Here is a 115,343-nt window from a genome sequence, read left to right as displayed (position 1 = left end):
ACCGCTGACGGCACCATCCAGAGGCGAAAGCTGATAGCCGATCCGGTTGTAGCCGGGCGGGCAGTTGTTCAGGCGCAGCTGGAAATCGACCGTGCCGGTGGTCGAGCCGACGCCGTTGAACGCGCTTTGCTGAACCGGCGGCAGCGTGACGGTCTGGTCGGGTACCGAGCAGGTGCCGTTGATGAAGCTGACTTTCGTGGCCAGGTAGACGAACGTTTCGTCACCCAGGAGGCCGGATTTGTAGCTGAGCTGATAGTAGCTGTTGATTGCGCCCGGACTCAATGCTCCGCTTTCGGGGGCACGGCCGTCGCGGAACAGTTGAATTTCGACTGCGTTGCGCACTGTCGTCCTGAGGGACGAGGTGACCGGCGTGCCGTCGACGAGCATGCGGGTCGACAAGCCGGAGACGTTCGTCAGCAGATCCGGGCCTTTGGCGAACGACCAGATCGAGCCCTTCTCGGAGAGGACGACGCCCGTGATCGTGCACGAGTCCTTTCCGCAAAATTCCTCGGGCGAGTAATACTGGCGCGCCACGATCGTGCCCGATACGGCGTTCGACGGAATCGAGATGGACGCTTGTCCGAATGCGTACAACGAGCGCGCGACCGCCGGCTCAGGTGAGAACCATGCAGCCGATGCCAATAGAATCGCAGCGGGCAAGAACGCCGATCGATCGCGTCGAGTCGGTACGTCCGATCGAGAAATGTTACGCATGCTCCCTCCTTATTCGCCGCCGGCGAGTGTCGGCACGGCTGCGCACACGCCGTCGATCGATTGAAGCCCCGACGACTTCCGTTGATGTTTGCTCACGGTCGGCAGCTCGTACGTGATCCGGCACGCCGAGCCGTCGTCCGTGCCCCATTGCACGGTCAACTCGCCTTCATGCTTGAGCCCGCGCGCGAAGATCCTGCTGGCCTGGCCGACGACGCCGATCTCCTTGCCCGTCTCGTCGTACACGGCCGCGCCGAACGGCAGCGGCGCGCCGTCCGCCTGGCGCGCGTGGACGAGCGCGGCGCGGCCGTTGTCGGTCGCGAAGCGGATCAGCGGCACCGCGCCCGCGCGCGGCGCGATCTGCCGGCTCGTTTCCTTCAGATCGACATCCATCGAGATGCCCTTCGGATCGATTGCGACCGTGTTGAGGCTGTACGGCGTCAGATACGGGACGATCGCGTAGCCGCTGCCGTCGACCCGCGCACCCGACGCGTTGGTGATGCGCGCACCGGCCGCGCCCGGCGCTTCGACGATCGCGAACGTCTCGGACACCGGCTGCGAGAACGTGATGCCGCCGCCGTGCGCGACGATCGCGCCGCGCATGCCGAGCGAGCCTTGCTGGTAATCCGCGCTTGCGCCGGCGCTGGCGCTGAACTCGGCGACTCGCGAACGATAGGCGACGTTGCCGCTGCCGTCCGTCGTCGACATGCCCGAGCCGGACGCGTGGTTCGCGCTGACGCTGTACGACAACGCGTTGTCCACGCCGGTCGAACCGGACAGCGTCGACTGCATGCGCGTGCGACCGCGCGTGTCGTACGACAGATTGCCGGTGAGCGTCGTCGGCCGAGCGCGACCGAGCGGAATCGTGACGCTCGCGTAATACAGCGTGCTCATGTCGCCGCCGATATTGCGCTGGCGGGTGGCCGACAGGTTGTACGACATGTTCCGGAAGCTGTTGGTGTAGCCGACCGTGTAATTGACGTCCGAGCCCGAACGGTTCCAGTAGTCGGCCGCCGACGCGGTCAGGTCGACGCGTCCGCCTTTCTCGCCCAGGCGCTGCGTGAGCGTGAGCGACGCGCGGTGGCGCTGACGCCACACCGATGCGCTCGACGACAGGCCGTTTCGCGCGGCGTCGCGCGCCCGCATCGCATCGTTGAGCCCGAAATAGCCGTCCGTCGAATAGCGATACGCGGCGAGCGCGATGTCGGTGCCGGTTTGCGCGACCGATTTCGCATAGCTGACGCGCATGCTCGAGCCGTTGAAGCGCCTGGCGCCGGGAATCGACGTCGTCGCATGCGTGACGTCCATGCCGATCGCGCCGAACGACGTGTTCAGCGCGCCGCCGATCATGAACGCCGCATAGCCGCCCGCAAGCGTGACGCCGCCGTACCCGGTCAGCAGATTGGTCAGCCCGCGCTGGTAGGTGGCCTGCGTGAACAAAGGCTGGCCGCCGCCCGTGCTGCGCAGCGCGCCCGCGACGAAGCTGTAGCGGCTGATGCCGGGCCGCAGCGACAGCGGCACGGCCGCGTAAGGCACCGAGAACGTGTGCACGGTACCGTCGGCCTCGTTCACCGACACATCGAGATCGCCGCCGTAACCGGTCGGGTACAGATCGTCGATCTCGAAATTGCCGGGCGCGACCGTCGTCTCGTAGAGCAGCACGCCGTTCTGGCGGATCGTCACCTTCGCATTGCTGTTCGCGACGCCGCGCACGACGGGCGCGTAGCCGCGCAGCGAATCGGGCAGCATCCGGTCGTCCGTCGACACGCGCACGCCGCGGAACCGGGTCGAATCGAACAGTTCGCCCGACGTGTAGCTTTCGCCGATCACGAGCTGCGACGACAGCGCCGTCAGGTCGCGCTGAAGATAGGTGGCGATGTCCTGATATTGGCGTTCGCCGCTCGACGACCACGAGTACGAGCCTTCGTGGCGCAGATGCCAGTCGCCGACGTTCACGCCGCCGCTCAGGCCGAGGTAGCCTTGCGTGCGGGCCGCCTCGCCGCTGCTTTTCGACGTGTAGACGTTGAGGTTGTAGCCGAGCAAGCCGACCGGCACGCCGGATGTCCATTGATCGGGGCTCACATAGCCGCGCGCGCGCCGCACGAGCGCCGCCTGCGGAATGCCGAGCGTGAGCGTCTGCCGCGTGAAGTCGAAGGTCGCGCCCGCATCCGCCACGATGTCGCCGATCCGATGACAGGCTTCGCTCGCGTCGAGCCGCGCGACGGCGTCGGGCGCAAGCCGGGTCAGGTCGACGCCGGCGCGTTCCAGCAGCGCACGGTCGAAACAGGGCTGCGCGTCCGCCGTGTCGGCCACGGCTGCGAAACGCACGTCGTGCCGGCCGATCCAGTCGTTGCCCACGCGGATGTCGACGCCGTACACGCCCGGGGCCGTGATATTGCGCTGCTCGAAGCGCGTGATGTCGAAGTTCTTGCCGACGCGATTGGCAAGAAAGGCGTCGTCGAACTCGACCCGCTCAGGCTGCGAAGTCGCGGCTTGAGCGGACGCTGCCGGTTGGGCGCGACCGTCGCCGACCCACGTGGCGACGCAGCCCGTCACCAACAGCGGGATCAGTTTCATGCGCGGCAGCCGTGCCGTGCCGATTCTCAAAGGTCGATTCGAAGACATTCGCAATTCCTGGCGTTCATCGGGTCGAAGCCGTGCCGTTTTCTCCATGTCGCGCCATGGCGCGATCGACGGTCGGCGCGCGCGGCCAGCGGCGTCTTGCGTCGGCCGACGGGGCAACCGGAGGGAAGGAAACGGAAGGGGGACGCTATCGGTCGGCGGTGCGGCCGTCCGGGGCCGACGGCGTTACGGTGCGACGGACACCGGAAGTTCGATGTCGGTCGACGCGCCCCAGTCGTTGATGGCGGCGAATCCGACCGCAGCGCCGGCGGCGGGGGCCGCGACGAGATCCTTGATCGGGAAGCGCTGGGTGGCGCCCGGCAGCACATAGCCCGAGCCGGCGTCGTATTGGCGTCCTGCGGATTTCAGCATCACGCTGCCGAGATTGACGACGTAAGACGTCGGGTTCGTTGCCTGCAGCACATAGCGGCCGCCGTCGGTGCGGGTCACGCGCCAGTCGAGCCGTGCCGGAGCGGCATTCGCATCGCCCTTCAGGCTCGCCGGGCGGTACATGATCTTGATGCGCGAGCGGAACGCAAGCTGCACCCGGTTCGGATTGTCGCCGGCCGTTGCCTTCGGCGGCACTTCGAGCACGTTCAGCCAGAACAGCGATTCCTTGTCGGCCGGCAGCGGCTGGTCGGTATGCATCACGCGCAGCGTCTGCCCGGTGCCTGGCTCCATCCTGAACATCGACGGCGTCAGCGCGAACGGCACGTCGATCTGTTCCGGCAGCGCGTTGCGATCGCCGTCGTCGATCCACGCCTGGACCAGCGCAGGCCGCTTGCCGTCGTTCGTGAGCTGGATCGTCACTTCGCGCTCGCTGGACGGAAAGACGACGCGCGTGCCGGCGATGACCACGCTGGCTTCGGCCTGGGTCGCGAGTGCTGCGGCAGCGACGGTCAGGGTGCGGAGGAGTTTCAACGGTTTCATGAGCATGCTTCGTCGTATCGTTGGGACCATGCGGCCCGTGCAACGCAATCGTTGCGCGGGCAGCAACCGAATGGCTCGGCGATAGCCGCGTAGGCGACCGCCGTTCGCCGCCCGTTATTGGTAGATCAACGAATACTCGACGCGCGAATTCACGTCGCCGGCCTTCACGGCGCCCGATGCGTAGTACTCCGTGAAATAGTCCAGTTTCGCCTTGCCGTCTGCACCGATGTCGACCGCCTGCGGCGGATTCGACGAGGAAGCCGAACCGATCATGATCTGCTTCTGCTGCGCATCCAGCACGTTGAGCTGAATGCCTTGTGCCTTGTCTTCGCCCTGGTCGAGCGTCAGGCGACCGGTGGACTGATCGACGTTCGCACCGGGTTCGAACACGACACCGACCTTCACCGGATTGCCTTCGCCGACGGTGCAGCCGCTCAGCGACAACGAAAACGGCGTGCGGCCGGCGACGGCCCCTGTCGCGGCGAGCGCATTGGTGCTGACGGGGGGAAGGTGAACGGTGAAGTTACCGCTGGATTCGCCGTCGATCTTGCACGTCGACGCGATGACCTTGCCGTCGAACGAAATGGTGCCGTCGGACGCGTGGGCCATGGTCGAGACCGTCGCGCCCGCCGCGATCAGGACGAAGGGCAGCGCACGTGCAATTTTTTTGATTTCCATCTTCAAATCTCCACAGGAATTTACGTTGAAAATCGCAGATTTGTGATTTAAAAAACCACAATCGCGTTTCGGAATGAAGTTTGAAGATCTATGAAATCGTTGTTAATGAGACGATTACGATGTCTATTTTGAAATTGGTAGGACGAGTACGAGAAAATGTTAAATAGGGTTGGGCGCGGCCGAAGCCGAGTGCCCTGAACTTGCTTTCCGATGGACCGGAACGGCTCCGGAAAGGCGGGGGCGGGCCGCGCGGGAAGGGAGAGCCAGGGCGTGCCCGTAACGGCTGTCGGCGATGAGGATCGTGCCGCGGCCCGCCGTGTTGCGTGATTCACGTGTTTGCCGTTGGCACGACGGACATGCGACCTCGGAAGCCGCACGTGATTCGCGTTCGACGCGAGGCAATATCCCGCCATTCGATCGCGGCGCAGTGCGCGCGCCTGCGCAAACGGGCGCCTGGGCGCGCGATCGGAACGCGCCAAGCAAAACGGCCGCTCGTGTGCGAGCGGCCGTTTTGCTTGGGGTGCCCGCTCTGGCGAGCGGCGCGTTAGGCGATCAGCCGGCGCGCTTGCGGATCGCACCCACGATCACGAGCAGCACGATCGCACCGATGATCGACGCGATCCAGCCCGCGCCCTGGCCCGGCGCATACCACCCGGCCGCGCGGCCGACGTAGCCGGCGACCAGCGAGCCGACGACGCCGAGCACGATGGTCATCAGGATGCCCATCTTGTCGTCGCCCGGCTTGAACGCGCGGGCGAGGAGGCCGACGATGAGCCCGACGACCAGGGTTTCGATGAATTGCAGCATGAACGCCTCCCTATTGCGATTGAGCTGTTGACGAAAGGAAGTTGACCCCTGCAGTGCGCAAGGGGTTCCACGCGGCGGCAAGCCGGCACGTGGCGTGCGCAGTATCGCATGTGTTCGCGTCCGGCGGATGTCACGTGGCGGACGCGTCGGCCACCGGATCGAGGCGGCGGTAGCCTTCGGTCGCCTGCAGCAGCGTGCGCGTGTAGTCGCGTGCGACCTGTCCGGCGCGCACGTCCTCGATGCGCAGCTGTTCGACGATCTCGCCGTGCCGCATCACCGCGACGCGCTGGCACAGGAAGCCGATCACCGCGAGATTGTGACTGACGAGGATCATCGTCAGGTTGCGCTCGCGATGCAGGCGGCGCAGCAGGTTCAGAATCTCGGCCTGCACCGACACGTCGAGCGCCGACGTCGGCTCGTCGAGCAGCAGCACGCGCGGCTCGACGATCAGCGCGCGCGCGATCGCCACGCGCTGGCGCTGGCCACCCGACAATTGGTGCGGGTAGCGGAAGCGGAACGCCGGGCCGAGCCCGACCTCGGACAGCGCGCGGGCGATCCGCGCGTCGGCGTCGCCGATCGCATGGATCGACAGCGGCTCGCGCAGCGTCTGGTCGACGGTGAAGCGCGGATGCAGCGACGCGTACGGATCCTGAAACACCATCTGCACGTGGCGGCGGAACGCACGATCGGGCGTGCCGCCCACCGGGCGGCCGTCGATCGACAGGCTGCCGGACGCGAGCGGCGCGAGGCCCGTCAGCGCACGCAGCAGCGTCGACTTGCCGGAACCCGATTCGCCGACGAGCCCGAACACTTCGCCGTCGCGTACCGCGAAGCTCGCGTCGCGCACGGCGTCGACGTGACCCGTGCGGGTCGGGAAACGGATCGATGCGTGATCGACGTCGATCATCGTGGGGCCTCCTGTCGATCGGCGCGTACGGCGGCCGGCGGCGCGGGGTCGAGCCATGCCGGGTCGCGCCGCAGCACCGGCAGTTCGGCGGGCGGGTTCGCGAGCGGCGGATGCGCCGCGAGCAGCCCGCGCGTATAGGGATGAGACGCATCGCGCAGGTCGCGCGCGGCGCAGGTTTCGACCACGCGCCCCGCATACATCACCGCGACGCGGTCGCAGAACGACATCACGAGCGGCAGGTCGTGGCTGATGAACATCAGGCCGGTGCCGTGTCGCGCGATCATCGCATCGAGCACCGCGAGTACTTGCATCGACACCGCAACGTCGAGCGCGGAGGTCGGCTCGTCGGCGATCAACAGGCGCGGGCCGGTCGACACCATCATCGCGATCATCACGCGCTGGCCCATGCCGCCCGACAGCTCGTGCGGATACGCATCGGCGACGCGTGCCGGGTCGCGGATCTGCACGGCCGCGAGCGCATCGACGATCCGCTCGCGCAGCGCGCGGCCGCGCAAGCCCGGCTCGTGCAGCCGGAACGCTTCGCCCATCTGCTTCGCGACGGTCATCACCGGGTTCAGCGAATATTTCGGGTCCTGCAGGATCATGCCCATCTGGCTGCCGCACAGCCGCCTGCGTTCGCGCGGCGACATCGCGAGCAGGTCGTGGCCCGCGAAGCGCATCGTGTGCGCGGACCAGCGCGCGGCGTCGGGCAGCAGGCCGAGCAGCGCGCGGCCCGTCAGCGACTTGCCGGAGCCCGATTCGCCGACGATGCCGAGCCGTTCGCCGGGTGCGAGCGTCAGCGACAGGTCGCGCACGGCGTCGGTGACGCTGCCGTCGTGCCCGCGGAAACCGATCTTCAGCCCGTCGATCTCGCAGAGCGGCGCCGGCGCGGCGGTGGAATTCATCGGCATGTCACGCTCCATGGCGGGGATCGAAGACGTCGCGCAGCCCGTCGCCGAGCAGGTTGAACGCGAGGCTCACGAGCAGGATCGCGATGCCGGGCAGCGTCGCGACCCACCACGCGTCGAGCAGCACGTTGCGGCCCGACGCGACCATGAAACCCCATTCGGGGCTCGGCGGCTGCGCGCCGAGGCCGAGAAAGCCGAGGCCCGCGACGGTCAGGATGATGCCGGCCATGTCGAGCGTCGCGCGCACGATCACCGACGACATGCACAGCGGCATGATGTAGCGCAGCAGGATGCGCGGGCCCGACGCGCCTTGCAGCCGCGCCGCATGGATGTAGTCGGCCTGCGCGATGCGGATCGTCTCCGCGCGCGCGAGCCGTGCATACGCGGGCCATGCGGTGATCGAGATCGCGACGACCGCGTTGATCACGCCGGGGCCGAGCGCGGCCGCGAATGCGAGCGCGAGCACGATCTTCGGGAACGCGAGCGCGATGTCGGTGATGCGCATCAGCACGCTGTCGACGAAGCCGCTGCAATAGCCGGCCGTCGTGCCTATCAGCAGACCGATCGGCACGACGATCACGACGACGAGCAGCGCGATGCCGAGCGTCAGGCGCGACCCCGCGATCAGCCGCGAAAGGATGTCGCGGCCGAGCTGGTCGGTGCCGAACCAGTGCGACGGCGAGCCGGGCGGCAGCAGCCGGTCGGCCAGCACCTGGCGCAGCGGATCGTGCGGCATGATCAGCGGGCCGACGATCGCGACCGCGATCAGCGCGACCAGGATCGCGAGCCCGAACAGGTTGAGCGGATTGACCGCGAAGCGGCGCCAGCGGCGGTACGCGAGGCCGAACGCGGCCTGCGAGCGCGACGCGGGCGCATCGGAAAGAAGCCACGCGCGCAGCGTGAGACGCTCGGCATTCATGATCGGGCGGCCTCCGGGGTGGACGGGGAAAGAAGCGGGGCGGAAGCGGTCATGTCGGAGCGGCCCTCAGCGCGCACGCGGATCGAACACGCGGTACAGCGCGTCGGTCAGCAGGTTGACGGTGATGAACATCGCGCCGATCACGAGCGTCGCGCCGAGCACCGCGTTCATGTCGGCGTTCAGCAGCGCGCCGGTCAGGTACGAGCCGAGCCCCGGCCACGCGAACACGATTTCGGTCAGCACCGAGCCTTCGAGCAGGTTGCTGTACGTGAGCGCGATCACGGTGAGCAGCGGCACCGCGATGTTGCCGAACGCGTGCCGCCAGATCACGCGCCGCTCGGACAGGCCCTTCGCGCGCGCGGTGACGATGTATTCCTGGCTCAGCTGGTCGAGCATGAACGAGCGCGTCATGCGGCTCAGATACGCGACCGAGTAGTAGCCGAGGATCGCGGCCGGCAGCGCGATGTGCGACACCGCGTTGCGCAATACGTCCCACTCGCCCGCGAGCGCCGCATCGAGCAGCAGGCTGCCGGTGCGCGGGTCGACCATCCCGTCGTACACGGGATCGAGCCGGCCGGGGCCGCCGACCCAGTGCAGCCGCGCATAGAACAGCAGCAGCCCCATCAGCCCGAGCCAGAATACCGGCACCGAATTTCCGATCAGCCCGACGAAGCGCGCGATGTGATCGATCGGCCGGTTGTGCTTCACGGCGGCCGCGACGCCGAGCGGCACGCCGATCGCGATGCCGATCAACGTCGCGATCGTCGCCAGTTCGAGCGTGGCCGGGAACACGCGCCGGATGTCGTCGAGCACCGGGTTCGCGGTCAGCAGCGACACGCCGAGGTTGCCGTGCAGCACGTCGCGCGCATAGATCAGGAATTGCGTGACGAGCGGCTTGTCGAGCCCGAGCGCGATGCGCTCGGCCGCATAGGCGTCGGCCGATGCGCGATCGCCGAGAATCGCGAGCACGGGATCGATCGGCACCTTGCGGCCGATCACGAACGTCAGCGCGAGCAGCCCCGCGAACGTGACGGCGAGCGTGAGCGCCCAGCGCAGCACGCGCAGTGCCCAGCGTACGGCCGGGCGCCGCGCGGGCAGCGTGCGCAGGGCTTCGAGGGAGGAGGCGGGAGTCGACATGCGGCGAATCTTATTGCTTCTTCAGGTTGCGGTACGACACGAGATCGTTGATCGGCCCGACTTCGAGCCCGCTCACGCCGGGCCGCGTCGCGACCTGCGCGACTTTCTCGAACATGATCACGAACGGCGAGCGCGCGAGCACTTCCTTCTGCATCGCCTGATACCGTTGCGCGCGTTTCGCGGCGGCCGGCTCGGCGAGCGCGGCGTCGGTTTCCCTCGTCAGTTGCGGGATGTCCCAGCTGTTGCGCCAGGCCAGCATTTTATAGCTCGACTTGTCGGAGTTGTCCGGATTCCACGCAAAACCTTGCGCGTTGCTGTGCGGGTCGATGTAGTCCGCCGACCATTCGCCGATGTAGATGTCGTGCTGGCGCGCGCGGTATTTCGCGAGCGTCTGCTTGTTGTCGCCGGGGATCAGCTGAACCTTGATGCCCGCCTGCGCGAAGTTCGCCTGCACGGCCTGTGCGATCTCCGTGTACGGATAATCGTTGCGCACGTCCATCGTCACCGAGAAGCCGCCGGGCACGCCGGCCTTCGCGAGCAGCGCCTTCGCCTTCGCGACGTCGAGCTTGTACGGGTTCGTGTTCAGCGTGCCGAGGAAGCCTTCGGGCAAGAAGGTCTGGTGCACCTTGTAGGTCGTCTTCACGACGTTGCTCTGGATGCCCGCATAGTCGACGAGCCATTTCAGCGCTTCCTGCACGTCGGGTTTCGCGAGCGTCGGGTTCTTCGTGTTCAGGCCGAGATACAGCAGCGTCGCCTGCGGCGATGCCGCCACCTTCGCCTTGCCGGACTTCGCCACCGACGCGAGATCGTCGGGGCTCAGGTCGCGCGCCGCGTCGACGTCGCCGTTTTCCAGCAGCAGGCGCTGGCTTGCGGCTTCGGGCACGTGGCGCAGCACGATGCGCTTCATCGCGAGCGGCAGCCGGTAGCCGTCGAAGCGTTGCAGCACGAGGCTGTCGCCGGCCGTCCACTTGACCAGCCTGTATGCGCCGGAGCCGGCTTCGTTGGTCTTCAGCCACGCGTTGCCGAAGTCGTTGCCCTGCTGGTGCGACAGCAGCAGCTTCTTGTCGAGCACCGACGCGGGCCACGAGCCGAGCACGTTCAGCACGAAGGTCGGCGCGTACTTGCGGTCGGTCGTGATCGACACCGTCGCGTCGTCGAGCTTCTTCACGTTCGCTGCGACGTTCGCCTTCGTGAGGCCGATGCCGGTCAGCACGGCGGCCGGCCCCTTGTCGAGCAGCACCGCGCGCTGGATCGACCACGCGACGTCGTCGGCCGTCAGCGGGTTGCCCGAGTGGAACTTGAGGCCGGTGCGCAGCTTGAACGTGTAGGTCAGGCCGTCGGGGCTGACCGTCCACGACTGCGCGACGTCGCCGTTGAATTTCGACGGATCGCGCAGGTCGACGCGCACGAGCCGGTCGTACGTGTTCGCGACGTATTCCTCCGGCACCAGCTCGTAGATCTCGCCGGGGTCGAGCGTCGTGAATTCGTCGAGCAGCGTGGCCATCACGAACAAGTCCTTCGGCGTTTCCGCATGGGCGGCGCAAAGCGGAACGGCGGCGAATACGGACGCGGCGGCCAGCGCCGCGACGAGCCGGGATGTCGGGAATTTCATGTGCGCTCCATCGGTCGTTGAAGTCGTTGAACGTGAACGGAAAAGGGGGGGCGTGCTTCGTCGTTACATCAGGCGCCACGGGCCGCTCGCCGCGTTGTCGATCTGCGGCAACGCTCGAGAGCCGGGCAGTTCGTAGTGCCACCATTCGCTGTCGATGTGCGCGAAGCCGGCCGCGTGCATCACGCCGAGCAGCAGCAGGCGGTTGCGTTGCACTTGCTCGGGCAGCCCCGCGTGAAAGTGGCCCGACGCGGCGACCATCTCGTCGAAGCCGGTGCCCATGTCGAGCGGCGCGCCGTTCGCGCCGACGAGCGTCAGGTCGAGCGCGGTGCCGCGGCTGTGATTCGAGCCGCGGCCGAGATCGGCGACGAAGTTCGGATCGGGCAGGAAATCCCACAGCACCTGCTGCGCCTGCGGCGGCCGGTAGGCGTCGTAGATGCGCAGCGTGAAGCCTGCCTGCGCGGCGACGTCGACCGCGCGGCGCAATGCGGCTTCGGCCGGCTCGAGCAGCAGACAGTGCGCGTTGCGGTAGATCGGCTTGCCGGTCAGGTTGCGCTCGGTCGCATAGACGAGATCGATATCGACGCGATGCGTGGCGGGCGTGATTTCGACGAGGCGGTGATCGTTCATCGGCAGGGTGGGCTCGCTCATGATTCGAATTGATCGAACGTGCGCTGCAGTTCGCGGTTGCGCGCGACGCGCCGGTCGATCGCGGGGCCGAGGCGGTCGACCACCGCCGTGATCAGCAGGTTGAACAGGCAGGTGAGCGGCGCGAGCGAATCCCAGAACTGGCCGACGTCGGTCTTCACCTGCAGCAGGTCGGCCGGCCATTCGCGCGCCCACGGGCACGACAGATCGGTGACCAGCGCGAACGGCTGGCCGAGCTCGGCGGCCGCCTCGCAATAGCGGCGCGCGCTGCGCGAATACGCGCGCGTATCGGTGACGACGCAGTACGGCCGCTCGAATTCGGAGTTCAGCGAATCGACGTACGAGCCCGACTGGCCGTCGGAATAGAACACGCGCGGGCGCAGGTATTCGAGGTAGCTGCTGAATGCGTTGCTGATGCCGCGCGTCGACTGGATGCCGAGGATGAATACGGCGTCGGCCTGCGCGATGCGGTCGGCGACCTGCGCGAACACCGGGCCTTCGGCCAGGCGGTACACGTGGCGGATCGCGTCGAGCTCGCGCTCGAGCGACGACGCGAGCGGGCCGTCACTCCCGTTGCCGCGGTTGCGTTCGGCCGGTTGCGTGCCCGCGATGCGGCGGTATTCGTCGAGCCGGTCGGTGATCATCCACGGACGATCGCCGCCGCCGCGCAGTTCGCGCTTCAGGTCGTCGAGATTGCGGTAGCCGACGCTGCGCAGGAAGCGCCCGACCGAGATGCCGCTGGTGCCGGCCTGCTGCGCGATCTGGTCGGCCGTCTCGAGCCCGAGCCGGTCGAGGTTCGCGAGCATGTAGCTCGCGATGCGCTTGGCCGTCGGGGTCAGCTCGGCATAGCGGGATTCGACGGTACGGGCGAACGCGCAAGTCATTGGATGTTAGATCGTTGTCGTTGGTTGAACGAATGTCATCCATCTAACAAAGCCAAAATCATTCGCGCCAGCGGATAAAAACTATGGTGTGAGGATGGGCGATAGGGGCTGTTCAAGAGCGGATGGCAGCATGCAAGGGCGTCCTTTTTATGTTTGTCATGCATATTTTGCATTTATGCGTGTGAGGAATAATTTGCGTTTATGCCTATTGGGAATATACTGCGCTTATTGCCTACAGGAATACGCGCCGTGAATCTCATCGTCAATACGCCCGCGCAACTGGGCGAAATCCTGTCTTCCGCGCGTCAGGCCAACGGCCTGACGCAAGCCGAAGCGGCAGTGCGAATCGGCGTGGGCCAGTCGCGGCTGTCGCTGCTCGAAACCACGCGTACCGAAAGCCTGTCGCTCAGGCAATTGCTCGAGCTGACCGCGCTGTACGGTCTCGAACTCATCATTCGCACCAAGGACGGGCGCGACGCAGCCGCCGCCGAGTGGTAAGCGATGGGACGCAAATCGCATACTCGCGCGCTGTCGATCTGGACGAACGGCCAGAGGGTCGGCACATGGCGGATTCCCGTGCGCGGCGGCATGGAACTGCTGTACGACGCCGGCTGGAAGCAGTCGGCTGTCGGCCGCCCGTTGTCGTTGTCGCTGCCGTTCGGTGTCGGCGATGCCCCGTTGCGCGGCGAACGCGTCAATCATTACTTCGACAACCTGCTTCCGGACAGCGACGCCATTCGGCGCCGATTGGCCGCCCGGTTCGGCACGGCGACGACCGAGCCGTTCGATCTGCTTGCCGCGCTCGGTCGCGATTGCGTCGGGGCGGTGCAATTGCTCGGCGAAGACGATGCGCCGACTGGCCTGGATCGCATCGACGGCACGCCGCTGTCGGACGAGGACGTCGCACGCGTGCTCGATCAGGCGAGCGGTGTGGCGACGGGGGCCGAAGACGACGACGATTTCCGGCTGTCGCTGGCCGGTGCGCAGGAAAAGACCGCACTGCTGTTTCACGACGGGCGCTGGATGCGCCCGCACGGCGCCACGCCGACGACGCATATTCTCAAGTTGCCGCTCGGGCTGGTCGGCAACAAGCGGGCCGATCTCACGGCCTCCGTCGAGAACGAGTGGCTGTGTCTCGCGATCCTGCGAGCATTCGGTCTGCCGGCGGCGGGTGCGGAAATCGTGCGTTTCGGCGCGCACAAGGTACTGTCGGTCGAACGGTTCGATCGGGTGTTGCATCGCGACGGCGGATGGCTGTTGCGCTTGCCGCAGGAAGATTTCTGCCAGGCGCTCGGCGTGCCGCCTCACCTGAAGTACGAGTCGCAGGGCGGCCCCGGCGTGCCCGATCTGGCCGGCCTTCTGCGCCGTTCGGAGACGGCGCGGGAGGATCTCGACACACTGTTCGCCGCCCTGATCGTGTTCTGGATGCTCGCCGCCCCGGACGGGCATGCGAAGAACTTCAGCCTGCGCCTGCTGCCGGGCGGCCGTTTCCGCCTCACGCCGCTCTATGACGTGATGTCGATCTGGCCGGTCGAAGGCGATGGCGCGAACCAGTGGTCGTGGCACAAGGCGAAGCTCGCGATGGCCGTGCACGGCAAGCGCAAGCACTATGCGATGCGCGATATCACGCGACGGCACTTTACCGCGATGGCCGAATATTGCCTGCTCGGCGACATCGCGACGCCGATCGTCGAACGGCTCATCGCCGCGACGCCGCAGGTGATCGAGTCGGTCGGTGCCGCACTGCCTCCCGGTTTCCCGGCCAGGGTCGCGGAGCGCATTCTGGGCGGATTGCGGTTCGCCGCGCAGCGGCTCGCCGACATGCCGCGGGAGTAAACCGCGGCCCGACGCGGCCCGGCTAGCCGGTGGTCGACGGACCGGCGTTCGCTTGTTTCCCGTTTTTCACGATCGGTTCTTCGAATCGACTGCATCGCATCGGCGATCGCACGTGGCGCCTCGATCGCTTCCCGTCGCCATGCGTGACGTCACGACCTGCCGCGGTCGTATTTCCGCATTCATCGCACCCGACCGATTCGCCGACAACCGTCGCCGCCCGGTCCCTCCGCACCGCAATAATTACAAAATTAAAGTCGATCAGATTAAATCATTGATTCAGGTTAATAATTCATTTAAGTTTTTCTGTGATTTGGATTTAACTTGCGTCACGGGATGTTTGATTTTCGATAATCCGAAAACGGCAAGTATTCCGTAACCGGAATTCTCTCAATCGCAAGAATGAAGAGGAAATCATGACGAATCTTTCTCGACGCAGGATGCTGGCAGGTACGGCCGGCGCCATTGCCGCCGCGGGCATCGCGGTATCGGCCAAGGCCGCCTCGTTCGGCAATCCGGACAGTCCGCCGGAAGGCGCGGTGAATGCGCGCAATCGCCAGAGCCTGACCGACCCGGGGCCTAAAAATCCGGCCATCGCCAATCAATTTCCGTCTTTTCAGGATCCGCCGGCTACCGATATCAACGGGATGCCGTTATTCTGGGCGTCTTTCAATAATGCCCATAAACGCATTCAAAATGGCGGCTGGGCGCGCGAAGTGACGCAGGACGATTTCGCGATTTCCGAAACCATTTCCGGCGTCAACATGCGGCTGACGCGCGGCGGCATTCGCGAGATGCACTGGCACCAGCAGGCCGAGTGGGCCATCATGCTCGACGGCCGCTGCCGGATCACGGTGCTCGACGAACTCGGCCGGCCGTCGGTGCAGGACGTCAAGACCGGCGATCTCTGGTATTTCCCGCCCGGCCTGCCGCATTCGCTGCAGGGCGTCGGCCGCGACGGCGCCGAGTTCCTGCTCGCATTCGATAACGGCCGCGCATCGGAATTCAACACGCTGTTGCTGACCGACTGGATCGCGCATACGCCGCCCGACGTGCTCGCGCTCAACTTCGGCGTGCCGGCCGATGCGTTCAGGAACGTGCCGCTCGACAACCTGTGGATCTTCCAGGGCGACGAGCCGGGCCCGCTCGCGGACGCGCAGCGCGCGTCGGCCGCATCGGCCGGTGTGCCGCCGCATCCGTTCGTCTTTTCGCTCGGCGACATGAAGCCGGTCAGGAAGACGCGCGGCGGCGAGGTGCGGATCGCGGACAGCACCAACTTCAACGTGTCGACGACCGTCGCGGCGGCGCTCGTCACCGTGCATCCGGGCGGCATGCGCGAGCTGCACTGGCACCCGAACGCCGACGAATGGCAGTACTACCTGCAAGGCGAGGCGCGGATGACGGTGTTCGACACGGGGCCGAAGGCGCAGACGGCCGACTTCCGCGCGGGCGACGTCGGCTATGTGAAGAAGAGCCTCGGTCACTACGTGCAGAACACCGGCCAGACCGACCTCGTGTTCCTCGAAATCTTCAAGACCGACCGCTATGCGGAGGTGTCGTTGTCCGACTGGCTCGCGCATACGCCGCCGAAGCTCGTCGAAGCGCACCTGAACGTCGCACCGGACGTGATCGCGCAGTTTCCGCGCAATCGTCCCGACGTCGTGCCGCTGTAACGCCGCCATCGTCCTGCCATGGCCGGCACGCGGCACGCCGGCCACGGCACGTGCGCCCGAATCGGTCTTTCTCATTCGAACGGAAATTCCACCATGCTTCCCGTCCCGAGCAAACCTGCCGGCGGCTTCGCGCTGCCGGGCCGCACCACCGAGCACACCGACGGCGCGGCGCGCGCCGCGCTGGAAGGGCGCCGCACCGGCGTCGCCGCGCTGCTGCCGTTCGTCGGCCCGGCCGTGATCGCATCGATCGGCTACATGGACCCCGGCAACTTCGCGACCAACATTCAGGCCGGCGCCGCGTATGGCTACCGGCTGCTGTGGGTCGTGCTGGCCGCGAACGCGATCGCGATGCTGTTCCAGGCGATGTCGGCGAAGCTCGGCATCGTGACCGGCCGCAATCTCGCCGAACTGTGCCGCGACCGGTTTCCCGCGCCGGTCGTGTGGGGCATGTGGATCGCATCCGAGATCGCCGCGATGGCGACCGACCTCGCCGAATTCCTCGGCGGCGCGCTCGCGTTCGGGCTGTTGTGCCATTTGTCGCTGTTCGCGGGGATGATCGCGACCGCGTTCGCGACCTGCGCGATCCTCGCGCTCGAAAAGCGCGGCTTCCGGCCGCTCGAAGCGGCGATCGCAGCGCTGGTCGGCGTGATCGGCGCGTGCTATCTCGGCGAGTTGCTGATCGCGCCGCAGGACTGGCGTGCGGCCGCGTTCCATCTGGTGGTCCCGCAGATTCCGGATCATGCGGCGCTGACGATCGCAGTCGGGATCATCGGCGCGACGATCATGCCGCACACGCTGTATCTGCATTCGGGCCTCACGCAGGATCGCACCGCGCCGCGCGACGACGCGCAGCGGCGGCGGCTCGTGCGTTTCTCGAACCGCGAAGTCGTGATCGCGCTCGGGCTCGCCGGATTCGTGAATCTCGCGATGGTGATGATGGCGTCGTCGGCGTTCCACGTGACCGCGCCGGGCATGACCGACATCGGCGACGCCTATCACACGCTGGTCCCGGTGCTCGGGCCGGCGGCCGGCGCGCTGTTTCTCGTCGCGCTGCTGACCTCGGGCGTGTCGAGCTCGGTGGTCGGCACGATGGCCGGGCAGGTCGTGATGCAGGGCTTCATCCACCGCCGCACGTCGGTCTGGGTGCGGCGAGCGGTGACGATCGCGCCCGCGTTCGCGGTGGTCGCGCTCGGCTGCGACGTGACGCGGGCGATGGTGGCGAGCCAGGTCGTGCTGAGCTTCGTGCTGCCGATGCCGATGATCGCGCTGCTGATGCTGTCGGCGCGCAAGGACGTGATGGGCGCTTACGCGATGCGGATGCCGCTGCGGATCGTCGCCGGCGCGGCAACGGTCGTGATCGTCGGGCTGAATGCTTACCTGGTATGGGCGGCGTTCAATTGAACGCGTGCGGGCGCGCGCTTACTGTTGCATGTCCGGCGCTTCCCGTAGCCGCCAGATCGCGTTGCACTGCTGGCCGCCGAGGCTCGTCGCGCGCAGCGTGACGACGGCGCCGGCTGCTATCCGGTACCAGAAATGCGCCATCAGTTCGGTGCCTTTGCGCTGCGCGTGGCCGTCGACCAGCACTTCGCACAGCAGCGGCGACGGCGAGCCGGACGGGTGCGTGACGTAGACGTTCAGCCGTGCGATGTCGCGGGTCGCGGCGAACACGATTTCGTGGTTCCCGCTGCCGACGAGCATCGTGCCGCCCGGTTCGTCGATCGCCTGCAGGTAGGCGCCCGCGCTCGTCTCGATCGCCGCGGACGCGACGCTCAGCCCGGCCGACTGCACGTAATCCGCCGCCGCGATGCGTGCGGCGAGCGCATCGGACGGGGCCGGCGTGCCGTCCGACAGCGCGAACGGCCTGCCGTCGCGCAGCGCGGCGTCGGTGTGGTTCGCGTAGTAGCGCCACCGGTCGAGGAAGCGGATGTCGCCGGTCATGTGCAGCGCACGGATCGGCTCGCCGTGATACCGGAGCGTGGTCTTGCCGCTGCCCGCATCGAACGATTCGTGAATGCCGTACTTGCTGACGAAGTTCTGGACCGGGTCGAGCAGCGCCGTTTCGCCTTGCGCGCTCCACAGATGCAGGAACGTCGTATCGATGCCGAAGCATTCCTGGAAATCGGTGCCGACGCGGGCGATGCAGTCGCGCAGGTGGCCGGCATAGCGCGCCCATGCGGCGGCGGTTCCGGCGACGAGCCCGGCCTGCAGCGCACCGCCGTGGCGCGCATTGACTTCGTCGACGACGAGGCGCCAGTGGTGGTCGCGCCGCTCGCCGATCAGCGGCGTGACGACGAACGTGCAGAACAGCGGGTCGGGGCACACGTGGATGCGGTCGTCGCCGATCCGCGAGAACAGGTCGAACTGCGGCGCGCAGAACCAGATGTCCGCGTCGTACAGCGCGAGCTTGCGGATCTGCGGATGGCGTGCGCAGTACTCGGCAGCCTCGATGAAGCGGCCGACCGGCAGCGCGTAGGCGCTCGACGCGTCGATCACGTCGACCGACTGGTTCGCGAGAATCTGCCGCTTGCGCTCGGACAGCCCGTAGCCGATCACCGCGATCCGCCCGTCGTAGCCGGCGTGCCGCAGCGACAGCAGGAACGGCACGAGCATTTCGTACCACGCGCGGTTGTTGTCGTTGATCGCCACGCACACTGTGTGCTCGTTCGAATGCATGCTCTCGTCCCGTTACGTGTGCCCGGCGCGGTATCCGCGCGATGCAGGTCATTGTAGATCGCCGCCGCCGCACGGGCCGTCGCCGGCCCGGCGGCCCGCGGCGATTACCTGCACGGCGGCGTGGCCGCGCGTGCGGGTAGCCGCGATTATTTCGCGAGCGTGCGGTATGACACGAGGTCGTTGATCGGCCCGATTTCCGGTCCGGTCGCGCCGGGGCGCGTGGCGACCTGCACGACCTTCTCGAACATGATGATGAACGGCGAGTTCGCGAGCACGGCCTTCTGCAGCGCTTCGTAACGCTGCGCGCGCTTCGCGGGCGACGGCTCGACGAGCGCGGCCTCGGTGTCCTTCGTCAGTTGCGGAATGTCCCAGCTGTTGCGCCACGCGAGCATCTTGGTCGGCGACTGGTCCGAGTTGTCCGGATTCCATGCGAAACCGCGCGCGTTGCTGTTCGGGTCCATGTAGTCGGGCGACCATTCGCCGACGAAGATGTCGTGCTGGCGCGCGCGATACTTGCCGATCGCCTGCTTCGCGTCGCCGGGGATCAACTTCACGCGGATGCCGCCCTGCGCGAAGTTCGCCTGCAGCGCCTGCGCGATCTCGAGGTACGGATAGTCGTTCGGCATGTCCATCGTCACGTCGAAACCGTTCGGCAGGCCGGCCTTCGCGAGCAGCGCCTTCGCCTTCGCGACGTCCTGCTTGTACGGCCGCGCGTTCAGCGTGCCGAGGAAGCCCTCGGGCAGGAAGGTCTGATGCACCTTGTAGGTCGTGCTGACGATGTTGCGCTGGATGCCGTCGTAATCGACGAGCCACTTCATCGCCTGCTGCACCTCGGGCTTCGCGAGGTTCGGGTTCTTCGTGTTCAGGCTCAGGTACAGCAGGGCCGACACCGGCCACGACGCGACCTTGATCTTGCCGGCCTTCGACAGCGCGGCGAGGCTGTCGGGGCTCAGGTTGCGCGCGGCGTCGGCGTCCCCGTTCTCCAGCAGCAGCCGTTGCGCGGACGCTTCGGGCACGTGACGCAGCACGACGCGCTTCATCGGGTACGGCGTGCGGTATTTGTCGAAGCGCTGCAGCACGATGGATTCGTTCGGCGTCCACTTGACCAGCTGGTACGGGCCCGAGCCCGCGTCGTTGGTGCGCAGCCAGCCGCTGCCGAAATCGTTGCCTTGCTGGTGCGACAGCAGCAGCTTCTTGTCGAACACCGATGCCGGGCACGCGCTCAACACGTTGAGCACGAAGCTCGGCGCGTACTTGCGGTCGGTTTCGAGCACGACGGTTTGCGGATCGATCGCGCGCACCTTTTGCATCACGTTCGCCTTCGTGAGGCCGAGATCGGCGAGCACGCCGGCCGGCCCCTTGTCGAGCAGGATGGTGCGCTGCAGCGACCATGCGACGTCGTCGGCGGTGACGGGGTTGCCGGAGTGGAACGTGAGGCCCGGGCGCAGCTTGAACGTGTAGGTCAGGCCGTCGGCGCCGACCGTCCACGATTGCGCGATCTGTCCGTCGAAGCGCGTCGGGTCCTTCAGGTCGACGCGCACCAGCCGTTCGTAGGTGTTCGCGACGTATTCGGACGGCACCAGCTCGTAGATCCCGCTCGGATCGAGGGTCGTGAATTCGCCCAGTTGCGTGGCGACGACGAAGATGCCGGGCGGCGTGGCAGCCTGCGCCGGCAGCGCCGGAACAAGCGCGACGAGCGCGGCGCTGACGAACAGCCGGGACAGCAGGTGCTTCATGCGGGCTCCGTTGAAAAGGAATCGTGGTGCGATTCTCTCATCGACGGGCGCCCGGATGAAAATATTCGGCAGGTGCGCCGGTTGGCGCGTCGCGACGGACCGGGCGGCTCGCGCCGTCGGGCGTCAGATCGCGCAGCGCGCGACCGCGAAGCGCATCGCTTCCTCAGGGGGCTCGCTGCCCGAGCCGCGCACGACCTTGATCACCGAGCCGTTGCCCGACGGCGTCAGCGTGACGAAGTACGAATTCGAACCGACGGCGATGTCCGTCACGCCGTTGTGCTGCGATCGTTCGGTGCCCGACAGGCGGCTGTCGAGGCAGTTCGCGATCGCGTAGGCCGGGCGTTGCGATGACACGTAGATCATCGGTGCAGCCCCCGAGCCGGCCGAGTCGGACGACGGAGCGGAACCGCAGGCAGCGAGCAGGGCAGCGGGGAGGAGCAGCAGGAATCGTTTCATGGTCGGTCGTCGGGTGTCTCGTATCGAGGCTGGAGCGCGGGGTGGCGAAACGCGAAGCTTCGCGACGAAACCGCCCGGAATCGGGCCGCTTTTGACGGACGACGATGCAACGGGCGGCTGACGACGGAGTATACCCGCAGCATTTGACGCCGTCGGCGCGTTGAAACGATTCGATACAAAGCGCCCGCTGCCGGACGGGCGCTTGCGTCGGTCGTCGCCGTTATCGGCGCATCGCGCGGTCGTCGATGCCGGCGCGCAGTCCGGCGCCGCGCATGCGGATCAATGCGCGCCGGCCGCCGCCGCATCGGCATCGCCGCCGCCCGAGCGCGACGGTTTCGTGATCCAGATGAGCGGGATGATCGCGATGAAGATGATCGCCGACACGTAGAAGATGTCGTTCAGGCCCATCACGGCCGCCTGCGAATCGACCGATGCATTGAAGAACGCGAGTGCCGAATCGGGGCCCAGGTGCAGCAGCGAACGGCTCGTGTCGAGCTGTTGCGTGAAGACCGGATTGGTGACGCTCGCCTGTTCGGTGAGCCGCACGTGATGCAGGATCGTACGGTCGTTCCACGCATTGCCGATCAGCGACGTCCCCACCGCTCCGCAGAACGTGCGGCCGAAATTCGACAGGCCGGCCGCGGCCGGAATCTTTTCCGGCGGCAGCCCGGACAGGATGATCGACGTCAGCGGCACGAAGAACATCGCCATCGGAATGCCCTGCAACAGCGTCGGCAGCACCAGATCCCGGCGCGACACGTCGGTATAGAACGTCGTGCGCATCATGAAGACAACCGCGAAGCCGACGAACGCGAGCGTCGCGATATAGCGCGGATCGGTGCGCGGCAGCAGACGCCCCATGACCGGCGTGAGCAGGATCGCGAAGAATCCGAGCGGCGCGGTGGCCAGCCCCGAATCGACCGCGCGGTAGCCGAGATAGCCCTGCATCCATTGCGGCAGCAGCACGAGCGTGCCGAAGAACATCCCGTACGCGACGGAAATCGCGATCGTGCCGCCCGCGAAATTGCGCTGCGTGAAGAGTCGCAGGTCGACGATCGGGTTGGCTTCGTGCAGCTCCCACACGAGGAAGAACGCGAAGCCGATCAGCGCGACGATGCCCAGCGCGACGACCACCGGCGAGTTGAACCAGTCGAGATCCTTGCCCTTGTCGAGCATGATCTGCAACGACGCGACCCACAGCACGAGCAGGAGCAGGCCGACCGTGTCGATCGGCATGCGGCGCGTGGCCGATTCGCGATCGCGGAACACGAACCACGTGACGGCGGTCGCGAAGAAGCCGACCGGAATGTTGATGTAGAAGATCCACGACCAGTTGTAGTCGTACGTGATCCAGCCGCCGAGCGACGGCCCCGCGATCGGGCCGACGAGCGCCGTCATCGACCACAGCGCGAGCGCGGTCGACGACTTTTGCCGTGGCCATGCGCCGAGCAGCAGCGCCTGCGACAGCGGCGCGAGCGGCCCTGCGACCGCACCCTGCAGGATCCGCGCGGCGAGCAGCGTCGGCAGGTTCGGTGCGATTCCGCACAGCCACGACGCGAGCACGAACAGCAGGATCGACGTGACGAACAGGCGTACCTGACCGAAGCGCTGCGTGAGCCAGCCGGTCAGTGGAATCGACACCGCGTTGGCCGCCGCGAAGATCGTGATCACCCACGTGCCTTCGTCGACCGACACGCCGAGCTCGCCCGAGATCGTCGGGATCGCGACGTTCGCAATCGACGAGTCGAGCACGTTCATGAACATCGCCAGCGATACCGCGATCGTGCCGATGACGAGCCGGCCGCCCGACAGCGGGCCTGAAGACGAGGGAGAGGACATGGCGTTCCTGCGTGATGGACGAAGGCCGTACGCTGCGCCCGCACGTGGCGTGCGGCGCGCGGCGAAGCGCGAAACGGACGGACGCGCGCGCGCCGCACGGCGGCCCGACGAGCGGTGCCGTCGCGTGCGGTGGTCGGTTCGAACGGTGAATCGGAATGGCGAAGCCGGGCCGGCTTCGCGGAGCGGGAGGGTGCCGGTCAGGAGGGCGCGACGCGCGTGACACGTCGGCGGGCAGCGGGCACGTGGCTGCCGTAGCGGGTGTGGTCGTTTTTCATCGTCACAGGCTAACGATGCGGCGAACGACGATCAACGCTTGCGCACTCATTAATTCCTTTCGTGGGCCGCAATAATGTGGACGCCGTGCATCGATCGCAGGCCCTACGGCACGGTCCGCCACGCAGTGAAGACTTCGGTCAGGAACTCGACGAATGCGCGCACCTTGCTGTCTAGCGTCGCGCGTTTCGGGTAGAGCGCGTGCAGCTCGACGTCGTCGGTGCGATGCCAGTCAGGCAGCACGATTTCGAGTTCGTTGCTCTCGATCCGCCGTGTGGTGAAGTGGGTCGAAATCAGCGCGATGCCGCCGCCGCTCGCGGCCTGGCGCAGCACCGTGACCGATTCGTTAGAGATCAGCACGGGCCGCACCGGCACGTCGGCGACGTCGCCGGCCGCGTTGGTGAGGCGCAGCGTCAGGCCGGGCGTGTCGCGGCCGACGAACAGGATGTCGTGATCGACGAGATCCTGCGGCGTGCGCGGCCGGCCGGCGCGGTCGAGATAGCGCGGGCTGGCCGCGAGTTTCGCGTGCGACCAGCCGAGCGCGCGCGCGACATAGCCGGAATCGGTCAGCACGCCGGTGCGCAGCGCGACGTCGAAGCCGTGTTCGACGAGGTCGAGCGCGCTGTTGTCGTAGATCAGCACGAGCTGGACCAGCGGGTAGCGCCGGCGAAACTCGGCGAGCGCCGGTTCCAGTTCGAACAGGCCGATCGCGTAAGGCACCAGCACGCGCAGCGTGCCTTCGGGTTCCGTGCGCAGTGCGCGCACCTGACGATCCGCGTCGAGCAGGATCTCCTCGGCGCGCAGGCAGCGTTCGTAATAGTCGCGGCCGGCTTCGGTGACGGACACGCGGCGCGTCGTGCGGTACAGCAACTGGACGCCGAGGTCGTCCTCGAGCTGCCTGATCTTGCGGCTCACGCGACTGAGCGGCATGTCGATCTGCGTGGCCGCGGCGGTGAAGCTGCCGCGTTCCACCACGCGCAAGAATATCCGGATGCTCTCGAGGTCCATGCGATTCGTTTCGGTGGTTGGCCTGCGCGCATCTTACCGTCGCGGGCCGGAACGCTGCGGATCGAGCCGATTATCCCGCCCGGCGCAATAACGCATCCTGCCCGCGCCCCGTAGTGGCGGCCGCCGCGCGACCGTATGCTCGCCGGATGAAATTCGCTTTCCCCAGCATGCCGCCGCTCGCGGCCGTCCGGGCCGCGCTGCGCGACGCGCGTCCGACGCTGCCGCCCGGCGCGCTTGCATTCGCACTCCGCAATACCGCCGCGTCGTTGACCGCGCTCTATATCGCGTTCCGGATGAATCTCGACGATCCGATATGGGCCGCCTCGACCGTGTGGATCGTCGCGCAGGGCAGCCGCGGAATGGGGCTGTCGAAGAGCCAGTACCGGATTCTCGGCACCGCGATCGGTGCGGCCGTGGCGCTCGCGCTGACCAGCGCATTCGCGCAGACGCCCCAATTGTTCCTGCCCGCGCTCGCCGCGTGGATCGGCCTGTGCGCGGCCATCGCGACGTTCCAGCGGAATTTTCGTGCATATGCGGCGGTGCTCGCGGGCTATACGGCCGCGATCGTCGCGATGGACGCGGTATCCGCGCCGCTGCATGCGTTCGACATCGCCGTCGCGCGGTTTCTGTACGTGGTGGTCGGCATCCTGTGCGGTGCGCTGTTCGAAACGGTCTTCGCACCCGGCGCGCCGCTGAAGGATGTCCGCACGCGACTCGCGCGCTATCTCGACCGCGCGGTGACGGTCGGCGCGGACGCGCTGCGCCGCGAGCCGAACGACGCGGCCGTGCACCGGTTGTTCGCGGACGCGCTCGAACTCGATACGGCGGCCGAATATGCGGCGGCCGGCGCGCCGCCGGTGCGCAACATGATCGGCCATCTGCGCGCGGCGGCGCTCGGCGTGCTCGCCGCGCAAGCCGCGGGGCAGGCGATCCGCGAGCATGTGGCGCGCGGCGGCGATGCGCCGGAACCGCTCGTCGACGAGGCGGCACGCGTGCTCGACCGGGTCGCCGTATCGGGCGACGCCGGGCACGAGATGGCCGCGCTGCGCGCACGCGTGGACGACGCACTGCGTGCCGAAGCGGCCGCGCCGGCCGGCCCGGACACGTCGCGCCTGCTCACGCTCGATCGGCTGTCGGCGCTGCTCGGCGGCTTCGACCGTGCATTCGCGAGCCAGGCATTGCTCGACCGGCCGGTGCCGCCGCCTGCACGCGTGCGCTACGCGTTCCACCGCGATCCGGTGCTCGCATGTCACAACGGCGTCCGCGCGTTCATCGCGGTGCTGGCCGCGTCGGCGATCTGGATCTTCACCGCGTGGCCGGCGGGCGGCGGGTTCGTCGCGATCACGGCCGTGGTGAGCGCGCTGTTCTCGACACGTCCCAATTCGGTGCGGGCGATCGTCGGTTTCCTGAAAGGCACGGCATGCGCGGCGGTCGCGGGCGTCGTCTGCAACTTCGCGCTGTTGCCCGCGGTGTCGGGCTTCGAGATGCTGGCCTACATCCTCGGCGTGTTCCTGATCGGCACCGGCCTTGCGATACGCCATCCGCGCACGGCCGCGATGGGCAGCGCGTTCTCGATCTTCTTCTGGAATTTCACGTCGCCGAACAACACGACGCGGATCGGCGATGCCGCGTTTCTGAACAGCGCGCTCGCGACGCTGCTCGGCATCGCGTTCGGCGCGTTGGTATTCGCGCTGGTGTTTCCCGGCGATCCGGGCACGAGCCGGCGACGCCTGCATCGCGCGGTGCGCCGCGACCTGGCGCGGATCGCGCGCGATCCGCGGGCGTGGTCGGCGAGCGTGTGGCTGAGCCGCACGGCCGACCGTCTCGCACGCGAGCTCGGGTTCGCGGGTAGCGTGCCGCAGACGCTGATCGAGCACGACATGCGCGATCTGCTCGCGATCTGGGGAATCGGCGACAGCCTGCTGTCGCTCGCCGAGCTGGCCACGCGCGAACCGGCCGCGCGCCGTGCGGCGGCGGCGGTGCGTGGGCGCGTCGCACGGGCGGATTTCGCGCGGCTCGAGCGAACTTGCGACGCCGCGGCCGGCCTGTTGCGACGGCGCGTGGCCGCGCGCGACGGCGACGACGCGCATGCGTTGCTGAACGGCGTGGTGCTGCTGAGGCGGATCGCGGATGCGGCGGCCGCGCATGGCGACTTCCTGCGCGGCCGCCGCGATCGGGCAGGATGGCCGCTCAGGTGAGGCGGTAGGACGGGCCGGGCGTCACCTCGGCCGGCAGCGGCTCGCGGTTCAGTTCGAGCAGCGTGCGCTCGATCTGCCGCGTCATCGCATCGAGCGCGAGATGGTTCGGCCCGTCGCCGAACGGCTCGGCGATCGCATGCGCGATTGCGTCGAGCGCGATCAGCGTATAGGCGACGAAAACTGTTACAAAAGGTGTCGCCGCGCCGATCGAGTCGACGAGGCCGAACGGCAACAACACGCAATACGCGTAGATGGTCCGGTGCAGCAGCACGTCGTATGAAAACGGAATCGGCGTCGATGCGATACGCTCGCAGCCGCTCACCATCGCGACGAGATCGTCGAGGCGCGCATCGAGCATCCACAGGCGCGTGTCGGCAAGATGGCCCGCATCGGCGCGCGCGGCGAACGCTTCGCGCAGCGCGTGCACGATGACGACCGGGCGAAACCGGGAAGCGGCGACGCGCGCGTAGGTGGCGCCGTCGAGCAGCGCGCGCAGGTCCGCGGCCGGATCGGTGCCGCGCAACTGGTGCTTGAGCGCGTAGACGAACGCGACGACCGTGCGCACGAATGCGCGGCGCGAGGCGTCGTCACGGTCGAGCGCGCCGTAGCAGAGCGCCTGCGATACCAGCGTGCGCGTGGCGGTCAGCACGCCGCCCCACAGCTGCCGGCCTTCGCGATAGCGTTCGTAGCTGGCGTTGTTGCGAAACCCGGCGAAAATCGCGAGCGTCAGGCCGATCAGCGTGAACGGCGTCGGGTTCAGCGGCACCTTCTCGCCGAGCACGCGGCCGCCGCCCCAGACCGCGACGAGGCTGATCGCGAGCGTCAGCACGAGCTGCGGCAGGATGGTCGGCAGCACCGAGCCGTTCCAGACGAGCAGCATCCGCAGCCAGTGCTCGCGCGGACGAACGATCATCGTCGTGCTCCGTCAGGCGGCGATCGAGGCGGGCGCGGCCGCGCGATGCAGCAGCACGGGCACCGATTTCGACGTCGGCGTGTTGCACACGTCGCCGACGCTGTCGAGCGGCACGAGCGGGTTGGTTTCCGGGTAGTACGCGCCGATGCAGCCGCGCGGAATGTCGTACTCGACGAGCAGGAAGCCGTCCGCGCGCCGCTCGATGCCGTCGTGCCACACGGTTTCCATGTCGACCCATTCGCCGGCCTTCAGGCCGAGCATCGCGAGATCGTCGCGGTTGACGAACACCACGCGGCGCTGGCCGAACACGCCGCGATAGCGGTCGTCGAGCCCGTAGACGGTCGTGTTGTACTGGTCGTGCGAGCGCGTCGTCATCAGCGTCATCAGCCGGTCGCCGTGCAGCGCGCGGGCGCGCTGGATCGGCGTGTCGGTCGGCAGCGCGTGCGCGATGAAGTTCGCCTTGGCCGTCGGCGTCAGCCATTCGCGCTCGCGCGATGCGACGCGCAGGTGGAAGCCGCCGGGCCGCGCGATGCGTGCGTTGTAGTCGTGGAAGCCGTCGACGGTCGCCTCGATCGCGTCGCGGATCTTCGCGTAATCGTCCTTGTATGCGAGCCAGTCGATCGTGCCGCTGCCGAACAGCGCGTGGCCCATGTGCGCGACGATCGCGGGCTCCGACATCAGGTTCGGCGAGGCCGGCTTGTTCATCCCGTACGACACGTGGACCATGCTCATCGAATCCTCGACCGTCACGCCTTGCGCGACGCCGTCCTGCAGGTCGATCTCGGTGCGGCCGAGCGTCGGCAGGATCAGCGCGTCGCGGCCGTGGATCAGGTGGCTGCGGTTCAGCTTCGTCGTGATGTGCACGGACAGTGCGCAGCGCCGCATGCCTTCCCACGTGCGCGGCGTGTCGGGCGTCGCCATCGCGAAATTGCCGCCCAGACCGATCAGCACCTTCACACGGCCGTCGAGCATCCCTTCGATCGTCTCGACGACGTCGTAGCCGTGATGGCGCGGCGGTTCGAAATCGAACACGTGGCCGAGCCGGTCGAGGAACGCCTGCGACGGCTTTTCCTCGATGCCGACCGTGCGGTTGCCCTGCACGTTCGAGTGGCCGCGCACCGGGCACAGGCCGGCGCCGGGGCGGCCGATGTTGCCGCGCATCAGCATCAGGTTCGTCAGCATTTGCACCGTCGCGACCGAATGCTTGTGCTGCGTGATGCCCATGCCCCACGTCGCGATCACGCGTTCGCTGCGTGCATAGAGCTGCGCGAGCGCGTCGATCTGCTCGTACGGCACGCCGCTTTCGGCCGTCAGCGCGGACCAGCTTTCGTTGCGCAGATCATCGGCGAACACGTCGAAGCCGGCCGTGTGCGCGCCGATGAACGCGGTGTCGACGACGCGCGGCGCACCGGCGGCGCGCGCGGCGTCGTCGAGTTCGAGCACGCGCTTGGCCATCCCCTTGATCAGCGCGAAATCGCCGCCGATCGTCGGCTGGATGAACGTCGATGCGATCTTCGTGCCCGACATCGTCAGCATCTCGAGCGGGCTTTGCGGATCGGCGAAGCGTTCGAGGCCGCGCTCCTTCAGCGGGTTGATCGACACGATCGTCGCGCCGCGCTTCGCGCACTCGCGCAGCTCGCCCATCATCCGCGGATGGTTGGTCGCGGGGTTCTGGCCGAAGATCAGCAGCGTGTCGGCATGCTCGAAATCGTCGAGCGTGACGGTGCCCTTGCCGACGCCGACCGACGCCGGCAGCCCGCGGCTCGTCGCCTCGTGGCACATGTTCGAGCAGTCGGGGAAGTTGTTCGTGCCGTATCGCCGCACGAACAGCTGGTACAGGAACGCGGCCTCGTTGCTGGCGCGGCCGGACGTGTAGAACGCGGCCTGGTTCGGGTCCGGCAGCGCGCGCAGGTGGCGCGCGATCAGCTCGAACGCGTCGTCCCACGCGATCGGCACGTAGCGGTCGGTCTGCGCGTCGTACACCATCGGGTCGGTGAGCCGCCCGTGCTGTTCGAGTTCGAAATCAGACTGTTCGAGCAGTTCGGTCACCGTGTGCGCGGCAAAGAAGTCGGGCGTCACGCGCTTGCTCGTCGCTTCCGCGGCCACGGCCTTCACGCCGTTCTCGCAGAATTCGAACGTCGATGCGTGCTGGCGGTCGGGCCATGCACAGCCCGGGCAGTCGAAGCCGTCCGGCTGGTTCTGGCGCAGCAGCGTGCGGTAGTTGCCGCCGGCGACCTTTTCCTTGATCAGGTTGATCGTGACGGCTTTCAGCGCACCCCAGCCGGCGGCCGGATGGGTATACGGTTCGATGCGCGCGGTGGCGGATTTCTTTTTCATGATGCGGGTGTCGGGGTCGATGCGTGCAGAGTACGCGCGGCGCCCGTACCGCTGTGTGTACACCTGTTCACTTCAAAAAAGAGTACAGTTTCGGCCATTCATACCATGCGGATCGCAACTGTGTTGCTGAAGGGAAGCTGAAAGGAGGCACGTGAAGCGTTACGAACAACTGGCCGACGATCTCCAGGCGCAGATCGAGCGAGGCGTGTACCGGCCCGGCGAACGGATTCCGTCGGTGCGGCAGGCGAGCCGGCAGCAGCAGCTCAGCGTCACGACCGTGCTGCGCGCGTACCTCGTGCTGGAAAGCCGCGGCCTGATCGAAAGCCGGCCGCAGTCGGGCTACTTCGTGCGGGCGCGCGCGGCGGCGTCGGCCGAGGCCGAGCTGCATGTCTCCGCACCCGCCGCCGAGCCGTCGGCCGTGGACGTGAGCCGGCTCGTGCTGTCGACGCTGCGCTCGATCGCGCGCGACGACGCGGTGCCGCTCGGCTCGCCGTATCCCGACGCGTCCCAGTTTCCGGTGCAGCGCCTCGCGCGCTATGCGCAGACGATCGGGCGGCGACGCACGCGCTGGGGCGTGATCGACGACCTGCCGCCCGGCAATCAGGAGTTGATCCGCCAGATCGCGCGGCGCTATGCGGAGCGCGGGGTCGCGGTCGAGCCGGGCGAGATCGTGATGACGATCGGCGCGACCGAGGCGATCAACCTGTGCCTGCAGGCGGTGGCGAAGCCGGGCGACACGATCGCGGTGGAGTCGCCGACGTTCTACGCGATGCTGCACGCGATCGAGCGGATGGGCATGCGCGCGCTGGAGGTCGCGACGCACCCGGGCGACGGCATCGATCTCGACGCGCTCGAGCGGGTCCTCGCGCGCGAGCCCGTCGCCGCATGCATGGTGATGCCGAATTTCCAGAATCCGCTCGGCTTCCAGATGCCCGATGCGCGCAAGCGCGCGCTGGTCGAACTGCTCGCGAAGCACGGCGTGCCGGCGATCGAGAGCGACGTCTATCACGAGCTGCACTTCGGCGACACGGCGCCGAGCGCACTGAAGTCGTTCGATCGCGACGGACTGGTGCTGCATTGCGCGTCGTTCACGAAGAGCCTGTCGCCGCGCTACCGGATCGGCTGGGCGATGCCGGGCCGTTATCGCGACCAGGTCGAGAAGCTGAAATTCCTGAACACGCTCGCGACGCCCGCGATCGAGCAACTCGCGATCGCCGAATACCTGAAATACGACGGCTACGATTTTCACCTGCGGCGCATGCGCAAGCAGTATGCGCAGCAGGCGAGCCTGATGAGTGCGATGGTGCGGCGTTTCTTCCCGGAAGGCACGCGGCTGTCGCAGCCACAGGGCGGCTATGTGCTGTGGGTCGAACTGCCGCCGCAGGTCGACGCGATGAAGCTGTATACGCTGGCGCTCGCGCAGCGGATCACGGTTGGGCCCGGGCACATGTTCTCGGCCGGCACCGATTACCGTCATTTCATCCGGCTCAACTACAGCTACCCGTGGTCGCGGCAGATCGAGGACGCGCTGAAGGTGCTGGGGCGGCTCGCGTCGGAGTGCGCGGCGCGGTGAGCGCCGCTGCCCGACGGCGGGGCAGACGGCCGCTGGCGGCTGGCCGTCGTGGCCGCTATCAAGCCGCGCGCGGCGCGTGCAGCCCGGCTTGCGCGGCGTCGGCCATCTGCCGCATGTCGAAGCCCGACGGATGCTGGTACACGCGCAGCCCGAATTCAGGCAGCACCGCGATCAGATGGTCGAACAGGTCGGCCTGGATGGTTTCGTAGTCGACCCACGTCGTCGTATCGGTGAAGCAGTACAGTTCGAGCGGAATGCCCTCGGCCGTGAGCGGCAGTTGTCGCGCCATGTTCGTCATGTCGCGGCGAATGCGCGGATGGCCCTTCAGGTAGTTCGCGACGTACGCGCGGAACGTGCCGAGATTCGTCAGCTGGCGGCGGTTCGCCGGGCAGTCGCCGGCCGCGCCGAGCGTGCCGTTCCATTGCTCGATCGCGTCGACCTTGTCCTCGAGATAGTCCTTCAGCAGCGTCAGGCGTTCGAGCCGTTCGATCTCGTCGTTCGTGAGAAAGCGCACGCTCGTCGCATCGACGAACAGTGCGCGCTTGATGCGGCGGCCGCCCGCTTCGGTCATCCCGCGCCAGTTCTGGTAGCTTTCGGTGATCAGCTTCCACGTCGGCACCGTGATGATCGTGTGATCGAAGTTCGCGACCTTGACGGTGTTCAGCGTGATGTCGATGACCGTGCCGTCCGCCCCGGCCGACGGCATCGTGATCCAGTCGCCGATCCGCAGCATGTCGTTCGACGACAGCTGCACGCCGGCGACGAGGCCGAGCAGCGTGTCCTTGAAGATCAGCATCAGCACCGCGGACATCGCGCCGATGCCGGACAGCAGCAGGCCGATCTGCTTGCCGGTCGCGTCGCCGATCACGACGAGCGCGGCCGTGATGAACATCACCAGCTTGACGAGCTGCATCGCGCCTTTCAGCGACAGGCGCGGCTGGTCGCGCTGCGAGGTGCGGTGCGTATGTTCGAGCGCGGACAGCGTCGCGCTGATGGTCATCGTCACGAGGAACACGATCAGCGCGAACAGCACCTTGTCGGCGACCTGCGCGACTAGGCCCGGCATGCCGGGCACCGCGCCGAGCCCGAGCTTGATCACGACGAACGGGACGATGCGGTTCAGCCATTTGAACGCGCCGAATTCGAACAGCGCGTCGTCGACGCGCGTGGCGGACAGCCGCGCGAGACGCGCCACCACGCGAAACAGCAGGAAGTGGACGACAGCGGTGACCGCGCCGGCGGCGGCGAGCAGGACGACGATGCCGACGAGCGGCGTCAACCAGGATTCGTTCAGGGTCATAGGAGCAGACTGGGGCCTTCTTGTGCGTTGAATCGGCGCCGCGATGCGGCGCGCGCCCGGTGATGGGCGCATGAAAGGGACCGTGATTGTGCCATCGGGTTCCGGATGCGTGCCGCCGGCGTCGAACAGGGCATCCTGCTGGCCGTTGCGTTGTCGCTGATGCGGCACGTGCGCCACAGCTACCAGCCGCACACGATGGTGCTCGAACCCGTCGCCGGCAACGGCCGGCGGCAGCCGGTGCCCGCCCGGCGCGGCGCAATGACGGCGCCCGGGTTGATCGTCTACCGGTTCGGTGCCGACCTGTTCTTCGCGAACGATCATCTGTTCGCTGCCGAAGTGACCGCGCTCGTCGATGCGGCGCCGGTGCCGCCGCGCTGGTTCGTCGTCGATGCGGGGGCGATCGCCGATGTCGATTATTCGGCCGCGCGGACCCTGGCCGATCTCGTCAGGACGCTGCATGCGCGCGGGATCGGCGTGCTGTTCGGGCGCGTAAACCGCTATCTGCGCGCGGACATGGATCGTCATGGGATCACCGACGTGGTCGGTGCGTCGTGCATCTTCGCCACGCTGCATCAGGCGCTCGAGGCGGCGGGCACGACGCCCGCGCCGCAGGAGCCGGGCACGGTGTAGCGGGCAGCGCCGCTACGCGACCGCGCGCAGCCGCGCGAAGCCGTTGCGCAGGTAGCGGGCCAGCTCCGTCGCGGCGGGCGTGTGCTGGCCGCGCGGCACGTGCAGGTCGATCGAGAAATTCGGCAGGGCGGGCAGGCCGCTGCCGGCCGACAGGATGTCGAGATCGGGCGGCACGGTGGACGCGAGCCAGACGGTCACGGCAAGATCGGCGCGCACGGTCGCGGCCGTTGCATCGAGGCTGCCGTTCTCGAACACGGTGCGCCACGGGCGATCGCAGCTGCGTAGTGCGTCGAGCACCGTCGGGCGGAATGCGCAGGTCTGCGCGACCATCGATACCGGCAGCGGCGAGTGCCGATGCGCGATGCCGCCTTTCGCGCCGACCCACACCAGCCGGTCGACGGCGATGCACTCGCCGCGCGACGACCCGACCGGCGCCTCGATCAGCGCGACGTCGAGCTCGCCGTGCTTGAGCCCGCGCCGCAACTCCGGCGACGCCGCGCACACGAGCGTGAGCGCGACCTGCGGATGCGCATGCGCATAGCTTTTCAGGATCGGTGCGAGACAGGTGCCGACCAGATCCTGCGGCGCACCGAGACGCACCGCGCCTTCCACCGCGCCGGCGCTCAGGTCGGCGAGCAGCGCATCGTGAGCGGCGAGCAGCCGGCGCGCCTGTTCGAGCAGCCGCTCGCCGGCCGCCGTCAGCAGCAGGTTACGGTGCTCGCGAACGAACAGCGGCCCGGACAGCGTTTCGAGCCGCGCGACCTGCTGGCTGATCGCGCCTTGCGTCAGGTGCAGCGCGTGGCCGGCTGCCGTCATGCTGCGATGATCGGCGACCGAGACGAATGCGCGCAGCAGCGCGAGGTCGAGATTGCGTGCCATGCGTCGCATTATGAACGCTAATGGGTAGCATAAAAAGCTTTCGCTGTCGTAATGACGAAATCGCAGGTAAAAACAGGGTTTCCGTGACGACGACCGGGAGCCTTCGTGCCGCTTCATGACTATTTCCCGCTGATGCTGTTCGTGATCGTGTCCACCGTGACGCCGGGCGGCGCGACGACGCTCGCGACCGCGTCGGGCGCCCATTTCGGCTATCGGCGTTCGTTGCCGTTGATGGCGGGCATCGCGGCTGGCCTCGCGTCGATGGCGGCGGCGGCTGCCGCCGGCCTCGGCAGTGTGCTGCTCGCGCTGCCTGCGTTGCAGCTCGCGATGAAAGCGGTCGGCTCGGCATACCTGATGTGGCTGGCCGTGCGCATCGGCCGTGGCGGCAAGCCGCGGCTCGATGTCGACGTGCATCGGCCGCAAGGGTTCGTGAGCGGCGTGTGGATGCTGTGGCACAACCCGAAAGGCTGGGCGATGACGCTCGGCGCGGCCGCATCGTTCGCGGCGCTCGCGTCGGGTCCGGCACGGCTCGGCGTGCTGCTCGGCTTCGCATTCGGCGTGGCTGCGATGGCGTCGTTGTCGCTGTGGTGCCTCGCCGGGCTGCTGTTCGCACGCGTGTTGCGTACGGAGCGGCAGTGGCGCTGCCTGAATGCGGGGCTCGGCTTGTTGCTCGTGGCGTCGATCGTGCCGATGTGGTTGCCTTAGCGGGAGGCCGCGCACGCGGCGCGGCCCGTCTTCAGCGCGAACCGGCCGGTGTGTTGCGGGCTCGTCCGTCGCCGCCTGCGCCAGCCGAGCGCAACGGCAGTCGCAGCGTCGTTGCGAAGCTCGCCGCATGCAGCGCACACAGCAGCCCGAACGCCCACGCATACGCGACGGCCTGTGTGCCGCCCGCCGACGTCGATTCGGCCTGCAGCCGCCACGCGAGAAACAGCGTGCATAACGTCGTGAACGTCGGGCCGCCGAGCCGTTGCACGATGTTGAGCGATGTGGTCGCCATCGGCAGGTTGCGGCGCTCGACCGACGCATACGCGGCGGTGATCGACGGCGCGCCGATCGCGCTCTGGCCCATGCCGCGCAGAAACAGCGCCGGCACGAGCACGAGTGGATCGTAGCCGGTCAGCGAGAGGAACACGAACGGCAGCGTGGCGAGGAGTGCGAGCAGGGCGCCGGCCGCGGCCAGCCGGCGTACGCCAAACCGGCTCGTCAGCGCGCCCATCGACGGATAGGTGACGAGCATGCCGAGCCCGAGCGGCGCGAGCAGCCAGCCCATTTCGCCCGGGGTACGCCCGCATGCCTGGATCAGGAATACGGGAATCAGCATCTGGCCTGCATACAGCGCACCGTTCGACAGGAATTGCGTGCTGGCTGCCGCGCCGAACACGCGCGAGCGAAACAGTGCGAGATCGATCAGCGCATGCTCGCCCTGGCGGCGCTCGAAGCGCAGGAACGCGACGAGCAGCAGCGCCGAGCTTGCGACCGCCGCGATGCCGGGCGCCGAGCCGATCCGCTCGACGCCGTACAGGAACAGCACGAGGCCCGGCGACAGCAACGCGAGGCCGATCCAGTCGAGTGCGCGCCGCGGCGCATCGTCCCGGTCGCCGGGCAGGAACCGCGCGGCCAGTGCGAGCGCGAGCGCGCCGACGGGCAGATTCACCAGAAACAGCCAGCGCCACGACATTTGCTGCAGGATCGCGCCGGCCACGACCGGGCCGAGGATCGGCGCGAGCAGCACCGGCACCGCCGCGTAGCCGATCACGCGCGCCATCTGCTGGCCGGCGACGCGCGCGATCATCATCTGCGCCATCGGCGCGAGCAAGCCGCCGCTGACGCCTTGCAACACGCGGAACGCGATCAGCGACGGCGCGGACCACGCGAGCCCGCACAGCGCCGACGTGAGCGTGAACGCCGAGAAGCACCACAGGTAGAGCGCCTTCGCACCGATGCGGTCGACGAGCCAGCCGTTCAGCGGCAGCACCAGCGTCAGCGCGAGCAGGTAGCCGCTCGTCACCCACTGGATCGTCGACAGGCTGGCATGCAGGTCGGTCGCGAGGCTCGACAGCGACACGTTGACGATCGTCGCATCGAGCTGCGACAGCAGCGAGCCGAGCGTCGCAACCGCGCTGACTTTCCAGATCGACGGATCGAGCCGGCCGGCCGCGTGGCCCGGCGCCGGCCGGATGCGCTCGTCGCTCACGCGCCGCGCCGGTCGAGCAGCGCGACGATGTCCTGCGTCGTGCCCGTTTCGCCGAGGCGCGGGAACAGCCGCTCGACGCTGTTGACGTGCGCGTCCGCGTTGAGGTCGGTCATCGCGTCGACGGCGAGCGTCACGTTGTAGCCGAGTTCGTGCGCCTGCCGCGCGGTCGATTCGACGCCGATGCTCGTCGCGACGCCGGTCAGCACGATCTGCGTGACGCCGGCTGCCTTCAGATGCGCGTCGAGACCGGTGCCGGTGAAGGCGCCCCAGGTCCGCTTCGTCACGACGTGGTCGGTCGGCTGGCGGTTCAGTTCGGGCACGAGTTCGGTCCAGTCAGCGGGGAGCTGCGCCGTGCGCGGCGGTTGCTCGGTGCGGCCCGGTGCGCCGCCCGCGACGTTGACCAGCACGACCGGCAGGCCGCGGCTGCGGAATGCGTCGAGCAGTTCGCGGGTGCGGGCGATCACCGGTGCGACCGGGTGCGCGGTGGGGAGGGCGACGATGCCTTTCTGCAGGTCGATGACGACCAGCGCCGTGTTCGTGTCGAGACGGGTTGCGCTCATGATGGGACTCCGGGGAAGGGACGAGGAAAGCCGTGCGCGCGTATGCCGCGTGGCGCACGGGCCGGTTCATTGCTCGCCGATGCGGCGGATCAGCGGGATGGCCGCGGCAAGCGTGTCGATGTCTTGCGGGTCGAGCTTCTCGATCGCGGCGCCGAGCCATCGGTGTTTCGCGGCGTGGCGCTTGCGTCGCGCGTCGAGGCCGGCGGCGGTGAGTTTGAACAGGATCTGGCGGCCGTCGGTCGGATGCGGTTCGCGCTCGACGAGCGCGTCTTCCTCGAGGCTCGCGAGGATCGCCTTCATCGACTGCGGCTTCATCGCCTCGGCGCGCGCGAGATCGGCGGTCGTCATCGGCCCGTGCCGTTCGAGCCGTGCGAGCGCGCTCGTCTGGGACATGCCGAGCCCTTCGGAATCGATCTCGGAGCGCAGCCGGCGGATGAGCTGGCCGACCGCGAGGGTCAGGTCGGCGGCGACGGTTTCGGCGGAAACGCCGGGTTTGCGTGGCGGGTTCATGCGGCGAAGCATAGAACACGACAGTTTAACTTGCAAGTTTGACTGTCGAATTGGTCGCCGGCTGGCGGCGCTGCCGGGCGCGATTACGCGCGTCGATTCGCGATCGGTACGACTTCGCTGTATCGCGGGGTCGCGTTTTCGTGCAGCAGATCGCCGAGGTACTGGCCAAGTTCGTCGGCGGCGAGCGTCGACGGGATCTGCAGATTGGCCGGGCGCCGCTTGCCATCGGCGCCGAGATCGAACACGGCCCAGCGGCCGTTCGTGCGGACGACGGCGAGCAGCCGGCCGAACGCGTTGAAGCGGTATTCGTGCTGCATGACGTCGCTCCCGTAGCGTGAACGCGCCGGCTGCCCGGGCGCGGTTACCGGATCGAGCAGGACAGCCAGCGATGGATCCGGATTGCGTCGCTCGATACGCCGGCACGCGTCGGTGCGCCGAGCAGCACGACCGTTTCGCGGCGGCCTTTCACGCGCATGCGCATCACGACGCCGTGCCCCGATTCGTTGATGAAGCCGGTTTTCTGCAGCCGGATCGGCAGGCGGCGGTAGCGCACGAGCGGGTCGGAGTTGACGTATACGAGTTCGCCGTCGCCGGGGCGCACGGTGGTCGACAGATCGGTGGAGAAATAGCGGATCAGCGGATCCTGCGCGGCCGCGCCGACGAGCCGCGCGAGATCTTCCGCCGTCGACACGTTGTGCGGCGACAGGCCGGTCGGCTCGCGGAAGTGCGTATGCCGCATGCCGAGCCGGCGCGCTTCGCGGTTCATCGCCTTGACGAACGCGGTGCGCCCGCCCGGATAGTCGCGGCTCAGCGCGGCGGCCGCGCGGTTCTCCGACGACATCAGCGCGATATGGAACATCTCGCGGCGCGACAGTTCCGAGCCGACCTGCAGGCGCGAACCGGTGAACTTGATCGTGTCGCGATCGCGCGCGGTCACGCGCAGCACACCGTTCAGCGGACGATCGGCGTCGCGCGCGACGACGGCCGTCATCAGTTTCGAGATCGATGCGATCGGCCGTACGGCGCGCGCATTGCGGGCCAGCAGCGGGGTGCCGGAATCGACGTCGAGCACGTAGGCCGCGCGCGAATGCAGCGACCGGACCGCGCGCGGCGTGTAGCCGCAACTGGCGAGCAGCGTCGGTTTGGCGGGCGGGCGCGGGCGCACGGCCGTCGTGCGTTTCGCGCGTCGCTGCTGCGGTGCGGGTGCCGCGTGGCGTTTGACCGCCTGATGCGTCACGCGCGGGCGGCGATGCTTGACGGCCTTTTTCTTGCGATGAGGCTTCTTCTTGACGGCCTTCGTGTGCGCATGCGGCTGGGTGCGATGCGGCTGCACGCTTTGCGCGGACGCGTTCGTGGCGAATGCGAGCACCAGGAACGAAAGGGCCAGGATCAGGGTGGTCCGGGCGCGAGGCAGGCGCGCGATGAGGCCGGTCAAGCGAAAGTCTCCTTTTCACGCGCGATGCGGCTGCGCGGAACGTGTGGGCGGTCAGCGGGTGCGGGAAATTATACGGTCGATCGCCGCGCGATGACGATCGGATGACGTGCAATGACGCGTGATACGGGAGGATTTCCGCCGTTTTCGCGCTGCCGGACAGCGGTGCGCGTGAGATGAAAAGCGGGCGGGCGTGCGGTTCAGCGCGGCCAGTTCCGCCGCGACACGACCGCAAAACTGATCGCGATCGAACCCGTCACCGCGCGTGGCGGCGCGTCTTCCAGCGCGTCGCCGAAGCGGAAGCGGCGGCTGCGCCCGTCCGTGCATTTGGCACGACGCTTCGGTGCGCGCGCATCGGCGACGACGGGGCATGCGGTTGTATCCGCGACATCGGATGATGGCTCGGCCACGCAGTCGGCCGCTGGATCGAGAGACATGACGGTGAATTCCGGGAAGGGGATGTCCGTATTGAACGCCATTGCATTCGATCGGTAAAATGAATATTTCGATCATTCCGATTCCGTTAAAGAATGGAACTCAGACTGTTGCGCACGTTCCTGACGGTCACCGAGCTATGCCATTTCAGCCGTGCGGCCGATGCGCTGCACATGAGCCAGCCTGCGCTCAGCAAGCAGATCGGCGCGCTCGAGGCGAGCCTCGGCGGCAAGCTGTTCGAGCGCGGCCGGCATGGCGCGGAACTGACGCCGTTCGGCGAACGCTTCCTGCCCGACGCGCAGGCGCTCGTGCGCGATGCCGACGAAATCCTGGCGCGTGCGCGGGAAGCGACGAGCGGGCAGCGCGGGCACTTGCGACTCGGCATCTGCTTGTCCGTGCTCACGCTCGTGCCGAAGCTGATCGCCGAATTCCGCCGTTGCAATCCGGGTATCGCGGTGACGCTGAGCGATCTGTCGTCGTCCGAACAGACGCGCCGGCTGCGCGCCGGCAAGCTCGACGCGGGCTTCCTGCGTGTGCCTGCCGACGAAGGCCTGTCGTCGTTCAAGGTGACCGACGAAGCGCTCGCGCTCGCGGCGCCGCCGCATCTCGGCTTCAAGCGCGTGCCGGCCAACCTCGACGTGCTCAACGAGATCGGCTTCATCGCGCTGCAGCGTGCGCGCGGGCCGGGGCTGGCCGCACAGATCGACCGGTGGTGCGTCGAGCGCCGCTTCGTGCCGCACGTGATGCAGCAGGCGGAGGACGTGCAGTCGGTGCTGACGTCGGTCGCGGCCGGCGTCGGCGTCGCGTTCATCCCGTCGAGCGCGCGGTACCTGCTGCGCGACGCGACGGTGCTGCCGCTCGACGGCCGGGACGCGAAGTGGCGCGTGGGGCTCGCGTGGCGGTCCGATCGCGACGACCCCGTCACCGCGCGTTTCGTGTCGTTCATGCGCGCGGCGCTCAAGGGGGCGTGACGCGGCGTATAGTGTCCGCGATCGTTTTCTCAATGCATGCCGGTGCCGACGCCGGCCGACGAACCCGAACCGATGACTTCAGAAACCGACGCATCCCCGCTCGATCCCGCACTCGTTGCCACGCTCGCGACGCTGCACGAAGCCGCGAGCGATCCGGCCGGCAAGGCGTGGTCGCTGCCGAAGATCGCGAAGCGTACGCAACTGCCGATGAGCACGCTGCGCCGCGTGCTGACGCAGCTCGACGCCGCGGGCCTGAGCGCGACGACGCTGAACGAGGACGGTACCGGCAGCGCCGCACTGACCGACGAAGGGCGCGCGGTGTGCGCGCAGCTGTTCGGCGCGAACGACGCCGGATGAACGAAAAACGGGCCGCGGATGCGGCCCGTTCGTCACCGAACGACGGCGGGTCGGGGCGTTCGGCCCGCGCGGGTGGCGCACGGGCCGGCACGTCGACATCCGCGGGACGTCAGAACCATTGCTTGTAGCGGCGCACGTAGATCGTCTTGACGATCTGCGCGAGCACGATGTAGCCGACCATCGTCGTGCCGAGCCACAGCCAGTAGGTGCCCGGCAGGTGCATGAAGCCGAGCGCTTGCGCGAACGGCGAGAACGGCAGCCAGCAGCCGATCGCGATCGCGGTGAAGGTCGACAGCAGCACCGGCAGCGACGCCGTGCTCTGCAGGAACGGAATCTTCTGCGTGCGCAGCAGGTGCACGACGAGCGTCTGCGACACGAGGCTCTCGATGAACCAGCCCGAATTCATCACGATCTGACCGCTTGCGCCGCCGTTCAGGTGATACAGCGCGCCCGCACCGAACACGGTCCACATCAGAATGTATGTCGTGATGTCGAATACCGACGACGTAGGCCCGACCCACAGCATGAAGCGGCCGATGTTGCCGGCTTCCCACTTGCGCGGCTTCTTCAGGAACTCGGGGTCCATCTTGTCCCACGGCAGCAGCATTTGCGACGTGTCGTAGATCAGGTTCAGCACGAGCAGCTGCGTCGCGAGCATCGGCTCCCACGGCAGAAACGCGCTGGCGACGAGCACCGAAAACACGTTGCCGAAGTTCGAGCTGGCGGTCATGTTCAGGTACTTCAGGATATTGCCGAACGTCTCGCGACCCTTGATCACGCCTTCCTCGAGCACCATCAGGCTCTTTTCGAGCAGGATGATGTCGGCGGTTTCCTTCGCGATGTCGGCGCCGCTGTCCACCGAGATGCCGACGTCGGCGTCGCGCAGCGCGGGCGCGTCGTTGATGCCGTCGCCGAGGAAGCCGACCGTGTGGCCGTTCGCCTGCAGCGCCTTGACGATGCGCGCCTTCTGCAGCGGCGTGAGCTTCGCGAACACGGTGGTGCGTTCGACGACCTGCGCGAGCGTGGCATCGTCGAGCGCTTCGATCTCCGTGCCGAGCATCGGCTTGCCGGGGTCGAGGCCGACCTGGCGGCACACCTTCATCGTGACGGTCGGGTTGTCGCCCGTCAGCACCTTCACCGCGACGCCGTTCTCGCGCAGCGCGGCGAGCGCCGGCGCGGCCGATTCCTTCGGCGGATCGAGGAAGGTCAGGAAGCCGCGCACGACGAGATCGCGTTCGTCGGCGGTGCGGTATTGCGCGCGTTCGTCGCCGCGCGGGATCGTGCGCGTGGCGAGCACGAGCACGCGGAAACCGTCCTCGTTGTACGCGGTGGCCTGTTCGAGCAGCCGCTTGCGGGCCACGAAGTCGAGCGGGCGCACGCCGTCTTCATCCTGCACGTGCGTGGAAACCGCCAGCATTTCCTCGACCGCGCCCTTGCAGATCAGCAGGTGCGCGCCGTGCGTGTCCTCGACGACGACCGACAGGCGGCGCCGCACGAAGTCGAACGGCAGTTCGTCGATCTTCTTGTAGCCCTGCGGCTTCACGCGTTCGCCGATTTCGTCGGCGCGCGCGACGACCGCGATGTCGATCAGATTTTTCTGGCCGCTCTGGTGGAAGCTGTTCAGCCAGCCGAGCCGCAGGATGTCCTCGTTCTTGTGGCCGGACAGATCGAGGTGATGTTCGAGGATGATCTTGTCCTGCGTGAGCGTGCCGGTCTTGTCGGTGCACAGCACGTCCATCGCGCCGAAGTTCTGCACCGAGTTCAGCCGCTTGACGACGACCTTGCGGCGCGCCATCGCGACCGCGCCGCGCGCGAGGTTCGCGCTGACGATCATCGGCAGCATCTCGGGCGTCAGGCCGACGGCCACCGCGAGGGCGAACGTGAGTGCGCTCAGCCAGTCGCCCTTGGTCAGGCCGTTGATCATGAACACGATCGGCACCATCACGAACATGAACTTGATCAGCAGCCAGCTGACGCTCGCGACGCCGCGGTCGAAGCTCGTCTCGACGCGCTTGTGGCTCACGACGTTGCGCGCGAGCGAGCCGAAGTACGTGTCTTCGCCGGTCGCGACGACGACGGCCGTCGCCGTGCCGCTGACGACGTTGGTGCCCATGAAGCAGACATTCTCGATGTCGAGCAGCGACGCCGGTGCGTCGTTGGCCGCGGCGGCCGCATGCGTGCTCGCGGATTTGCCGGCCACCGCGCCGAGCGTGTCGTACTTCTCGACGGGCAGCGCCTCGCCGGTCAGCACGGCCTGGCTGATGAACAGGTCGCGCGACGCGAGCAGGCGCACGTCGGCGGGGATCATGTCGCCGGCCGAAAGATGCACGATGTCGCCGACGACGACCTCGCGCATCGGCACCTCGCGGCGCGCCGGCTCCGACGTGTCGGTCACCGCGCGCTGCACGGTCGCCGTCGTGCGGACCATCGCCTTGAGCTTCTCGGCCGCGCGCAGCGAGCGGAACTCCTGCACGAAGCGCAGCAGCGCGCTGATCGTGACCATCGTCAGCAGGATCGTCATGCCGACGTAATCGCGATCGTCGGGTGCCGCGAAGTAGACGTCGGTGCAGAAGCTGATGGCGGCCAGCACCAGCAGCACGTAGACGAACGGGTTATGGAACGAAAGCAGCAACTGGCGGGTCCAGTGCGGCGGCTTGTCGTGCGCGATTTCGTTCGGGCCGTCATGCTGCAGGCGGTCGGCGGCCTGGTCGTAGGTGAGGCCGCGCGTGCTGGTGCGCAGCGACTTCAGCGTGGCTTCGAGCGGGCGGGCCGCTTCCTGCGCGGCGCGCATGATGCGCGGGTCGTGCTGCTGGCCGGCGCCGGCCTTGATGAAGCCGCGCTGTTTCTTGTGCGAGGTGTCGTATCGTGTCGTCATGAATCGCTCCTTGCGCACGAGGCGGCGGGCGGGGAGCGACCGTGACGTTATCGACGCACGAGCGCTCCCCGCCGCGTCGCGTCAGGCGCGATCGGCTGTGGATCGGTAAGATCGGTAAAAGCGGGAACGCTCGCCGGCGCGCGTGATGCGGACGGCGTGTCGATGCGCAGCGTCGCACCGGCGAGCGGTAATCGACTACTGTCGTCTGAGTTCATCTGCACTCCTGTCGGTTGCGGATAGTCGGCACGGGCGATCGGCAGCGGCGCGCGCAACGAGGCACGCGGCCGGACGGCACGCGAACGGAGAGCGCACGCGGCCGGTGCCGCGCGCAACACGAACGCACGCGCGCGACGGCGCGTCGCGTGCATTCGACAACATCGAAAATTCGGCGGGGGATCTGGCCGGTAATCAGGCCGGAAGGGCGCCGCATCCTGCTTCCCGGGATGCGGCAGAAGACGAGGCTCTGCGCGTTTTCCTCAGGCAGCAGTCAAGTTGGTCGGACACCAACTACAACTCGCATCGGTGTTCACAGAACACTCCATGTAATTAGACGGGAGCGATGGTAATGGCTCGCTGTGCGAAGCGTCAACCCTTTTGTCGGCCTTTTGTCGGCCCTTTTTTCAGGCGTTTTTTCGGGATACTCGATCGTGCCGATGCACGTTCGCGGGCACGCGCGACAGCCTGTCACGAAACAGCCGCGCGCGTGCCATGTCGGCATGCGCGCGGCCGCGTCGAACGGGGTGCGGGTTACCGGTTCGCGGCCGCGACCGCGGTCCCTGCATCGAGGATGCCGGAGCCTGCCGGCATTGCCGTGCACGACGTACCGGCCGCCAGCTTCGCCGCGCGCGTGCCGCCTTGCAGCTTCTGCAGGATCTGCGCGGGCGTGAGATTGCCGTTCACCGACAGCATCAGCGCGGCGACCCCCGTCACCTGCGGTGTCGCGAGGCTGGTGCCGTTCGCGAGGCCATAGGTGTCGGTGCCCGGCGTCGTCGTGCCGGTGTTCGACGTCGACAGGATGTTGACGCCCGGTGCGCTCAGCGCGACATCGGCGCCGAAGTTGCTGAACGACGCGCGGCGGCCCGTCGCGTCGGTCGCGCCGACGGTGATCACGCCGCGGCAGTTCGCGGGCTGATCGAGCCCGTTCGACAGGCCGTCGTTGCCGGCCGCGACGACCACGGTCACGCCCTTCGCGGTCACGTCGTCGATCGCCTGCTGGAACGTCGTGCTGCATGCGCCGACCCCGCCGAGGCTCAGGTTGATGATCTTCGCGGGATTCGGATTGTTCGGCACGCCGTTGACGGGAATGCCGGCTGCCCAGCGCATGCCGTCGGCGATGTCGCTCGTCACGCCGCCGCACTTGCCGAGCACGCGCACCGGCAGGATTCGGCTGAGCCACGATACGCCGGCGATACCGGTGCCGTTGTTGGCCGTCGCACCGATCACGCCCATCACGCGCGTGCCGTGCCAACTGCTGTTGCTCGGCTGGCTCGCGCAGTGATAGTAAGGGCCGTTGGCGTCGTCCAGTTCCTGCTGCGTGACCCAGTCGCCCGGATCGGTTGCGTCCGGGCCGCGCGTCAAGCCGTTGTTGCTGGTGTTGACGTTGCTGATGAAGCTGTAGCCTTGCTGTATCAGGTTGCCGACGAGGTCGCCGTGCGGCCGGTAGCCGGTGTCGAGCACGGCCGTGACGACGGTCGGCGAACCCTTGGTCACGTTCCATGCGGGCGGCAGGTCGACGCCGGCGGTCGGGTCGGACAGGTACCACTGCTGGTTGTAGAGCGGATCGCTCGGCGTGTCGCGGATCTGCATCGGGTGATCCGGTTCCGCGTAGTCGACATCGCTGTCGGCCGCGAACGCCTGTGCGAGCGCGGCGGCATCGGCGGCGGCCATGCGCTGGCCGAGCGACAGCACGGCCGCGCCGTTCGAGATCGTTCGCTCGACCTGCACGTTCACCGGCGTTTGCGGGACCGTGCTCGCGTACGCGCGTGCACTGCCGGTCACCGGTGCCGTCCAGCGCGTCATCGCGCGCTGGATCACCGCGTCGAGTCGCGAGCCGTTGTCGACGGCCGCCATCGCACGCGTGGCCGTCAGCGTTTTCAGCTTGACGATCAGGTGATCGACCGGCGGCTCGACCGGTGCGGCCTGTGCGGCCATCTGCACGGCGGCCTGCTGCGACGTGCACGCATTGCTGCCGGACGACGCGGGCGGGGTGGTCGGGGCGGGCGCGGGAGCGGGCGTCGGTGCGGGGGCCGGTGCGGGCGCCGCGTTGGACGAAGACGGATTGCTGCCGTCGCCGCCGCCACCGCCGCAGCCGGCGAGGGGCAGCAGGGCGGCGGCGGACAGCATGCCGGCGAGCATGCGCGCATGTGCGGGGCGCGCCAGCGCGAAATGGAAACGTTTGGCTCTCATGTTGAAACTCGATCCTCTTAGATAACCGTCGTGCCGGCGGTGGCGCCGGTCCGGGCGAGCCGGACCTTGTCGTTTTTGTCTGACGGTTGCAGCGGGTTGCTGCGACGCGCCATGCACTGGGTAACGGCGTGCGCGGCGGCTTCTTGAGTGCGTTTCGCGAGAAAAACGCCGGGTGCCGCAAACGATTACGTTGTTGCGTCGCAGCACGAACGCGCGTTTGGAACGGCCGGCACGGACGGCGCGGCCAAGCCCGCGCGCGGGTCGATCGGGCGAGACGAGCGGCGCGGGGCGGTTTGCGCGGCACGGAAAACATCGTTCAGGATCGGGCCGCGGCGGAAGGTTGTTTACGCTTCCCCTGATGTGACGCGAATATTGTCGGGCGTAGGATCGCGATTCGATCAACGTTTCGTCAGGAGACACGCATGGATCGCCGTTTCCGTTGGCTCGCCGTCGCGCTGGCCTGTGCGCTGGCCGGCACCGCGCACGCGCAGGCCCTTACCGGTACGCTGAAGAAAATCAAGGACACGGGTGTCGTGTCGCTGGGCATTCGCGAATCGTCGGTGCCGTTTTCGTATTCGGACAACCAGCAGAAGAACATCGGCTACTCGCGCGACATCGCGTCGCGCATCATCGATCAGTTGAAGACGGACCTGAACCTGCCGAACCTCGCGGTGAAGGAAATCCCGATCACGTCGCAAAACCGGATTCCGCTGCTGCAGAACGGGACGATCGACTTCGAATGCGGCTCGACGACGAACACGCTCGAACGCCAAAAGCAGGCCGCGTTCTCGAACAGCATCTTTTTGTACGGCATCCGTTTCAGCACGCGCAAGGATTCGGGCGTGAAGGATTTTGCGGACCTGGCCGGCAAGACGGTCGCGACGACGGCCGGCACGTCGGACGAGCGCCTGTTGCGCAAGCTCAACGAAGAGAAGGCGATGAACATGACGATCATCAGCGCGAAGGATCACGCCGAAGCGTTCATGAACGTCACGACCGGGCGCGCGGTCGCGTTCGTGATGGACGAGCCGCTGCTGTACGGCGAGATCGCGAAGGACCGCAACCCGGTTGCGTACACGGTCACCGGTACGCCGCTCGTTCACGAAAACTACGCGTGCATGATGCGCAGGGACGATCCGGCGTTCAAGCGCGTCGTCGACGGCGTGATCGCGAAGATGCAGACCTCGGGCGCGGCCGAGAAGCTGTACGACCAGTGGTTCATGCAACCGATTCCGCCGAAGGGCGTGAGCCTCAACTATCCGCTGTCGGCGGAGATGAAGCAGCTGTTCAAGAATCCGACGGACCAGGCGCAGTACTGATTCGGCCGGCGCAATGAAAAACCGCCGGCGTATGCCGGCGGTTCGAGCGTGCCGCGCCGGGTGGCGCGAAGCGTGTCAGGCCTTGATTTCCGGGCCGCGTGCGGCGGGTGCGACAGGTGCGGCCGGCGTTGCCGGGGCCGCCGAACGCGCCGGCGGCTGTGCCGGCACGAGGACGACGACCGGTTCCGGCATCGCCCAGAGCGGCATCGCGAAGCCGACCGTTTGCGGCATCGGCATCGGCATCGCGAACGCGTTGGCGAGCGCGATGTGCTGGAGCGCCATCATCTGCTGCTGCATCGCGACCATCTGCGCCTGGGCCGCCTGCATCCGGTACTGCGCGGCCTGCATCTGCCGCAGCGCGGCTGCCGGCGGCATGCCGCCCGACGACGTCTGCATCTCGAAGCTCGCGCCGCCTTGCGGGCTGTGCCAGCTCCACGTGCTGACCTTCATCGGGCCGACGGCCGTCTGGACGACGCGCGTTTCGGCTTTCACGGGCACGGCCTGCCCGTCGACATTGACGAACATCGGTTGGGCGGCCGCCGCCGCGCCGGTCTGCCCGGCCAGCGCGAACACGGGCGCAAGCGCCAGCGCGCCCGCCGCCATATACGAACGGAATCGCATCTTCGTATCTCCATCAAACGAGACTGATCGAATCAACAATGACGTGCGGCTCACGGAGTGAGCCATCCGAGACAATGCGACAGGCGGCTTAAATCAACATTAAAATCGCGGCCGGCCGGGCCGATCGGCGCATTTCGGGACGTGCCGCGATCGGTATTCAACCGCGCCCGCGCCAGGGGCATCCTGTCGTGCGGTGCAACAACGGGCACAATACGGAATTCGCCGCGACCGCACGCATGTTCGCCAATCGAACATGGCGATGCGCCACGGCTGCCTGTCCTCCTTCCCAGTCGTCATGAACGCCACGCTCACTCCCGCGCGCGAGTCGAATTCGCCGCGCTTCCTGCTGTTCCTGATCTGCCTGTTCGCTTCCGCCGGCCAACTCGCGATCGACATCTACGTGCCCGCGTTGCCCGACATGGCCCGTTCGTTCGCGACCACGCCGCAGGCGATCCAGTCCAGCGTGTCCGGCTACATGGCGGCCTACGCGCTCGGGCAGCTGATCTTCGGGCCGATCGCCGACGCCTACGGCCGCAAGCGCGTGCTCGCGTTCGGGCTCGTGATCTACACGATCGGCTGCCTCCTGTCGCTCGGCGCGCCGAACCTCGAGACGTTCGTGCTGGCGCGCTGCCTGCAGGGCTTCGGGATCGCGACCACCAACTTGCTGGCGAAGGCGATCATCACCGATTCGTTCTCCGGCCAGGCGTTGATGCACGCGTTCACGTACATGTCGATCGCGTGGGGGCTCGCGCCGATCGTCGCGCCGGTGATCGGCGCGCACCTGCAGGAATGGTTCGGCTGGCGCGCGTGCCTCGTGTTTCTGCTGGTCTACTCGCTGGCGATGTGGGCGCTGCTGTGGCGCTACCGCGAAACCTTGCCGAAGCCGGTGCATCTCGAGCCGCGCACGTTGATGGCGAACACGGGCAAGGTGCTGGCGAGCCCGGTGTTCCAGAGCTGTTTCCTCGCACAGGGGCTGTGCTACAGCATCCTGCTGGTGTTCAACATCGTCGGGCCGTTCATGGTGCAGACCACGCTGCACAAGCCACCGACCTTCTTCGGTTATCTCGCGCTCGGCATCGGCCTCATGTATTTCCTTGGCGGCTTGTCGAACCGGATTCACGGGCGCGGGCTGCCGAGCGCCGAGCAACGGCTGCGTATCGGTGCGCGCGTGATGGCGGGTGCGTCGGTCGTGATGCTCGTGCTGGCGCTGACCGTCGGCCTGCGTGTGTGGACGCTCGCGACGCCGGTGCTCGTGATGGGCTTCTGCGCGGGCGCGATGTATCCGACGCTGATGGCCAAGGGCAATTCGTTGTTCCCGCATATCGCCGGCCTGACGAGCGCGATTCTCGGCTGTGCGCTGCTGCTCGTGTCGTCCGCGATGATGGGCCTGGCCGGTTTCGTGTCGATTCACGTGCTGACGCCGCTGGCCGTGTTCTTCGTCGCGCTGTCGTTCGTCGTGGTGTGGATGGTGACGAAGCTGCTGCGGTATCTGTCGCAGCAGCAGGCGGCGCCGGTGGTGTGCGGGAGTGAGGAGGCGGCGTAAGCGCCGGCTGCTGATCGACTCATGAACCGGATCCTGCTGAATCGCGTCGCCCGATCCGACGCCGCCGATCTGATCGCCGCCAACCGCGCGAGCCGGAGTCATCATCTGCCGTGGGTCGATTCGTTCGTCGACCAGGCCGGGTTCGACCAATGGTTCGCCCGCTGCCTGACGGGGCCGAACGTCGGATTCGTCGCGCGCGAGCGGGTGTCAGGCGCGGTGGTCGGCGTGGTGTGCCTCAACGAGATCGTCGGCGGCGTGTTTCAGAGCGCTTATCTCGCGTACTACGGCATGGCGGAGGCCAGCCGCAAGGGGCTGATGACGGAAGCGTTGCGCGCGGCGATCGGCGTCGCGTTCGGCGAACTCGGGCTGCACCGTCTCGAAGCGAACATCCAGCCCGGCAACCATGCATCGATCGCGCTGGTTCGACGGCTCGGGTTCAGGCAAGAGGGGTTTTCGCCGCGCTATCTGCGCATCGGCGGCGAATGGCGCGACCACGAGCGCTGGGCGCTACTGGCGGACGACGCGCGCGAAGGCGGCGCCTGACGATCGATTTCCGTCCCGTCGCGCGTCGCTTACAGCGGATGCGCGGCCCCGGCCTGCTGCAACAGCGACACGGCCACCGGATCCGGCAGTCCGTTCGGATCGATTGCCCCAGCCTTGGCCAGCGCGACGAGATCGCTGTCGACGCCCGGTTGCCCGACCACGAACGAAGTGGTCAGGAACGCCGGCGCGGCGAGCGTAACCGCATAGCGCTGCTGCAGGTTCGTCACCACGGCCGATTGCGCGGCCTGCACGATGTCCGGGCTGTTCATCGCCCGCTGGTAGCGCAGGGTGCCCTGGAAATTACCGATCAGCCCGGCCGTGTTCGTCCCGAGTTGCGCCGCGAGATAAACGAGCATCAGCTCGGTCTCGGGCGTCGTATTGAAGGTGCCGCCCGCGTAGGCGAGCGAATGCAGGCTCGCGCTGCCCGACGCCACGGTGATGACGCATGGCAGCGCCGCGTTGAGCGTCACACGGTAGTTGCCGCCGCCGTCCGTCAGCGTCGTGGCCGAGCCCGCCGCGCAATTGACCGTTACTTGCGCGCTCGCGAGCGGGTCGCCCGTCGCGGCCGTGCCCGACAACGAGACGGTTTGCGTGTTGTCGTCGAAGCACGCATCGACGCCGAAGCAGGCATCGCCGTTGCACGCCTGGAGCGCGGCGAGCGTTGCAACGCACAATGCGCCCAGCGCGGGGCGAGTGAAGCGCATAAGGCGAATGTTCATGGTCGCGGGCAATCCGAGAGAATGAGGCAACCGGTGCGCGTGGGGAATGCGGCGCTGTTGCCATTCTATGTCCTGAACCGCGGTGAAAGCGAATACGGCCGGCCGGTCACGCCGGCGCGCCGGCTCAGGGCTTGCGCGCGGCCGGCTTCGCGAACGCGCCGCGCACCTCGAAGCCGATCGCATCCGCGACGTTTCCGCGCGCGTCGACGAGTTCCAGCCGGTGCCGGCCCGGCCACGGTAGCCACGCGACGCGGTCGGCATGGCCGATCACCTTGTCGTCGAGCCGCCACGCGAATTTCGTCGCGCGCCCGGCCGAGCGTTCGAACCAGATCCGCTGGTTCTTCGGCGGAATGTCCGGGTCGATCGCGAAGATCGTGCCGTCGGTCGGCGCGCCGATCGTCAGCGGCGCACGCGCGCCGTCCTTGCCCGGCGCGACGGGCGCCGCGAGCCGGATCGTGTCGACCGCCGTGCCCGCGACGAACCACTCGTTGCGAGCCGGCTCGATGTCGCGCTCGAACGCGATGCGGCGCGTCTCGACACCGGCCGGCGCGCGCGGCGCACGGCTCGGCAGGTCGTGGTGCAGATAGCCGACCACGGCCGACCACACGGGCGCCGCGCCCGTGACGCCCGACACGTCCCACATCGGCGAGCCGTCCGCATTGCCGACCCACACGCCGACCGTATAGTGCGACGTGAAACCGACGGTCCAGTTGTCGCGCATGTCCTTGCTCGTGCCGGTCTTGACCGCCGAGAAGAAGCGCGTCGCGAGCGGGTTGTCGAAGCCGAAGGTGCGCACGCGTGCGTTGTTGTCGGACAGGATGTCGGTGACGACGAAGCTGGCGGCTTCGCTGAACACGCGCGTGCCGGCGTCCGTCCGCGCGGGCGCCGATGCACCGGAGGCCGACGTCGGCGCCGTGGCCGGCAGGTCGACGACCTTGCGCGCGACGCCGCCGTTCGCGAGCGCGCGGTAGGCATTGGTCAGCGACAGCAGCGTGACGTCCGCGCTGCCGAGCGCGAGGCTGAAGCCGTAGTAATCGCCTTCCTGCGCGAGCGGCAGGCCGAGCCCGGTCAGCGTGCGCGCAAAGCGGTGCGGCGTGACGAGCACCAGCGTGCGCACGGCGGGTACGTTCAACGAGCCGCCGAGTGCGCTGCGCACGCTTACCCAGCCCTTGAAATCCTTGTCGTAGTTCTGCGGAATGTACAGGCCGCCGCCGGCGGCGAGGTTGATCGGCGCATCGTCGAGCAGCGACGCGGCTGTCAGCCGTTTTTCGTCGAGCGCCTGCGCATAGAGGAACGGCTTGAGCGTCGAGCCGGCCTGGCGCGGCGCGAGCACGGCGTCGACGTCGCGCGCGCTCGACAGCGCCCCCGACGAGCCGACCCACGCGCGGATCTCGCCGGTCGCGTTGTCGATCACGACCACCGCGCCGTCCTGCACGTTGCGCCGGTGCGCGGGCGCATTGAGTTCGGTCAGCGCGCGCATCAGCGTGTCGCGCGCGAAGCGCTGCAGCGGCGCGTCGAGCGTCGTGCGGACCTGCGCGCCGGCTGCCGGCTTGACTTCGGCCGCGATGCGCCGCGCGAAGTGCGGGGCGAGCGCGGTGCCGTCCGCCGCGATGTCGTTACGCACGGCGTTGGCCGGGCGCGCCGTGACGAGCTGCACGTAACCGTCGAGCGATGCGCACGCCTGCCCGGCATGCATGTCGCGCAGGATCCGGCACGCGCGCTCGGCGATCTTCGCGGGCGCCGCGTTGGGCGCACGCACGAGTGCGGCCGCGATCGCGGCCTCGCGCGCGTCGAGGCCCGATGGCGCCTTGCCGAACAGCACCTGCGACAGCGCGCCGAGCCCGATCGTCTCGCCGCGGAACGGCACGAGGTTCAGGTAGGCCTCGAGGATCTGGTCCTTGCGCCAGCTGCGTTCGAGCCACAGCGCGTTCACGGCCTGCGTGGCTTTCTGCGGCAGCGAGCGCTGGCCCGAGCGGCGCGGCGAATCGCCGAGCAAGCCCGCGAGCTGCATCGTGACGGTCGACGCGCCGCGCGTGCGCTCGTTCCACAGGTTGCCCCACGCGGCCCCGGCAATGCCGCGCCAGTCGACGCCGCTGTGTTCGTAGAAGCGCTTGTCCTCGGACACGACGATCGCCTCGCGGAACGCGGGCGACACGTCGGCGAGCGACACCCATTCGCCGCGCCGTTCGGCGAGGTCGACGCGCGTGCGCTGCAGCGGCGTGCCGTCGCGGGCGAGCAGCACCCAGTCGGAACTGCGCCAGTTGCGGCGCACGTCGTCGTAGCCGGGCAGCGCATGCGCGACGAGCGGCGCGGCCAGCACGACGGCGACGAATACGCGGCCGGCGAAACGCGCCGGCCGCGGCAAAGCCGGATCCATCATCGCGGTCTCGTCACTTGCCCGCGTCGGCCGGCTTCACGGTCATCGGCGGGTTCGGCCACAGGCCGTACACGGACGGTGCATACAGTGCCTCGACGCGCGTCGGCGGCAGTCCGAACGTGCCGACGTTGTTCAGCCGCACCGTGTACTCGACCGAGAATTTGCCCTTCGGCAAATAGTCGTAGTACGCGCGGTAGCCGTCGAAGTCGCGCTCGACGAACGTCGGCCACGCGCCGTCCGGCGTTTTCTCGCCCTGCGTCGCGGCTTCGGAATCGCGACCGAGGCCCGACCCGAGGATCGTCGCACCGGCCGGGATCGGATCGTTGACGGCGACCCACGTCATGTCGCTCTGCGCATCGATGTCGAGATGCACGCGCACGACGTCGCCGCGCGTCAGCACGCCCTTGACGGCGGGCGACACGGGCGTGACGGTCTTGGTGATCCGGTAGCCGGCCGCGAACGGCGAGCGCAGCGGCACGGCCGCGAGACTTTCGACGGTCGCCCACGGGCGGCCGGTGCCGTCCTGCGTGACCGACAGCGTGGCCGGCCCCTGCGACGCACGCGGCCACGGCAGCAGCACGCTGCGCGCGGCGGCCGCGCGGGTCGCGGGTGTGGCCGATGCGGGCGTATCGGCGGGCGCGGCCGATGCCGCCTGCGACCACGAGATCGAGCGCGCGTCGCCGCCGAGTGCAACCTTCGTCGCGCCGGCGACCGGCGTGCTCTCGTAGGTTCGCGAGAAGCGCTCGACCGCGAGCAGGCCGAGCGCGTTGGACGTCGTCGTCTGCCATGCGCCCTGGCGTTGCAGCGCGAGCAGGCCGGCCGTCACGCGCGGCATTTCGTCCTTCCACGCCGGGTCGCCGGCGAATTCCAGCGCGAGACGCGCGGCGTTGGTCTCGTTGCTGGTCATCAACCACCACAGGTCGTCGTCGCGCGCGGTCGAGAACACGAGCTGCGTGCCTTGATACGTGAGGCGCGCCCGCAGGATCTGCTCGACCTGCGCGCGTTTCTCGTCGCGTTGCGGGATGTCCTTCACGCGCGTCAGGATCGCGTGATAGTCGATCACGGCCGACGTTGGCCACTGGTTCGGCGCGATTTCGATCGAGCCGAGCATGCGGCCCTGCGCGGCGCCGTAGCGCGACAGCGCCTCGATCGCGGCGAGCTTGCGCAGGTCGCGATCCTGGCGCGGCGCCCACGCGTTGCGATCGAGGCGGCCGTCGACGAAGCGCGCGAGCCCGGCTTCGATCTGCGTGCGCAGGTCTTCCGGCAGCGCGAAGCGCGGATCGAGACGGCTGGCTTCGTCGGACACCACGAGCAGGTACGACGACAGCGTCGGGCTGCCGTGATGCGAATCGTCCGACGACGGCGGAAAGTAGCTTGCCAGGCCGTCGCTGTCGAGGTAGACGGGCATGCGGGCGATCAGCGCCTGCCATTGCGCAGGGTCGCGCAGCCCGATCGCACGCGACGTCTGCTGTTCGAGGCAGCGGTACGGATAGCGTTCGAACCAGCGCCGCACGCCGGGCAGGCCATCGGCGAGCTTCGACTGCAGCGACACGGCGATGCCGCCGCGCGGTGCGCCCTGGGCGTTGCTCACCGCGCCGGCCGGAGCCGCCACGGGCACCGTCAGCGTGCCGTCGACCTGCGCGAGCGTCGCCTGCTGGACGGTTACCGGCAGCGCGGGCACGACCTTCTGCGCGACGGCCAGCGCGTCGGACGCGCGCTTGCCGCCTTGCTCGGCCGCCTCGATGCGCCAGTTCAGCGCACCGGCCGCATCGAGCGCCTGCTCGGGCACGGTGATCGTCCACGCGACTTCGGTTGCCGCATTCGCCGCCAGCGATACGGTTTGCGGGGCGACGTCGAGGCCCGTCACGCGCGGCGTCACGACGACCTGCATCGCGCGGTCGGTCGTGTTGCGCAGCGTGACCTGCGCGCGGAACGCGTCGCCTTCGCGCACGAGCGGCGGCAGGCCGGAGATCAATTGCAGATCCTGCGTGCTGCGGATCGACGTGCTGCCCGTGCCGAAACGGTCGGGGCCGACCGCCGCGATCGCGACGATCCGGAAGCGCGTGAGCGCATCGTTCAGCGGCACCTCGACGGTTGCGCTGCCGTTCGCGTCGAGCGTCACGCGCGGGTTCCACAGCAGCAGGGTATCGAACAGCTCGCGGGTCGGCGCGCTGCCGCCGCCGCCGCCGGCCGGCACGGCCTTGCGGCCGAAGTGGCGGCGGCCGACGATTTCCATCTGCGCGGTGGCCGTCTCGACGCCGTACGCACGCCGGCGCAGCATCGCGTCGAGCAGGTTCCAGCTGTCGTTCGGCATCAGTTCGAGCAGCGCTTCGTCGACAGCCGCGAGCGCAATCTGCGTGCCGGCCGGTGCCGGCTGGCCGTTCGGCAGCGTGACCTTCACGTGCGCCTGCGCCTTGCTGCGGACCGTGTAGCGCGTCGCGTCGGTCGTCACGGTCACGCCGAGGCGGTGAACGCCCGTGCCGACCTTGATTTCGCCGAGGCCGTAGCGGAACGCGGGCTTCGACAGGTCGACGAACGCGGTCGGCGCCTCGTAGTGGCGGCCTTCGCGCCAGAACGCGCGCGCCCATTCGACCGGCGCCTTCCAGCCCCACGTGAAGAACGAGTACCACGGCACCTCGCGAATCCGGCCGCGCAGCGCGAGCACCGACACGTAGACGTTCGGCCCCCACGATTCGCCGACCTTCAGGTCGACGGTCGGGTTCTTGCCGTTCAGCTCGACGATGTGCGTTTCCATTACGCCGCCGCGCTCGACCGCGACGAGCGCGGTCGCGTAGCGGAACGGCATGCGCACCTGGAAGCGGGCCGTTTCGCCCGGCTCGTACGAGGTTTTCTCGGGGATCACGTCGATCCGGTCGGTGTTGTCGCCGCCGAACCAGAGTTCGTCCTCGCGCGTGACCCATACCGACGTCGATGCATTCGACGTGCGGCCGTCGCCGTCCTTCGCGACCGCGATCAGCTGCACGTTGCCGGCCTGCTCGAGCGTCGCGTCGCAGGCCATGCGGCCCTTGTCGTCGGTCTTGCCCGAGCACAGCACGCCGAGGTCGCGCGTGTCGCTCTTGTTGTCGTATGCATAGAAGCCGCCGACCATCCGCTTGCGCGACGACGTCGTGATGCGCGCGACGCCCTTGATCTCGATCGGCACCGACGCGCGCGGCTTGCCCTGCAGGTCGACCGCCAGTGCCTGCACCGGCACGCGCTGGCCGACCGACACCCAGCGGCCTGCCTTGATGCCGGCCACCACCGCGGCCGGCCACAGGATCGTGTCGCCGCGGATCGTCTGCACTTCGCCGTTCGGATCCGCGAACGTCGCCTCCAGCGCGATGCGCTTCGGCGCGTCGACGTCGGGCAGGTCCTTGAGCGTGACCGAACCCGCGCCGTTGCGATCGAGCGTCAGCGGCAGCTTGTCGGCGATCAGCTTCGTCGCGTCGGGATCGTTGTTCGACGACGACGCGTTGTCGCCGTCCTGCGAATCGTCGTCGGCGTTGCCGTCGCTCGTGTCGGGACGATATGGCGTGAAGCTGAAATCCTCGAAACGATCCGCGAACGGCGGCGACGCCCATTTCATCAGCGCCGACACCTGCACGGGCAGGTTCGATGCGCCGCCGCCCGACACATAGTCGATCTGCACCGCGAGCGGCGCTTCCTTCACGGCGACGAGCGGGCTCTTCTGCGCGTCGCGCGCGCCGATCGAGCCTTTCAGCACCGGCAGGCGGAACGCCTCGACGCGGAAACTGCCGCTGTAATAGGTGGCGGTTGGCGCGTCTTCCGGGCCGTCTTCGAGTTCGACGCTGTACTCGCCGAGCTTCGCGGCGGCCGGCAGCGTGAACTGCGAGTCCGCGCTGTGGTCGGCCGCCCACGTGAGCGGCAGCTTGTACGTCTGGCCCGTGCCGAGATGGCGGATCGTCAGGCGCGTCGGGTATTGCGACGGGAACGCGAGGCTCTGCAGCGTCTCGGTGCGGATGAAATGCTTCATCGACACGGTTTCGCCGGCGCGCAGCAGCGTGCGGTCGAACACGGTATGCGCGCGCACGGTCGGTGCGCTGTCGGTATCGGTCGGCACGTTGAAGCGCCACGATTCGATCCCGCGGTTCCAGCCCGAGCTGACGAACGCCATGTCGGGGCCCGTCTTCGGATCGTCGACGCGCGCCGACACGAAGTAGTCGTCGTAGCGCTGTTCCGACGCGCCGCACGCGCGCTTCGGCTCGAACGGCCCGTCGATCTTCAGCAGGCCTTGCGCGTCGGTCTTGCCGGCCGCGATTTCGTCGCCGTTGCAGTCCGACACGCGGATCTGCGCGTTCGGCACCGGCTTGCCCTTGTCGAGCGTCGTGACCCATACGAGGTTGTTCTCGCGCCCCTGTTTCAGGTGCACGCCGAGGTTCGTGACGAGCACGGTGGTGCGCACGTACATGCTCGACGGCTTCGCGAGCAGCGAGCGGCCGAGCGCGGGCGACGCGAGTTCGAGCACGTAGAAGCCGGGCTTGTCGATCGGCACACCGACCACTTCGAACGGGCGCAGCGTCTTCGGGTCGGCCTTCGGCAGCGTCAGCACCTGCGCGCCGGGCTCGCCCGTCAGCAGCGACAGCGAGCGCACGTCGATGCGGCGGTTTTGCGGCGCGGGCTGCTTCTCGCCGGCCGCGAGCGGCACGTAGACAGGGTGTTGGCCCTTGCGTTCCAGCAGGCCGGGTATCTGGTCGTCGATCGAGCCGGCCGTCATCGACCAGTTGTCGAAGCGATCGACGGTGCGCATCCATTGGCGGATCGCGGTGTCGTTCTCGACCTTCAGGTTCGCGAATTGCGCGCCGCCCGCATTGAGGCCGGCGATATGCAGGTCGGCCTCGACGTTGCGCAGCGTGACGGGCACCAGCGCGGGCGTACCGGGTTCGGCGAAGCGCTCGACGATCCCGAAGGTGCCCGACGAGAATTTCGCGAGCGGCGGCATCGGCGCGGTACGCGTCGCGAGCGGGAACAGGTCGGCGTTGGACAGCGGCCGGTCGGTCACGTCGCGCAGGCCCGACGGCAGCTCGACGGTCAGCGCAGCCTGAGCGGGCAGCGGCGGGTTGAACGTGACGGTCGTCACTTCCTCGCTGTGGTCGTCGGCCGCGAAGGTCGGCGACAGCGAACCGTCGGGGCCGCGCAGCTTGATCGCGTCGGCCTGCTTGCGCGAGATCGGCGCGTTGAACGACAGCGTGAGCGGGCGCAGCGGCGTGCAGGGCGCCTTCGCGTTCTCGCGTTCGCACGAGAAGCTCGCGGCGAACGGTGCGCGCACGGTGAAATCGAAACGCCGTTCGGTTTCGTTCGCGATGCCACTCGGGCTCGCGACGCCCTTGCCGTACACCAGCTGCACCTTCGCGCTCGCCGGCAGCGCCTGCGAACACGACAGCGTCAGCACGCGCGCCGCCTCTTTCTTCAACCCGAAATGATCGAGCAGGGCGTTGCGCGTATCGTCGTCGGCCGCCGCGACGGGAATGCGGTTGCCGATGCCGGCCGCTTCGCACCAGATGTTCGCGAGCGCCGAGCGCGGCTCGGCCGGGCCGTTCAGCTTCATCACGAAGACCTGCCGCTCCTCGATCTCGCGCGAGCCGGGGCGCACCGACACCGGAAACGGGCCGCCCGTCTGGAACGTGAAGCGACGCGGGCCGCTGACCGCATTGCCCGCGACCGAACGCAGCGTGTCGTTGAGCGCGACCGAGCAGCGTACGCCGGGCGGCAGGTCGCTTTCGAAATCGTAAACCCAGGTCTTGTCGTCGAGCCAGTGGCCCTGGCCGCGTGCGGCCGCCGAATCGTTGCAGCTCACGCGCGCCGGATTCGGCGCGGAGGCCGAGCCGAAGGCGACCATCGGTTCGTCGAACTTGACGACGCTCTGCCGGACTTCGGTGACGGTGCCTTGCGGCGACACGCTCACCGTGCGCGCCGCGCCCGCATGCAGCGACAGGGCCGCGGCGCCGCCGAGCGCCGCCACGGCGCCGATGCGCCAGAGCAGCCGGGTCGTGTGGTTGATTCGATGCTTTTGTTTGTTGTGCTTGTCGCGCTGCTTCATCGCTCGATTGCCCTCGGAGGGAAGCTTTCTGTTTGATTGCACGGGATTCTAACCGACCGTCATGCGCGCGCAGCATGGCATGCAATGTGTCGCCGGCGCGCGACACGGGGGTGCGTGCCGCAGATTTGTCGCGTCGACGACACAAAAATGCAGCGAAATGTCGATTGTCACGGATTGCGGAACATTAAATGGACTATAAAAAGATTGTTTGATCCGGCGTGTGCGCGTACATTGCAGGTCCGCGCCAATGTTTGAGAAATATCAAGCGTGGTTTTCCCGAATCCGGTGTTCGAGAGAAGGAAACATGCACAACGACAACACCCCCCAATCGCGTCGTGACAACGACGCAGCCGCAACCGGCATCACGCGGCGTCAATGGCTGCAGGGCGCACTGGCGCTGACGGCGGCGGGCCTCACGGGCTCGCTGGCGTTGCGGGCCCTGGCCGACGATCCCGGCACCGCGCCGCTCGATACGTTCATGACGCTTTCCGAAGCATTGACCGGCAAGAAAGGGCTGAGCCGCGTCACCGGCCAGCGCTATCTGCAGGCCTTGCAGAAGGGCTCGTTCAAGACGGCCGACAGCCTGCCGCAGCTCGCCGGCGCGCTCGCATCCGGCTCGCTGAATCCCGACCAGGAATCGCTCGCACTGACGATTCTCGGCGCGTGGTATCTCGGCATCGTCGACAACGTCGTGATTACCTACGAAGAAGCATTAATGTTCAGCGTGGTGTCCGATACGCTCGTGATCCCTTCGTATTGCCCCAACAAACCCGGCTTCTGGGCCGAAAAACCGATCGAGAGGCAAGCCTGATGGCCGATACCGATACGCAAAAAGCCGACGTCGTCGTCGTCGGATCGGGTGTCGCCGGCGCGATCGTTGCACACCAGCTCGCGATGGCGGGCAAGTCCGTGATCCTGCTGGAAGCCGGCCCGCGCATGCCGCGCTGGGAAATCGTCGAGCGCTTTCGCAACCAGCCCGACAAGACCGACTTCATGGCGCCGTACCCGTCGAGCCCGTGGGCCCCGCATCCGGAATACGGCCCGCCGAACGACTACCTGATCCTGAAGGGCGAGCACAAGTTCAACTCGCAGTACATCCGCGCGGTGGGTGGCACGACGTGGCACTGGGCCGCGTCGGCGTGGCGCTTCATTCCGAACGACTTCAAGATGAAGACCGTGTACGGCGTCGGCCGCGACTGGCCGATCCAGTACGACGACCTCGAGCATTACTACCAGCGTGCCGAGGAAGAGCTCGGCGTGTGGGGCCCGGGCCCCGAGGAAGATCTGTACTCGCCGCGCAAGCAGGCGTATCCGATGCCGCCGCTGCCGCTGTCGTTCAACGAGCAGACCATCAAGAGCGCGCTCAACGGCCATGACCCGAAGTTCCACGTGGTGACCGAGCCCGTCGCGCGCAACAGCCGCCCGTACGACGGCCGGCCGACCTGTTGCGGAAACAACAATTGCATGCCGATCTGTCCGATCGGTGCGATGTACAACGGCATCGTCCACGTCGAGAAGGCCGAGCAGGCCGGCGCGAAGCTGATCGACAGCGCGGTCGTCTACAAGCTCGAGACGGGGCCGGACAAGCGCATCGTCGCCGCGATCTACAAGGACAAGACGGGCGCCGACCATCGCGTCGAGGGCAAGTACTTCGTGCTCGCCGCGAACGGCATCGAGACGCCGAAGATCCTGCTGATGTCCGCGAACCGCGATTTCCCGAACGGCGTCGCGAACAGCTCGGACATGGTCGGGCGCAACCTGATGGACCACCCGGGCACCGGCGTGTCGTTCTACGCGAGCGAGAAGCTGTGGCCGGGCCGCGGCCCGCAGGAGATGACGTCGCTGATCGGTTTCCGCGACGGCCCGTTCCGCGCGACCGAAGCCGCGAAGAAGATCCACCTGTCGAACATGTCGCGCATCAACCAGGAGACGCAGAAGATCTTCAAGGCCGGCAAGCTGATGAAGCACGAGGAGCTCGACGCGCAGATCCGCGACCGTTCCGCACGCTACGTGCAGTTCGACTGCTTCCACGAAATCCTGCCGCAACCCGAGAACCGCATCGTGCCGAGCAAGACGGCCACCGACGCGATCGGCATCCCGCGCCCCGAGATCACGTATGCGATCGACGATTACGTGAAGCGCGGCGCCGTGCACACGCGCGAGGTTTACGCGACGGCCGCGAAGGTGCTCGGCGGCACCGACGTCGTATTCAACGACGAGTTCGCGCCGAACAACCACATCACCGGCGCGACGATCATGGGCGCGGATGCACGCGACTCGGTCGTCGACAAGGACTGCCGGACGTTCGACCATCCGAACCTGTTCATCTCGAGCAGCTCGACGATGCCGACCGTCGGTACGGTGAACGTGACGCTGACGATCGCGGCGCTCGCGCTGCGGATGTCGGACACGCTGAAGAAGGAAGTCTGACCGTGCGGAAATCTACTCTCACCTTCCTCCTCGCCGGCTGCCTCGCGCTGCCCGGCCTCGCGCGCGCGGCCGATTCGGCCGATCCGGCGCAGGTCAAGCGCGGCGAATACCTCGCGGTCGCGGGCGACTGCATGGCCTGCCACACCGCGAAGGGCGGCAAGCCGTTCGCGGGCGGCCTCGGTATGCCGGTGCCGATGCTCGGCAAGATCTATACGAGCAACATCACGCCCGACCCCGATACGGGCATCGGCACCTGGACGTTCGACGACTTCGAGCGTGCGGTGCGTCATGGCGTGTCGAAGAACGGCGACAACCTGTACCCGGCGATGCCGTACGTGTCGTATGCGAAGATCAACGACGACGACGTGCAGGCGCTGTACGCGTACTTCATGCACGGCGTCGAACCGGTCAAGCAGGCGCCGCCGAAGAACGAGATCCCCGCGCTGCTGAGCATGCGTTGGCCGCTGAAGATCTGGAACTGGCTGTTCCTGAAGGACGGCGTCTACCAGCCGAAGCCGGCGCAGAGCGCCGAGTGGAACCGCGGCGCGTATCTCGTGCAGGGCCTTGCGCACTGCAGCACGTGCCATACGCCGCGCGGCATCGCGATGCAGGAGAAGTCGCTCGACGAAACGGGCGGCAGCTTCCTGTCGGGCTCGGTGCTCGCGGGTTGGGACGGCTACAACATCACGTCCGACCCGAACGCGGGGATCGGCGGCTGGACGCAGCAGCAGCTCGTCCAGTATCTGCGCACCGGCAGCGTGCCGGGCCTTGCGCAGGCGGCCGGCCCGATGGCCGAGGCGATCGAGCACAGCTTCTCGAAGATGACCGAAGCCGACATCGGCGCAATCTCGACGTACATCCGCACGGTGCCGGCCGTGGCCAGCGGCGACGCGAAGCAGTCGCGCTCGTCGTGGGGCAAGCCGGCCGAGGACGGCCTGAAGCTGCGCGGCGCGGCGCTCGCGTCGTCGGGCATCGATCCGGCCCGGCTGTATCTCGGCAACTGCGCGACCTGTCACCAGATGCAGGGGAAGGGCACGCCGGACGGTTACTACCCGCCGCTGTTCCATAACTCGACGGTCGGTGCGTCGAATCCGACCAACCTCGTGCAGGTGATCCTGAACGGCGTGCAGCGCAAGGCCGGTAGCGAGGACGTCGGGATGCCGGCGTTCCGCCACGAGTTGTCGGATGCGCAGATCGCCGCGCTGACGAACTACCTGACCGGGCAGTTCGGCAATCCGGCTGCGAAGGTGACCGAGCAGGACGTCGCGAAGCTGCGCTGACGCGACACGCGACGAAGCAGGGCGACAACGTAAAAGAGGAGGAGCACAGCACATCGGGCAGGCCCCGATGCCGGTTGTTGCAGAGCGGGGCGGCGGCGCGGATGGCCGTCCGCCCCGGTTCACAGGCAATCCGGTGCGTGCGATTGCGCGCATCGTTTTCGTTGATCACACCATGACACCGAATCAACCGTTTCTCGCGTCCCAGCGCGATGTGCTGCTGCTGCTTGCCCGAATCCTGATCGTGATCCTGTTCGTGATGTTCGGCTGGAAGAAGATTATCGACTTCTCCGGTACGATCGCGTTCATGGGTAGCGAGGGCGCGCCGGCGCCGATCATCTCGGCGGCGATCTCCGTCGTGATGGAGCTGTTCGTCGGGATTGCGATCCTGATCGGCTTCCAGACGCGGCCGCTCGCGCTGTTGCTTGCGCTGTATACGATCGGCACCGCCGTTATCGGTCACCATTACTGGACGATGACGGGCGGCGAGCAGATCAACAACATGATTCATTTCTACAAGAACATCGCGATCTCGGGCGGCTTGCTCGCGCTCTGCGCGGCCGGCCCCGGACGTTTTTCGCTCGATCGCGGATAAGCAGACCCGAGGCGCGTGCATGGGGCGCGCGTCGGACGGTCGAGACTTCGAGGGGGCATCATTTTGCGACTCAAATACTTCGCATGGCTGATTGCGGCCGCCACGCCAGCGGCTGCGTTTGCACAGACGAGCGTCACGCTGTATGGCCGGATCGACGGCGGCATCGAATACCTGAACCACATCGCGAAGCCGAACGGCGGCAGCGGGACGCGCTGGAGCGCGGAAAGCGGCGACTGGGGCACCAGCATGTTCGGGTTGAAGGGCGTCGAGGATCTCGGCGGCGGGCTGTCGACGGTGTTCAACCTGGAAACCGCGTTCCAGGTGATGAACGGCCAGACGGGCGGCGGACGCATGTGGTCGCGGCGCGCATACGTCGGGTTGAAGAGCAACACGTGGGGCCAGTTGCAGGCCGGCCGCAACCTGTTCATCGACAGCGACGGCGTGTGGGAATTCGATCCGTTCGTCCAGCAGGCATTTTCGTCGGCGTCGCTCGTGCGTGGCCGCAACTGGCAGCAGACCAGCAACAATATCGAATATCACAGCCCGGTGATCGGCGGCTTCGACGTGCAGGCGCAATACGCGTTCGGCAATCAGTCGCGCGGCTTCAACTACGGCGCGGCCGACGATTTCGGCCGCTCGGACGGGATCATGATCTCGTACCATTCGCCGGTGCTCGACGTGCGCGGTATCTACGACGAGCTGCGCGACAACAACGGCAAGTTCAGCAATATCTTCACCGCGTCGCGCGAGTACTTCGTCGGCGCGAACGTGAAGGTGTCGAAGTTCAAGATCCAGGGGGCGTACACGCACTACCAGGCGCCGGACAGCCCGGCCGGTGTTGCCGACCGTGCCGATCATTACTGGCTCGGCGCGACCTATTCGGCGACGCCGCAGTGGGCCGTGACGGGCGGCGGGTATTACGTGAAGGTGGGTGACGGCGGCGGCGATGCGTCGCATGACCCGTCAGGGCACGCGATGATGTACGTGCTCGGCACCACGTACAACCTGTCGAAACGCACGTTCCTGTACGGCACGGTTGCGTATGTGCGCAACGGCGGGAATTCGAATTTCTCGCTGCTCGCGACGCCGCGTGACGCAACGTCGGGGACGAGCCCGATGACGGGCGAGTCGCAGACGGGCGCGTATGTGGGGATGATGCATACGTTCTGAGCACGGGCGGTTTGGGTAGGTGAAGAAGGCACGGGCGGTGAAGGTCCGTGCCTTTTTGCGTTTACGCCGGCTGCCGTATCGTTGCTGTCCGGGACGTGACGCGATATGGTCTCGACAAGCACTCACCTGCTTCGAGGCCAGTCCTGTTCTCGAAAGTCGGTATGACGCGTCGAGCGATCGACATAGCGAGCTCGGTAAATTGACGGTTCATGCCGACGCGATTGCAACGCGCACGCTCGCGCATCGCCGTCCGATCGGCGCCGTGCTTCAGAACACGCATGCGTCGGTCGTCGTCAGCGTCGCAAACGGCCCGCCGAGCGTCGCATTATGATGCGCGACGATCCGCTCGGCCGGCAGCGCTGGTGTATCCATACAGGTGTGCGCATCGGCAACGAGTACCGGGCGAAAGCCGAGATCGGCGGCCGCACGGCACGTCGTATCGACGCAGTACTGCGTTTTCATCCCCGCGATCACGATCTCGCCGATACCAGCCGCATGCAACCACTCGGCGAGTCGCGTGCCCGCGAAGCAGCTCGGCCGCGTCTTGTCGAACACGATGTCGCGTGCGGTATCGATCGCAAGCTCCGGCAGCAGTGCGGCCAGCGGCGCGTCGGATGCGATCGGCGAGCCGGCCGGGCCGACGTGACGCACGGCGAACACGGGGGCACCGCTGTCATGTGCGCGGCGAATCAGCCGGTTGATATTGGTTAGCACGCGTTCGCCGTCATGCGGGCGATCGGGGCCATGAAACAACCCGACCTGCATATCGATCACGAGCAGCGCGCGTTTCGGGGAAGGGGCTTCGGACATCGCGTTTCTCCTGAGTGGCCGATGCAGACGGAGAAACGACGAGACCCCGTCCGGAACCGGCGGGGCCTGTGGGAATCGGTGACGCTACGATCTTGCGCGCACTCGCCGCACGGGCCCGCCAAAGGCGGTCGTGCGCGTGGTCGTCGAAAGGGTGATCGGAGCGTCGTGCATGGCTCGATGATGCCCGATGCGCGCGCGTGACGTCAATTACTGTTCACGTGCCGCGCACCGTCCGCCGCTCAATCCAGCGCCTTCCCCGCCTTCTCGTCCATGAAACGAATCGCAAGCAACGTCATCGCGCCGCAGCCGATCGCATACCACGCCGGCGCATTCGGATCTCCGGTCGCCGCGATCAGCCACGTGACGAAGAACTGCGCGAAGCCGCCGAAGATCGCGACGCCGACGCTATACACCAGCGCACCGCCCGTCGCACGCACTGCCCGCGGAAACAACTCGCCGAGCATCGCGCCGGTCGCGCCGATGTTGATCGCATGCACGATCGACAGCGCGGCGATGATCGACAGCAGCGACGCGGCGCCCGGCCAGCGATTCAGTGCGATGAACGCCGGGTAGATCGCGGCCATCAGCACGATGCGTGTCCACCAGACGATCCGGTTGCGCCCATACACGTCCGACAGAAGGCCGCCGATCGGCGTCACGAGCATCAGGATCGCACCGGCGACGCAGCCGGCCGTCATCGACAGCCAGGTCGGCAAGTGCAGCACCTGCACGCCATAGATCGCCATGTAGAACACGATGATGTAGTGGATCGACGTGCCGCCGATCGTCACGCCGAGGCCCGCGAATACGGCCTTGGCGTGATGGCGCAGCACGTCGGCGAGCGGCAGCGATGCGACCGGCTCGTCGTGTGCGGCGGCCGGGGCGGCAGCAGGCACTTCCTCGACGGTGCGGCGCAACCAGTAGCCGAGCGGCACGAACAGCGTGCCGATGATGAACGGCACGCGCCAGCCCCAGCTTTCGAGTTGCGCAGCGCTCAGCGTCGACGTCAGCGCGACGCCGGTGAGTGCGCCCGCGAGCGCGGCGAGCCCCTGGCTCGAGAACTGGAACGACGCATAGAAACCGCGACGATGCTGCGGCGCCTGTTCGAGCAGCAGCGTCGTCGATGCACCGACTTCGCCGCCCGACGCGAACCCCTGCAGCAGCCGTGCGAGCACGAGCAGCAGCGGCGCGGCGATGCCGATCTGCGCGAAGGTCGGCGCGACCGCGATCGTCGCGGTACCGAGCGCCATCAGCAGCAGCGTGAGGATCATCGCCTTCTTGCGGCCGGCGCGGTCCGCATACATGCCGATCACGAGGCCGCCGAGCGGACGTGTGACGAAGCCGACACCGAAGCTCGCGACCGCGAGCATCAGTTGCCCGAACGACGAATGCACGGGAAAGAACAGCTTGCCGATCAGGATCGCGAAGAAGCTGTAGACCGTGAAGTCGTAGAACTCGAGCGCGTTGCCGACGGCGGCGGCCGCGATCAGCCGGCGCTTCTTCGCGGCGGCGCGGGCATCGACCGGCGTGCCGGCGAACGAAATGGCGGACGTTTCCATGGGTTCCCTTGCTTTGAGCGCGGAACTGCGTGTTGAAAGGCTGTCAGGCCGCGAGCCAGGCTTCGGCGACGCGAACCCAGTAGCTCGCGCCGATCGCGAGGATGTCGTCGTTGAAGTCGTAGCCGGGGTTGTGCACCATGCAGCCGCCCTTGCTGCCGATTCCGTTGCCGATGAACGCGTAGCAGCCGGGGCGCGCTTCGAGCATGAACGCGAAATCCTCGCTGCCCATCAGCGGCGCGGTGTCGGTTTCGACGCGTTCCGCGCCGAGCATCTGGCATGCGATGTCGGCCGCGAACGCGGTTGGTTCCGCGTGATTGACGAGCACCGGGTAGCCATAGTCGTAGTCGACCTCCGCGGTGACGCCGAAGCTTTCCGCCTGGCCCTTCACGAGCGCCTCGATGCGGCGCGCGAGCAGGGCGCGCACGTCGGCGTTCAGCGCGCGCACCGACAATTTCATCACGACGGTTTCGGGAATGATGTTGAACGTTTCGCCGGCCTGCACGCTGCCGACGGTGATCACGGCCGCATGCTGCGCGTCGACCTCGCGTGCGACGATCGTCTGCAGCGCGACCATGATGCTGCCCGCGGCCGACATCGGATCGCGCGCGAAATGCGGCATCGCGCCGTGGCCGCCGACGCCGCGCAGCGTGATCGTCACGCGGTCGGCCGACGCCATCGCGGCGCCGGTGCGGAACGCCATGTCGCCGGCCGCGCGGCCCGGCATGTTGTGGATCGCGAAGATCGCGTCGCACGGGAAACGGTCGAACAGGCCGTCGTCCATCATCGCCTTCGCGCCGCCGAAGTTTTCCTCGGCGGGCTGGAAGATCAGGTTCAGCGTGCCGGAGAACCGGCGCGTTGCCGCGAGGTGGCGCGCCGCGCACAGCAGCATCGCGGTGTGACCGTCGTGGCCGCATGCATGCATCTTGTTCGCGTGACGGCTTGCGTAGGGCAGCCCCGTGGCTTCCGAGAGCGGCAGCGCGTCCATGTCGGCGCGCAGCCCGACCGTGCGTGTGCCTTGCCCTTCGCGTAGCACGCCGACCACGCCCGTCTTGCCGATACCGCGATGCACTTCGTAGCCCCAGCCGGTGAGCAGCTCGGCGACGAGGTCGCTCGTGAGCGTTTCTTCGAATGCGAGTTCGGGGTGGGCGTGAATGCGGCGGCGCACTTCGACGAGCTCGGGGGCGATGGCGGCGATGGCCGGGATGACGGGGTTCGCGGCTTGCAGCATGGTGTCTCCTGTGGGGCCGGTGGGGCGTTTGACGCGCATGTGACGACCAAGCATATAAATTTCTTTTGCGTACCAGAAGCTGCTAAATTGCTTTGGTGCACACTGTCGGTTGCCGCTCGGGAATACCCTGAGCCATTGCGCGGCCGGCCGCACAGGGTTTCCACGGATCACGCATTGCCGCCATGAAATACCACCAGCTGAAAGCGTTCGTCACCGCCGCGGAAGAAGGGAGCATTCGCGCGGCCGCGCGGCGCCTGAACGTGTCGCCGGCTGCGCTCACGAAGGCGGTCAAGGAACTGGAGATCGCGCTCGGCGTATCGCTCGTCGTGCGCACCGCACGCGGCGTGCAGCTGACCGCGTTCGGCCAGCAACTGCAGGTGCGCGCGCGGCTGATCGTCGCCGAAATGCAGCGCGCCCGCGACGACATCGAGCAGGCACAGGGCGCGATGACGGGTTCCGTCGCGGCGGCGATCACGCCGGCGGCGGCGGTGACGATCCTGCCCGACGCGTTTCGTGCGTTCCGGCGCCGCTTTCCGGTGGCGCGCGTCAATCTGATCGAAGGATTTCCTGGCGTCGCGCTGCCGCGCCTGCACGACGGTTCGCTCGATTTCGCGGTGGCCGTCGTCGTCCCCGAGTTGCTGGCGGCCGAGTTCGATCACGCGGAACTCTATGCGAGCCGTTCGCTGATCGTCGCGCGCAAAGGACATCCGCTCGCGTCGGCCACGTCGCTCGCCGATCTCGTCGAAGCCGACTGGCTGATGAATCCGTCGCCGGAAAGCTCGACACAGGTGCTGTTCAACTCGTTCGTCGCGTACGGGTTGCCGGTGCCGGCGCGCGTCGTCGAATGCCCGAGCTTCGGTCTCGCGCACAGCCTGATGACCGGTTGCGACCTGATCGCATCGATGCCCGAGCAATTGTTGCAAGGCGAATGGGCGCGCGATCAGCTCGCGGTACTGCCGATCCGCGAGCGCTTGCCGGCCGTATCGGTGCAGGTCGTCACGCGCCGCGACAGCCCGCTGACGCCGGCCGCGGCGATGCTGCTCGATTGCCTGCGCGATTCCGCGCGGCGCAAGGGATTGCGGTGAGCCGTCACCCCGCGCAGATCACGTAGTGATCCTGACGATCGTGTGCCCGGCATGCGCGGGCCGCATGCGGTTCCGACGCACGTTGCGCGAGCCGGTATCATAGCGGCCGGCCCGCCGCTACGGCCGGCCTCCCACTCCATCGCCATCCGGCATCCAGCAATCAGAGGCATCACATGACCAGTGCAACCCAATTCGACAACGTATCGGTCGTCAAGCGCGCGAACGTCTATTTCGACGGCAAGTGCGTGTCGCATACCGTGCTCTTCCCGGACGGCACGCGCAAGACGCTCGGCGTGATCCTGCCGTGCGCGCTCAACTTCGGCACGGATGCACCCGAATTGATGGAAGTGCAGGCCGGCAAGTGCCGCGTGAAGCTCGACGGCAGCAGCGAATGGCAGACCTACGGCGCCGGCGAATCGTTCTCCGTGCCGGGCAAGAGCCGCTTCGACATCGAAGTGCTCGAGACGCTCGATTACGTCTGCAGCTACCTGTAAGACGCTTTCCGCGCAGCAAAGAAAAAGCCCCGCCGAAGCGGGGCTCGTCGCAAACGGATGGCGCAAGGCCATCCGGAGCGCCTGTTCTCGTTACGTCGTCACAGGCAGGCGTTGATGTCGCCGGCGGACGCTGCGTCGCCGCGCACGCCGACCCACGTCTTCGCACCCGGCTTCCACGACGGACGAACCATCGCGGCGGCGCCGTTCGGCGGCTGCTGGCCCGGTGCGTACACGTCGGTCGCCAGGCCGTTGGCCAGCACGTTCTGCGAGATCACCTGTTGTTGCGACTTGTCGGCCCAGGTCTTGGCGATGCACGCCGAGACGTCGGGAGCCGCTTTCTGGCTTTGTCCCACGTTCTGCACGGCAGGTTCGGCGGCATGAGCAGAAATTGCCACGGTCAATGCGATGAGCGGTAAGTATTTCACGTTCACGTTATCTCCCTCGAGTCGTGATTGATTGAGTGGGATGCGCAGCAGTGCTGCGTTCAAGTGAGATCGCATCTGGCAGGCTCGGTTCCGGTCATTCCGAAACAAGTTGTTAACGCGCTTGCCAAACGGCGGCTCGGATGCTGCGCATGTTGCTGCGGCGCCGCATGCGTCGCGTATGGCTCGACGTCATGCGTGGCGGTCGGTGCGCTGCCGGTCGTGGTGTGGTGAGGTGACGGCCGCGGCGGGCGGCATGTGCTGCATGCCGCGCCGCGACTCTTTATCTGATGACGAAGTGGAATGGCTGATGGATGGCCCCGTCGCATGAACACCATGATGACAAACTTTCGTCCGCCGAATTGTTAACCAACTTTAAACGGATAAGGTGGCCGCGATGCGACGCGGCGCGCGACGGGCGCGCGGCATCGTGCAGCGACGTGAGGCGGGGAAGCGGTGCGCGGCAGGGCGCCGCGCACGCGGGTTGTGTCAGCCGATCTTGCGCGAGCCGACCTCGCGCAGGTTGGCCGGGACGATCGGACGGAAGCGCTCGCGTTTGTGTTCGTCGTCGAAGTGCTGGAGTGCCGGCTTGATCAGGTCGCTGCGCGACACGATGCCCGTGATGCGCAGCGATTGCTCGTCGGCGACCACCGGCAGGCGCTCGAGGCCGAGCATCGCGAGACGCGAAGCGACGACGCGGCACGTTTCGTGAGCCAGCGCGACGGCCGGTGCGCGATCGGCGAATGCGGCCGAGATCGGCGTATCGGTGCTCGCCTGTGCTCGCTGGGCGTCGAGCGTCGCGCGATCGACGAGGCCGAGCAGGCGGCCGTTCTGCACGACCGGATACGCGCGGTGCGCCTGCTTCGCGCCGAAGTATTGCGTCTCGACGGTATCGAGCGTCGCCGAACCGTCGATCGCGACGAGCCGATCGGCCGACGTCATCACTTCGCCGACATCGTGCCGCTCGAGCGGATCGACGCCGTATTCGCGATAGATGTGGTAGCCGCGGCGTGCGATCTTTTCCGTCATGATCGAGCGCTTCATCACGATGGTCGCGAAGCCGTGCGCGACGAGCGTCGCGGCGAGCAGCGGCAGCAGCGCGTTGGCGTCGTGCGTGAGGCCGAAGGCGAACACGATCGCGGTGAGCGGGGCGCCGAGCGTCGCGCCGAGCGTCGCGGCCATGCACACGAGCGGCCACAGCACCGGATCGCCGCCCGGCAGCACCGGCGACAGCACGGTGCCGAGGCCGGCGCCGAGCATCAGCAGCGGGGCGAGCACACCGCCCGAGGTGCCCGAGCCGAGCGCGATCACCCACATCACGGCTTTCACGATCAGTAGCGCGAGCGCGACCTTCAGCGCGATGTGCTGGTGCAGCAGGTCGCCGATCACGTCGTAGCCGACGCCGAGCGCGCGCGGCTCGAGCCAGCCGCCGATGCCGATCACGATCGCGCCGAGCGCGGGCCACCACATCCAGTGCATGGGCAGCTTCGCGAAGGTGTCTTCGACGCGGTAGAGCGCCGCCGACAGGCCGCACGCGAGCATGCCCGACAGCAGGCCCGCGACGATGCACGACAGCAGCGCGACGGGCGTCGGCGCGGCGGTCGTCACCGGAAACAGCGGATCGACGCCGAAGAACACCGCGCGTGCGAAGCCTGCCACCGCGCACGCGAGTGCGACCGGCAGGAAACTGCGCGGACGCCATTCGAACAGCAGCAGTTCGACCGCGAGCAGCACGGCGGCCACCGGCGTGCCGAACACGGCCGTCATGCCGGCGGCCGCGCCGGCGACGAGCAGCGTCTTGCGCTCGGCGGCGGTCACGTGCACGCATTGCGCGATCAGCGAGCCGAGCGCGCCGCCCGTCATGATGATCGGGCCTTCGGCGCCGAACGGGCCGCCGCTGCCGATCACGACGCCGGACGACAGCGGCTTGAGGATCGCGACCTTCGGCGACATGCGGCTCTTGCCGAACAGGATCGCCTCGATCGCTTCGGGAATGCCGTGGCCGCGGATCTTTTCCGAACCGAAACGCGCCATCAGGCCGACGATCAGCCCGCCGATCACCGGCACGGCGATCACCCATGCGCCGAGCGTGTTGTTCGCGGGCGAATGGTCGGCGAACGAGAACTGCTGGAAGAAGAACAGGTTCGTGAACAGGTGGATCAGGCTCAACAGCACGAACGCGGCAAGCGTGCTGAGCAGGCCGATCCCGGCGGCAAGCAACGCGATCCTGGGCAGGCGTTCGTTGATCGAGAAATCGCGTTTGTGTGGTGCGTTCATCGGCGTGGCGAGGGCAAGGGTCAGTAATCGATCTGGGGAACCTGGAACGCGCCCTTGAGCGACTTCAGCTCGGCGCGGTGCATGGCCGCGAGACGGGCGAGCAGCGTTTCGCCGGCCTGTTCGAGGTGGACTTCAACCTGGCGACGGTCGGCCTCGCTCGGCTTGCGCTTCACGAGCCCGAGCGCTTCGCAGCGCGTCACCAGCGCCACGACGCCGTGGTGCTGCGCCTGCAGGCGTTCCGCGAGCTCGCCGATGGTCGCCCATTCGCGATGCGGATAGCCCTTGATGTGCAGCAGCAGCAGGTATTGCAGCGGCGTCACGCCTTCGCTTTGCGCGGCGCGTTCGGAGAAGCGCTCGAAGCGGCGCATCTGATAGCGGAACTCGGACAGTTGCTGGAAATCGCTTTTCGCGAGCGCGCGTCGGGTATCGTTCATCGAGGTCGGGCGGGCAGTCGGTTACGGTGGCGGTAAATATATCACAACGTGATACAAATGGCCGAAATGCAGCGGAATGCTGCATTCCGCATTTCGCAGGCGGTGACGGCGCGGGATGCGCGCTACGCGGCCTCGAGCATCCGGGTCTGCCGATAAAGGCCCGTGACGAGATCGGTCTGCGTGATGATGCCGACGAGCCGGCGCGACGCATCGACGACCGGAATATGGTGGTGGCCCGAATGCGTGAACAGCGGCACGAGCGCCGTGATCGGCATCGTTTCCGGCACCGACGCGACGTCGCGCGTCATCACGGACGCGACGCTCGCGGGCCGGCCGCCGAACGATTGCGGCAGCCGTGCGGACAGGCGCTGCCACAGCGGGGTCGGACGGCGCAACTGGCGCGTGAGGTCGGCGCGCGTGACGATGCCGGTCAGCCGGCCTTCGCCGTCGACCACGGGCAGCGCCTTCACGCGGTGACGGTCGAGCAGCGTCAGTGCGGCCGCGATCGACGTCGACGGCGCGACCTCGATCGCATTCTTCGTCATCAGGTCCGCGCACTTCAACTGGCCGAACGTGCGCGTATAGGCCTGCATTTCGGTTTCGCGCAGCAGCGCTTCGAGATCGTCCGGATCGACGTCGAGCCATTCGCTGCGGCGCTTCAGCACCGCGTCGAGGTCGCCGCGCGTGAAGCCGCCGCGCGCCGGTGCGGCGCCGGCCTGCTGTTTCGCTTCGGGGCGTACGCCGCCGTGCGGATAGCGGTGCCCGGTCAGCGCGTGATAGACGAGCGCGGCCGAGAGCAGGATCGCCGATTGCAGCGCGATCGGCTGCAGGATGAAGCCGAAGCCGAGCGAATGGATCGCGGGGCCGCCGACCACGGCCGTGAGCGCGACGGCGCCCGACGGCGGATGCACGCAGCGCAGCGCGAACATGCCGCCGATCGCGCAAGCGATCGCGACCGCGGCGGCCGTGATCGGATCGGCGATCCATTGCGCGCACGCGACGCCGACCGTCGCCGCGACGAGATTGCCGCCGATGATCGACCACGGCTGCGCGAGCGGGCTCGCCGGCACCGCGAACAGCAGCACGGCCGACGCCCCCATCGGCGCGACGAGCAGCGGCACGAGGCCCGGCACGCCAGGCAGCAGCCGCATCGTGACGCCGACCGTCGCAATGCCCACGAGCGCGCCGGTGCACGAGCGCAGGCGCTCGCGCCAGCCGAGCGTCATCGGATGGGGAATGAAGCTGTGCAGCCATTGCCGCAACGTGCGGCGCGACGGGGAGGAACCTGACGACATGGATGGTAAGCGGTAGAAATGACGGCGCGGGGCGGGCGACAAGCGCGGAATTATATCGCGTTGTGATACATGTTGTCGCGCTGCATCAAGCCGGTGCACGCGCGCGACGCGCGAGTCTTGCAAAAACCTTTCATCAGGTGAGAGCTTCTGCGCGCGTCATCGCGCAAATTTGTCTGCAGCGGCGTACAATTCGGCGCAGTCAATTCCCCCGTCATGCCAGAACCCCGTCCGCGATGCCCGCTCTCCCGCCTTTTCCCCGGCACGGCGATCGATTCGGCGCGGTTCGCGGCCGCGTTCCGTTACCTCTCTGACGCCAGCGCCGCCGACGCTTCCCCACTGACTTTCCCCAAGCCAATTCAATGGACATGCTCGAAAACATGCGCCTGTTCGTGCGCGTTGTCGAAGCCGGCAGCTTTACCGCGGTCGCGAAGGAAATCGACGCGACCACCGCACAGGTGTCGCGCGCCGTCTCGAACCTCGAAGCCCACGTACAGACGCGCCTGCTGCATCGCACGACCCGCCACCTCGGCCTGACCGAAAGCGGCGAGCGCTATTTCGAGCGCGCGAAATCGATCCTCGCGGAACTCGACTACGCGAACGCGGAGGCGCGCAACGCGCTGTTGCGGCCGAGTGGGAAGATGCGCATTCATGCGATGACGGGGCTCGGGCAGAGTCATGTCGTGTCGTCGATCGTGCGCTACCAGGCGGACAATCCCGACGTGTCGGTCGAGCTGACGCTGGCGCAGCGGATGCCGAATCTGGTCGAAGAGGGCTACGACGTGTCGATCGTGACGGCGTCGCAGTTGCCCGATTCGGGCTATGTCGCGCAGACCTGCGGCACGAGCTGCAGCGTGCTCGTCGCATCGCGCGAATATCTGGCGCGGCACGGCACGCCGCACACGCCCGACGATCTGCCGAACCACGTGTGCCTGCGTCTCGACACGCCCGCGTCGCCGGCCGGCGAATGGCGGCTCGAGCGTAGCGACGGCGAGGAAACCGTCTACGCGCTGCAGCCGGCGCCGTTCCAGGTCAACGTACCGGACGCGCTGTGCGTCGCGGTGCGCGCCGGGCGCGGGATCGCGTGCGTGGCGCTGTATACGGTGCTCGACGATATCCGCGAAGGGCGGCTGATCCGCGTGCTGCCCGAGTACCGGCTGCAGACGGTCAGCGTCTATGCCGTCTACGCGACGCGCCGCTATCTCGATGCGAAGATCCGCACCTTCCTCGATCACTTGCGCACGACGCTCACGCCGGCGCTGGAGAACGATCTGCGCGAGCTCGACCGACTCACGACGGAGCACATGCCGGGCGGCCGCCAGTCTGCGTGACGGCGCCTGTGTGCCGCCGCGCCGCTCGTGCGGCCGGCGCGATGCGGATCCGCTCGAAGCGGCCCGCGGGCCAGGCGTACGCCGCAATGCCGCTCAGCCCATGCGCGGCGACGAACCATAACGCGCCGCCGAACGAGCCCGTGCTGGCGACGAAGTAGCCGATCGCAGCGGCGTGACGATCCCGGCGAAGTTACCGATCAGGTGGAACCGAGTATAGAAATCGCATCGATATCGGTCTAACATCAAAAGACTATCGATTGATTCAAGATTTGAATGATTGAGCTCCATCAGCTTCGCTGTTTCGTCGCAGTGGCCGAAGAGTTGCATTTCGGCCGTGCGGCCCGGCGGCTCTTCATGACCCAGCCCCCGCTCAGCCGGCAAATCCAGTTGCTCGAGCACGCGCTCGGCATCGCGCTGCTCGAGCGCAGCAGCCGGCAGGTCAGCCTGACCGCGGCCGGCGAACGCTTCCTGCGCGACGCGCGGCACATCCTCGAATTTTCCGCACGGGCCGAGCAGGCCGCGCAGCGCGTCGCGCATGGCGGGGCCGGGCGCATCACGCTCGGTTTCACGGCCGTCAGCGCGTACCGGATGATCCCGGTGCTGCTCGCGCACGCGGCGCATGCGTTGCCGGACGTCGACGTCGAACTGCGCGAGATGGTGTCGACCGTGCAGATCGACGCGCTCGCGTCGCGGATGCTCGACGCAGGCTTCGTGCGCCAGCGCGCCGCGCGGCAGCCGCTCGAATACCGGCTCGTGCAGCGCGAACCGATGCTCGTCGCGGTCGCGGAAGGCGCGCCGCTCGCGGCCTACGAGCAGATCGGTCCCGACGAGCTCGACCGGCAGCCGTTCATCGCGTATTCGCCGAACGAGGGCAAGTATTTCCACGACATGATTTCGGGCATGTTCGCGGGCGCCGGGCGGCTGCCGAACTACCTGCATTACGTCGGTCAGACGCATACGATCCTCGGCCTCGTGCGCGCGGGGCTCGGCGCGGCGCTCGTGCCCGCGTCGGCACGCGAGCTCCATGTGGACGGCGTGGTGTTCCGGCCGCTGGCGGGCGTCAACGTGGCGGCCGAGTTGTATCTCGCATGGCGCGCGGACAACGACAATCCGGCGCTGCCGGTGTTCAACGCGATGGTCGAGCGGTTTCTGACCCAGAACACGGACGACACGGGCGTCTAGCTGCGCTTGCTCGCGCGAGCGGGTGCCCGCCGCCAGGTGCCGGGTGACGCGCCGTCGATCCGGAAGCATCGTGCGACTGCAGCCGGCAACGGCGGCGTGGAGCGGAGGAGGGGAAAGGGACTGGAAGACGTGCGCGCGGCCGTGCGGCGAGAATCCGCCGGCCCGCGCGCATCGGGACGTCAGTGGGTGATCGACAGGAACAGATACGCGGCGAACAGCGCGACGTGCACGACGCCGTGCAGCACCGTCGTGCGCCCCTGGCTCAGCGTGAGCGTGCTGACCAGCAGCGTGAGCGCCAGCAGGACCGTTTCCATCGCGCCGATCCCGAGCGTGAGCGGCTGGCCGACCCAGATGAACACGGCTGCGACGGTCGGGATCGTGAGCCCGATGCTCGCGAGCGCCGAACCGAGCGCGAGGTTCATGCTGGTCTGCAGGCGGTTCGCCCGCGCGGCGGTGACGGCCGCGAGCCCTTCCGGCAGCAGCACGAGCGCGGCGATCACGATACCGACCGCGGCTTCGGGCGCACCGAGCTTCAGCACCGCATGCTCGACGGCCGGCGACAGCAGCTTCGCGAGCAGCACGACCGCGACGAGGCTCGCGAACAGCAGCACCATGCTGATGATCGCGGTGCGGTTGCTCGGTGCCGCCGCGTGTACCGCTTCGTCCGCGCTGTCGTGCGCGGCGAGGAAGTAGTCGCGGTGGCGCACGGTCTGCACGAACACGAATGCGCCATACAGCACCAGCGACGCGACGCCGGCGAACGCGAGCTGCGATTTCGAGAAGAACGGGCCGGGCGCGGCGTTCAGGTAGTTCGGCATCACGAGCGACAGCACCGACAGCGACGCGAGCACCGCGAGCGCCTTGCTCGCGCCGCGCCCCTGGAAGTCCTGTTCGCCGTGCTTCCATGCGCCGACCAGCAGGCAGATGCCGACGATGCCGTTACAGATGATCATCACGGCGGCGAACACGGTGTCGCGGGCGAGGCCCGATTTCTCGGGGCCTGCGCCGAGCATCACCGACACGATCAGCGCGACTTCGATGACGGTCACGGCGACCGCGAGCACGAGCGTGCCGAACGGTTCGCCGACGCGGTGCGCGACGACTTCCGCATGGTGGACGGCGGCGAACACGGCGCCGGCGAGCGCGGCGGCGAACACCGCGATGACGAGACCTTCGACCGGCACGACGCGCGACAGCGCGAGTACCAGCCAGGCGGCAAGCGGGGCCCAGAGGGTCCAGCGCGGGAGCTGGTTGGACGAGAGCGGCATGAGGGTTTCCTTATGCGAGTGGCGGCGCGCGACGCGCCGTCACGGGTTGACGAAGCCCGGCCGTACAATCCGCCGAACGAAGACGATGAAACCGAAGAGGGGCGGCACGCAACGGCGCTACCCTGGGTTCGCTGCCGCGAGGCGGCGAGGGGCGCGGGCGGGCCGAAGCCCGTCGCGGGATGAAACGGTTCGAAGCGGTTGTCCGCGGACAGCGAGACGAGCACACGTGGGGGCGCGCGGTCCGGAAGCTCGATTCGACCCCGGAAAGGGGGGATGGACGGCGATGACGGCGCGACACGTATTCCCCCTGAAATCCGGCAATTTGTCGAATTTTATCAGGCGTTCGGGGGGTACTATCTCATATTCGATCCCTTACGTTGACCTTTCGGTTTACAAAAAGTTGCCCCGATCTTTCGATTTTTTGTCGTTGCAGGTTTCGTAACGGTCACTTGCCCAACACATTCGGGCTCGCCCTGACATAAATCTACCGACCGGTCGGTTTATAATCGCTCGCACTTCCACTTCATGACGGATCGCAAGCGATGGCTGTTTCCTCTGCATATTCGGTGAACTCGGGCGCGCTCGCGCCGTCGGCCGTCGTCGGCGTGATTGGTGCCGGCGCGATGGGCGCGGGCATTGCGCAGGTCGCGGCGGCGGCCGGCCATGCGGTGCTGCTGTACGACCTGAGCGAGGCGGCCTGCGACAAGGCGCTGGCCGGCATCCGCGCGCAGTTCGCGCGGTTGGCGGAGAAGGGCCGGCTCGAACCGGCGCGGGCCGAGGCGGCCGGCAACCGGATCCGCGCGGTGCGCGCGCTGGCCGATTTCGCGGGCGCCGCGCTGATCGTCGAGGCGGCGGCCGAACGGCTCGACGTGAAGCGCGAGATCTTCGCGACCCTCGAACGCCATGTCGACGACGCATGCGTGCTGGCGACCAACACGTCGTCGATCTCGATCACGTCGATCGCGGCCGGGCTGCGCGTGCCGCAGCGCGTCGCCGGCCTGCATTTCTTCAACCCGGCGCCGCTGATGGCGCTCGTCGAGGTGGTCAGCGGGCTCGCGACCGCGCCCGAGGTCGCCCGGATGCTTCATGCGACCGCCGCCGCGTGGGGCAAGCAACCGGTGATGGCGAAATCGACGCCGGGCTTCATCGTGAACCGCGTCGCCCGGCCGTATTACGCGGAGGCGCTGCGCGTGCTGAACGAGCAGGGCGGCGTGCCGGCTTCGATCGACGCGGTGATGCGCGAAGCCGGCGGCTTCAGGATGGGGCCGTTCGAGCTGATGGACCTGATCGGCCACGACGTGAATTTCGCGGTGACCGAGTCGGTGTTCCGCGCGTACTTCAACGACCCGCGCTACACGCCGTCGCTGATCCAGCAGGAGCTCGTGAATGCGGGCTTCCTCGGGCGCAAGTCCGGGCGCGGGTTCTACTCGTATGCGGACGGCGCGACGCCGCCCGCTCCCGATCTCGAACCTTCGCGCACCGCGCCGGCCGAGGTCGCGCTGTTTGCACAGGATGGCCCGGCCGCCGCGCTGCATGCGCGCTTCGTCGACCGCATCGCGAACGCGCGGCGCAACGACGCGCATGCCGACGATCTGCTCGCCGTGGCCGGCCGCGCGTCGATCGCGCTGACCGACGGCCGGACGGCCACCGCGCGCGCCGCGCAAACGGGCGTGGCGGATCTCGTGCTGGTCGATCTCGCGCGCGATTACGCGCAGGCCGGCCTCGTCGCGCTGACGCGCGCGCTCCAGTGCAGCGACGCGGCGTATGCGGACGCGGTCGGCCTGTTCCAGCAGGCGGGTTTTCGCGTCGTCGGCGTCGCGGACGTGCCGGGGATGGTCGCGATGCGCACCGTCGCGATGCTCGCGAACGAAGCGGCCGACACGGTCAACCAGGGCGTGTGCTCGCCGGCCGATCTCGATCTTGCGATGGAGAAGGGCGTGAACTACCCGTGCGGCCCGCTCGCGTGGGCCGATGCGATCGGCATCGGCCGCGTGCATCGCGTGCTGTCGAATCTGGCGGCGAGCTACGGCGAGGACCGCTATCGCGTGTCGCCGCGCCTCGCCGCGCTGCACGCGGCCGGCCGCACGTTCCGGTCGTGACCGCCCCGTCACCTCGAACACGACAACGACATCACTCCATTGGAGGAGCACCCCGATGACTCACCCGACGCATCCCGCCGCCGCCCTCGATCCGATCGAGACCGCCAGCCGCGACGAACTGCAGGCGCTGCAGCTCGAACGCCTCAAATGGTCGCTGCGCCACGCGTACGACAACGTCCCGCACTATCGGCGCACGTTCGATGCGGCGGGCGTGCATCCGGACGACTTGAAGTCGCTCGCCGATCTCGCGAAATTTCCGTTCTCGACCAAGAGCGACCTGCGCGACAACTATCCATTCGGCCTCTTCGCGGTGCCGCGCGAGCAGGTCGTGCGCGTGCATGCGTCGAGCGGCACGACCGGCAAGCCGACGGTGGTCGGCTACACGGCGCGCGACATCGACACGTGGGCGAACGTGACCGCGCGCTCGATCCGCGCGGCCGGCGGCCGCCCGGGCGATACGCTGCACAACGCGTTCGGCTATGGCCTGTTCACGGGCGGTCTCGGGATTCACTACGGCGCGGAGCGGCTCGGCTGCATGGTCGTGCCGATGTCCGGCGGGCAGACCGAGAAGCAGGTGCAATTGATTCGCGATTTCGAGCCGAAGATCATCCTCGTCACGCCGTCGTACATGCTGAACCTGATCGACGAGATGGTGCGGCAGGGGATGGACCCGGCCGAATCGTCGCTGAAGATCGGCATCTTCGGCGCCGAGCCGTGGACGCAGGCGCTGCGCGACGAAGTGGAGGCGCGCGTGGGCATCGACGCGCTCGACATCTACGGGCTGTCGGAAGTGATGGGTCCGGGTGTCGCGTGCGAATGCGTCGAGACGAAGGACGGCCCGGTGATCTGGGAAGATCATTTCTACCCGGAGATCATCGATCCCGTCACCGGCGAAGTGCTGCCCGACGGCAGCCAGGGCGAGCTCGTGTTCACGTCGCTGACGAAGGAGGCGATGCCGGTGATTCGCTACCGCACGCGCGACCTCACCGCGCTGCTGCCGCCGACCGCGCGCGCGATGCGCCGGCTCGCGAAGATCACAGGCCGCTCCGACGACATGCTGATCGTGCGCGGCGTGAACGTGTTCCCGAGCCAGATCGAGGAGATCGTCGTCGCGCTGCCGCAGTTGTCGGGCCAGTTCCAGATCACGCTGTCGCGCGACGGTCACATGGACCGGCTCGACCTCGCGGTCGAGTTGCGCTCCGAAGCGGCGGCGTCCGTCACGGACGGCGAGCGCGCGGCGCTCGCGCGCGAACTGCAGCACCGGATCAAGACGATGGTCGGCGTGTCGTCCGGCGTGACGGTGCTGGCGGCCGGCGGCATCCCCGCGACCGCGACCGGCAAGGCGCGCCGCGTGATCGATCGCCGCCAGGCCGCCTGATTTCGATGTGTGCATCGTTCTACCCGAGGAAACCTGTTCGATGGATGAATTGAAGACCCTGGCCGTCGCGGTCGATGCGCGCGGCATCGCGACCGTCGCGCTGCGGCGCGGCGACGTGCTGAACGCGTTCGACGAGACGATGATCGCGGAGCTCACCGACGCGTTCACGACACTCGGCCGGCGCGACGACGTGCGCGCGATCGTGCTGCGTTCGGACGGTCGCGCATTTTGCGCGGGCGCCGACCTGCAGTGGATGCAGCGCGCGAGCGCGAACGATGCGGCCGCGAACCTGCGCGACGCCGAGCGGTTCGCCGCGATGATGCACGCGATCCGGCAGTGCCCGAAACCGACGGTCGCCCGCGTGCAGGGGCACGCGTTCGGCGGCGGCGTGGGCCTGTGCGCCGCCTGCGACATCGTGATTGCGAGCGATCACGCGCGATTCTCGGTCAGCGAGGCGCGCTTCGGGATCCTGCCGGCCGTGATCGGCCCGTATCTGGTCGAGGCGGTCGGCCAGCGCCAGGCGCGCCGTCTCGCGCTGACCGCGACGCAGCTCGCGGCTGCCGAAGCCGTCGCGATCGGCCTGATTCATCAGGCCGTGCCGCTCGATGCGCTCGACGACACGCTCGAGCGGACGCTCGCGGAGCTCGGCCGCAACGGCCCGCACGCGCTGACGGAGATCAAGCGCTTTTTCGATGCGATCGGCGAGTACCCGCCGTCGGACGAACGCGCGGCGTTCACCGCGCAGACGATCTCCCGCGTGCGGGCGACGCCGGAAGCGAAGGAAGGCTTCGCGGCCTTCTTCGCGAAGCGGCCGCCGGCCTGGGAGGCGGGCGCTAAATAAGGCTGCGCGCCGCACGTTCACGACGATCGACGGCGCAACCGGGCCGGCCGCATTTTGCGGCTCGGGCGCGGGCGCTTGCACTACAATGCGTGACCCCCGGCGCGCTGCCGGCCCCCGTCCCGACCGCTGCTTCGCACGATGATCGTCAATCGCCTCGTCTCCGAGATCCTGTTTGGCTTTACCGGCCTGATCGGCATCATCAATCCGATCGGTATCGCGTTCCTGTTTCTCGAACGGACCGAGGCGCTCACCGCGCACGAACGGGATCTGCTTGCGAGGAAGGTCGCGTTCAACGCATTCGTCGTGCTGATGGTCGCGTTCTTCGCCGGCACGCCGGTGCTGCATTTCTTCGGAATCTCGATGGAAGCGCTGCGGATCGGCGGCGGCTTCGCGGTTGCCGTCGCCGGCTGGCAGATGCTGAACGAACCGGACGGGCCGGGCGGCGGCGACACGCCGGTCAAGCCGATCGACGCGAACGCGATCATGACGCGCGCGTTCTTCCCGTTGACGGTGCCGCTGACGGTTGGCCCCGGCTCGATCGCGACCGCGATCGCGCTGAACGCGAACCGCACGCACAAGCTGTCGGAATTCATGTTGTCGAGCATCGTGTCGATCGCGGTGTCCGTGCTCGTCGCGCTCGTGATCTGGCAGGTCTACAGCCGCTCCGCGCTGCTCGCGCGCTACCTCGGCAGCGAAGGGACCAAGGTCGCGAAGCGCGTGTCGGCGTTCCTGCTGCTGTGTATCGGCGTGCAGATCATGCTGACCGGCTTCTCCGCGTTCCTGCAGCCGCTCGCCGACCAGGTCAAGTAACCGGGCCTTCCGGTTCGTCTTTCTTTCACGCAGCCTGCATGCGGCGCGCGGTCGTACGCGTTCGCGGCATGCGGGATACCATGCGACGTCTGGCGGATGCGCGGTGCGCATCCGGCCGCAAACCCGACTCGAATGGAGAGGCGTGCAATGGAATACGTGAAATTCGGATCGACCGGGCTGGACGTGTCGAAGCTGGTGCTGGGCTGCATGACGTTCGGCGAGCCGTCGCGCGGCACGCACCCGTGGACGCTGCCCGAAGCGGAAAGCCGCCCGATCATCCAGCGGGCGGTCGAGGCCGGCATCAACTTCTTCGACACCGCGAACATGTATTCGGACGGGACGTCCGAGGAGATCGTCGGCCGCGCGCTGCGCGATTTCACGAAGCGCGACGAGGTCGTGATCGCGACGAAGGTGTTCTACCGGATGCGGCCGGGGCCGAACGGCGCCGGCCTGTCGCGCAAGGCGATCATGACCGACATCGACCAGAGCCTGAAGCGGCTCGGCACCGACTACGTCGATCTCTACCAGATTCACCGCTGGGACTACGGCACGCCGATCGAGGAGACGCTCGAGGCGCTGCACGACGTCGTGAAGGCGGGCAAGGCGCGCTATATCGGCGCGTCGTCGATGTTCGCGTGGCAGTTCGCGAAGGCGCTGCATACGTCGAAGCAGAACGGCTGGACCCGCTTCGTCAGCATGCAGAACCACCTGAACCTGCTGTATCGGGAAGAGGAGCGCGAAATGCTGCCGCTGTGCGAGGACGAAGGCATCGCGGTGATTCCGTGGAGCCCGCTCGCACGCGGGCGCCTGACGCGCAACTGGGACGAAACGTCGGAACGGCAGCAGAAGGACGATGTCGGCCAGCGGCTGTACGAAGCGACGGTCGACGCCGACAAGGCGGTCGTCGAGGCCGTCGCCGCGATCGCCGCCGCGCGCAACGTGCCGCGGGCGCAGGTCGCGCTGGCGTGGGTGGCGCACAAGCGCGGCGTGACCGCGCCGATCGTCGGCATCTCGAAGCCGCAGCAACTGGACGATGCGCTCGGCGCGCTCGCGCTGAAGCTGACCGCAGACGAGATCGCCGCGCTCGAACGCCCGTACGTGCCGCACGCGGTGGCCGGGTTCAACTGAGCGGCCGCGCGGGCGCCGCGATCAGCGCGCGGCGGCGAGCATCGGGTAGGTGAACAGGCCGAAGTGGACGACGTTCAGCCCCGCATGCGCGAGCGCGGCGGCGAGCAGGCCGCCGCGCCGCCACGCGAGCCCGTAGCCGACGCCGGCCACCGTGCCGAGCACGATCCACTGCCAGCCGCCGGCCGCGTGCGCGGCGCCGAACAGCACCGCGCCGGCCGCGAGCGCGACCCACGGGCCCCACGAGCAGGCGCGGAACACGCGGGTCAGGCCGCCTTGCACGTAGCCGCGGAACAGCGCTTCCTCGGCGAGTGTCACCAGCAACAGGTTGTTCGCGAGCCACAGCCAGCCGGACGGCGGCCACTTGGGCGCCCAGCCGACCATCCCGAACGCGAGCGCGCCGGCCAGGCACGCGGCGGCCGTGGCGACGGCCGCCACCGCACCGGTGCGCAGCGCGCGCAACGGCGCGACGTCGGGAGCCACCCACGGCAGCGCCCACACCAGCCACAAGCCGACTAGCGGCTTGTCGAAATTCAGGTACATCGTGAACGGCACGGCGTCCGGCGTGAAGCGGGTCGGGCCGATCACGCGCGGATTGTGGAAGCCGGGAAGCAGGTGCAGGCTCAGCGCGATCGCGAGCGCGGCAAAGACGAGGTGCGCGGCGATGCGCACCGCGAGCGGGCGCTCGGGCAACACGCCCCAGCCGGCCGCGATCAGCAGCGCGAACGGCGCCAGCGTGATCGGCGCGAGTTGGCCGAACGCCAGGGCGCCCGCATAGCCCAGCACGGCGAGGCCGATGCTCAGGCCGTGCAGCGGGCGATGCCACGCGAATGCGGCGGCCGCGAACAGGGCGAGCCAGATCGTGGCACACGGAAGGAGCGAAAGGGACATGACGGGAAACGGATGGGCGGACGAGACGCCGCGCATCATACAGCAGGTGCGGTGACACGCCGCCGCACGGCCGGGCAGCCGCGTGTCAGCGGCCGGCGGTTTCGGTGACGCCGCCGGCGCCCGGGACGTCGACGCTGTTGCGCACGCGCATGCGCCGCCGGTACCAGAACGTCCACAGCAGCAGGCAGCCGAACACCGTGTAGCCCATGACCGGCGACACGACCAGCACGCGCTCGACCGGCCAGCTGACGACCATCCACCAGCGCAGCAGCATCTCGAGCGTCATGATGGCGCCCCACACGAACGTCATCAGCCGCAGCATCTGGCGCAGGCCCGGCTGCGCGTCCCAGACGGCTTCGAAGTGGGCGGCGCCGCCGTCCATCTCGCGGGCCACGGTCGCGCGGGCCAGATAGAAGATCAGCGGGCGTTCGCGGAACAGCGACAGCAGGAACACGACGCCGATCGTGCCCGAACCGATCGATTCGCGCATCAGCAGCGTGCGCGGACTGCCGCCGAACGCCATCCCGACGATCGACAGCGTGATGCCGAGCAGCACGATGGCCGCCACCGCGTCGACGCGGCGGGAGCGGATGAATTCGACGATCGACCAGACGATCGGCGGAACCGCCGATGCGTACAGCGCGCCGGTTTCGCCGAAATACGGATGCGCGACCCGGTAGGCCACCCAAGGCAGCACGAGGTTGACGAAGAGTTCGAGAATCAGGCCGGCTCGCGGTTTCACGGTGCGCCATTCCACGCAGGTCGGGGCGAACGCGCGAAACGCGTGGTTGCCCCCGGTTGCCCGAAAAGGGTTCGGTCCAGTATATCGAAGAATCGCGCCGAGTTAGCGATTGTGAATGTTGCTGCATGCCGCATCCGGATGGAGCTCGACAAGGCGGCCGCTTCGGACGAGGCGATAGCGGGAAGGGCGGCGCCGCGCAGGCAGCCTGCGCGGCCTCCATCGATGCCGCGGCCGCGCGTGCGGTCAGGAGACGGCCGGCCGGACGATGATCTTCACGTTGCGGTCCTTGTGGTTGACCAGTTCCTCGAAGCCGTGCGCGACGATGTCGCCGAGCGCGATGCGTCCGGTGATGAGCGGCTGCACGTCGATGCGGCCGTCCGCGATGAAGCGGATCACGTCCGCGAATTCGCCGTTGTACGCGAGCGAGCCGATCACTTCCTTCTCGGTCGACACGATGTCGAAGAAGTTGAACGGCGCCGGTTCCTCGAAGATGCCGACCATCACCGACTTGCCGGCCTTGCGGATCACGTCGATCGCGAGCTTCGCGGTGGCCGTGTGCCCGATGCATTCGAACGACACGTCGGCGCCGTAGCCGCCCGTCAGCGCCCTGACTTCGGCGATCGCATCGGACGTCTTCGGATCGACGACGACGCTCGCGCCGACCTCCAGCGCCTTCCGCTTGCGCGCGGCCGACATTTCCAGCGCGATCACGCGCCCGGCGCCCGCGGCCTTCGCACACATGATCGTGCACAGGCCGATCGTGCCCGCGCCGACCACGACGACGGTCTGTCCGACGATGTTGCCGGCCTTCTTCACCGCATGCAGCCCGACCGCGAGCGGTTCGATCAGCGCGCCGGCCTCGGTCGGGAAATCGTCGGGCAGCTTGTACAGCAGTTCGGCCGGCACGTTCACGTATTCGGCGAACGCGCCGTTGTTCATCAGCCCGGTGAACGCGAGGTTCTCGCAGATGTTGTACATCCCGTGCCGGCAATACCAGCAGGTGCCGCAATGCTGGCACGCGTCGGCCGTCACGCGGTCGCCGACCGCGAAGCCCGACACGCCCGCGCCGAGTTCGGCGATCTCGCCGCTGAACTCGTGACCGAGGATGCATTGGCCCTTCAGGCCGGTCAGCGGATGCGGTGCGTCGACCGGGATGAACACCGGCCCGGCGACGTATTCGTGCAGGTCGGAGCCGCAGATGCCGCACCAGTGCACGCGGATCGTGACCCAGCCCGCGGGCGGGCGCTCCGGAACGGGAACCGCTTCGACGCGGATGTCGTGGCGGCCATGCCAGACGGCGGCCTTCATGCTGGGGGGCGTGATCGGTGCGGGTGTACTCACGTTGCTGTCTCCGTCGGGTTGTCGTCGGGCGCGCGGCAACGCTGCCGGTGTGCCCGTCGCGCGATTGCGCGATCGACCGGTATGCAGGAACGGGGCCAGCGTGAATCGGGGCGGTACGGGGCGGTCGAAAGGCGGCGCTGGATGCGTTGCACCATGTCGCTCTATGCCGACCGGCCGGGATTCGGAAGGAATGGTGCGTCGGATTTGCTGCGATAGCGCAACATCGGATCCGCTGAGACGCCGGGACGTTCGTCTCAGCGCGATGAGACGAAGCGCGAGACGGACGGTGGCGAACGGTGACGGACGATGCGGTTCGATTCGCGGTCAGGCGACGACTTCGTCCACGGCGACGGTCGCGAGCGGCGTGAATCCGGCGGCGCGGTACAGCGGCTGGCCGGCTTCGGTCGATATGAGCCACACGCGGTGCGCGCCCCGGTGCCGTGCGTGGGCGACGATCGCGGCGAGCAGTTGCGTCGCGAGGCCTCGGCGGCGGTATGTGTCCGCCGTCGCGACGCGATCGACGACGATATCGTGCGGCGACGCGAAGCCGTAGCGCGCGGTGGCCGCGATCTGCCCGTCGAGCCGATGCGCGAACAGGAACGCGGCCGGATTCGGGTGGAACGGCGGGAAGGCGCCGCTGGCGTTGAACGCGTCGATCGCGTCCGGCGTGTCGCAGGCGAGCGCTTGCGCGAGCGCGTCGTCGCCCGACAGACGGTCGATATCGGCGGCCATGAAGTGCTCGTCGGTCAGCCGGCGCGTCCTGCCGTGCAGCGCGGACGGCAGCGGCACTGCGCCATAGCGCGTGATCCACGCACCGACGACAAACGGGCCGGCGCCGGACTCGGGCGCCCCCTCGATCATGAAATGCTCGAAAGGCCGGCCCATCGCGTCGTCGAACTGCACGACATGGCCGTCCGGGCCGTCGTGCAGCGGCGCATCGCGCCGGTCGCGCGCAGCGCAGTACCCGGCGATGAACGTGCGCACGGCGGCCTTGCGGCGGGGGAAGGCGGACCAGGCTTCGTCGAGCGGGAACAGCGTGGCCGGTGCAGGGGAGGCGGTCGGCATTCGGGCGGGCATTGTCGGAGCGAAGCCGACAGCTTAGCCGAGGATGCCGTCGCTTGCCGTGCCAGCCATTGTCACGATCACCGAAACGAATCGTTGCACGCGTTACCCCTTTACTTGAAGTTAACTTCAATTTGTATCATGGGCGCCGGTCCGATTGCGGCCGCGCGAGACATCCCGTTGCACGCGGCCGCCTCAACGGAGGTGACGATGACCGAATCGCCTGTCGCGGCCGAGGCCGCCACGCTGCCGTCGCGCAGCTACCGGGCCGCCATCGCGAACGTCGTGCTGGCGAGCATCGTGTCGGCGCTGCACGTCGGCAAGGCGACGATCGCGTTGCCGTCGCTGCAGCACGAGTTCGGCGGCTCGCTCGCGTCGCTGAGCGGGATCATGTCGGTGTTTCCGTTCGTCGGCGTGTTCGGCGGGATCGCCGCCGGGCTGCTGGTGCGGCGCTGGGGCGACCGGCGACTGCTGGTGACGGGCCTCTTCATCCTCGGCCTGTCGAGCATCGTCGGCGCATGCGCGGGCAGCTTCGCGCTGCTGCTGGCCACGCGCTTCGCGGAAGGGCTCGGGTTCGTGATCGTGGTGGTTGCCGCGCCCGCCGTGCTGAACCGCGTGACGCCGCCCGAGCGGCGCAATCTCGCGTTCGGCCTGTGGAGCACCTTCATGCCGGCCGGCATGGCGCTGTCGATGCTGGTCGGGCCGCTGCTCGGCGGCTGGCGCAACGGCTGGCTCGCGGCCGCGGCGCTGACGCTCGTCGCCGCAGCCGCGGTGCCGGTCACGACGTCGGCCGACGCACCGTCGCGGCAGGCCGCGGCGGCACCCGTCGGGCCCGCGCTGCGCACCGTGCTCGCGGCGCGCTCGACCACGCTCCTCGCACTCGGTTTCGCGACCTACAACGTGCAGTTCTTCGCGGTGATGACGTTCCTGCCGGTGTTCCTGATGCAGCGTCTCGGCGTTGCCGTCGGCGCGGCCGGGCTGATCAGTGCGGCGATCGTCGCTGCATGCGTAATCGGCAACCTGACGGCCGGCTGGTTGCTGTCGCGCGGGGCGCGACCGGGGCTCGTGATGGCCGCGACGTCGGTCGCGATCGGCGCGGCGGGGGCGGGCCTCTTCAGCGCGGCGACGCCCGCACCGCTCGCGGTCGCGCTCGGGTTCGCGTTCTCGGCCATGGCCGGGATGCTGCCCGCGACGATTCTCGCGTGCGCGCCGGGTTCCGCACCGTCGCCGTCGCTGGCGCCGCTCAGCATCGGCTGGGTCGTGCAGGGCAACTATCTCGGCCAGGTGATCGGGCCGCTGACGATCGGCGCGATCGTCGGGGCATTCGGCTGGTCGGGCGGCGTCGGGCTGATGCTCGCGGCCGCCGTCGCCGGCGCGGCGATCGGCCTGTGCCTGCTGCGCGAACCGATAGGCCGGCGCTGAGTGCGGCGCCGGCGTCTTTCAACCTGCACGGAAATCCGTCAAGCATGCTCAACATCATGGAAAGCCCGATCTGCGAGGATGACCTGTCGTGCGACGTGCCCGCGTCCGCGCTCGGCGAAGACGATCCGATGCCGTCGCGCGGCGGCGTGGTCGCGCATTCGCTCGCGACGATCGGGCGCGCGCCGATTCCGGAGCATGCGACGGCCGCGGCGTCGCCGTTGCGCCCGCAACTGTTCGTCACGGTGCTGGAGGCGGGGCACGACGGACTGCTGGTGCGATGGGTCGAGAGCGGCCGGTGTCATTACGGCGAACAACGCTGGCGCTTGCGCGTCGCGTTGCAGCCCGGTCGCTGCGCGCTCTCGGGGCAGCCGATCGAGCCCGGCGAACCGGTGTTCCGGCCGGTACGGCGGCCCGTGCCGGCCAATGGCGACGAGATGATTCGCCCGGCAGCGGTACCCGGCATGGCCGATGCGACGCGCGACGATGTGCCGGAGGACGGCGGCGCCCGCCATCCGGCCGATGTTCATGGCTGAACATCGGCCGCCCGGACCACGTTACTTCTTCAGGTCGTGCCGGTACTGGATGAAACCGGCGTTGTTCGCGAGCTTGTCGTACAGCGCGCGTGCGGTCGTGTTGGTCTCGTGCGTGAGCCAGTACACGCGGCTCGCGCCGGCTTCGCGGGCCCGTTCGTACACGGCCTCGATCAGTGCGCCGCCCGCGCCTTGCCCGCGCGCGTCGGGCGCCGTGTACAGATCCTGCAGGTAGCAGTACGGCCCTTCGGTCCAGCACGAGCGGTGGTAGATCGCGTGCACGATCCCGACCAGTGCACCCGACGCGTCGAACGCACCGAGCACGAACATCGGCTCGGCCGGATCCATCAGGCGCGCCCACGTCGTCGCGAACACGGCGTCGCTCAGCGCGGTGTCGTAGAACTTCTGGTAACCCTGCCACAGTGGACGCCACGCGGCTTCGTCGGCGGCGACGAGCGGGCGCACCGTGACGCGCGTTGCATCGTTCGCGCGGCCGGCGGCGTCGCGCGCGCTGGCCTGCGCGTGGCGGATCGCGGCGAGCGACTGTCGCTGTTCGCCTTGCGCATCGAAGTTCTCCGGTGCGAGCCATGCGTCGAATGCGGCGCGGACATCCGGCCATTCGCCGTCGATGATCGAGAACCACGCGGTGTCGCGATTGCGGCCGCGGTAGACGATCGCCTGCCGGAACGTGCCTTCGTAGCGGAACCCGAGCCGGGCGGCCGCCTTGCGCGACGGCGCGTTCAGGTCGTCGCACTTCCATTCGTAGCGACGGTAGCCGAGCGTGTCGAACGCATACTTCATCAGCAGGAACTGCGCTTCGGTCGACACCGGCGTGCGCTTGAGCAGCGGCGAGAACGTGACGGAACCGACCTCGATCACACCGTTGGCCGGATCGATGCGCATCAGCGCGAGCGTGCCGACCGCGCGGCCCGTGGCGCGGTCGATCACCGTGTAGTGCAGCGGATCGGTGCTCGCCTGCGCGCCGCGCGCGTAATCGCGGTAGCTGGACTCGTCGGCGTACGGGCCGTGCGCCAGATAGGTCCAGTCGCTGCCGTCGGGCGCCTGGGCGTAGGCGGCGTACAGGTCGGCCGCGTGGCGCTCGGCGTCGAGCGGTTCGAGCCGGCAGTAGCGGCCTTCGAGCGCGATGCGCTCGGGGCGCGGACGCGCGGACCAGTCGGGAACGGGGTGGCCGATGGGCTGCTGGAAAGCGTTGGTGAGCGTGGGCAAGGTCGATCTCGCTTCGGTTGGCGGCCGGCGACATGCCGGCGTGCAGACGATCGTAGTCCCGGCGAGGTACCATGAGAAGCGCCAGCGAACGGCAAATTTATGGTGCCACGATCGGTGGCATGTCAGCCGTGCGCGGCTCACCGTACGTTCGACCTTTTCACGCTGCGATGTCCCGATGACGACTGCCTTTCCTTCCGGCGGCGCGCCGTTGCTGCCGCTCGATGCGCCGCTGGCGCGCACGCCCGGCGCACCTTCGCTGCAGCGCCAGTTGCTGCGCCGCGTGCGTGACGCGATTCTCGGCGGCGCGATGCCGGCCGGCACGCGGCTGCCCGGCACGCGCGCGCTGGCCGAAACGCTCGGCGTGTCGCGCAATACGACGGCCGCCGTGTACGAGCAGCTCGTCGCCGAAGGCTTCCTGCAGTCGGACCGTCGCGGCACGCGGGTCGTCGGGCTGTCGCGGCCGGCGCCGCCGCGCCGGCGTGCCGCGCCGCCGACCGTCGCGCAGCGGCTCGGCCGGATTCGCGCGAGCCTCGTCGGCGCCGGCGAATCGGAGGGCTTCCGGCCGGGCGTGCCGGCGCTGTCGCATTTCCCGGTGGACGCGTGGCGGCACGCGATCGACCGCGCGTTGCGCCGCGCCGGCCGCGACCTGCTGGCGTACGGCGATCCGCTCGGCGAGCCTGCGTTGCGCGAATCGATCGCGCGCCACCTGGCCGTCACGCGCGGCGTACGCTGCGATCCCGAGCAGATCGTGATCACGGAGGGCGCGCAGGGAGCGATCGCGCTGTGCGCGCAGTTGCTGACGAATCCGGGCGATACGGTGTGGGTCGAGGAGCCCGGCTATCGTGGCGCGCGCACCGCGATGCAGGCGGCCGACCTCGACGTCGTGCCGATGCCGGTCGACGCGGAAGGGCTGCGCGCGGAACCGGACGACTGGCGCGAGCGACCACCGCGCCTCGTCTACACGACGCCGTCGAACCAGTTCCCGACCGGCGCCGTGCTGTCGATCTCGCGCCGGCTCGCGCTGATCGATGCGGCGCGCCGCCATCGCGCGTGGATCATCGAGGACGACTACGACAGCGAATTCCGTCACACCGGCGAGCCGATCGGCGCGATGCATGGGCTCGCGGCCGATTCGCCGGTCGTCTATCTCGGCTCGTTCAGCAAGACGATGTTTCCGGCGCTGCGGATCGGCTTTCTCGTGCTGCCCGACGCGTTGCTGGCCGCCGTGCGGCCGGCGTTGCCGGAGATGCTGCGCGGCGGGACGCGCCATGTGCAGCTTGCGCTGGCCGATTTCATCGAGACGGGCGAGTACGGCCGGCATCTCGGGCGGATGCGCAGGCTGTATCGCGACCGGCGGCGTTTGCTGCTCGCCGCGCTCGACAGCAGCCTGAGCGTGCCGCACCAGGTCGAGGGCGGCCCGTGCGGGCTGCATCTCGCGCTGCGGCTGCCGGCGCGTTATCGCGATCGCGCGATCGTCGAAGCGGCGCGCGCGCATGGCATCGGCCCGTTTCCGCTGTCGGGTTTCGCGATCGATGCGGAGCGGGCCCGCAACGGGCTCGTGCTCGGTTTCGGCAATACGCCGGCCGATGCGTTCGAGCCGATGTTACGGATGGTGTCGACGATCGCGGAGCAGGTGGCCGCGGGTGGCGCGTGACGGTATGGTTGCGCGATTCCGACTTCCCGCCACTCGATCGTGATTACCGCCCGCGCGGCGCTTACGGGATGGTCTCCGTGACAATCGACAAGGAATTCGTCGCGCGTTAGCGGTGCGTCAGGTAATCGGTGCTTTAAAAATATTGAAACGCCGGGCAGGCCGAAAATCGCTAAATATTTTAAAAGATCGGCCGATATCTCGATATTAACGACGGCTGATTGCGCAGTCCGATTCGCGCGTTTTGTCTTTTCGATCGTAAAGAATGGTCAACGGCGCTTGCCACGATTCGTGCCATGAGCGACGATCCCTGGCCGTAACAAACGGTTACTTTCCCGCGATGGCCGGATGGGGGAGGACAAAGGCCGGGCAGGCCGCAATGAGTCACGTTCGTCGTGTGCTCCGATAAATAACAATGCCGATCGGACGAGATCGGCTGCAGGCATCCGGGCGCGATTACCGCGTATGCCGCCTGCTAAATCGTGTAAATCCAGATGAAATCCGATTCAAGCTCTTATTGCTTCCCGAATCTGCTCGAAGCGTTTTTTATCGTCGTCGTGCTGAACATGGTCGAGTATTTGATGAACTCGATCATCTGGTCGGCCGGCCGCAGCGCCGGGCTGCAGACGATGGCAATCGCCAGCATCGGGCGGGTGCTCGCGAATGGTCTCGTATTTACGGTGCTGCTCCATCACGGCAAATTGACCTACCGCAGCTTGCTGCACGACAGCGTCGATTCCTGGCGAACGACGATCGGGCGATTTTTCGCGCCCATCGTGCTGATTACACCGGCATTGCTCGTGGCGATGAGCGTGCTCGAAGTCGGCGTCGGGCAATTTTTCCCGTGGACCGGAACCCGGGACGAAGCCCGCGAGGTTTATGTGAATGGCGGGCTCGGCCTGATCGTATTGACCTGCGCGATTGCGCCGCTACTCGAGGAGATGCTGTTTCGCGGCGTGATGCTGCGCAGCTTCTTGCGACAGTATCCGGAGGGAACGGCCATCGCCCATTCGGCAGCGGTATTCGGTCTTGCGCATTTGAACGTGTATCAGTTCGCGCTCGCATTCGGACTCGGTTTGCTGATCGGAAAGCTGTATGCGGTCACCCGATCGCTGCTGCCGGGGATGTTGATTCATGCCTGCTACAACACGGCCGTGGTGCTCGTCGCGCTGAAATCGCCGTTCGTCCTCACCCGCGAGAGCCTGCTCGAGATCTGGCCGACTTCCTGGTGGTTCGGCGCGCTCGTGGCGGGTGGCGTCGGCGCATGGTGGCTGGTCAAGGCGGTGGATGCGCAGCGAATGGTGCCGGCGCGTCCGGCAAACGACAACGTGTGAAACGAGCGCACACGGTGATGGGTTTCTACAACGAGAAAACGAGGTGAAGCATGCGGGGCAAGCAAATCTGTCTGGTGGGGCTGGCGAGTACGGTACTGATGTTGACGGCATGTGGCGGCGGCGATGACGGCGGCGCCGCCAATACCGGAAGCAGCGCGTCGAACAACGATACAACGGGAACGCCGACGGTCACGTCGCCCGCCGCGCCGGCGCCGGGCGCGTCGCCCCAGCCTGCCGTCCAGACGGCTTGCCGACCGAACGGCAACTTCAGCTATTCGGGTGCTGCGTCGCCGGTCGCGACGAGCAACGGCCAACTGGCGGTGCTCGTGGTGCCGAATTTGCCGAGCGATTACGCGAAGAACCGCAACATGACGGCGGCCAATGTGCCGGCGACGAGCCTGGTTCAGCAGGGAAGCGGTGCGTTTACGACGCTTGCGTCGTCGGCGGCGGCAACCGACTGCCTCGGGCTCGACCATGGGGCCGTGACCGACATCCAGGGCGTCGGCACCGATGTGGCGATCGGCCGGTGGAATCGCGCGATGGACACCGACGGCAATACGTATACCGATACGCAGGGCGTGCACTACGCGGTCGGCACGCCGCTGTCGTTGCCCGCCACGGGCGGCCCGCTTTCGTGTACCCAGGTGATGGCCGATACGGTGGCGAGCAACAACGGCAACACGAGCGGTGCGCTCGTGTCGAGTTCGGCCACGCTGGATCCGGTCACGCGCATGCTCACCACGCTGAACCTGTCGATCGAGCTGGACAGCGCGCAATACGGGCTGACGTACACGCAGGTGCCGTTGAACGGCGTGCTGAAGACCACCGGGCCTGCGACGATTCAGTCGATCGTCGTCGGACATGACGCGGCTCAGCCGCTGGTGGCCGTCGGTTACACGGCGGCGTTGCCGAACACGCAAGGCGTCGGCGGGGTGGCGGTGTTGTCGTGCCACTGACCGGAGCCGGTGCCGGCTCGTCGATGGACGGGGGCCGATGACGGACCGTTTGCGGTGTGCGGGTCACCTGTCTGCGATGCGCGACAGGTGGCATGTCCGGCCGCAGACTGCGACGATGGCACTGGCACTGACGTCCGCACCGATGCGTGGTGGATGTTCGGATTGACGAACCGCGCGCTTTGTTCGAAACGAACGCCGTCGCGGTTCCGCCGCCACGGCACCTCCCGGCATACGGGTTTCGATTCGTATGTTCCCCCCGGCGCGTAGGCTATAAATGGTTGGGTGTACCGGTGCTTGTCGGGCGCCTGCGCGTCTCGCGCACGGTGGCGTCGCGACTGCCCGGGGGAGGTGCACCGTGGTTTGCCAGACGCTTGCTCGCGCCGTGCTTCGCACCGCGTTGATCGGGGGCGTGTTTGCCGGATGTTTGCCGCCGCCCGCCGCCGTTGCCGGCACCCTCGCACCGCACGCCGCACCGCCGGCGACGAAGGCGCGGCCACCCGCCGCGCCTTACGCGATGCCGGTCGATTTCCCGGCGATCGTCGAGCGCTACGGCCCGGCGGTCGTGACCATCCTGGCCGCCACCCCCGATCCGCAAACCGGCGGGCCGGCCTTTGCCATCCTCGATCCCGACGATCCGCTCGCCGCGTTCTTCCGCCATGGCGCACCGCCGCCCGCACAGGGGCCGCAGGCGCCGGCACCCGATATCGCGCCGCGCGCGGTGTCCGGCAGCGGCTCGGGCTTCATCGTGAGCGCCGATGGACTGATCCTCACGTCCGCCCATGTGGTCGACGAGGCGACCGACGTGACGGTGCGGCTCGTCGACCGCCGCGAATTCAAGGCGACGGTGCTCGCCGTCGATCCGCAAAGCGATGTGGCCGTGCTGCGCGTCGACGCGACGAAGCTGCCGTTCGTGCACATCGGCGATTCGTCGAAAGTTCGCGCGGGCGAACCGGTGATGACGATCGGCGCGCCGGACGGGTCGGGCAACACGGTCACGGCCGGCATCGTCAGCGCGACGTCGCGCCGGCTGCCGGACGGCAGCGCATTCCCGTTCTTCGAGACCGACATCGCACCGAACCCGGACAACTCGGGCGGCCCCGTGTTCAATCGCGCGGGCGACGTGATCGGCATCGCGGTGCAGGTCTATACCGGCGCCGACCGCTACGCGAGCACGACCTTCGCCATCCCGATCGCTTTCGCGGCAAAGGCGCGTGCCCAGTTGCGCGCGCAACAACAGGCGCAGATGCAGGCGCAGCAGCCTCAGGCACCCGCGCCGGGCGCGCCGTCCGCCAATGCGTTCGGCGTCGACGTGCAGGACGTCGGCGTCGGTCTGGCCGCGGCGTTCGGGCTGCCGCGCCCGGCCGGCGCGCTCGTCAACGGCGTCGAGCCCGGCTCGCCGGGCGCCGCGGCCGGCCTGAAGCCCGGCGACGTGATCGTGAAGATGGGCGACACGGCCATCGGTCGCTCGGCCGAACTGAACGACCTGGCCGCCGCGCTGCCGCCCGGCGGGAAGGCGCCGCTGCGCGTGATTCGCAACCGTGCGCCGATGACGCTGACGATCACAGGCGCCGACGAGGCGGGCGGGACCGCGGCGGCGACGATCGGCATGGTCGCACCGAAGGCCGCCGCGCGGCCGCGGCCGGGTACCGGCGGCGCAGGCGACAGCAGCGACCACGGCGACCGTCTCGGACTGACGATGCACGCGTTGAGCGACGACGAGCGTCGTTCGACGGGGCTCGCGGTCGGGATGATGGTGGACGCGGCGCACGGCCCGGCCGCGCGCGCAGGCATCCAGCCGGGTGACGTCGTGCTCGAGCTCAACGACACGCTGCTCGAGACGCCGGACGACGTGCAGACGCTCGAAGCGACCGGCGGCAGCGTGATCGCCGTGCTGATCCAGCGCAACAACGCGCGGAAGTTCGTCTCGGTGCGCACGCGTTAGGACGTTGACGCGGGGGCGCTCGTCCACCTAACATCGTCCGGTATCGCTGGCGGTCCGCCACGCATTCAGGAGCCATTCGGCATGAAAACGGCTTGCTTCATCGTAGTAGTCCACAGGCGCAAGGTCCGGTAGCGGCACCGCGCCGGCACCCATGCGCCCCCGACTCGTTCGGGGGCTTTTTTTTGTGTTGCGCGCGGCCATGCGGCCCGTGCGCGGGAGGGCATCCGCTTGGCATCGAACCTGTCGACCGCTTCCGACCCGGCGTCGCCGCGGCATGCGACGTTGATCCTGCTGTGCGCGTTGTCAGTGCTGCCGCTGAGCCTGTTCCTGCCGTCGCTGCCGGCGATCGTGCGCGACCTGCACACCGACTATGCGCTCGTCGCGCTGTCGCTCGGCGGGTATGCGGCGGTGGCCGCGTCGCTCGAATGCGTGACGGGGCCGCTGTCCGACCGGTTCGGGCGGCGCCCGGTCGTGCTGACGAGCGTCGCGATATTCGCGCTCGGTTCGCTCGGTTGCGCGATGGCGACCGATATCCGCGTGTTTCTCGGTTGCCGGCTGATGCAGGCGGCGATCACGTCGGTTTATCCGGTGTCGATGGCGGCGATCCGCGACGCCGGCGGCGGCGCGCGCGCGGCGAGCCGGATCGGCTATGCGGCGATGGCCGCCGCGTTCGCGCCGATGCTCGGCCCGACGCTCGGCGGTGCGCTCGACCAGACGGCCGGCTGGCGCGCGAGCTTCTGGCTGCTGGCCGCAGTCGGCATCGCGCTGTTCGCCTGGTGTGCGCTCGATCTCGTCGAAACCCATACGCGCCGGCCGTCGAGCTTCGGGCAGCAGTTTCGCGCGTATCCGGCGCTGCTGCGTGCGCGCCGTTTCTGGGCCTATGCGCTGTGCATGGCGTTTTCGACGGGTGCGTTCCATGCGTTTCTGGCCGGCGCGCCGCTCGCCGCGAAAACGCTGTTCGGCATCGCGCCGGCGGAGATCGGCTTCTACATGGGGACGATCACGGCCGGGTTCGTGTGCGGAAGCTTCGTGGCCGCGCGGGTCGCGCACCGCCTTGCGCCGGCCACGACGATCCTGTGCGGGCGGGTCGTGGCGTGTGCGGGCCCGCTGATCGGCCTCGTGCTCGTGTTCGGCGGCGCGACGCACGCGCTCGCGTGGTTCGGGCCGTGCGTGCTGGTCGGCATCGGCAATGGACTGAGCAATCCCGGCGCCCATGCGGGCGCGGTGTCGGTGCGGCCGGAACTGGCGGGCAGCGCGTCGGGGCTCGCCGGCGCGATGACGATCGGCGGCGGCGCCGCGCTGTCGTCGCTGACGGGCGCGCTGCTGACCTCCGCCAACGCGGGCTACCTGCCGCTCGCGACGATGCTGCTGTCGGCGGCGCTCGCGCTGGCGGCCGCCGTGTGCGTGCGGGCGTTCAACGCGCAGGACGCCGGGCGGTGAGCGCGGGTGCGCCCCGGTACCGGCGGACGGCCGAATGACGGACAATCCGCCGCATGCCGGGAGACGATGCACGATCCGCGCGCTGCGTGTCCCGACGAGCACGAAGGGCGACTGGACGAGGATGCGATGAGCGACTTTTCTGATTTCCAGCGGGACATTGCCGATGCCGCGAGGGCGACTTTCAGGGCGCTGCGGGCGTTGCACCCGGACGAGCATTTCTACGCGTTTGCGTTGTACACCGACAGCGGCGCGATGACGGTGGCGCCGGCAGCCAATTCGGTCGAAGGGCTGCGCCGGATCTGCGCGCAGCAGGCGGTGGCGGACGACGATCCGCGGTTCGTGTGGGGTGTTTCCGAATGGGCGTACGCGGCGGCCGAGGCGTCGCCGTTCAACGCGATCTGCGGCAGGCTGGCCGACGAAGTGCTGAGCCCGCAGTTCGTCCGGTCGCGATTCGCCGAATTTTCGCGGCAACTGCACGCCGACATGATCGAGGCATTGCGCCTGCTCGATCGCGACGGCGTATTCGGCACGGGCGACGACCGGGCGGCCATCACGCTGTTCGTGTCGATCGGCGACGACGACGCAGCCGAGGCGCTGGAAAACGCATCGGCGAAAGCGCTGAATCCGCCGGCCGTCGCCGACGCCTTCCTGCGCCGGTACGCTTGACCGGCATCGGGGTATCGTGGGCGGCCCTGGCAGGCGGCCGCCCCGCAAGCGCCGTTACGGCTTCGCGCCGACCACGAATTCGAACGTCGCGATGCCGTCGACGCCGCCCGTCACGCGGTCGCCCGGCTGCAGCGCGCCCACGCCTGCCGGCGTGCCGGTGAAGATCAGGTCGCCGGCCTTCAGTTCGACCGAGCGCGACACGTACGCGATGACGTCGGGCACGGCCCAGATCATGTCGGCGAGGTCGCCTTGCTGGCGCGTGTCGCCGTTGACCGCAAGCCAGATGCGGCCGGCGGCCGGATGGCCGGTGGCCGTCGCCGCGCGCAGCGCGGTCACGGGGCCCGATGCGTCGAAACCCTTCGCCCAGTCCCACGGGCGGCTCAGTTTCTTCGCTTCGGCCTGCAGGTCGCGGCGCGTGAGATCGACGCCGACGCCGTAGCCCCACACGTGCGACAGCGCGTCGGCCGGATCGATCGAGCGGCCGTCCTTGCCGATCGCGACGACCAGTTCGATTTCGTGATGGAGATCGTTCGTCAGCGGCGGATAGGCGACCGTGCCGCTGGCCGGGACGATCGCGTCGGCCGGTTTCGTGAAGAAGAACGGCGGCTCGCGATCGGGGTCGGCGCCCATTTCGCGGGCGTGATCGGCGTAGTTGCGGCCGACGCAGAATACGCGGCGCACCGGAAAGCGCGCGGACGACTGGTCGACTTCGACGGAAGGACGCTCGGCGGCGTCGATGACATAGGCGGACATCGGATGGCCCTCGTTCGGCAGGAAGACGGATGGCCGGCGCACCGCGCCAGCATGCGTGCAACGATACCCGACGCGCGTGCGCCCGGATGCGACGCAACTACGTTTTACCGGGACAAAACTACGCGTCGGCGGTGCCCGGCGCATCGTCGCCGTCGGGCAACGCGGCGTTCGCGTCGCGATAGGCCTTCGGCGATACGCCGACCCGCGCGCGGAAGCGCCGCGCGAAATACCCTTCGTTGCGGAATCCGACCGAGCGTGCGATGTCCGCGATGCGCCGGCTGGTATGGGCCAGCAGCGACTGCGCCAGCGCGATCCGGCGCTCGGTCACGAGATCGGTGAAGGTGCTGCCGGTTTCCTTGCGGACCAGGTGCGCGAGGTAGTTCGGGGAGAGGAACGCGGCTTCGGCGGTCGCGGCGAGCGTCAGGTCCTCGCGGGTCAGGTTCGCACGCACGTGGCGCAGCACGCGGGCCAGCGCGTCGCGCCGGCCGGCGCGCTGGGCGCCGCGCTGCGCGAGCTTGTCGAGCGCGCCCGCGTACTGCGTGCAGACGAGCCCGATCAGTTGCAGCAGGTAGCCGCGCAGCAACGTGGTCGAGCCGAAGGTGCGCACGCGGTCGGCGTCGAGCATGCACAGCGCGAGGCGGCGCGCTTCGTCGTACGTGTCGCCGGTCAGGATGAAATCGAGGTGCTCCTGGAAGCGGAACGGCGTCAGTTCGGGGAAGCGGTGCGCGGGCACGTCCTCGAGATCGAGCGGATCGACGTCGAGATCGGCGCGCAGGAACGCCTGGCTGAAGTTGATCACGATGAAGTGCGCGCCTTCCGGATGCGGTATCAGGTGCTCGCGGTGCGGCAGCACGAACGCGAGCGCGCCGCGCGGAAACGGCCGCGTGACGCCGCCGATGCGCTGCTCGGTGTCGCCGCCGAGGTTGAACTGGATCTGGAAATATGCGTGCCGGTGCGGCTCGGTGATCGCCTGGCGCGACGCCTGGTCGCGGATGTAGAAATCGAGCCGGTCGCTGCGTTCGGGCATCCCGTACAGGCGCGGCGGGGCGGTGGAGGGCATGAAGGATTCTGCTGTTCGTGACGCGGTTGAGCCGCGATGGTACAGCGAACCGGGCGCGACGGGGACGGGCGCTTGCGCGGTCAGCCCGCCACGAGCGGCGCGACCCGGCGCCGCAGCTCGGGCACGACCTCGGCGTCGAACCACGGATGGTGCTTGAACCATGCCTGGTTGCGCGGCGACGGATGCGGCAGCGGCAGGATCGCGGGCCCGTAGTCGCGCCACGCGTGGACGGTGCCGGTCAGCGTCGCCTTGCGCGTGCCGTGCAGGAAATGCCGCTGCGCGTACTGGCCGATCAGCAGCGTGAGCCGGATCGACGGCAGTTCGGCCACCAGCCGGTCGATCCACAGTTGCGCGCATTCGGGGCGCGGCGGGTTGTCGCCGCTCGCGCCGCGGCCCGGGTAGCAGAAGCCCATCGGCACGATCGCGAAGCGCGTCTCGTCGTAGAACGTGTCGGGCTCGACGCCGAGCCAGTCGCGCAGCCGCTTGCCGCTCGCGTCGTCCCACGGGATGCCGCTCGCATGGACGCGTGCGCCCGGCGCCTGGCCGACGATCAGGATGCGCGCGTCGCGATGCGCGCGCACGACCGGGCGCGGGCCGAGCGGCAGGTCGTTTTCGCACGCACGGCACGCGCGGATTTCGGTGAGCAGCACGTCGAGCGGCGCGCGCGTTCGTTTCGGCATCGATTCGGAGCGGGGACGGAGTGGCGAGGCGGTGTCGCGCGACCGGCACGAGCGGCACGAGCGGGCACCGGCCGGGCACCCCGGCCCGGCAGCACACCTCGGCTGCACACGTCGGCTGCACCGCGCGGCGCGCGTCACGCCCGCGACGGGCCCGCTGCGCCGCCTTCGGCGACCGCAGCATCATACAACGCGGTCTGCGCGATCGCCGCGGCGATGCCTGCGTCGTCGTGCGCGCCGTCGAGCATGCCCCAGCGCCGGTATTGCGACAGGAACCACTGGCCCTCGCGCGGATCGGGCCGGTTCACCGCGCCGCCGTCGTGGAAGCGGATCGGCAGCGGCGGCGTGGCGAACGGCCCCGCGCCGTAGTCGCCGAGCAGGCGCGGCGCGATCAGCCGGGCCGGCACGCCGAGCGCGTCGGGCGACGCAAGCCAGTCGGCCGCCTCGCGGCGGTGCGCGGCGCTGTCGAGCCACGCGCATGCATCGACGAGCGTGCGGATCAGCGCGCGTGCGGTGGCCGGATACAGCGCGACGAAGTCGCGCCGGGTCGCCAGCACCTTCTCCGGATGATCGGGCCATATCTCGCTCGTGACGGCAACGGTCCGGCCCGCGCCGCATGCTTCGGCGACCGCATGCCACGGTTCGCCTGCGCAGAAGCCGTCGAGCTCGCCGCCCGCGAGCGCGGCGACCATCTCGGGCGGCGGAATCACGACGCTGCGCACGTCGCGCAGCGGATCGACGTCGTGCGACGCGAGCCACGCGTTCAGCCACATCGCGTGCGTGCCGGTCGGGAAGGTCTGCGCGAGCAGCGGCTTGCGGCCGAGCGTCGCGAAGGCGGTGCGCACGCTCGCGGTTTGGCGGTACGCGTCGGCGAGGCCGCGCGACAACGTGATCGCCTGGCCGTTGCGGTTCAGCACCAACAGCGCGGCCATGTCGGCCTGCGGGCCGCCGATGCCGAGCTGCAGCCCGCAGACGAGCCCGTACAGCGCATGCGCGGCGTCGAGCTCGCCGCTGAGCAGCTTGTCGCGCACGGCCGCCCACGACGGCTGGCGGCTCGGTTCGAGCGTGAGGCCGTGGCGCGCGCCGAGGTTCAGGCGCTGCGCGACGATCAGCGGGGCCGCATCGCTGAGTGCGACGAACCCGAGGCGAAGATGTGCGCGTTCCGGCGCGGCGGGAGGAGATGTATTCATTGCACTCATGACTGGGGTGACGCGTCGAGCAGTTGTCGCGCGACGTCGACGATGCGCAGGCCCTGATCCATCGCGCGCTTGCGCAGCGCCGCATACGCGTCGTGTTCGGACAGCTTGCGCTGGTCCATCAGCACGCGTTTCGCGCGATCGATCAGCTTGCGCTCCGCGAGTTCGCGCTCGACGTCGGCCAGCCGGCGGCGCAGCGCGTCGTCGTGCGAGAAGCGCGCAAGCGCGACTTCGAGAATCGGCGCGAGGCGCTCGGCCGACAACCCTTCGACGAGATACGCACTGACGCCCGCGCCGACCGCCGCGCGGATCAGTTCCTGGTCGGCGTCGTGACTGAACATCAGCACGGGGCGCGGCGCGGTCGCATGCATGACCGCGAGTTGCTCGAGCGTGTCGCGCGACGGCGAATCGGTATCGATGATCACGACGTCGGGGCGTTGCTCCTCGACGGCCACCGGCAGGCGCGCGGGCGTCGCGACGTCGTTCAGCATCTCGTAGCCGAGGCGCGAAAGCGCGTCGCCGAGTTCGCCGATCGGCTTGTCGGTATCGGTGACGAGCAGCACGCGCAGGCGGGCGGGCAGGGCAGGCGAACTCATGTGGCGGGCAACAGGGGCAGTGACGCGTCGGTGCAAGGGGCGAACGATGTAGTCGGGCCGCACGCGCGGCCGGCGGCGAAGGAAACGGGGAGCGGCCGAAGCCGCGCGATGCCGCGCACGTCAGGCGGCCCGCGCAAGCGCCGCGCCGGTTGCCGCGTCCGCGCTCTGGGCGGCCGCTACGCCGATCGCGCCGCCGACGAGGATCACGGCCGGGCTGCCGAGCCGCGCGGCTTCGATGCCGCCCGCGAGCGTGCCGAGCGTGCCGGTCCAGCGGCGCTCGTCGGGCGTGCCGGCCCATTGCACCGCCGCCGCCGGCGTCGACGCCGGCAGCGCGGCGAGCAGGCCCGCCGCGATGCGGTCGACGCGACTCATCCCCATGTAGATCGCGAGCGTGGTGCCGGTCGCCGCGAGCCGTGCCCAGTCGGGTTCGCCGTGGTCCTGGCGGTGCGCGGTGACGAACGTGACGCCCTGGCAGTGCTCGCGGTGCGTGAGCGAGATGCCGAGGCTCGCGGCGGCGGCGAATCCCGACGAGATGCCGTTGACGATCTCCACGGGAATCGCGGCCGCACGCAGCGTCGCGAGTTCTTCGCCGGCGCGCCCGAACAGCAGCGCGTCGCCGCCTTTCACGCGCACCACGTGCGCGCCGCGCAACGCGTGGCGGCGCATCAGCTTCTCGATGAACGCCTGCGGCGTGGAGCGGCAGCCGCCGCGCTTGCCGACGCGGATCACGCGCGCCTGCGGCGCGAGTTCGACGATGCCGGGCGCGACGAGATCGTCGAGCAGCAGCACGTCGGCAGCGGCCAGCGCCTTCACCGCCTTCAGCGTGAGGAGATCGGGATCGCCGGGGCCGGCGCCCAGCAGCGTGACTTTGCCTGTCGTCATGTCGTGTTCCTGTGCCGCATCGCATCCCTGCGGCGGTCTGATAACGCGTTGTTGCGCGGCGGCGGCGGGCGGTCGAAACGCACCGGCATCCGGCCGTGGCCGAGCGCGGAGGGACGCCGTTGTCCTGGAGGCTCGCGTGAAGCGCGAGCAGGGTTTTGCGGGGACTGCCCACCGGCGCCGTTGCCGGTGTGATGCACGGGGTTCAGCAATATCCGGGCCAACCGGCCCCATGCGTGGGCATCGTGTGCCGCGACGCACCGCGCGATGGCCGCGCGCATGCATGCCCTTGCCGCGCGCCGGCCGTCGCGATGCCGCATCGGCGTGCATCGCGCCCCGTCGGCGCGCACCGCAATGTCGCACGGTGACAGTGCTGCAGCGCACCACATCTGTGCCTCGCTGCATCGCGACGCATCGCGCGCCGCGTGCCGGAGCGCGGCGCATGTTGGCCGGCGAGCCTTGCGCGGCGGGGCTGCCGGCGCGATTCGGGCCGATATGGCATGGCGTTTGCATAAGCTGGTGCGAGCGGATCAACGGCGATTCGCCTGCAGTACCGATCAACAGAAGCGCCCGGCAACGGGCTTCATGGGCAACGGCGTCCTACGCATCGGGTCTCTCGACGAGACCGGGTGCGCAGGACGCCGTTTTTCGTTTGGCGGATGACATGACCGACAAAGCTACCCGTATCGATCTCTTCAGCCTCCGCACCGCGCCGATGCGCGCGTTCCATCTGACGTGGATGGCGTTCTTCGTATGCTTCTTCGCATGGTTCGCGTGCGCGCCGCTGATGCCGCTGATCGCGCGCGAATTCCATCTCACGGCGGCGCAAGTCGCGAACATCAACATCGCCGCGGTGGCCGCGACGATCGCGGTGCGGCTGCTGGTCGGCCCGATGTGCGACCGCTTCGGCCCGCGCCGCGTGTATGCCGGGCTCCTGCTGCTCGGTGCGATCCCCGTGTTCGCCGTGTCGTTCACGCACGATTACCTGTGGTTCCTGATCTGCCGGCTCGGCATCGGCGCGATCGGCGCGGGCTTCGTGATCACGCAGTACCACACGTCGGTGATGTTCGCGCCGAACGTGGTCGGCACCGCGAACGCGACGACGGCCGGCTGGGGCAATGCCGGCGCGGGCGCGACGCAGGCGCTGATGCCGCTGCTCGTCGCCGCCGGCCTGATGCTCGGCTTCGGCGAGGGCTCGTCGTGGCGCATCGCGCTGATCGTGCCGGGCGTGGCGATGCTCGCGATGGCGTGGGCGTACTGGCGCTTCACGCAGGACTGCCCGCAAGGCGATTTCGTCGCGCTGCGCAAGCAGGGCGTGACGGTCGACAGCGGCAAGAAGGGCGGCTGGGCGAGCTTCTTCGCCGCTTGCGGCAACTACCGCGTGTGGATGCTGTTCGTCACGTACGGCGCCTGCTTCGGCGTCGAGGTGTTCATCCACAACATCGCCGCGCTGTACTACGTCGATCACTTCAAGCTGTCGCTGAAGGACGCCGGCTTCGCGGTCGGCCTGTTCGGCCTGCTCGCACTGTTCGCCCGTGCGCTCGGCGGCTGGCTGTCCGACAAGATCGCCGCCCGCCGCAGCCTCGACGTGCGCGCGATGCTGCTGTGCGCGTTGATCGTCGGCGAAGGGCTCGGGCTGATCTGGTTCTCGCATGCGCAAGGCATCGGCATCGCCCTCGTCGCGATGCTGACCTTCGGCCTCTTCACGCACATGGCGTGCGGTGCGACCTACGCGCTCGTGCCGTTCATCGACCGCAAGGCGCTCGGCGGCGTCGCGGGGATCGTCGGCGCGGGCGGCAACGTCGGCGCGGTCGCCGCGGCCTTCCTGCTGAAGGGCGTCGGCGACGTGCAGCACACGCTGAGCCTGCTCGGCCTCGCGGTCACCGCGACCGCATTGTGCGCGATGGCCGTGCGCTTCAGCGAAGAACACAAGGCGCGCGAAGCCGAGCTGCGCGATCGCGCGCTGGCCGCCGCGAGCGCCGCGAACTGATCGACCGAAGGAAACCGTCATCATGAAACTCATCGTCATCGGCCACGGCATGGTCGGCCACAAGCTCCTCGAATGCATCGCGGCGGAAGCCGGCACGGCCGGCGCGCTGCAGGTCACCGTGCTCGGCGAGGAACCGCGCCCGGCCTACGATCGCGTGCACCTGTCGGAATTCTTCGCGGGCAAGTCGGCGGACGACCTGTCGCTCGTCGAGCCCGGCTTCTTCGAGCGCCATCCGCAGTTCGACCTGCGCGTGAACGCGCAAGTCGCGTCGATCGACCGCGCCGCGCATACGGTCACGCTCGTGTCGGGTGAAACGCTCGCGTACGACAAGCTGGTGCTCGCCACGGGCTCGCGTCCGTTCGTGCCGCCGGTGCCGGGCCGCGATCGCGCGGGCTGCTTCGTGTACCGGACGATCGAGGATCTCGAAGCGATGCAGGCGTGCGGCGCGCACGCGAAGCGCGGCGTCGTGATCGGCGGCGGGCTGCTCGGCCTCGAATGCGCGAAGGCGCTGCGCGACATGGGGCTCGACACGCACGTGGTCGAATTCGCGCCGCGCCTGATGGCCGTGCAGGTCGACGACGGCGGTGGCCGGATGCTGCGTGCGAAGATCGAGGCGCTCGGCGTGACCGTGCATACCGGCAAGAACACGCTCGAAATCGTCGACGGCGACGAAGGCGCGCACCGGATGGCGTTCGCCGACGGCACGCATCTCGACACCGACATGATCGTGTTCTCGGCCGGCATCCGCGCGCGCGACGAACTGGCCCGCGCGTGCGGGCTCGAGATCGGCCCGCGCGGCGGCGTCGCGATCGACGGCGCATGCCGCACGAGCGACGCCGACATCTATGCGATCGGCGAATGCGCGGCCTGGAACGGGACGGTGTACGGCCTCGTCGCGCCCGGCTACGACATGGCACGCGTGGTGGCGAAACAGCTCGGCGGCGCGGCCGACGCCGCCGCCGCTGCGTTCGCAGGCGCCGACATGAGCACGAAGCTGAAACTGATGGGCGTCGACGTCGCGAGCATCGGCGACGCGCACGGCACGACAGCCGGCAGCCGCACCTACCAGTATGCGGACGAGCGCCGCCAGGTCTACAAGAAGCTCGTGGTGTCCGACTGCGGCAAGTTCCTGCACGGCGCGGTGATGGTTGGCGATGCAGCCGAGTACGGCACGCTGCTGCAGATGATGCTGAACCGTATCGAGCTGCCCGAGTCGCCGGAATTCCTGATCCTGCCGTCGTCGGACGGCGCGGCGAAGCCGGCGATCGGAGTCGACGCGCTGCCCGCGGCCGCGCAGATCTGCTCGTGCAACAACGTGTCGAAGTCGCAGATCTGCGCGGCCGTGGCCGACGGCGCGACGAGCCTCGGCGCGCTGAAGACGTGCACCGGCGCCGGCACGTCGTGCGGCGGCTGCGTGCCGCTCGTCACGCAGATCATGAAGGCCGAGATGAAGAAGCAGGGCCTCGCGGTCAACAACCATCTGTGCGAGCACTTCGCGCATTCGCGCCAGGAGCTGTTCCACCTGATTCGCGTCGAGCGCATCACGACGTTCGACGAACTGCTGCGCAAGCACGGCCGCGGGCTCGGCTGCGACGTCTGCAAGCCGGCCGTCGCGGGCATCCTCGCGTCGTGTTTCAACGAGTTCGTGCTGAAGAAGGAGCACGCGGGGCTGCAGGATTCGAACGACTACTACCTCGCGAACATCCAGCGCGACGGCACGTATTCGGTGGTGCCGCGCATGCCGGGCGGCGAAGTCACGCCGGAAGGGCTGATCGCGGTCGGCCAGGTCGCGAAAAAATACGGCCTGTACACGAAGATCACGGGCGGCCAGCGCGTCGACCTGTTCGGCGCGCGCGTCGAGCAGTTGCCGTCGATCTGGGAGGAGCTGATCGCGGCCGGCTTCGAGTCGGGGCACGCGTACGGCAAGGCGCTGCGCACCGTGAAATCGTGCGTCGGGTCGACGTGGTGCCGCTACGGCGTCGACGATTCGGTCGGCCTCGCGATCGATCTGGAGAATCGCTACAAGGGGCTGCGCGCGCCGCACAAGATCAAGTTCGGCGTGTCCGGCTGCACGCGCGAGTGCGCGGAAGCGCAGGGCAAGGACGTCGGCGTCATCGCGACCGAGAAGGGCTGGAACCTGTACGTGTGCGGCAACGGCGGGATGAAGCCGCGCCACGCGGAACTGCTCGCGTCCGATCTCGATCGTGACACGCTGATCCGCTACATCGACCGCTTCCTGATGTTCTACGTGCGCACGGCCGACCGCCTGCAACGCACCAGCGTGTGGCGCGACAACCTCGAAGGCGGCCTCGACTACCTGATCGACGTCGTCGTGCACGACACGCTCGCGATCGCGGCCGAACTCGAAGCCGACATGCAGCACGTGATCGACACCTACGAGTGCGAATGGAAGCGGGCCGTCACCGATCCGGAAACGCGCAAGCGCTTCCGCCACTTCGTGAACAGCGACGCGCCCGACACGACCATCGAATTCGTCGAGACGCGCGGCCAGATCCGGCCCGCGACGCCCGGCGAACGCGCGGGCGGCAAGCCCGTGTCGATTCCCGTCGTCGCTGAACCCGCAACCGTTTGACCCTTGCCGACACCAGCGTCTTTTTCAAGGAGCCCATCATGAACGATCGTCTTCCGCTGTCCTGGACCCGCGTGTGCCCGCTCGACGACATCGTGCCGAACACCGGCGTGTGCGCGCTCGTCAACGGCGAGCAGGTCGCGGTGTTTCACGTCGCCCATCCCGACGGCGGCGTGTTCGCGATCGACAACGTCGACCCGGTGTCGCAGGCCGCCGTGATGTCGCGCGGGCTGATCGGCAGCCTCGGCGAGCGCATCGTGGTCGCATCGCCGCTGTACAAGCAGCACTTCGACCTGCGTACCGGCGAATGCCTGGAAGCGCCCGAGCAGTCGGTGAACGCGTATCCGTCGCGGGTCGAGGACGGCTTCGTGTGGATCGCGGCCTGAGCGCCCGGGAGCACGCATGACCGCCACCCCCGTCAAGAGCGTGTGCCCGTACTGCGGCGTCGGCTGCGGGATGGTGCTGCACGTCGAGGAGGGCGAAGTCGTCAAGGTGTCCGGCGACGCCGACCATCCCACCAACTTCGGGCGGCTGTGCACGAAGGGTTCGTCGGCGCACGTCGCGCTGCGTCGCTCGGGGCGGCTCGACCGCGCGTTCGTGCGGCGCGCGCGCGAGGACGACCTCGTGCCGCTGCCGGTGCGCGACGCGATCGCCGAGACTGCACGGCGGCTGCGCGCGGTGCTCGATACGCACGGGCCCGACGCGCTGTCGTTCTACGTGTCGGGGCAGATGTCGATCGAGGCGCAATACCTCGTGAACAAGCTCGCGAAGGGCTTCGTCGGCACCAACAACATCGAGTCGAACTCGCGCCTGTGCATGGCGAGCGCGAGCACCGGCTACAAGCAGTCGCTCGGCGCGGACGGCCCGCCCGGGTCGTACCAGGATTTCGACCGCGCGAACCTGTTCTTCGTGATCGGCGCGAACATGGCCGACTGTCACCCGATCCTGTTCCTGCGGATGATGGATCGCGTGAAGGCCGGCGCGAAGCTGATCGTGGTCGACCCGCGCCGCACCGCGACCGCCGACAAGGCCGACCTGTTCCTGCAGATCCGGCCGGGCACCGATCTCGCGCTGACCAACGGGCTCCTGCATCTGCTGCATGCGAACGGCCGCACCGACGCCGCGTTCATCGCTGCATACACCGAGGGCTGGGACGCGATGCCCGCGTTCCTCGCCGACTACACGCCCGAGCGCGTTGCCGAGATCACGGGGCTGGCCGAAGCCGACATTCGCACGGCCGCGCAATGGATCGGCGACGCGCAGGAATGGATGAGCTGCTGGACGATGGGGCTCAACCAGAGCACGCACGGCGTATGGAACACCAACGCGATCTGCAACCTGCATCTCGCGACCGGCAAGATCTGCCGCCCGGGCAGCGGGCCGTTCTCGCTGACCGGCCAGCCGAACGCGATGGGCGGGCGCGAGATGGGCTACATGGGGCCGGGGTTGCCCGGCCAGCGCTCGGTGGCATCCGACGACGATCGCCGCTTCGTCGAGAATCTGTGGCGCGTGCCGGCCGGCACGCTGCGCAAGGACACGGGCAAGGGCACGGTGGACCTGTTCGCGCGCATGGCGGCCGGCGACATCAAGGCATGCTGGATCGTCTGCACGAACCCGGTCGCGACCGTGCCGAACCGGCGCAACGTGATCGCCGGGCTGCAGGCGGCGGAGCTCGTGATCGCCCAGGACGCGTTCCTCGACACCGAGACCAACCGCTACGCGGACATCTTGCTGCCCGGCGCGCTGTGGGCCGAAGGCGATGGCGTGATGATCAACTCCGAGCGCAACATGACGCTGATGCGCGCGGCGGTCGCGCCGCCCGGCGACGCACTGCCCGACTGGCGCATCGTCGCGGAAGTCGCACGCGCGATGGGCTTCGGCGATGCGTTCGACTATGCGTCGGCGGCCGACGTGTTCGACGAGATCGTCCGTTTCTCGAATCCGGCGACCGGCTACGACCTGCGCGGCGCGAGCCATGCGGCGCTGCGCGAGGGGCCCGTGCAGTGGCCCGTCGCACCGGGCGCCGCGCGCGAGCGGCATCCGATCCGCTACCTGAACGACGGCGTGAGCCAGCCGCTGCGCACGGCGGCCGACGGCAGCGACGCCCCGCGCATCGCGTTCCCGACGCCGTCGGGCAAGGCGCGCTTTTTCGCGCGGCCGCACGTCGATCCGGCCGAGCTGCCCGACGACACGTTCCCGATCGTGCTGAACACCGGGCGGCTGCAGCATCAGTGGCACACGATGACGAAGACGGGCAAGGTCGCGATGCTGAACAAGCTCAACCCGCGCCCGTTCGTCGAACTGCACCCGGACGATGCCGGCGCGCTCGGCATCGCCGCGAAGGACAGCGTCGAGATCCGTTCGGCGCGCGGCCGCGCGGTGCTGCCGGCCGTCGTGACCGAGCGCGTGCGGCGCGGCAACTGCTTCGCGCCGATGCACTGGAACGACGTATACGGCGACGACCTGTGCATCAACGCGGTGACGAACGACGCGATCGACCCGGAATCGCAGCAACCCGAACTGAAATACTGCGCGGTCGCGCTGCGGCGCGTCGAGGCCGACGCGTTCGCGTCCGCCGCCGACGACACCGCGCAACCCGATACATGCGCCGACGACGCGCGGCCCGCGCCGGCAATCGCGCAGGCCGCAGCCTCACAGGAATCCGACATGGCAGACATCGACACTTTCGCGGCCGCGCTCGGCGTCGCCGATCTCGCGCCGCCGCCGCTGACCGATACGGAGCGCCTGTACGTGGCAGGCCTCGTCAGCGGGCTGAAGGCGAGTGCCGGCCGTCGCGAAGGCGGCGTGCCGGTGCTGCCGGCCGGCGCGCCGTTGACGGCGCCCGTGCGGTTCTGGCTCGACGGCATGCTAGCGGGCCTGTTCAGCCGCTCGCTGCCTGCCGGCGCGCAGAGCGCCGCGGCGCCCGCGCTGCCGCCCGACGCCGCCGCGTCCGGCGGCGTGCGCATCGTGCGCCCGCGCCCGAAGGTCGTGCTGCTGTGGGCATCGCAGACGGGCAACATCGAATCGTTGACCGAGGATTACGCGACGAAGCTGATGAACGCGGGCTTCGAGATCCGCACCGCGTGCATGTCCGACTATCCGGTCACGTCGCTGGCCGGTGCGCAATACGTGCTGCTGATGACCAGTACATTCGGCGACGGCGATGCGCCCGACAACGGCAGCGAGTTCTGGGACGCGCTGCAGGCCGGCAGCGCCGCGCGCCTCGACGGCGTGCATTTCGCGGTGCTCGCGTTCGGCGACCGCAACTACGACCAGTTCTGCGGCCACGGCCGCCGGCTCGACGCGCGGCTCGCGGAACTCGGCGCGGTGCGCCTGTGCGCGCGCGTCGATTGCGACGTCGAATTCCAGCACGACGCCGACCGGTGGCTCGAGCGCGTCGTCGCGCGGATCAAGGAGGCCGATGCCGCGTTGCACGCGGTGCCGTCCGGCGCGATGAGCCCGTCGGGGCTGCTGCCGACGAAGGCGCATCCGGCGCCGTCGAAGCTCGTCGCGAACCTGCGGCTGAACCGGCCGGGCGCCGCGAAAGACACGCGCTACGTGTCGCTGTCGACCCAGGGCGCGAACCTCGAATACGAAACCGGCGACGCGCTCGGCGTATGGCCTACCAACTGTCCGGATCTGGTCGAGGAATTGCTGTCCGTCACCGCGCTGAAGGCGGATGCGCCCGTGTCGGTGGCGGGCATCGGCGATATCCGGCTCGGCGATGCGCTCGCGCGCCACTTCGACATCACGCGCCCGCATCCGGACACGCTGGCCTTCATCGCGTCGCGCAGCGCGAACGGCGCGCTGAAGTCGCTGCTCGGCGAAGACCGCAAGGCCGACCTCAAGCAGTGGTTGTGGGGGCAACAGCTTGCGGACGTACTGCACGAGTTTCCGGTCGAGCTGTCGGCTGCGGAGCTGGTCGGCATGCTCAAGCGCATGCAGCCGCGCCTCTATTCGATCGCGTCGAGCCCGAGCGCGCACGAGGGCGAGATTCACCTGACCGTGTCGGCCGTGCGCTATCACAACGGCCGGCGCGCGCGCAAAGGCGTCGCGTCGACGTTCCTCGCCGATCGCGCGGACGACGGCCGCGTGCCCGTGTTCGTGCAGAAGTCCGCGCATTTCCGGCCGCCGGTGAACGGCGACGTGCCGATCGTGATGGTCGGCCCGGGCACCGGCGTCGCGCCGTTCCGCGGCTTCCTGCACGAGCGGCGGGCGCGCGGCGCGCGCGGGCGCAACTGGCTGTTCTTCGGCGAGCAGCACGCGCAAACCGACTTCTACTACGGCGACGAGCTGGGCGCGATGCACGACAGCGGATTCCTCACGCGGCTCGATCTCGCGTTCTCGCGCGACCAGGCAGACAAGATCTACGTGCAGGACCGGATGCGCGAGCACGGCGCCGAGCTGTTCGCCTGGCTGGAGGAAGGCGCGCACTTCTACGTGTGCGGCGACGCCGCGCGGATGGCCAAGGACGTCGATACGGCGCTCAAGGCGGTCGTCGCCGAGCACGGCGGCATGTCCGACGAAGCCGCGAACGACTACGTCGCGCGGCTTTCGAAGGCGCGGCGCTATATGCGGGACGTGTATTGAACGCAGGCGCGACGGCTTGATGCCGCCGCGCCTGCACGCGGGCTCCGCGCGGCGACTGGCCGGTCGCCGGCGTCCGGACCGTCGAGACGGCCGTCGATGGCGAACGCTGCGCGTGGCGTGGCTGGCGGCTGGCGGGGCGCCTCTGCGTGAACCGCCTGCCGCCGCCGGGTTGCATTACTGCTGGCGATTCCACGCATGCGCTTGCTCGGCGCGGACGAATTCCTCCGCCGACCGCGGCAGCAGGTTGCGGAACGCGCCGCCGTCGCTATCGATCACGTCGACCATCTTCGCGATCATTTCCTTCGGGTCGTGCTGTTCGAGCGGGAAGGTCAGCTTTTCCGGCGTCACGGTATGCACGGCCGGATCGTGCCAGCGCCGCGTCGTTTCCATCATCCGGTCGTTGAAACCCGTGCGGTACGGGCCCGGGTTCACGACCGCGACGCGGATGCCGTGCGGCGCCAGTTCGGCATGCATCGCCTCGGCGATCGATTCGACCGCATGTTTCGACGCACAGTACGCACCCGTGAACGGCCCGGTGATCAACCCGGCAATCGACGACACGAACACGATCTTGCCGTGCCGGCGCGCGAGCATCCCGCGCGCGATCTGTTGCGTGAGCTCGAGCGGCCCGAACACGTTCACGTCGAACAGTTCGCGCACGATCTCGATCGGCAGATCGACGAGCGCGCCGGCTTCGCCGACGCCCGCGTTGTTGACGAGCACGTCGACGTCGAGATCGGCCGCGCGGGCGCGGTCGTATGCGGACGTGACGTCGAGCTTGACGACACGCAGCGCGGCGCCGCGGCGCGCTGCGGCGCTCGTCACGACGTCGATCTCGGCGGCGGCGCGGACGCCGGCCGTCACGTCGTGGCCGCGCTCGGCGAGCCGTAGCGCGACTTCGAGGCCGAAGCCCGACCCCGCGCCGGTGATGAGGATGCGTTTCCGTGCCATGTGCTTACTCCTTGCGGTTGAGTGTTGCCAGGAAATGATCGCTGCAGGCTCGCGCGATCGCTTCGTCTTGTTCCACGCTGCCGCCCGACACGCCGACTGCGCCGACGCAGCGCCAGTCGCCGTCGATGAGCGGCTCGCCGCCGCCGAACGTGACGAGCCCGCCGTGACTGTGCTCGATGCCGCGCAACGGCCCGTCCGCGCCGGACAGCGCGCCGAGCGACGCGGTCGACGCGCGAAAACGGATCGCCGTGAGCGCCTTGCGCTGCGCGAGGTCGATCGCGCCGAGAAAGCAGTCGTCGGTGCGCGCGAATGCGAGCAGGTTGGCGCCGGCGTCGACGACGGCGATCGCGACGCCGGCCACCTGCAGCGACGCGGCATGGGCGAGCGCCGCGTCGATCGTGCGGCGGGCGGCGGCGAGGGGCAGTGCGGCGGTGAGCGGGTTCATGCGATGCTCCGATGGGGACGACAGCGCCAGTGTAGGCAGCGACGGTATATGGGAGAATTCGTATTCCGCTCGAAGTAGTTTCAAGTTTTTCTAATGATGGACAGACGATGAGCCGACGCGATCCAATGGCCGGGCTGCACGTGTTCATGACCGTCGCGACGGCCGGCAACTTCACGCGCGCCGCCGCCGCGCTGGGCCTGACGCCGGCTGCCGTCAGCCTCGCGATCGGGCAGCTCGAGGGCGAGCTGAACGTGAAGCTGTTCAACCGCAGCACGCGCGGCGTCAGCCTCACCGAAGCCGGCCA

The 115,343-nt window shown here is 68.3% G+C and carries 94 protein-coding genes and 2 pseudogenes (2 of these 96 running past the window's edge); 40 read left to right on the top strand and 56 right to left on the bottom strand.

Annotated features, from left to right (window positions below; all coding sequences use genetic code 11):
• The 12 genes from WT97_RS10705 to sapR form a co-directional block, all read right to left on the bottom strand.
• A protein-coding gene (locus WT97_RS10705; protein WP_257128477.1) for a fimbrial protein crosses the window boundary here: on the bottom strand, positions 1-660 show its 5' portion. The gene continues 240 nt to the left of window position 1, outside the view; 660 of the gene's 900 nt are visible here — the first part of the coding sequence; the start codon lies at positions 658-660; its stop codon lies beyond the left edge, outside the window.
• Between the two features lie 63 nt (positions 661-723).
• Positions 724-3,336 carry a fimbria/pilus outer membrane usher protein gene (locus WT97_RS10700; protein WP_060353398.1) on the bottom strand — a complete coding sequence of 871 codons (2,613 nt, stop codon included), beginning with the start codon at positions 3,334-3,336 and terminating at the stop codon, positions 724-726.
• Between the two features lie 183 nt (positions 3,337-3,519).
• The gene (locus WT97_RS10695; RefSeq protein ID WP_060353469.1) at positions 3,520-4,263 is read right to left on the bottom strand and encodes a molecular chaperone; all 744 of its coding nucleotides are present in this window, start codon (positions 4,261-4,263) and stop codon (positions 3,520-3,522) included.
• A gap of 114 nt (positions 4,264-4,377) precedes the next feature.
• Complete coding sequence (locus tag WT97_RS10690; protein WP_082742103.1) at positions 4,378-4,941, bottom strand: fimbrial protein; 564 nt, start codon at positions 4,939-4,941, stop codon at positions 4,378-4,380.
• Between the two features lie 552 nt (positions 4,942-5,493).
• Positions 5,494-5,748 (bottom strand): GlsB/YeaQ/YmgE family stress response membrane protein, encoded by a 255-nt coding sequence (locus WT97_RS10685; protein WP_059500306.1) that lies wholly within the window; start codon positions 5,746-5,748, stop codon positions 5,494-5,496.
• A 130-nt stretch (positions 5,749-5,878) separates the two neighbouring features.
• Positions 5,879-6,655, bottom strand: a complete 777-nt coding sequence (locus WT97_RS10680; protein ID WP_059500307.1) for an ABC transporter ATP-binding protein — start codon at positions 6,653-6,655, stop codon at positions 5,879-5,881.
• Entirely contained in the window at positions 6,652-7,566 is a 915-nt protein-coding gene (locus WT97_RS10675; RefSeq protein ID WP_060353397.1) for an ABC transporter ATP-binding protein, read from the bottom strand. The genes WT97_RS10680 and WT97_RS10675 overlap by 4 nt, the downstream gene beginning before the upstream one ends.
• Position 7,567: 1 nt before the next feature.
• On the bottom strand, positions 7,568-8,482 hold the full coding sequence (gene nikC, locus WT97_RS10670) for a nickel transporter permease (protein ID WP_059500309.1): 915 nt from the start codon (positions 8,480-8,482) through the stop codon (positions 7,568-7,570).
• 66 nt (positions 8,483-8,548) lie between these two features.
• Positions 8,549-9,619: an ABC transporter permease gene (locus tag WT97_RS10665; RefSeq protein WP_034204661.1), complete on the bottom strand. Its 1,071-nt coding sequence runs from the start codon at positions 9,617-9,619 to the stop codon at positions 8,549-8,551.
• Positions 9,620-9,629: 10 nt separating this feature from the next.
• On the bottom strand, positions 9,630-11,231 hold the full coding sequence (locus WT97_RS10660) for an ABC transporter substrate-binding protein (protein WP_059789603.1): 1,602 nt from the start codon (positions 11,229-11,231) through the stop codon (positions 9,630-9,632).
• Positions 11,232-11,294: 63 nt separating this feature from the next.
• Positions 11,295-11,858, bottom strand: coding sequence for a D-alanyl-D-alanine dipeptidase (ddpX, locus tag WT97_RS10655; RefSeq protein WP_059500371.1), 564 nt, complete (start codon positions 11,856-11,858; stop codon positions 11,295-11,297).
• Positions 11,859-11,875: 17 nt separating this feature from the next.
• Positions 11,876-12,760, bottom strand: coding sequence for a sap1 transcriptional regulator SapR (gene sapR / locus WT97_RS10650; RefSeq protein ID WP_059500311.1), 885 nt, complete (start codon positions 12,758-12,760; stop codon positions 11,876-11,878).
• A 249-nt stretch (positions 12,761-13,009) separates the two neighbouring features.
• Here sapR and WT97_RS10645 point away from each other — a divergent pair, with 249 nt between their 5' ends.
• From WT97_RS10645 to WT97_RS10630, 4 genes are all read left to right on the top strand, one after another.
• Positions 13,010-13,258, top strand: a complete 249-nt coding sequence (locus WT97_RS10645; protein WP_059500312.1) for a helix-turn-helix transcriptional regulator — start codon at positions 13,010-13,012, stop codon at positions 13,256-13,258.
• 3 nt (positions 13,259-13,261) lie between these two features.
• Entirely contained in the window at positions 13,262-14,596 is a 1,335-nt protein-coding gene (locus tag WT97_RS10640) for a type II toxin-antitoxin system HipA family toxin (RefSeq protein ID WP_059789602.1), read from the top strand.
• A gap of 413 nt (positions 14,597-15,009) precedes the next feature.
• Positions 15,010-16,266, top strand: coding sequence for an oxalate decarboxylase family bicupin (locus WT97_RS10635; RefSeq protein WP_059789601.1), 1,257 nt, complete (start codon positions 15,010-15,012; stop codon positions 16,264-16,266).
• A 93-nt stretch (positions 16,267-16,359) separates the two neighbouring features.
• A complete protein-coding gene (locus tag WT97_RS10630) occupies positions 16,360-17,667 on the top strand; it encodes an Nramp family divalent metal transporter (RefSeq protein ID WP_060353396.1) in 1,308 nt (435 codons plus the stop codon).
• An 18-nt stretch (positions 17,668-17,685) separates the two neighbouring features.
• Here WT97_RS10630 and WT97_RS10625 read toward each other — a convergent pair whose 3' ends face one another.
• The 5 genes from WT97_RS10625 to WT97_RS10605 all read right to left on the bottom strand — a co-directional run bounded on the left by WT97_RS10625 (position 17,686) and on the right by WT97_RS10605 (position 24,251).
• Entirely contained in the window at positions 17,686-18,939 is a 1,254-nt protein-coding gene (locus tag WT97_RS10625; protein ID WP_060353395.1) for a hypothetical protein, read from the bottom strand.
• Positions 18,940-19,085: 146 nt separating this feature from the next.
• On the bottom strand, positions 19,086-20,675 hold the full coding sequence (locus WT97_RS10620) for an ABC transporter substrate-binding protein (protein ID WP_059500316.1): 1,590 nt from the start codon (positions 20,673-20,675) through the stop codon (positions 19,086-19,088).
• Between the two features lie 123 nt (positions 20,676-20,798).
• Entirely contained in the window at positions 20,799-21,131 is a 333-nt protein-coding gene (locus WT97_RS10615; RefSeq protein WP_059500317.1) for a hypothetical protein, read from the bottom strand.
• 279 nt (positions 21,132-21,410) lie between these two features.
• A complete protein-coding gene (locus tag WT97_RS10610) occupies positions 21,411-22,970 on the bottom strand; it encodes a DHA2 family efflux MFS transporter permease subunit (RefSeq protein WP_060353394.1) in 1,560 nt (519 codons plus the stop codon).
• A 378-nt stretch (positions 22,971-23,348) separates the two neighbouring features.
• Complete coding sequence (locus WT97_RS10605; protein WP_059500319.1) at positions 23,349-24,251, bottom strand: LysR family transcriptional regulator; 903 nt, start codon at positions 24,249-24,251, stop codon at positions 23,349-23,351.
• A gap of 146 nt (positions 24,252-24,397) precedes the next feature.
• Between WT97_RS10605 and WT97_RS10600 the strand changes: the two genes are divergently transcribed.
• Positions 24,398-26,449 carry an FUSC family protein gene (locus WT97_RS10600; protein ID WP_060353468.1) on the top strand — a complete coding sequence of 684 codons (2,052 nt, stop codon included), beginning with the start codon at positions 24,398-24,400 and terminating at the stop codon, positions 26,447-26,449.
• On the opposite strand, the gene WT97_RS10595 is transcribed toward WT97_RS10600, so the two are convergent.
• Positions 26,442-27,362: a bestrophin family protein gene (locus WT97_RS10595; RefSeq protein WP_060353393.1), complete on the bottom strand. Its 921-nt coding sequence runs from the start codon at positions 27,360-27,362 to the stop codon at positions 26,442-26,444. The two genes, WT97_RS10600 and WT97_RS10595, sit on opposite strands and share 8 nt — an antisense overlap.
• A 12-nt stretch (positions 27,363-27,374) precedes the next feature.
• Positions 27,375-29,699: an FdhF/YdeP family oxidoreductase gene (locus WT97_RS10590; RefSeq protein ID WP_060353392.1), complete on the bottom strand. Its 2,325-nt coding sequence runs from the start codon at positions 29,697-29,699 to the stop codon at positions 27,375-27,377.
• Between the two features lie 151 nt (positions 29,700-29,850).
• Between WT97_RS10590 and WT97_RS10585 the strand changes: the two genes are divergently transcribed.
• Entirely contained in the window at positions 29,851-31,272 is a 1,422-nt protein-coding gene (locus tag WT97_RS10585; RefSeq protein ID WP_060353391.1) for a PLP-dependent aminotransferase family protein, read from the top strand.
• 58 nt (positions 31,273-31,330) lie between these two features.
• Here the strand turns inward: WT97_RS10585 and WT97_RS10580 are convergent, their stop codons facing one another.
• Positions 31,331-32,572, bottom strand: a complete 1,242-nt coding sequence (locus WT97_RS10580; RefSeq protein ID WP_059500323.1) for a mechanosensitive ion channel family protein — start codon at positions 32,570-32,572, stop codon at positions 31,331-31,333.
• Between the two features lie 117 nt (positions 32,573-32,689).
• On the opposite strand from WT97_RS10580, the pseudogene WT97_RS10575 reads away from it, so the two are divergent.
• Positions 32,690-33,202 (top strand): annotated as a pseudogene (locus WT97_RS10575) (STAS domain-containing protein); the annotation flags it as partial.
• A 12-nt stretch (positions 33,203-33,214) separates the two neighbouring features.
• On the opposite strand, the gene WT97_RS10570 reads toward WT97_RS10575, so the two are convergent.
• Positions 33,215-34,090, bottom strand: a complete 876-nt coding sequence (locus tag WT97_RS10570) for a LysR substrate-binding domain-containing protein (protein ID WP_060031749.1) — start codon at positions 34,088-34,090, stop codon at positions 33,215-33,217.
• Positions 34,091-34,186: 96 nt separating this feature from the next.
• On the opposite strand from WT97_RS10570, the gene WT97_RS10565 reads away from it, so the two are divergent.
• Positions 34,187-34,786: a LysE family translocator gene (locus WT97_RS10565; RefSeq protein WP_082741779.1), complete on the top strand. Its 600-nt coding sequence runs from the start codon at positions 34,187-34,189 to the stop codon at positions 34,784-34,786.
• A 31-nt stretch (positions 34,787-34,817) separates the two neighbouring features.
• Here the strand turns inward: WT97_RS10565 and WT97_RS10560 are convergent, their stop codons facing one another.
• The 6 genes from WT97_RS10560 to WT97_RS10535 all read right to left on the bottom strand — a co-directional run bounded on the left by WT97_RS10560 (position 34,818) and on the right by WT97_RS10535 (position 39,256).
• A complete protein-coding gene (locus WT97_RS10560; protein WP_060353389.1) occupies positions 34,818-36,275 on the bottom strand; it encodes a DHA2 family efflux MFS transporter permease subunit in 1,458 nt (485 codons plus the stop codon).
• The gene (locus tag WT97_RS10555) at positions 36,272-36,835 is read right to left on the bottom strand and encodes an isochorismatase family protein (RefSeq protein ID WP_059500327.1); all 564 of its coding nucleotides are present in this window, start codon (positions 36,833-36,835) and stop codon (positions 36,272-36,274) included. Before WT97_RS10555 ends, WT97_RS10560 begins: the two co-directional genes overlap by 4 nt.
• Before the next feature lie 66 nt (positions 36,836-36,901).
• A complete protein-coding gene (locus WT97_RS10550; RefSeq protein WP_060031740.1) occupies positions 36,902-37,357 on the bottom strand; it encodes a MarR family winged helix-turn-helix transcriptional regulator in 456 nt (151 codons plus the stop codon).
• 71 nt (positions 37,358-37,428) lie between these two features.
• Complete coding sequence (locus WT97_RS10545) at positions 37,429-37,662, bottom strand: hypothetical protein (RefSeq protein ID WP_059500329.1); 234 nt, start codon at positions 37,660-37,662, stop codon at positions 37,429-37,431.
• 44 nt (positions 37,663-37,706) lie between these two features.
• Positions 37,707-38,780: a serine hydrolase gene (locus WT97_RS10540; protein WP_060353388.1), complete on the bottom strand. Its 1,074-nt coding sequence runs from the start codon at positions 38,778-38,780 to the stop codon at positions 37,707-37,709.
• 197 nt (positions 38,781-38,977) lie between these two features.
• On the bottom strand, positions 38,978-39,256 hold the full coding sequence (locus WT97_RS10535; protein ID WP_060353387.1) for a hypothetical protein: 279 nt from the start codon (positions 39,254-39,256) through the stop codon (positions 38,978-38,980).
• 51 nt (positions 39,257-39,307) lie between these two features.
• Here WT97_RS10535 and WT97_RS10530 point away from each other — a divergent pair, with 51 nt between their 5' ends.
• Entirely contained in the window at positions 39,308-40,183 is an 876-nt protein-coding gene (locus WT97_RS10530) for a LysR family transcriptional regulator (RefSeq protein ID WP_059500332.1), read from the top strand.
• Between the two features lie 72 nt (positions 40,184-40,255).
• The gene (locus WT97_RS10525; protein ID WP_082741794.1) at positions 40,256-40,540 is read left to right on the top strand and encodes a transcriptional regulator; all 285 of its coding nucleotides are present in this window, start codon (positions 40,256-40,258) and stop codon (positions 40,538-40,540) included.
• Between the two features lie 109 nt (positions 40,541-40,649).
• On the opposite strand, the gene mgtA is transcribed toward WT97_RS10525, so the two are convergent.
• The 3 genes from mgtA to WT97_RS10515 all read right to left on the bottom strand — a co-directional run bounded on the left by mgtA (position 40,650) and on the right by WT97_RS10515 (position 45,821).
• Positions 40,650-43,415 carry a magnesium-translocating P-type ATPase gene (gene mgtA, locus WT97_RS10520; RefSeq protein WP_082751374.1) on the bottom strand — a complete coding sequence of 922 codons (2,766 nt, stop codon included), beginning with the start codon at positions 43,413-43,415 and terminating at the stop codon, positions 40,650-40,652.
• 47 nt (positions 43,416-43,462) lie between these two features.
• Positions 43,463-43,630: a hypothetical protein gene (locus tag WT97_RS34545; RefSeq protein WP_179949671.1), complete on the bottom strand. Its 168-nt coding sequence runs from the start codon at positions 43,628-43,630 to the stop codon at positions 43,463-43,465.
• A 532-nt stretch (positions 43,631-44,162) separates the two neighbouring features.
• A complete protein-coding gene (locus WT97_RS10515; protein ID WP_060353386.1) occupies positions 44,163-45,821 on the bottom strand; it encodes a S8 family peptidase in 1,659 nt (552 codons plus the stop codon).
• A 422-nt stretch (positions 45,822-46,243) separates the two neighbouring features.
• On the opposite strand from WT97_RS10515, the gene WT97_RS10510 reads away from it, so the two are divergent.
• Positions 46,244-47,140, top strand: a complete 897-nt coding sequence (locus tag WT97_RS10510; protein WP_060353385.1) for a glutamate/aspartate ABC transporter substrate-binding protein — start codon at positions 46,244-46,246, stop codon at positions 47,138-47,140.
• Between the two features lie 75 nt (positions 47,141-47,215).
• Here the strand turns inward: WT97_RS10510 and WT97_RS10505 are convergent, their stop codons facing one another.
• Complete coding sequence (locus WT97_RS10505) at positions 47,216-47,761, bottom strand: hypothetical protein (RefSeq protein WP_060353384.1); 546 nt, start codon at positions 47,759-47,761, stop codon at positions 47,216-47,218.
• 295 nt (positions 47,762-48,056) lie between these two features.
• Between WT97_RS10505 and WT97_RS10500 the strand changes: the two genes are divergently transcribed.
• Both WT97_RS10500 and WT97_RS10495 read left to right on the top strand, forming a co-directional pair.
• Positions 48,057-49,304, top strand: a complete 1,248-nt coding sequence (locus WT97_RS10500) for a multidrug effflux MFS transporter (protein ID WP_060032063.1) — start codon at positions 48,057-48,059, stop codon at positions 49,302-49,304.
• 21 nt (positions 49,305-49,325) lie between these two features.
• Positions 49,326-49,847 carry a GNAT family N-acetyltransferase gene (locus tag WT97_RS10495; protein ID WP_060353383.1) on the top strand — a complete coding sequence of 174 codons (522 nt, stop codon included), beginning with the start codon at positions 49,326-49,328 and terminating at the stop codon, positions 49,845-49,847.
• Positions 49,848-49,876: 29 nt separating this feature from the next.
• Here the strand turns inward: WT97_RS10495 and WT97_RS10490 are convergent, their stop codons facing one another.
• From WT97_RS10490 to WT97_RS10480, 3 genes are all read right to left on the bottom strand, one after another.
• Entirely contained in the window at positions 49,877-50,566 is a 690-nt protein-coding gene (locus WT97_RS10490; RefSeq protein ID WP_060353466.1) for a hypothetical protein, read from the bottom strand.
• Positions 50,567-50,690: 124 nt separating this feature from the next.
• Positions 50,691-52,946 carry a penicillin-binding protein 1C gene (gene pbpC, locus WT97_RS10485; RefSeq protein ID WP_060353382.1) on the bottom strand — a complete coding sequence of 752 codons (2,256 nt, stop codon included), beginning with the start codon at positions 52,944-52,946 and terminating at the stop codon, positions 50,691-50,693.
• A gap of 10 nt (positions 52,947-52,956) precedes the next feature.
• A complete protein-coding gene (locus WT97_RS10480; RefSeq protein WP_060353381.1) occupies positions 52,957-59,001 on the bottom strand; it encodes an alpha-2-macroglobulin in 6,045 nt (2,014 codons plus the stop codon).
• Between the two features lie 304 nt (positions 59,002-59,305).
• On the opposite strand from WT97_RS10480, the gene WT97_RS10475 reads away from it, so the two are divergent.
• From WT97_RS10475 to WT97_RS10455, 5 genes are all read left to right on the top strand, one after another.
• Positions 59,306-59,812, top strand: a complete 507-nt coding sequence (locus WT97_RS10475) for a sugar dehydrogenase complex small subunit (RefSeq protein ID WP_034204693.1) — start codon at positions 59,306-59,308, stop codon at positions 59,810-59,812.
• Positions 59,812-61,431 (top strand): GMC family oxidoreductase, encoded by a 1,620-nt coding sequence (locus tag WT97_RS10470; RefSeq protein ID WP_059500342.1) that lies wholly within the window; start codon positions 59,812-59,814, stop codon positions 61,429-61,431. Before WT97_RS10475 ends, WT97_RS10470 begins: the two co-directional genes overlap by 1 nt.
• 2 nt (positions 61,432-61,433) lie before the next feature.
• Positions 61,434-62,711: a cytochrome c gene (locus WT97_RS10465; protein ID WP_059500343.1), complete on the top strand. Its 1,278-nt coding sequence runs from the start codon at positions 61,434-61,436 to the stop codon at positions 62,709-62,711.
• A 172-nt stretch (positions 62,712-62,883) separates the two neighbouring features.
• A complete protein-coding gene (locus WT97_RS10460; RefSeq protein ID WP_059500375.1) occupies positions 62,884-63,303 on the top strand; it encodes a DoxX family protein in 420 nt (139 codons plus the stop codon).
• Between the two features lie 63 nt (positions 63,304-63,366).
• Entirely contained in the window at positions 63,367-64,473 is a 1,107-nt protein-coding gene (locus tag WT97_RS10455) for a porin (protein ID WP_059500344.1), read from the top strand.
• Positions 64,474-64,740: 267 nt separating this feature from the next.
• Here the strand turns inward: WT97_RS10455 and WT97_RS10450 are convergent, their stop codons facing one another.
• The 3 genes from WT97_RS10450 to WT97_RS10440 form a co-directional block, all read right to left on the bottom strand.
• Positions 64,741-65,283: a cysteine hydrolase family protein gene (locus WT97_RS10450; RefSeq protein ID WP_060353380.1), complete on the bottom strand. Its 543-nt coding sequence runs from the start codon at positions 65,281-65,283 to the stop codon at positions 64,741-64,743.
• 239 nt (positions 65,284-65,522) lie between these two features.
• Positions 65,523-66,842 (bottom strand): MFS transporter, encoded by a 1,320-nt coding sequence (locus WT97_RS10445; protein ID WP_060353379.1) that lies wholly within the window; start codon positions 66,840-66,842, stop codon positions 65,523-65,525.
• A 43-nt stretch (positions 66,843-66,885) separates the two neighbouring features.
• Entirely contained in the window at positions 66,886-68,070 is a 1,185-nt protein-coding gene (locus WT97_RS10440) for a M20 aminoacylase family protein (protein WP_095211657.1), read from the bottom strand.
• A gap of 182 nt (positions 68,071-68,252) precedes the next feature.
• Here WT97_RS10440 and WT97_RS10435 point away from each other — a divergent pair, with 182 nt between their 5' ends.
• On the top strand, positions 68,253-69,155 hold the full coding sequence (locus tag WT97_RS10435; RefSeq protein WP_059505475.1) for a LysR substrate-binding domain-containing protein: 903 nt from the start codon (positions 68,253-68,255) through the stop codon (positions 69,153-69,155).
• Positions 69,156-69,328: 173 nt separating this feature from the next.
• Positions 69,329-69,649 carry a pyrimidine/purine nucleoside phosphorylase gene (locus tag WT97_RS10430; RefSeq protein WP_006478890.1) on the top strand — a complete coding sequence of 107 codons (321 nt, stop codon included), beginning with the start codon at positions 69,329-69,331 and terminating at the stop codon, positions 69,647-69,649.
• A 98-nt stretch (positions 69,650-69,747) separates the two neighbouring features.
• Here WT97_RS10430 and WT97_RS10425 read toward each other — a convergent pair whose 3' ends face one another.
• From WT97_RS10425 to WT97_RS10410, 4 genes are all read right to left on the bottom strand, one after another.
• Positions 69,748-70,080: a hypothetical protein gene (locus WT97_RS10425; protein ID WP_175888591.1), complete on the bottom strand. Its 333-nt coding sequence runs from the start codon at positions 70,078-70,080 to the stop codon at positions 69,748-69,750.
• Between the two features lie 480 nt (positions 70,081-70,560).
• On the bottom strand, positions 70,561-72,348 hold the full coding sequence (locus WT97_RS10420) for a chloride channel protein (protein ID WP_060353378.1): 1,788 nt from the start codon (positions 72,346-72,348) through the stop codon (positions 70,561-70,563).
• A gap of 20 nt (positions 72,349-72,368) precedes the next feature.
• A complete protein-coding gene (locus WT97_RS10415) occupies positions 72,369-72,782 on the bottom strand; it encodes a MarR family winged helix-turn-helix transcriptional regulator (RefSeq protein WP_059505471.1) in 414 nt (137 codons plus the stop codon).
• A gap of 122 nt (positions 72,783-72,904) precedes the next feature.
• Complete coding sequence (locus WT97_RS10410; protein ID WP_060353377.1) at positions 72,905-74,077, bottom strand: HPP family protein; 1,173 nt, start codon at positions 74,075-74,077, stop codon at positions 72,905-72,907.
• A 359-nt stretch (positions 74,078-74,436) separates the two neighbouring features.
• Between WT97_RS10410 and WT97_RS10405 the strand changes: the two genes are divergently transcribed.
• Positions 74,437-75,405, top strand: a complete 969-nt coding sequence (locus tag WT97_RS10405) for a LysR family transcriptional regulator (protein WP_059505467.1) — start codon at positions 74,437-74,439, stop codon at positions 75,403-75,405.
• A 28-nt stretch (positions 75,406-75,433) separates the two neighbouring features.
• On the opposite strand, the pseudogene WT97_RS35105 reads toward WT97_RS10405, so the two are convergent.
• Positions 75,434-75,612, bottom strand: a pseudogene (locus WT97_RS35105) (MFS transporter); the annotation flags it as partial.
• A 66-nt stretch (positions 75,613-75,678) separates the two neighbouring features.
• Here WT97_RS35105 and WT97_RS10400 point away from each other — a divergent pair.
• Complete coding sequence (locus WT97_RS10400) at positions 75,679-76,587, top strand: LysR substrate-binding domain-containing protein (protein ID WP_059505465.1); 909 nt, start codon at positions 75,679-75,681, stop codon at positions 76,585-76,587.
• Between the two features lie 179 nt (positions 76,588-76,766).
• Here WT97_RS10400 and WT97_RS10395 read toward each other — a convergent pair whose 3' ends face one another.
• Positions 76,767-77,855, bottom strand: a complete 1,089-nt coding sequence (locus tag WT97_RS10395) for a calcium:proton antiporter (protein ID WP_034204707.1) — start codon at positions 77,853-77,855, stop codon at positions 76,767-76,769.
• A gap of 542 nt (positions 77,856-78,397) precedes the next feature.
• Here WT97_RS10395 and WT97_RS10390 point away from each other — a divergent pair.
• From WT97_RS10390 to WT97_RS10370, 5 genes are all read left to right on the top strand, one after another.
• On the top strand, positions 78,398-79,954 hold the full coding sequence (locus WT97_RS10390; RefSeq protein WP_060353376.1) for a 3-hydroxyacyl-CoA dehydrogenase: 1,557 nt from the start codon (positions 78,398-78,400) through the stop codon (positions 79,952-79,954).
• 55 nt (positions 79,955-80,009) lie between these two features.
• Positions 80,010-81,332 (top strand): phenylacetate--CoA ligase PaaK, encoded by a 1,323-nt coding sequence (paaK, locus tag WT97_RS10385; protein ID WP_059505461.1) that lies wholly within the window; start codon positions 80,010-80,012, stop codon positions 81,330-81,332.
• Positions 81,333-81,372: 40 nt separating this feature from the next.
• Positions 81,373-82,173: an enoyl-CoA hydratase-related protein gene (locus tag WT97_RS10380; protein WP_060353375.1), complete on the top strand. Its 801-nt coding sequence runs from the start codon at positions 81,373-81,375 to the stop codon at positions 82,171-82,173.
• A gap of 138 nt (positions 82,174-82,311) precedes the next feature.
• Complete coding sequence (locus WT97_RS10375; protein ID WP_059505457.1) at positions 82,312-82,983, top strand: MarC family protein; 672 nt, start codon at positions 82,312-82,314, stop codon at positions 82,981-82,983.
• Positions 82,984-83,130: 147 nt separating this feature from the next.
• A complete protein-coding gene (locus WT97_RS10370; protein WP_060353374.1) occupies positions 83,131-84,111 on the top strand; it encodes an aldo/keto reductase in 981 nt (326 codons plus the stop codon).
• A 21-nt stretch (positions 84,112-84,132) separates the two neighbouring features.
• Here WT97_RS10370 and WT97_RS10365 read toward each other — a convergent pair whose 3' ends face one another.
• From WT97_RS10365 to WT97_RS10350, 4 genes are all read right to left on the bottom strand, one after another.
• Positions 84,133-84,999 (bottom strand): CPBP family intramembrane glutamic endopeptidase, encoded by an 867-nt coding sequence (locus WT97_RS10365; RefSeq protein WP_060353465.1) that lies wholly within the window; start codon positions 84,997-84,999, stop codon positions 84,133-84,135.
• Between the two features lie 85 nt (positions 85,000-85,084).
• Positions 85,085-85,741, bottom strand: a complete 657-nt coding sequence (locus WT97_RS10360) for a VC0807 family protein (RefSeq protein ID WP_060353464.1) — start codon at positions 85,739-85,741, stop codon at positions 85,085-85,087.
• 243 nt (positions 85,742-85,984) lie between these two features.
• Positions 85,985-87,049 carry a 2,3-butanediol dehydrogenase gene (locus WT97_RS10355; RefSeq protein ID WP_059789569.1) on the bottom strand — a complete coding sequence of 355 codons (1,065 nt, stop codon included), beginning with the start codon at positions 87,047-87,049 and terminating at the stop codon, positions 85,985-85,987.
• Between the two features lie 357 nt (positions 87,050-87,406).
• A complete protein-coding gene (locus WT97_RS10350) occupies positions 87,407-88,147 on the bottom strand; it encodes a GNAT family N-acetyltransferase (protein WP_060353373.1) in 741 nt (246 codons plus the stop codon).
• Positions 88,148-88,354: 207 nt separating this feature from the next.
• On the opposite strand from WT97_RS10350, the gene WT97_RS10345 reads away from it, so the two are divergent.
• Together WT97_RS10345 and WT97_RS10340 are read left to right on the top strand one after the other, a co-directional pair.
• Positions 88,355-89,566, top strand: coding sequence for a CynX/NimT family MFS transporter (locus WT97_RS10345; protein ID WP_060032057.1), 1,212 nt, complete (start codon positions 88,355-88,357; stop codon positions 89,564-89,566).
• A 44-nt stretch (positions 89,567-89,610) separates the two neighbouring features.
• Positions 89,611-90,099, top strand: a complete 489-nt coding sequence (locus WT97_RS10340; RefSeq protein ID WP_060353372.1) for a DUF3331 domain-containing protein — start codon at positions 89,611-89,613, stop codon at positions 90,097-90,099.
• A 21-nt stretch (positions 90,100-90,120) separates the two neighbouring features.
• On the opposite strand, the gene WT97_RS10335 is transcribed toward WT97_RS10340, so the two are convergent.
• The gene (locus WT97_RS10335) at positions 90,121-91,323 is read right to left on the bottom strand and encodes a GNAT family N-acetyltransferase (RefSeq protein WP_059789732.1); all 1,203 of its coding nucleotides are present in this window, start codon (positions 91,321-91,323) and stop codon (positions 90,121-90,123) included.
• Positions 91,324-91,498: 175 nt separating this feature from the next.
• On the opposite strand from WT97_RS10335, the gene WT97_RS10330 reads away from it, so the two are divergent.
• From WT97_RS10330 to WT97_RS10305, 6 genes are all read left to right on the top strand, one after another.
• Positions 91,499-92,977, top strand: a complete 1,479-nt coding sequence (locus tag WT97_RS10330; RefSeq protein ID WP_060353371.1) for a PLP-dependent aminotransferase family protein — start codon at positions 91,499-91,501, stop codon at positions 92,975-92,977.
• Positions 92,978-93,468: 491 nt separating this feature from the next.
• Entirely contained in the window at positions 93,469-94,308 is an 840-nt protein-coding gene (locus WT97_RS10325) for a CPBP family intramembrane glutamic endopeptidase (protein WP_059505444.1), read from the top strand.
• Between the two features lie 50 nt (positions 94,309-94,358).
• On the top strand, positions 94,359-95,264 hold the full coding sequence (locus tag WT97_RS10320; RefSeq protein ID WP_060353370.1) for a hypothetical protein: 906 nt from the start codon (positions 94,359-94,361) through the stop codon (positions 95,262-95,264).
• A gap of 355 nt (positions 95,265-95,619) precedes the next feature.
• Complete coding sequence (locus tag WT97_RS10315) at positions 95,620-97,206, top strand: trypsin-like peptidase domain-containing protein (RefSeq protein ID WP_179949767.1); 1,587 nt, start codon at positions 95,620-95,622, stop codon at positions 97,204-97,206.
• A gap of 228 nt (positions 97,207-97,434) precedes the next feature.
• On the top strand, positions 97,435-98,646 hold the full coding sequence (locus WT97_RS10310; RefSeq protein WP_060353368.1) for an MFS transporter: 1,212 nt from the start codon (positions 97,435-97,437) through the stop codon (positions 98,644-98,646).
• A gap of 126 nt (positions 98,647-98,772) precedes the next feature.
• A complete protein-coding gene (locus WT97_RS10305) occupies positions 98,773-99,312 on the top strand; it encodes a DUF4303 domain-containing protein (protein ID WP_059505523.1) in 540 nt (179 codons plus the stop codon).
• Between the two features lie 54 nt (positions 99,313-99,366).
• Here the strand turns inward: WT97_RS10305 and WT97_RS10300 are convergent, their stop codons facing one another.
• The 6 genes from WT97_RS10300 to cobA form a co-directional block, all read right to left on the bottom strand.
• On the bottom strand, positions 99,367-100,065 hold the full coding sequence (locus WT97_RS10300; protein ID WP_034204722.1) for a fumarylacetoacetate hydrolase family protein: 699 nt from the start codon (positions 100,063-100,065) through the stop codon (positions 99,367-99,369).
• 118 nt (positions 100,066-100,183) lie between these two features.
• Positions 100,184-101,125, bottom strand: coding sequence for a helix-turn-helix transcriptional regulator (locus tag WT97_RS10295; protein WP_060353367.1), 942 nt, complete (start codon positions 101,123-101,125; stop codon positions 100,184-100,186).
• 80 nt (positions 101,126-101,205) lie between these two features.
• Positions 101,206-101,805, bottom strand: coding sequence for a uracil-DNA glycosylase family protein (locus WT97_RS10290; RefSeq protein ID WP_060353366.1), 600 nt, complete (start codon positions 101,803-101,805; stop codon positions 101,206-101,208).
• A gap of 134 nt (positions 101,806-101,939) precedes the next feature.
• On the bottom strand, positions 101,940-102,992 hold the full coding sequence (locus tag WT97_RS10285) for a CmpA/NrtA family ABC transporter substrate-binding protein (RefSeq protein ID WP_060353365.1): 1,053 nt from the start codon (positions 102,990-102,992) through the stop codon (positions 101,940-101,942).
• A gap of 5 nt (positions 102,993-102,997) precedes the next feature.
• On the bottom strand, positions 102,998-103,594 hold the full coding sequence (locus tag WT97_RS10280; RefSeq protein ID WP_059789558.1) for an ANTAR domain-containing response regulator: 597 nt from the start codon (positions 103,592-103,594) through the stop codon (positions 102,998-103,000).
• Between the two features lie 120 nt (positions 103,595-103,714).
• Positions 103,715-104,476, bottom strand: coding sequence for a uroporphyrinogen-III C-methyltransferase (gene cobA / locus WT97_RS10275; protein WP_059789557.1), 762 nt, complete (start codon positions 104,474-104,476; stop codon positions 103,715-103,717).
• Between the two features lie 661 nt (positions 104,477-105,137).
• Here cobA and WT97_RS10270 point away from each other — a divergent pair.
• Genes WT97_RS10270 through WT97_RS10255 form a run of 4 tightly spaced genes read left to right on the top strand, consistent with a single transcriptional unit; the run spans position 105,138 to position 113,643 of the window.
• On the top strand, positions 105,138-106,463 hold the full coding sequence (locus WT97_RS10270; RefSeq protein ID WP_060353364.1) for an MFS transporter: 1,326 nt from the start codon (positions 105,138-105,140) through the stop codon (positions 106,461-106,463).
• 22 nt (positions 106,464-106,485) lie between these two features.
• Positions 106,486-109,056, top strand: a complete 2,571-nt coding sequence (gene nirB, locus WT97_RS10265; RefSeq protein WP_060353363.1) for a nitrite reductase large subunit NirB — start codon at positions 106,486-106,488, stop codon at positions 109,054-109,056.
• A 38-nt stretch (positions 109,057-109,094) separates the two neighbouring features.
• The gene (nirD, locus tag WT97_RS10260; protein ID WP_059505423.1) at positions 109,095-109,439 is read left to right on the top strand and encodes a nitrite reductase small subunit NirD; all 345 of its coding nucleotides are present in this window, start codon (positions 109,095-109,097) and stop codon (positions 109,437-109,439) included.
• 16 nt (positions 109,440-109,455) lie between these two features.
• Entirely contained in the window at positions 109,456-113,643 is a 4,188-nt protein-coding gene (locus tag WT97_RS10255; protein ID WP_060353362.1) for a bifunctional nitrate reductase/sulfite reductase flavoprotein subunit alpha, read from the top strand.
• Between the two features lie 174 nt (positions 113,644-113,817).
• On the opposite strand, the gene WT97_RS10250 is transcribed toward WT97_RS10255, so the two are convergent.
• Together WT97_RS10250 and WT97_RS10245 are read right to left on the bottom strand one after the other, a co-directional pair.
• A complete protein-coding gene (locus WT97_RS10250; RefSeq protein WP_060353361.1) occupies positions 113,818-114,594 on the bottom strand; it encodes an SDR family oxidoreductase in 777 nt (258 codons plus the stop codon).
• A gap of 4 nt (positions 114,595-114,598) precedes the next feature.
• Positions 114,599-115,039: a heme-binding protein gene (locus WT97_RS10245; RefSeq protein WP_059505418.1), complete on the bottom strand. Its 441-nt coding sequence runs from the start codon at positions 115,037-115,039 to the stop codon at positions 114,599-114,601.
• A gap of 107 nt (positions 115,040-115,146) precedes the next feature.
• On the opposite strand from WT97_RS10245, the gene WT97_RS10240 reads away from it, so the two are divergent.
• On the top strand, positions 115,147-115,343 hold the 5' end (the start) of the coding sequence (locus tag WT97_RS10240) for a LysR family transcriptional regulator (protein WP_060353360.1). It continues 718 nt past the right edge of the window; the window shows 197 of its 915 coding nt (coding positions 1-197); the start codon lies at positions 115,147-115,149; its stop codon lies beyond the right edge, outside the window.

Source organism: Burkholderia sp. MSMB1459WGS (genome assembly GCF_001534535.1).
GTDB lineage: Bacteria > Pseudomonadota > Gammaproteobacteria > Burkholderiales > Burkholderiaceae > Burkholderia.
This window is presented reverse-complemented; position numbering and strand designations above follow the sequence as displayed.

Excerpts from the sequence above, each read along its gene's own strand:
- pbpC (WP_060353382.1), bottom strand. The coding sequence starts at position 52,946 with ATGATGGATCCGGCTTTGCCGCGGCCGGCGCGTTTCGCCGGCCGCGTA.
- WT97_RS10285 (WP_060353365.1), bottom strand. The coding sequence starts at position 102,992 with ATGAATACATCTCCTCCCGCCGCGCCGGAACGCGCACATCTTCGCCTC.
- WT97_RS10495 (WP_060353383.1), top strand. The coding sequence starts at position 49,326 with ATGAACCGGATCCTGCTGAATCGCGTCGCCCGATCCGACGCCGCCGAT.
- WT97_RS10390 (WP_060353376.1), top strand. The coding sequence starts at position 78,398 with ATGGCTGTTTCCTCTGCATATTCGGTGAACTCGGGCGCGCTCGCGCCG.
- WT97_RS10695 (WP_060353469.1), bottom strand. The coding sequence starts at position 4,263 with ATGAAACCGTTGAAACTCCTCCGCACCCTGACCGTCGCTGCCGCAGCA.
- WT97_RS10625 (WP_060353395.1), bottom strand. The coding sequence starts at position 18,939 with ATGCATTCGAACGAGCACACAGTGTGCGTGGCGATCAACGACAACAAC.
- WT97_RS10590 (WP_060353392.1), bottom strand. The coding sequence starts at position 29,699 with ATGAAAAAGAAATCCGCCACCGCGCGCATCGAACCGTATACCCATCCG.
- WT97_RS10325 (WP_059505444.1), top strand. The coding sequence starts at position 93,469 with ATGAAATCCGATTCAAGCTCTTATTGCTTCCCGAATCTGCTCGAAGCG.
- WT97_RS10555 (WP_059500327.1), bottom strand. The coding sequence starts at position 36,835 with ATGAGCGCAACCCGTCTCGACACGAACACGGCGCTGGTCGTCATCGAC.
- WT97_RS10490 (WP_060353466.1), bottom strand. The coding sequence starts at position 50,566 with ATGAACATTCGCCTTATGCGCTTCACTCGCCCCGCGCTGGGCGCATTG.
- WT97_RS10435 (WP_059505475.1), top strand. The coding sequence starts at position 68,253 with ATGAAATACCACCAGCTGAAAGCGTTCGTCACCGCCGCGGAAGAAGGG.
- WT97_RS10600 (WP_060353468.1), top strand. The coding sequence starts at position 24,398 with ATGAAATTCGCTTTCCCCAGCATGCCGCCGCTCGCGGCCGTCCGGGCC.
- WT97_RS10365 (WP_060353465.1), bottom strand. The coding sequence starts at position 84,999 with ATGTCCCTTTCGCTCCTTCCGTGTGCCACGATCTGGCTCGCCCTGTTC.
- WT97_RS10660 (WP_059789603.1), bottom strand. The coding sequence starts at position 11,231 with ATGAAATTCCCGACATCCCGGCTCGTCGCGGCGCTGGCCGCCGCGTCC.
- WT97_RS10320 (WP_060353370.1), top strand. The coding sequence starts at position 94,359 with ATGCGGGGCAAGCAAATCTGTCTGGTGGGGCTGGCGAGTACGGTACTG.
- WT97_RS10415 (WP_059505471.1), bottom strand. The coding sequence starts at position 72,782 with ATGAACGATACCCGACGCGCGCTCGCGAAAAGCGATTTCCAGCAACTG.
- WT97_RS10570 (WP_060031749.1), bottom strand. The coding sequence starts at position 34,090 with ATGCGACGCATGGCACGCAATCTCGACCTCGCGCTGCTGCGCGCATTC.
- WT97_RS10250 (WP_060353361.1), bottom strand. The coding sequence starts at position 114,594 with ATGGCACGGAAACGCATCCTCATCACCGGCGCGGGGTCGGGCTTCGGC.
- WT97_RS10255 (WP_060353362.1), top strand. The coding sequence starts at position 109,456 with ATGACCGCCACCCCCGTCAAGAGCGTGTGCCCGTACTGCGGCGTCGGC.
- WT97_RS10400 (WP_059505465.1), top strand. The coding sequence starts at position 75,679 with ATGATTGAGCTCCATCAGCTTCGCTGTTTCGTCGCAGTGGCCGAAGAG.
- WT97_RS10630 (WP_060353396.1), top strand. The coding sequence starts at position 16,360 with ATGCTTCCCGTCCCGAGCAAACCTGCCGGCGGCTTCGCGCTGCCGGGC.
- WT97_RS10380 (WP_060353375.1), top strand. The coding sequence starts at position 81,373 with ATGGATGAATTGAAGACCCTGGCCGTCGCGGTCGATGCGCGCGGCATC.
- WT97_RS10515 (WP_060353386.1), bottom strand. The coding sequence starts at position 45,821 with ATGAGAGCCAAACGTTTCCATTTCGCGCTGGCGCGCCCCGCACATGCG.
- WT97_RS10470 (WP_059500342.1), top strand. The coding sequence starts at position 59,812 with ATGGCCGATACCGATACGCAAAAAGCCGACGTCGTCGTCGTCGGATCG.
- mgtA (WP_082751374.1), bottom strand. The coding sequence starts at position 43,415 with ATGACGACACGATACGACACCTCGCACAAGAAACAGCGCGGCTTCATC.
- WT97_RS10375 (WP_059505457.1), top strand. The coding sequence starts at position 82,312 with ATGATCGTCAATCGCCTCGTCTCCGAGATCCTGTTTGGCTTTACCGGC.
- cobA (WP_059789557.1), bottom strand. The coding sequence starts at position 104,476 with ATGACGACAGGCAAAGTCACGCTGCTGGGCGCCGGCCCCGGCGATCCC.
- WT97_RS10395 (WP_034204707.1), bottom strand. The coding sequence starts at position 77,855 with ATGCCGCTCTCGTCCAACCAGCTCCCGCGCTGGACCCTCTGGGCCCCG.
- WT97_RS10505 (WP_060353384.1), bottom strand. The coding sequence starts at position 47,761 with ATGCGATTCCGTTCGTATATGGCGGCGGGCGCGCTGGCGCTTGCGCCC.
- WT97_RS10440 (WP_095211657.1), bottom strand. The coding sequence starts at position 68,070 with ATGCTGCAAGCCGCGAACCCCGTCATCCCGGCCATCGCCGCCATCGCC.
- paaK (WP_059505461.1), top strand. The coding sequence starts at position 80,010 with ATGACTCACCCGACGCATCCCGCCGCCGCCCTCGATCCGATCGAGACC.
- WT97_RS10510 (WP_060353385.1), top strand. The coding sequence starts at position 46,244 with ATGGATCGCCGTTTCCGTTGGCTCGCCGTCGCGCTGGCCTGTGCGCTG.
- WT97_RS10405 (WP_059505467.1), top strand. The coding sequence starts at position 74,437 with ATGGACATGCTCGAAAACATGCGCCTGTTCGTGCGCGTTGTCGAAGCC.
- WT97_RS10685 (WP_059500306.1), bottom strand. The coding sequence starts at position 5,748 with ATGCTGCAATTCATCGAAACCCTGGTCGTCGGGCTCATCGTCGGCCTC.
- WT97_RS10690 (WP_082742103.1), bottom strand. The coding sequence starts at position 4,941 with ATGGAAATCAAAAAAATTGCACGTGCGCTGCCCTTCGTCCTGATCGCG.
- ddpX (WP_059500371.1), bottom strand. The coding sequence starts at position 11,858 with ATGAACGATCACCGCCTCGTCGAAATCACGCCCGCCACGCATCGCGTC.
- WT97_RS10640 (WP_059789602.1), top strand. The coding sequence starts at position 13,262 with ATGGGACGCAAATCGCATACTCGCGCGCTGTCGATCTGGACGAACGGC.
- WT97_RS10330 (WP_060353371.1), top strand. The coding sequence starts at position 91,499 with ATGACGACTGCCTTTCCTTCCGGCGGCGCGCCGTTGCTGCCGCTCGAT.
- nirB (WP_060353363.1), top strand. The coding sequence starts at position 106,486 with ATGAAACTCATCGTCATCGGCCACGGCATGGTCGGCCACAAGCTCCTC.
- WT97_RS10345 (WP_060032057.1), top strand. The coding sequence starts at position 88,355 with ATGACCGAATCGCCTGTCGCGGCCGAGGCCGCCACGCTGCCGTCGCGC.
- WT97_RS10475 (WP_034204693.1), top strand. The coding sequence starts at position 59,306 with ATGCACAACGACAACACCCCCCAATCGCGTCGTGACAACGACGCAGCC.
- WT97_RS10595 (WP_060353393.1), bottom strand. The coding sequence starts at position 27,362 with ATGATCGTTCGTCCGCGCGAGCACTGGCTGCGGATGCTGCTCGTCTGG.
- WT97_RS10480 (WP_060353381.1), bottom strand. The coding sequence starts at position 59,001 with ATGAAGCAGCGCGACAAGCACAACAAACAAAAGCATCGAATCAACCAC.
- WT97_RS10680 (WP_059500307.1), bottom strand. The coding sequence starts at position 6,655 with ATGATCGACGTCGATCACGCATCGATCCGTTTCCCGACCCGCACGGGT.
- WT97_RS10665 (WP_034204661.1), bottom strand. The coding sequence starts at position 9,619 with ATGTCGACTCCCGCCTCCTCCCTCGAAGCCCTGCGCACGCTGCCCGCG.
- WT97_RS10280 (WP_059789558.1), bottom strand. The coding sequence starts at position 103,594 with ATGAGTTCGCCTGCCCTGCCCGCCCGCCTGCGCGTGCTGCTCGTCACC.
- WT97_RS10445 (WP_060353379.1), bottom strand. The coding sequence starts at position 66,842 with ATGGAAACGTCCGCCATTTCGTTCGCCGGCACGCCGGTCGATGCCCGC.
- nirD (WP_059505423.1), top strand. The coding sequence starts at position 109,095 with ATGAACGATCGTCTTCCGCTGTCCTGGACCCGCGTGTGCCCGCTCGAC.
- WT97_RS10300 (WP_034204722.1), bottom strand. The coding sequence starts at position 100,065 with ATGTCCGCCTATGTCATCGACGCCGCCGAGCGTCCTTCCGTCGAAGTC.
- WT97_RS10635 (WP_059789601.1), top strand. The coding sequence starts at position 15,010 with ATGACGAATCTTTCTCGACGCAGGATGCTGGCAGGTACGGCCGGCGCC.
- nikC (WP_059500309.1), bottom strand. The coding sequence starts at position 8,482 with ATGAATGCCGAGCGTCTCACGCTGCGCGCGTGGCTTCTTTCCGATGCG.
- WT97_RS10530 (WP_059500332.1), top strand. The coding sequence starts at position 39,308 with ATGGAACTCAGACTGTTGCGCACGTTCCTGACGGTCACCGAGCTATGC.
- WT97_RS10620 (WP_059500316.1), bottom strand. The coding sequence starts at position 20,675 with ATGAAGCACCTGCTGTCCCGGCTGTTCGTCAGCGCCGCGCTCGTCGCG.
- WT97_RS10355 (WP_059789569.1), bottom strand. The coding sequence starts at position 87,049 with ATGAAGGCCGCCGTCTGGCATGGCCGCCACGACATCCGCGTCGAAGCG.
- WT97_RS10675 (WP_060353397.1), bottom strand. The coding sequence starts at position 7,566 with ATGCCGATGAATTCCACCGCCGCGCCGGCGCCGCTCTGCGAGATCGAC.
- sapR (WP_059500311.1), bottom strand. The coding sequence starts at position 12,760 with ATGACTTGCGCGTTCGCCCGTACCGTCGAATCCCGCTATGCCGAGCTG.
- WT97_RS10450 (WP_060353380.1), bottom strand. The coding sequence starts at position 65,283 with ATGTCCGAAGCCCCTTCCCCGAAACGCGCGCTGCTCGTGATCGATATG.
- WT97_RS10410 (WP_060353377.1), bottom strand. The coding sequence starts at position 74,077 with ATGTCGTCAGGTTCCTCCCCGTCGCGCCGCACGTTGCGGCAATGGCTG.
- WT97_RS10430 (WP_006478890.1), top strand. The coding sequence starts at position 69,329 with ATGACCAGTGCAACCCAATTCGACAACGTATCGGTCGTCAAGCGCGCG.
- WT97_RS10700 (WP_060353398.1), bottom strand. The coding sequence starts at position 3,336 with ATGTCTTCGAATCGACCTTTGAGAATCGGCACGGCACGGCTGCCGCGC.
- WT97_RS10420 (WP_060353378.1), bottom strand. The coding sequence starts at position 72,348 with ATGAACGCACCACACAAACGCGATTTCTCGATCAACGAACGCCTGCCC.
- WT97_RS10270 (WP_060353364.1), top strand. The coding sequence starts at position 105,138 with ATGACCGACAAAGCTACCCGTATCGATCTCTTCAGCCTCCGCACCGCG.
- WT97_RS10245 (WP_059505418.1), bottom strand. The coding sequence starts at position 115,039 with ATGAACCCGCTCACCGCCGCACTGCCCCTCGCCGCCGCCCGCCGCACG.
- WT97_RS10500 (WP_060032063.1), top strand. The coding sequence starts at position 48,057 with ATGAACGCCACGCTCACTCCCGCGCGCGAGTCGAATTCGCCGCGCTTC.
- WT97_RS10535 (WP_060353387.1), bottom strand. The coding sequence starts at position 39,256 with ATGGCGTTCAATACGGACATCCCCTTCCCGGAATTCACCGTCATGTCT.
- WT97_RS10340 (WP_060353372.1), top strand. The coding sequence starts at position 89,611 with ATGCTCAACATCATGGAAAGCCCGATCTGCGAGGATGACCTGTCGTGC.
- WT97_RS34545 (WP_179949671.1), bottom strand. The coding sequence starts at position 43,630 with ATGAACTCAGACGACAGTAGTCGATTACCGCTCGCCGGTGCGACGCTG.
- WT97_RS10295 (WP_060353367.1), bottom strand. The coding sequence starts at position 101,125 with ATGCCCTCCACCGCCCCGCCGCGCCTGTACGGGATGCCCGAACGCAGC.
- WT97_RS10305 (WP_059505523.1), top strand. The coding sequence starts at position 98,773 with ATGAGCGACTTTTCTGATTTCCAGCGGGACATTGCCGATGCCGCGAGG.
- WT97_RS10610 (WP_060353394.1), bottom strand. The coding sequence starts at position 22,970 with ATGTCCTCTCCCTCGTCTTCAGGCCCGCTGTCGGGCGGCCGGCTCGTC.
- WT97_RS10545 (WP_059500329.1), bottom strand. The coding sequence starts at position 37,662 with ATGCAGCACGAATACCGCTTCAACGCGTTCGGCCGGCTGCTCGCCGTC.
- WT97_RS10580 (WP_059500323.1), bottom strand. The coding sequence starts at position 32,572 with ATGACCCTGAACGAATCCTGGTTGACGCCGCTCGTCGGCATCGTCGTC.
- WT97_RS10460 (WP_059500375.1), top strand. The coding sequence starts at position 62,884 with ATGACACCGAATCAACCGTTTCTCGCGTCCCAGCGCGATGTGCTGCTG.
- WT97_RS10525 (WP_082741794.1), top strand. The coding sequence starts at position 40,256 with ATGACTTCAGAAACCGACGCATCCCCGCTCGATCCCGCACTCGTTGCC.
- WT97_RS10290 (WP_060353366.1), bottom strand. The coding sequence starts at position 101,805 with ATGCCGAAACGAACGCGCGCGCCGCTCGACGTGCTGCTCACCGAAATC.
- WT97_RS10370 (WP_060353374.1), top strand. The coding sequence starts at position 83,131 with ATGGAATACGTGAAATTCGGATCGACCGGGCTGGACGTGTCGAAGCTG.
- WT97_RS10615 (WP_059500317.1), bottom strand. The coding sequence starts at position 21,131 with ATGAAACGATTCCTGCTGCTCCTCCCCGCTGCCCTGCTCGCTGCCTGC.
- WT97_RS10350 (WP_060353373.1), bottom strand. The coding sequence starts at position 88,147 with ATGCCGACCGCCTCCCCTGCACCGGCCACGCTGTTCCCGCTCGACGAA.
- WT97_RS10550 (WP_060031740.1), bottom strand. The coding sequence starts at position 37,357 with ATGCTTCGCCGCATGAACCCGCCACGCAAACCCGGCGTTTCCGCCGAA.
- WT97_RS10605 (WP_059500319.1), bottom strand. The coding sequence starts at position 24,251 with ATGGACCTCGAGAGCATCCGGATATTCTTGCGCGTGGTGGAACGCGGC.